This is a genomic window from Mesorhizobium sp. WSM1343 (assembly GCF_055901535.1).
In genome coordinates, this window is the sequence record NZ_CM148370.1 from 3503280 (window position 1) to 3615630 (window position 112351).

General features: G+C 63.0%; 109 protein-coding genes, 1 tRNA gene and 1 riboswitch (2 of these 111 only partly in view). Of the genes, 67 read left to right on the forward strand and 43 right to left on the reverse strand.

The window, feature by feature from the left end:
- The 19 genes from AC0NIL_RS16955 to AC0NIL_RS17045 form a co-directional block, all read left to right on the forward strand.
- Positions 1 to 80: the 3' end of an NADH-quinone oxidoreductase subunit E gene (locus AC0NIL_RS16955; protein WP_013531093.1), read on the forward strand. It extends 1201 nt beyond the left edge of the window; the window shows 80 of its 1281 coding nt (coding positions 1202-1281); the start codon falls outside the window, past its left edge; its stop codon occupies positions 78 to 80.
- A gap of 10 nt (positions 81 to 90) precedes the next feature.
- On the forward strand, positions 91 to 1395 hold the full coding sequence (gene nuoF, locus AC0NIL_RS16960) for an NADH-quinone oxidoreductase subunit NuoF (RefSeq protein WP_013531094.1): 1305 nt from the start codon (positions 91 to 93) through the stop codon (positions 1393 to 1395).
- A gap of 71 nt (positions 1396 to 1466) precedes the next feature.
- On the forward strand, positions 1467 to 2156 hold the full coding sequence (locus AC0NIL_RS16965; protein WP_027160548.1) for an NADH-ubiquinone dehydrogenase: 690 nt from the start codon (positions 1467 to 1469) through the stop codon (positions 2154 to 2156).
- Positions 2157 to 2229: 73 nt separating this feature from the next.
- Positions 2230 to 4311 (forward strand): NADH-quinone oxidoreductase subunit NuoG, encoded by a 2082-nt coding sequence (gene nuoG / locus AC0NIL_RS16970; RefSeq protein WP_064993751.1) that lies wholly within the window; start codon positions 2230 to 2232, stop codon positions 4309 to 4311.
- Between the two features lie 2 nt (positions 4312 to 4313).
- Positions 4314 to 5357 (forward strand): NADH-quinone oxidoreductase subunit NuoH, encoded by a 1044-nt coding sequence (gene nuoH / locus AC0NIL_RS16975; protein WP_013531097.1) that lies wholly within the window; start codon positions 4314 to 4316, stop codon positions 5355 to 5357.
- On the forward strand, positions 5357 to 5848 hold the full coding sequence (gene nuoI, locus AC0NIL_RS16980; RefSeq protein WP_013531098.1) for an NADH-quinone oxidoreductase subunit NuoI: 492 nt from the start codon (positions 5357 to 5359) through the stop codon (positions 5846 to 5848). The genes nuoH and nuoI overlap by 1 nt, the downstream gene beginning before the upstream one ends.
- Before the next feature lie 125 nt (positions 5849 to 5973).
- Positions 5974 to 6594 carry an NADH-quinone oxidoreductase subunit J gene (locus AC0NIL_RS16985; RefSeq protein WP_013531099.1) on the forward strand — a complete coding sequence of 207 codons (621 nt, stop codon included), beginning with the start codon at positions 5974 to 5976 and terminating at the stop codon, positions 6592 to 6594.
- 1 nt (position 6595) lies between these two features.
- Entirely contained in the window at positions 6596 to 6904 is a 309-nt protein-coding gene (gene nuoK / locus AC0NIL_RS16990; RefSeq protein ID WP_010910101.1) for an NADH-quinone oxidoreductase subunit NuoK, read from the forward strand.
- A gap of 10 nt (positions 6905 to 6914) precedes the next feature.
- Positions 6915 to 8888: an NADH-quinone oxidoreductase subunit L gene (nuoL, locus tag AC0NIL_RS16995; protein ID WP_064993750.1), complete on the forward strand. Its 1974-nt coding sequence runs from the start codon at positions 6915 to 6917 to the stop codon at positions 8886 to 8888.
- Positions 8888 to 10393 carry an NADH-quinone oxidoreductase subunit M gene (locus tag AC0NIL_RS17000; RefSeq protein ID WP_024501357.1) on the forward strand — a complete coding sequence of 502 codons (1506 nt, stop codon included), beginning with the start codon at positions 8888 to 8890 and terminating at the stop codon, positions 10391 to 10393. The genes nuoL and AC0NIL_RS17000 overlap by 1 nt, the downstream gene beginning before the upstream one ends.
- Before the next feature lie 18 nt (positions 10394 to 10411).
- Complete coding sequence (nuoN, locus tag AC0NIL_RS17005; RefSeq protein ID WP_224674860.1) at positions 10412 to 11848, forward strand: NADH-quinone oxidoreductase subunit NuoN; 1437 nt, start codon at positions 10412 to 10414, stop codon at positions 11846 to 11848.
- A gap of 5 nt (positions 11849 to 11853) precedes the next feature.
- Positions 11854 to 12675 carry a biotin--[acetyl-CoA-carboxylase] ligase gene (locus AC0NIL_RS17010; RefSeq protein WP_024501356.1) on the forward strand — a complete coding sequence of 274 codons (822 nt, stop codon included), beginning with the start codon at positions 11854 to 11856 and terminating at the stop codon, positions 12673 to 12675.
- A gap of 117 nt (positions 12676 to 12792) precedes the next feature.
- Positions 12793 to 14463, forward strand: coding sequence for a ribonuclease J (locus AC0NIL_RS17015; protein ID WP_013531104.1), 1671 nt, complete (start codon positions 12793 to 12795; stop codon positions 14461 to 14463).
- 110 nt (positions 14464 to 14573) lie between these two features.
- Positions 14574 to 14978: a methylmalonyl-CoA epimerase gene (gene mce, locus AC0NIL_RS17020; RefSeq protein ID WP_473573134.1), complete on the forward strand. Its 405-nt coding sequence runs from the start codon at positions 14574 to 14576 to the stop codon at positions 14976 to 14978.
- The gene (locus tag AC0NIL_RS17025) at positions 14975 to 15259 is read left to right on the forward strand and encodes a DUF1467 family protein (RefSeq protein ID WP_013531106.1); all 285 of its coding nucleotides are present in this window, start codon (positions 14975 to 14977) and stop codon (positions 15257 to 15259) included. Before mce ends, AC0NIL_RS17025 begins: the two co-directional genes overlap by 4 nt.
- Before the next feature lie 633 nt (positions 15260 to 15892).
- Positions 15893 to 17221 (forward strand): proline--tRNA ligase, encoded by a 1329-nt coding sequence (proS, locus tag AC0NIL_RS17030; RefSeq protein ID WP_473573133.1) that lies wholly within the window; start codon positions 15893 to 15895, stop codon positions 17219 to 17221.
- Entirely contained in the window at positions 17218 to 18504 is a 1287-nt protein-coding gene (locus AC0NIL_RS17035) for a lipoprotein-releasing ABC transporter permease subunit (protein WP_013531108.1), read from the forward strand. Before proS ends, AC0NIL_RS17035 begins: the two co-directional genes overlap by 4 nt.
- Positions 18501 to 19184, forward strand: coding sequence for an ABC transporter ATP-binding protein (locus AC0NIL_RS17040; protein WP_027160544.1), 684 nt, complete (start codon positions 18501 to 18503; stop codon positions 19182 to 19184). The genes AC0NIL_RS17035 and AC0NIL_RS17040 overlap by 4 nt, the downstream gene beginning before the upstream one ends.
- A gap of 518 nt (positions 19185 to 19702) precedes the next feature.
- The gene (locus AC0NIL_RS17045) at positions 19703 to 20953 is read left to right on the forward strand and encodes a site-2 protease family protein (RefSeq protein ID WP_473573132.1); all 1251 of its coding nucleotides are present in this window, start codon (positions 19703 to 19705) and stop codon (positions 20951 to 20953) included.
- Between the two features lie 21 nt (positions 20954 to 20974).
- On the opposite strand, the gene lipB is transcribed toward AC0NIL_RS17045, so the two are convergent.
- A complete protein-coding gene (gene lipB / locus AC0NIL_RS17050; RefSeq protein ID WP_013531111.1) occupies positions 20975 to 21718 on the reverse strand; it encodes a lipoyl(octanoyl) transferase LipB in 744 nt (247 codons plus the stop codon).
- 232 nt (positions 21719 to 21950) lie between these two features.
- On the opposite strand from lipB, the gene AC0NIL_RS17055 reads away from it, so the two are divergent.
- From AC0NIL_RS17055 to AC0NIL_RS17065, 3 genes are all read left to right on the forward strand, one after another.
- Positions 21951 to 22035: transfer RNA gene (locus AC0NIL_RS17055), tRNA-Leu, on the forward strand.
- Between the two features lie 189 nt (positions 22036 to 22224).
- Positions 22225 to 23643: a magnesium transporter gene (gene mgtE / locus AC0NIL_RS17060; RefSeq protein WP_013531112.1), complete on the forward strand. Its 1419-nt coding sequence runs from the start codon at positions 22225 to 22227 to the stop codon at positions 23641 to 23643.
- A 157-nt stretch (positions 23644 to 23800) separates the two neighbouring features.
- A complete protein-coding gene (locus tag AC0NIL_RS17065) occupies positions 23801 to 24187 on the forward strand; it encodes a MerR family transcriptional regulator (RefSeq protein WP_013531113.1) in 387 nt (128 codons plus the stop codon).
- Between the two features lie 85 nt (positions 24188 to 24272).
- Here AC0NIL_RS17065 and AC0NIL_RS17070 read toward each other — a convergent pair whose 3' ends face one another.
- Both AC0NIL_RS17070 and AC0NIL_RS17075 read right to left on the reverse strand, forming a co-directional pair.
- Positions 24273 to 24749, reverse strand: a complete 477-nt coding sequence (locus AC0NIL_RS17070; RefSeq protein WP_013531114.1) for a methyltransferase family protein — start codon at positions 24747 to 24749, stop codon at positions 24273 to 24275.
- Complete coding sequence (locus AC0NIL_RS17075; RefSeq protein WP_473573130.1) at positions 24746 to 25744, reverse strand: heparan-alpha-glucosaminide N-acetyltransferase; 999 nt, start codon at positions 25742 to 25744, stop codon at positions 24746 to 24748. Before AC0NIL_RS17075 ends, AC0NIL_RS17070 begins: the two co-directional genes overlap by 4 nt.
- 223 nt (positions 25745 to 25967) lie before the next feature.
- Here AC0NIL_RS17075 and AC0NIL_RS17080 point away from each other — a divergent pair, with 223 nt between their 5' ends.
- From AC0NIL_RS17080 to cobO, 5 genes are all read left to right on the forward strand, one after another.
- Positions 25968 to 27167 (forward strand): MFS transporter, encoded by a 1200-nt coding sequence (locus AC0NIL_RS17080; RefSeq protein ID WP_013531116.1) that lies wholly within the window; start codon positions 25968 to 25970, stop codon positions 27165 to 27167.
- Positions 27168 to 27223: 56 nt separating this feature from the next.
- A riboswitch (cobalamin riboswitch) is annotated at positions 27224 to 27428 on the forward strand.
- Positions 27429 to 27464: 36 nt separating this feature from the next.
- Positions 27465 to 27644 carry a CbtB domain-containing protein gene (locus AC0NIL_RS17085; RefSeq protein WP_013531117.1) on the forward strand — a complete coding sequence of 60 codons (180 nt, stop codon included), beginning with the start codon at positions 27465 to 27467 and terminating at the stop codon, positions 27642 to 27644.
- Positions 27645 to 27659: 15 nt separating this feature from the next.
- Positions 27660 to 28430: a CbtA family protein gene (locus AC0NIL_RS17090; RefSeq protein ID WP_013531118.1), complete on the forward strand. Its 771-nt coding sequence runs from the start codon at positions 27660 to 27662 to the stop codon at positions 28428 to 28430.
- Positions 28423 to 28938: a bifunctional adenosylcobinamide kinase/adenosylcobinamide-phosphate guanylyltransferase gene (cobU, locus tag AC0NIL_RS17095; protein WP_013531119.1), complete on the forward strand. Its 516-nt coding sequence runs from the start codon at positions 28423 to 28425 to the stop codon at positions 28936 to 28938. Before AC0NIL_RS17090 ends, cobU begins: the two co-directional genes overlap by 8 nt.
- 1 nt (position 28939) lies before the next feature.
- Entirely contained in the window at positions 28940 to 29554 is a 615-nt protein-coding gene (gene cobO / locus AC0NIL_RS17100) for a cob(I)yrinic acid a,c-diamide adenosyltransferase (protein ID WP_013531120.1), read from the forward strand.
- 36 nt (positions 29555 to 29590) lie between these two features.
- Here cobO and cbiB read toward each other — a convergent pair whose 3' ends face one another.
- Positions 29591 to 30562 carry an adenosylcobinamide-phosphate synthase CbiB gene (cbiB, locus tag AC0NIL_RS17105; protein ID WP_224621749.1) on the reverse strand — a complete coding sequence of 324 codons (972 nt, stop codon included), beginning with the start codon at positions 30560 to 30562 and terminating at the stop codon, positions 29591 to 29593.
- On the opposite strand from cbiB, the gene cobD reads away from it, so the two are divergent.
- Together cobD and AC0NIL_RS17115 are read left to right on the forward strand one after the other, a co-directional pair.
- Positions 30561 to 31610, forward strand: coding sequence for a threonine-phosphate decarboxylase CobD (cobD, locus tag AC0NIL_RS17110; protein WP_013531122.1), 1050 nt, complete (start codon positions 30561 to 30563; stop codon positions 31608 to 31610). The two genes, cbiB and cobD, sit on opposite strands and share 2 nt — an antisense overlap.
- Positions 31607 to 32116 (forward strand): tyrosine phosphatase family protein, encoded by a 510-nt coding sequence (locus AC0NIL_RS17115; RefSeq protein WP_013531123.1) that lies wholly within the window; start codon positions 31607 to 31609, stop codon positions 32114 to 32116. Before cobD ends, AC0NIL_RS17115 begins: the two co-directional genes overlap by 4 nt.
- Positions 32117 to 32429: 313 nt before the next feature.
- Here the strand turns inward: AC0NIL_RS17115 and AC0NIL_RS17120 are convergent, their stop codons facing one another.
- Entirely contained in the window at positions 32430 to 33233 is an 804-nt protein-coding gene (locus tag AC0NIL_RS17120; RefSeq protein ID WP_013531124.1) for a creatininase family protein, read from the reverse strand.
- 54 nt (positions 33234 to 33287) lie between these two features.
- Positions 33288 to 33671 carry a RidA family protein gene (locus AC0NIL_RS17125; RefSeq protein WP_013531125.1) on the reverse strand — a complete coding sequence of 128 codons (384 nt, stop codon included), beginning with the start codon at positions 33669 to 33671 and terminating at the stop codon, positions 33288 to 33290.
- 264 nt (positions 33672 to 33935) lie between these two features.
- On the opposite strand from AC0NIL_RS17125, the gene AC0NIL_RS17130 reads away from it, so the two are divergent.
- The 7 genes from AC0NIL_RS17130 (at position 33936) to AC0NIL_RS17160 (ending at position 40676) form a co-directional block, all read left to right on the forward strand.
- On the forward strand, positions 33936 to 34940 hold the full coding sequence (locus AC0NIL_RS17130; protein ID WP_013531126.1) for an ABC transporter substrate-binding protein: 1005 nt from the start codon (positions 33936 to 33938) through the stop codon (positions 34938 to 34940).
- 11 nt (positions 34941 to 34951) lie between these two features.
- Positions 34952 to 35779, forward strand: a complete 828-nt coding sequence (locus tag AC0NIL_RS17135) for an ABC transporter ATP-binding protein (protein WP_013531127.1) — start codon at positions 34952 to 34954, stop codon at positions 35777 to 35779.
- Positions 35766 to 36617 carry an ABC transporter permease gene (locus AC0NIL_RS17140; RefSeq protein ID WP_013531128.1) on the forward strand — a complete coding sequence of 284 codons (852 nt, stop codon included), beginning with the start codon at positions 35766 to 35768 and terminating at the stop codon, positions 36615 to 36617. The genes AC0NIL_RS17135 and AC0NIL_RS17140 overlap by 14 nt, the downstream gene beginning before the upstream one ends.
- A gap of 195 nt (positions 36618 to 36812) precedes the next feature.
- A complete protein-coding gene (locus AC0NIL_RS17145) occupies positions 36813 to 38105 on the forward strand; it encodes a cytosine deaminase (protein WP_473573125.1) in 1293 nt (430 codons plus the stop codon).
- Positions 38105 to 39508 (forward strand): FAD-binding oxidoreductase, encoded by a 1404-nt coding sequence (locus AC0NIL_RS17150; protein WP_473573172.1) that lies wholly within the window; start codon positions 38105 to 38107, stop codon positions 39506 to 39508. Before AC0NIL_RS17145 ends, AC0NIL_RS17150 begins: the two co-directional genes overlap by 1 nt.
- The gene (locus AC0NIL_RS17155; RefSeq protein ID WP_473573124.1) at positions 39508 to 40089 is read left to right on the forward strand and encodes an NAD(P)H-dependent oxidoreductase; all 582 of its coding nucleotides are present in this window, start codon (positions 39508 to 39510) and stop codon (positions 40087 to 40089) included. The genes AC0NIL_RS17150 and AC0NIL_RS17155 overlap by 1 nt, the downstream gene beginning before the upstream one ends.
- On the forward strand, positions 40089 to 40676 hold the full coding sequence (locus tag AC0NIL_RS17160) for an NAD(P)H-dependent oxidoreductase (RefSeq protein ID WP_064993738.1): 588 nt from the start codon (positions 40089 to 40091) through the stop codon (positions 40674 to 40676). Before AC0NIL_RS17155 ends, AC0NIL_RS17160 begins: the two co-directional genes overlap by 1 nt.
- Before the next feature lie 49 nt (positions 40677 to 40725).
- On the opposite strand, the gene AC0NIL_RS17165 is transcribed toward AC0NIL_RS17160, so the two are convergent.
- Genes AC0NIL_RS17165 through AC0NIL_RS17185 form a run of 5 tightly spaced genes read right to left on the reverse strand, consistent with a single transcriptional unit; the run spans position 40726 to position 48310 of the window.
- Positions 40726 to 43176 carry a GcvT family protein gene (locus AC0NIL_RS17165; RefSeq protein ID WP_473573123.1) on the reverse strand — a complete coding sequence of 817 codons (2451 nt, stop codon included), beginning with the start codon at positions 43174 to 43176 and terminating at the stop codon, positions 40726 to 40728.
- Positions 43173 to 44354, reverse strand: coding sequence for a pyridoxal phosphate-dependent aminotransferase (locus tag AC0NIL_RS17170; RefSeq protein ID WP_063172401.1), 1182 nt, complete (start codon positions 44352 to 44354; stop codon positions 43173 to 43175). The genes AC0NIL_RS17165 and AC0NIL_RS17170 overlap by 4 nt, the downstream gene beginning before the upstream one ends.
- Entirely contained in the window at positions 44347 to 45252 is a 906-nt protein-coding gene (locus AC0NIL_RS17175; protein ID WP_473573122.1) for a homocysteine S-methyltransferase family protein, read from the reverse strand. The genes AC0NIL_RS17170 and AC0NIL_RS17175 overlap by 8 nt, the downstream gene beginning before the upstream one ends.
- Positions 45249 to 47702, reverse strand: coding sequence for a GcvT family protein (locus AC0NIL_RS17180; protein WP_473573121.1), 2454 nt, complete (start codon positions 47700 to 47702; stop codon positions 45249 to 45251). The genes AC0NIL_RS17175 and AC0NIL_RS17180 overlap by 4 nt, the downstream gene beginning before the upstream one ends.
- 20 nt (positions 47703 to 47722) lie before the next feature.
- Positions 47723 to 48310: a helix-turn-helix domain-containing protein gene (locus AC0NIL_RS17185; RefSeq protein ID WP_024501335.1), complete on the reverse strand. Its 588-nt coding sequence runs from the start codon at positions 48308 to 48310 to the stop codon at positions 47723 to 47725.
- Positions 48311 to 48490: 180 nt separating this feature from the next.
- On the opposite strand from AC0NIL_RS17185, the gene AC0NIL_RS17190 reads away from it, so the two are divergent.
- Entirely contained in the window at positions 48491 to 49195 is a 705-nt protein-coding gene (locus AC0NIL_RS17190) for a nitroreductase (RefSeq protein WP_024501334.1), read from the forward strand.
- Positions 49196 to 49206: 11 nt separating this feature from the next.
- On the opposite strand, the gene AC0NIL_RS17195 is transcribed toward AC0NIL_RS17190, so the two are convergent.
- From AC0NIL_RS17195 to AC0NIL_RS17215, 5 genes are all read right to left on the reverse strand, one after another.
- The gene (locus AC0NIL_RS17195; protein WP_024501333.1) at positions 49207 to 50649 is read right to left on the reverse strand and encodes an MFS transporter; all 1443 of its coding nucleotides are present in this window, start codon (positions 50647 to 50649) and stop codon (positions 49207 to 49209) included.
- A 174-nt stretch (positions 50650 to 50823) separates the two neighbouring features.
- Positions 50824 to 51411 carry a sarcosine oxidase subunit gamma gene (locus AC0NIL_RS17200; protein ID WP_024501332.1) on the reverse strand — a complete coding sequence of 196 codons (588 nt, stop codon included), beginning with the start codon at positions 51409 to 51411 and terminating at the stop codon, positions 50824 to 50826.
- Positions 51404 to 54397 carry a sarcosine oxidase subunit alpha gene (locus tag AC0NIL_RS17205; RefSeq protein ID WP_024501331.1) on the reverse strand — a complete coding sequence of 998 codons (2994 nt, stop codon included), beginning with the start codon at positions 54395 to 54397 and terminating at the stop codon, positions 51404 to 51406. Before AC0NIL_RS17205 ends, AC0NIL_RS17200 begins: the two co-directional genes overlap by 8 nt.
- Positions 54394 to 54690, reverse strand: coding sequence for a sarcosine oxidase subunit delta (locus tag AC0NIL_RS17210; protein ID WP_275952806.1), 297 nt, complete (start codon positions 54688 to 54690; stop codon positions 54394 to 54396). Before AC0NIL_RS17210 ends, AC0NIL_RS17205 begins: the two co-directional genes overlap by 4 nt.
- Positions 54691 to 54707: 17 nt before the next feature.
- A complete protein-coding gene (locus tag AC0NIL_RS17215; RefSeq protein ID WP_275952807.1) occupies positions 54708 to 55967 on the reverse strand; it encodes a sarcosine oxidase subunit beta in 1260 nt (419 codons plus the stop codon).
- A 240-nt stretch (positions 55968 to 56207) separates the two neighbouring features.
- On the opposite strand from AC0NIL_RS17215, the gene AC0NIL_RS17220 reads away from it, so the two are divergent.
- The 15 genes from AC0NIL_RS17220 to AC0NIL_RS17290 all read left to right on the forward strand — a co-directional run bounded on the left by AC0NIL_RS17220 (position 56208) and on the right by AC0NIL_RS17290 (position 74078).
- Positions 56208 to 58694 (forward strand): mechanosensitive ion channel family protein, encoded by a 2487-nt coding sequence (locus AC0NIL_RS17220; protein ID WP_275952808.1) that lies wholly within the window; start codon positions 56208 to 56210, stop codon positions 58692 to 58694.
- Positions 58695 to 58849: 155 nt separating this feature from the next.
- Positions 58850 to 59113 (forward strand): hypothetical protein, encoded by a 264-nt coding sequence (locus AC0NIL_RS17225; protein WP_023812335.1) that lies wholly within the window; start codon positions 58850 to 58852, stop codon positions 59111 to 59113.
- 206 nt (positions 59114 to 59319) lie between these two features.
- Complete coding sequence (locus tag AC0NIL_RS17230) at positions 59320 to 60753, forward strand: UbiA family prenyltransferase (RefSeq protein ID WP_013531146.1); 1434 nt, start codon at positions 59320 to 59322, stop codon at positions 60751 to 60753.
- A gap of 2 nt (positions 60754 to 60755) precedes the next feature.
- Positions 60756 to 62108 (forward strand): FAD-binding oxidoreductase, encoded by a 1353-nt coding sequence (locus tag AC0NIL_RS17235; RefSeq protein ID WP_275952809.1) that lies wholly within the window; start codon positions 60756 to 60758, stop codon positions 62106 to 62108.
- 124 nt (positions 62109 to 62232) lie between these two features.
- Positions 62233 to 62682, forward strand: a complete 450-nt coding sequence (locus tag AC0NIL_RS17240) for an EamA family transporter (RefSeq protein WP_127369135.1) — start codon at positions 62233 to 62235, stop codon at positions 62680 to 62682.
- Positions 62679 to 63686, forward strand: a complete 1008-nt coding sequence (locus AC0NIL_RS17245; RefSeq protein ID WP_275952810.1) for an NAD-dependent epimerase/dehydratase family protein — start codon at positions 62679 to 62681, stop codon at positions 63684 to 63686. The genes AC0NIL_RS17240 and AC0NIL_RS17245 overlap by 4 nt, the downstream gene beginning before the upstream one ends.
- Positions 63687 to 63790: 104 nt before the next feature.
- Positions 63791 to 65221, forward strand: a complete 1431-nt coding sequence (locus tag AC0NIL_RS17250) for an aspartate aminotransferase family protein (protein ID WP_174299086.1) — start codon at positions 63791 to 63793, stop codon at positions 65219 to 65221.
- 21 nt (positions 65222 to 65242) lie between these two features.
- Positions 65243 to 66475, forward strand: a complete 1233-nt coding sequence (locus AC0NIL_RS17255) for a hypothetical protein (protein WP_473573118.1) — start codon at positions 65243 to 65245, stop codon at positions 66473 to 66475.
- On the forward strand, positions 66472 to 67230 hold the full coding sequence (locus AC0NIL_RS17260) for an FkbM family methyltransferase (protein WP_024501322.1): 759 nt from the start codon (positions 66472 to 66474) through the stop codon (positions 67228 to 67230). Before AC0NIL_RS17255 ends, AC0NIL_RS17260 begins: the two co-directional genes overlap by 4 nt.
- A gap of 155 nt (positions 67231 to 67385) precedes the next feature.
- A complete protein-coding gene (locus AC0NIL_RS17265; RefSeq protein ID WP_473573116.1) occupies positions 67386 to 69947 on the forward strand; it encodes a GcvT family protein in 2562 nt (853 codons plus the stop codon).
- Between the two features lie 94 nt (positions 69948 to 70041).
- Entirely contained in the window at positions 70042 to 70890 is an 849-nt protein-coding gene (locus AC0NIL_RS17270; protein WP_473573114.1) for a DUF1194 domain-containing protein, read from the forward strand.
- Between the two features lie 78 nt (positions 70891 to 70968).
- A complete protein-coding gene (locus AC0NIL_RS17275) occupies positions 70969 to 71313 on the forward strand; it encodes a peptidase inhibitor family I36 protein (RefSeq protein WP_024501320.1) in 345 nt (114 codons plus the stop codon).
- A gap of 154 nt (positions 71314 to 71467) precedes the next feature.
- Positions 71468 to 72418 (forward strand): ABC transporter substrate-binding protein, encoded by a 951-nt coding sequence (locus AC0NIL_RS17280; RefSeq protein WP_473573112.1) that lies wholly within the window; start codon positions 71468 to 71470, stop codon positions 72416 to 72418.
- 107 nt (positions 72419 to 72525) lie between these two features.
- On the forward strand, positions 72526 to 73299 hold the full coding sequence (locus AC0NIL_RS17285; protein WP_013531157.1) for an ABC transporter permease: 774 nt from the start codon (positions 72526 to 72528) through the stop codon (positions 73297 to 73299).
- Positions 73296 to 74078 carry an ABC transporter ATP-binding protein gene (locus AC0NIL_RS17290; protein ID WP_473573110.1) on the forward strand — a complete coding sequence of 261 codons (783 nt, stop codon included), beginning with the start codon at positions 73296 to 73298 and terminating at the stop codon, positions 74076 to 74078. The genes AC0NIL_RS17285 and AC0NIL_RS17290 overlap by 4 nt, the downstream gene beginning before the upstream one ends.
- Here the strand turns inward: AC0NIL_RS17290 and AC0NIL_RS17295 are convergent, their stop codons facing one another.
- The 4 genes from AC0NIL_RS17295 to AC0NIL_RS17310 form a co-directional block, all read right to left on the reverse strand.
- Positions 74079 to 74258, reverse strand: a complete 180-nt coding sequence (locus AC0NIL_RS17295) for a type II toxin -antitoxin system TacA 1-like antitoxin (protein ID WP_224674842.1) — start codon at positions 74256 to 74258, stop codon at positions 74079 to 74081.
- 13 nt (positions 74259 to 74271) lie between these two features.
- Positions 74272 to 75210 (reverse strand): GlxA family transcriptional regulator, encoded by a 939-nt coding sequence (locus AC0NIL_RS17300; protein ID WP_348625597.1) that lies wholly within the window; start codon positions 75208 to 75210, stop codon positions 74272 to 74274.
- 344 nt (positions 75211 to 75554) lie between these two features.
- A complete protein-coding gene (locus AC0NIL_RS17305) occupies positions 75555 to 75689 on the reverse strand; it encodes a hypothetical protein (protein WP_013531161.1) in 135 nt (44 codons plus the stop codon).
- Between the two features lie 339 nt (positions 75690 to 76028).
- Positions 76029 to 76214, reverse strand: coding sequence for a hypothetical protein (locus AC0NIL_RS17310; RefSeq protein ID WP_013531162.1), 186 nt, complete (start codon positions 76212 to 76214; stop codon positions 76029 to 76031).
- A 221-nt stretch (positions 76215 to 76435) separates the two neighbouring features.
- On the opposite strand from AC0NIL_RS17310, the gene AC0NIL_RS17315 reads away from it, so the two are divergent.
- Positions 76436 to 77335 (forward strand): LysR substrate-binding domain-containing protein, encoded by a 900-nt coding sequence (locus AC0NIL_RS17315; protein WP_013531163.1) that lies wholly within the window; start codon positions 76436 to 76438, stop codon positions 77333 to 77335.
- Between the two features lie 27 nt (positions 77336 to 77362).
- On the opposite strand, the gene AC0NIL_RS17320 is transcribed toward AC0NIL_RS17315, so the two are convergent.
- From AC0NIL_RS17320 to AC0NIL_RS17370, 11 genes are all read right to left on the reverse strand, one after another.
- Complete coding sequence (locus AC0NIL_RS17320; protein WP_473573109.1) at positions 77363 to 78310, reverse strand: alpha/beta hydrolase; 948 nt, start codon at positions 78308 to 78310, stop codon at positions 77363 to 77365.
- 232 nt (positions 78311 to 78542) lie between these two features.
- Positions 78543 to 78728, reverse strand: coding sequence for a hypothetical protein (locus AC0NIL_RS17325; protein ID WP_027160508.1), 186 nt, complete (start codon positions 78726 to 78728; stop codon positions 78543 to 78545).
- A gap of 187 nt (positions 78729 to 78915) precedes the next feature.
- A complete protein-coding gene (locus AC0NIL_RS17330) occupies positions 78916 to 81009 on the reverse strand; it encodes an ASKHA domain-containing protein (protein WP_027160507.1) in 2094 nt (697 codons plus the stop codon).
- Positions 81010 to 81011: 2 nt separating this feature from the next.
- A complete protein-coding gene (locus AC0NIL_RS17335) occupies positions 81012 to 81572 on the reverse strand; it encodes a T4SS efffector SepA family protein (protein WP_127366739.1) in 561 nt (186 codons plus the stop codon).
- A 103-nt stretch (positions 81573 to 81675) separates the two neighbouring features.
- Positions 81676 to 82650 (reverse strand): methyltetrahydrofolate cobalamin methyltransferase, encoded by a 975-nt coding sequence (locus AC0NIL_RS17340; RefSeq protein ID WP_013531167.1) that lies wholly within the window; start codon positions 82648 to 82650, stop codon positions 81676 to 81678.
- Between the two features lie 81 nt (positions 82651 to 82731).
- On the reverse strand, positions 82732 to 83823 hold the full coding sequence (locus AC0NIL_RS17345; RefSeq protein WP_063168204.1) for a methylenetetrahydrofolate reductase: 1092 nt from the start codon (positions 83821 to 83823) through the stop codon (positions 82732 to 82734).
- Entirely contained in the window at positions 83820 to 84446 is a 627-nt protein-coding gene (locus AC0NIL_RS17350; RefSeq protein ID WP_013531169.1) for a methylenetetrahydrofolate reductase C-terminal domain-containing protein, read from the reverse strand. Before AC0NIL_RS17350 ends, AC0NIL_RS17345 begins: the two co-directional genes overlap by 4 nt.
- The gene (locus AC0NIL_RS17355; RefSeq protein WP_013531170.1) at positions 84439 to 84741 is read right to left on the reverse strand and encodes a virulence factor; all 303 of its coding nucleotides are present in this window, start codon (positions 84739 to 84741) and stop codon (positions 84439 to 84441) included. Before AC0NIL_RS17355 ends, AC0NIL_RS17350 begins: the two co-directional genes overlap by 8 nt.
- A gap of 204 nt (positions 84742 to 84945) precedes the next feature.
- Entirely contained in the window at positions 84946 to 85728 is a 783-nt protein-coding gene (locus AC0NIL_RS17360; RefSeq protein ID WP_275952813.1) for a formyl transferase, read from the reverse strand.
- 93 nt (positions 85729 to 85821) lie between these two features.
- On the reverse strand, positions 85822 to 86397 hold the full coding sequence (locus tag AC0NIL_RS17365; protein ID WP_013531172.1) for a DUF4893 domain-containing protein: 576 nt from the start codon (positions 86395 to 86397) through the stop codon (positions 85822 to 85824).
- A 104-nt stretch (positions 86398 to 86501) separates the two neighbouring features.
- Entirely contained in the window at positions 86502 to 87131 is a 630-nt protein-coding gene (locus tag AC0NIL_RS17370) for a DUF1638 domain-containing protein (RefSeq protein ID WP_013531173.1), read from the reverse strand.
- Positions 87132 to 87194: 63 nt separating this feature from the next.
- On the opposite strand from AC0NIL_RS17370, the gene AC0NIL_RS17375 reads away from it, so the two are divergent.
- Positions 87195 to 87335: an entericidin A/B family lipoprotein gene (locus tag AC0NIL_RS17375; RefSeq protein WP_013531174.1), complete on the forward strand. Its 141-nt coding sequence runs from the start codon at positions 87195 to 87197 to the stop codon at positions 87333 to 87335.
- Between the two features lie 88 nt (positions 87336 to 87423).
- Here AC0NIL_RS17375 and AC0NIL_RS17380 read toward each other — a convergent pair whose 3' ends face one another.
- Positions 87424 to 88122 carry a corrinoid protein gene (locus tag AC0NIL_RS17380; RefSeq protein WP_013531175.1) on the reverse strand — a complete coding sequence of 233 codons (699 nt, stop codon included), beginning with the start codon at positions 88120 to 88122 and terminating at the stop codon, positions 87424 to 87426.
- 272 nt (positions 88123 to 88394) lie between these two features.
- Between AC0NIL_RS17380 and AC0NIL_RS17385 the strand changes: the two genes are divergently transcribed.
- The 6 genes from AC0NIL_RS17385 (at position 88395) to AC0NIL_RS17410 (ending at position 94966) form a co-directional block, all read left to right on the forward strand.
- Positions 88395 to 89969, forward strand: coding sequence for a trimethylamine methyltransferase family protein (locus tag AC0NIL_RS17385; protein WP_024501311.1), 1575 nt, complete (start codon positions 88395 to 88397; stop codon positions 89967 to 89969).
- Between the two features lie 89 nt (positions 89970 to 90058).
- Complete coding sequence (locus AC0NIL_RS17390) at positions 90059 to 90754, forward strand: 4Fe-4S dicluster domain-containing protein (RefSeq protein WP_275952815.1); 696 nt, start codon at positions 90059 to 90061, stop codon at positions 90752 to 90754.
- 102 nt (positions 90755 to 90856) lie between these two features.
- Positions 90857 to 91534: a FadR/GntR family transcriptional regulator gene (locus AC0NIL_RS17395; protein WP_013531178.1), complete on the forward strand. Its 678-nt coding sequence runs from the start codon at positions 90857 to 90859 to the stop codon at positions 91532 to 91534.
- Complete coding sequence (locus AC0NIL_RS17400; RefSeq protein WP_275952816.1) at positions 91531 to 92829, forward strand: CynX/NimT family MFS transporter; 1299 nt, start codon at positions 91531 to 91533, stop codon at positions 92827 to 92829. The genes AC0NIL_RS17395 and AC0NIL_RS17400 overlap by 4 nt, the downstream gene beginning before the upstream one ends.
- A 91-nt stretch (positions 92830 to 92920) precedes the next feature.
- Complete coding sequence (locus AC0NIL_RS17405; RefSeq protein ID WP_473573171.1) at positions 92921 to 93679, forward strand: dienelactone hydrolase family protein; 759 nt, start codon at positions 92921 to 92923, stop codon at positions 93677 to 93679.
- A gap of 108 nt (positions 93680 to 93787) precedes the next feature.
- Positions 93788 to 94966, forward strand: coding sequence for a BaiN/RdsA family NAD(P)/FAD-dependent oxidoreductase (locus AC0NIL_RS17410; RefSeq protein WP_275952818.1), 1179 nt, complete (start codon positions 93788 to 93790; stop codon positions 94964 to 94966).
- Between the two features lie 2 nt (positions 94967 to 94968).
- On the opposite strand, the gene AC0NIL_RS17415 is transcribed toward AC0NIL_RS17410, so the two are convergent.
- Genes AC0NIL_RS17415 through AC0NIL_RS17440 form a run of 6 tightly spaced genes read right to left on the reverse strand, consistent with a single transcriptional unit; the run spans position 94969 to position 97324 of the window.
- Entirely contained in the window at positions 94969 to 95376 is a 408-nt protein-coding gene (locus tag AC0NIL_RS17415) for a DUF1801 domain-containing protein (protein WP_024501305.1), read from the reverse strand.
- 40 nt (positions 95377 to 95416) lie between these two features.
- Positions 95417 to 95809, reverse strand: coding sequence for a VOC family protein (locus tag AC0NIL_RS17420; RefSeq protein ID WP_013531183.1), 393 nt, complete (start codon positions 95807 to 95809; stop codon positions 95417 to 95419).
- A gap of 39 nt (positions 95810 to 95848) precedes the next feature.
- Positions 95849 to 96343 carry a DUF1801 domain-containing protein gene (locus AC0NIL_RS17425; protein WP_395316696.1) on the reverse strand — a complete coding sequence of 165 codons (495 nt, stop codon included), beginning with the start codon at positions 96341 to 96343 and terminating at the stop codon, positions 95849 to 95851.
- Positions 96303 to 96524, reverse strand: coding sequence for a hypothetical protein (locus AC0NIL_RS17430; RefSeq protein ID WP_013531185.1), 222 nt, complete (start codon positions 96522 to 96524; stop codon positions 96303 to 96305). The genes AC0NIL_RS17425 and AC0NIL_RS17430 overlap by 41 nt, the downstream gene beginning before the upstream one ends.
- Positions 96525 to 96578: 54 nt before the next feature.
- The gene (locus tag AC0NIL_RS17435; RefSeq protein WP_275952820.1) at positions 96579 to 97004 is read right to left on the reverse strand and encodes an SRPBCC family protein; all 426 of its coding nucleotides are present in this window, start codon (positions 97002 to 97004) and stop codon (positions 96579 to 96581) included.
- Positions 97001 to 97324, reverse strand: a complete 324-nt coding sequence (locus tag AC0NIL_RS17440; RefSeq protein WP_013531187.1) for an ArsR/SmtB family transcription factor — start codon at positions 97322 to 97324, stop codon at positions 97001 to 97003. Before AC0NIL_RS17440 ends, AC0NIL_RS17435 begins: the two co-directional genes overlap by 4 nt.
- A gap of 156 nt (positions 97325 to 97480) precedes the next feature.
- Here AC0NIL_RS17440 and AC0NIL_RS17445 point away from each other — a divergent pair, with 156 nt between their 5' ends.
- From AC0NIL_RS17445 to AC0NIL_RS17455, 3 genes are all read left to right on the forward strand, one after another.
- Positions 97481 to 98041: an RNA polymerase sigma factor gene (locus tag AC0NIL_RS17445; RefSeq protein WP_027160496.1), complete on the forward strand. Its 561-nt coding sequence runs from the start codon at positions 97481 to 97483 to the stop codon at positions 98039 to 98041.
- 2 nt (positions 98042 to 98043) lie between these two features.
- Entirely contained in the window at positions 98044 to 100158 is a 2115-nt protein-coding gene (locus AC0NIL_RS17450; RefSeq protein WP_275952821.1) for a vWA domain-containing protein, read from the forward strand.
- A gap of 212 nt (positions 100159 to 100370) precedes the next feature.
- Complete coding sequence (locus tag AC0NIL_RS17455) at positions 100371 to 100640, forward strand: hypothetical protein (protein ID WP_024501300.1); 270 nt, start codon at positions 100371 to 100373, stop codon at positions 100638 to 100640.
- Positions 100641 to 100655: 15 nt separating this feature from the next.
- On the opposite strand, the gene bmt is transcribed toward AC0NIL_RS17455, so the two are convergent.
- Positions 100656 to 101678 (reverse strand): betaine--homocysteine S-methyltransferase, encoded by a 1023-nt coding sequence (gene bmt, locus AC0NIL_RS17460; RefSeq protein ID WP_275953160.1) that lies wholly within the window; start codon positions 101676 to 101678, stop codon positions 100656 to 100658.
- A gap of 131 nt (positions 101679 to 101809) precedes the next feature.
- The gene (locus AC0NIL_RS17465; RefSeq protein WP_024501298.1) at positions 101810 to 102667 is read right to left on the reverse strand and encodes a helix-turn-helix domain-containing protein; all 858 of its coding nucleotides are present in this window, start codon (positions 102665 to 102667) and stop codon (positions 101810 to 101812) included.
- Between the two features lie 230 nt (positions 102668 to 102897).
- On the opposite strand from AC0NIL_RS17465, the gene AC0NIL_RS17470 reads away from it, so the two are divergent.
- Entirely contained in the window at positions 102898 to 103908 is a 1011-nt protein-coding gene (locus AC0NIL_RS17470; RefSeq protein ID WP_024501297.1) for a fatty acid desaturase, read from the forward strand.
- Positions 103909 to 103999: 91 nt separating this feature from the next.
- On the forward strand, positions 104000 to 104827 hold the full coding sequence (locus tag AC0NIL_RS17475; RefSeq protein WP_337121859.1) for a phosphate/phosphite/phosphonate ABC transporter substrate-binding protein: 828 nt from the start codon (positions 104000 to 104002) through the stop codon (positions 104825 to 104827).
- On the opposite strand, the gene AC0NIL_RS17480 is transcribed toward AC0NIL_RS17475, so the two are convergent.
- From AC0NIL_RS17480 to AC0NIL_RS17490, 3 genes are all read right to left on the reverse strand, one after another.
- Positions 104792 to 106147, reverse strand: coding sequence for a M24 family metallopeptidase (locus AC0NIL_RS17480; RefSeq protein WP_063168192.1), 1356 nt, complete (start codon positions 106145 to 106147; stop codon positions 104792 to 104794). The genes AC0NIL_RS17475 and AC0NIL_RS17480 overlap by 36 nt on opposite strands.
- A gap of 9 nt (positions 106148 to 106156) precedes the next feature.
- Complete coding sequence (locus AC0NIL_RS17485) at positions 106157 to 108727, reverse strand: GcvT family protein (protein ID WP_064993713.1); 2571 nt, start codon at positions 108725 to 108727, stop codon at positions 106157 to 106159.
- A gap of 254 nt (positions 108728 to 108981) precedes the next feature.
- Positions 108982 to 110559 (reverse strand): trimethylamine methyltransferase family protein, encoded by a 1578-nt coding sequence (locus AC0NIL_RS17490; RefSeq protein WP_064993712.1) that lies wholly within the window; start codon positions 110557 to 110559, stop codon positions 108982 to 108984.
- A 252-nt stretch (positions 110560 to 110811) separates the two neighbouring features.
- On the opposite strand from AC0NIL_RS17490, the gene AC0NIL_RS17495 reads away from it, so the two are divergent.
- Both AC0NIL_RS17495 and AC0NIL_RS17500 read left to right on the forward strand, forming a co-directional pair.
- On the forward strand, positions 110812 to 111987 hold the full coding sequence (locus tag AC0NIL_RS17495; protein ID WP_027160489.1) for an MFS transporter: 1176 nt from the start codon (positions 110812 to 110814) through the stop codon (positions 111985 to 111987).
- A gap of 144 nt (positions 111988 to 112131) precedes the next feature.
- Positions 112132 to 112351 carry the start of an MFS transporter gene (locus tag AC0NIL_RS17500; protein ID WP_024501292.1) on the forward strand. The gene runs 953 nt beyond the window's last position, so the window shows 220 of its 1173 coding nt (coding positions 1-220); it begins with the start codon at positions 112132 to 112134; the stop codon falls past the right edge of the window.

Consider the following 112351-nt stretch of genomic DNA (forward strand, 5'->3'; position numbering starts at 1 on the left):
ACTGGGTCAAGCAGGCCAAGGCGCTCGCCAAGGGTGGCGTCGCCGAATACATCCGCGTCTTCGGCAAGAAGCCGGTCTGAGGGACGAAAAATGCTCGGGGATAAAGACCGCATCTTCACCAATATCTACGGCCTGTTCGACAAGTCCTTGGCCGGCGCGATGGCGCGCGGCGCCTGGGATAACACGCCCGGCATCGTCGCCAAGGGCCGCGAGTGGATCGTCAACGAGATGAAGGCGTCGGGCCTGCGCGGCCGTGGCGGCGCCGGCTTCCCGACCGGCCTCAAATGGTCGTTCATGCCCAAGCAGAGCGATGGCCGGCCGAGCTACCTGGTCATCAATGCCGACGAATCCGAGCCCGGCACCTGCAAGGACCGCGACATCCTGCGCAACGACCCGCACACGCTGGTCGAGGGCGCGCTGCTTGCCGGTTTCGCCATGGGTGCGGTTGCCGCCTACATCTATGTGCGCGGCGAGTTCATCCGCGAGCGCGAGGCGCTGCAGCGCGCGATCGAGGAGGCCTATGAGGCCAAGCTGATCGGCAAGAACAACACGTCCGGCTACGATTTCGACATCTACATGCACCACGGCGCCGGCGCCTATATCTGCGGCGAGGAGACAGCGCTCCTCGAAAGCCTCGAAGGCAAGAAGGGCCAGCCGCGGCTGAAGCCGCCATTCCCGGCCAATGTCGGCCTCTATGGCTGCCCGACCACGGTCAACAATGTCGAATCGATCGCGGTTGCGCCGACCATTCTGCGCCGCGGTGCGGCCTGGTTCTCGTCCTTCGGCCGGCCCAACAATGTCGGCACCAAGCTGTTTTGCATCTCCGGCCATGTCAACAATCCGTGCACGGTCGAAGAGGCGATGTCGATCCCGTTCCGCGAACTGATCGAGACGCATTGCGGCGGCATTCGCGGCGGCTGGGACAATCTTTTGGCGGTCATACCGGGCGGCGCTTCGGTGCCGCTGGTGCCGGCCGAGCAGATCATCGACGCGCCGATGGATTTCGACGCGCTGCGCGATCTCAAATCCGGCCTCGGAACCGCGGCTGTCATCGTCATGGACAAGTCGACCGATGTCGTGAAGGCGATCGCGCGGCTTTCCTACTTCTACAAGCACGAGAGCTGCGGCCAGTGCACGCCATGCCGCGAAGGCACCGGCTGGATGTGGCGGGTGATGGAACGGCTGGTGCGCGGCGAGGCGCAGAAGCGCGAGATCGATATGCTGCTCGACGTCACCAAGCAGATCGAAGGCCATACGATCTGCGCGCTGGGCGACGCGGCGGCATGGCCGATCCAGGGCCTGATGCGGCATTTCCGCGGCGAAGTGGAGCGGCGCATCGACGAGTTTTCGCGCAATGCGCACCGGGCCGAGCCTGTGATGGTGGCGGCGGAATAGAAGAACGTTTTACGCGGACGAAAGTCCGCAGCGAAGGGCGGGGCGAACGACGAAACGACCAGGAGAACTCTATGGCGCCGTATTCGAACCCGCTGATGCCCAATTTGGACCAGATCGACAAGATGAACCAGGACTTGACCAGGATGATGCCGAAGGAGATGGCCAGTGCCGTCAACCTTTTCGTGCATCCTGTGGCGGGCGCGGCGGCGATGTCGGCGCTTGGCCTCGGGCTTGCCAATCATGCTTTCGGCGTCTGGCTGGGCGCGTTTTCAGGCGCGGCAGAAGCCTCGCAACGGCTGCTGCAGCCGATCGTCGATGATTTCGAGGCGCGCGTCGCGCAGTTCGATGATCCGAACTCTTCCTCCACCAAGGCGCGGGCGACGGCGAAAACCATGATCGCCGAGGCGCAGTCCTTCGCCAGGGAGGTCACCGATATTGCCGCCAAGGAAGCCGCAACTGCCGTGCCGGCCGCAAACGCCGCTCCAGCAACAAGCGGCGTCGGCGATGCGCTGTTGCCCGAGGATTTCAGGCAGCCCAAGGCCGTGGAGAAGCCGGCGAAACCGGCGGATCTCAAGGCGATATCGGGCATCGGGCCCAAGCTGGAAAAGGTTCTCAACGGCCTCGGCATCTGGACGTATGCCCAGATCGCGGCATGGACGCCGCAAGAGGTTGCCTGGGTCGAGGACTATCTGTCGCTCGGCGGCCGCATCGGCCGCGACGATTGGACAGCTCAAGCGGCGGCGCTCGCCGTCAAGAAGTGAATGAAGTGCCCGACGTGGTCTCGACCGCGTCCGGAAAAAGAGATTGCGGGAACTCCGCAGGGGTTTGAGGCGAATGGCAAAGCTCAAGGTCGACGGGAAAGAGATCACTGTACCCGACCACTACACGCTGCTGCAGGCGGCGGAAGACGCTGGCGCGGAAGTGCCGCGCTTCTGCTTCCATGAGCGGCTGTCGATCGCCGGCAATTGCCGCATGTGCCTGATCGAGGTGAAGGGCGGGCCGCCCAAGCCGCAGGCTTCCTGCGCCATGAACGTGCGCGACCTGCGTCCCGGCCCGAATGGCGAGGCGCCGGAAATCTTCACCAACACGCCGATGGTCAAGAAGGCCAGGGAAGGCGTGATGGAGTTCCTGCTGATCAACCATCCGCTGGATTGCCCGATCTGCGACCAGGGCGGCGAATGCGACCTGCAGGACCAGGCGATGGCTTTCGGCGTCGATTCCTCGCGCTATCACGAGAACAAGCGCGCGGTCGAAGACAAATACATCGGACCGCTGGTGAAGACGGTGATGAACCGCTGCATCCACTGCACGCGCTGCGTCCGCTTCACCACCGAAGTCGCCGGCATTTCCGAACTGGGCCTGATCGGCCGTGGCGAGGATGCCGAGATCACCACCTATCTCGAACAGGCGATGACCTCGGAGCTGCAGGGCAATGTCATCGACCTTTGCCCGGTCGGCGCGCTGACCTCGAAGCCATTCGCCTTCCAGGCGCGGCCGTGGGAGCTGACCAAGACCGAATCCATCGACGTGATGGATGCGGTCGGCTCGGCGATCCGCGTCGATAGCCGGGGCCGCGAAGTGATGCGCATCCTGCCGCGCGTCAACGAGGCGGTGAACGAGGAGTGGATCTCCGACAAGACCCGCTTCATCTGGGACGGCCTGCGCACGCAGCGTCTCGACCGCCCCTATGTGCGCAAGGACGGCAGGCTGGTTGCCGCCAGCTGGGCCGAGGCCTTCGCCGCGATCAAGGATGCAGTGTCGAAGACGGCGCCCGAAAAGATCGGCGCTATCGCGGGCGATCTCGCCGCCGTCGAAGAAACCTATGCGCTCAAGCTGCTGATGGCTTCGCTCGGCTCGAAGAACACCGATTGCCGCCAGGATGGCGCTGCACTCGACCCGGCGCTCGGCCGTGCGAGCTACATCTTCAACCCGACCATCGAAGGCATCGAGCAGGCCGATGCGGTGCTGATCATCGGCGCCAACCCACGCTATGAAGCCTCGGTGCTCAACGCCCGTATCCGCAAGCGCTGGCGGACCGGCAATCTGCCGGTCGGTGTCATCGGCGATGTCGGCGATACCCGATACGACTACGAACAGCTGGGCGCCGGGCCGGATTCGCTGAAGGATTTGGCCGACGGAAACGGCAAGTTCTTCCAGACGCTGAAGAAGGCGACACACCCGCTGATCATCGTCGGACAGGGCGCGCTGGCGCGTGCCGATGGCGCAGCCGTGCTCGGCCAGGCGGCCAAGCTCGCGGCCGCCGTCAACGCTGCTCGCGCAGACTGGAACGGCTTTGCCGTGCTGCACAATGCGGCCGGGCGCGTCGGCGGTCTCGATCTCGGCTTCGTGCCGGGCGAGGGCGGCAGAAACGTTGCCGGCATGCTGGGCGAAATGGAGCTCTTGTTCCTGCTCGGCGCCGACGAGATCGACATGGCCAAGACCGGCGGCGCCTTCGTCGTCTATATCGGCACGCATGGCGACCAGGGCGCGCACCGCGCCAATGTCATCCTGCCGGCGGCCGCCTACACGGAAAAATCGGCCACCTATGTCAACACCGAAGGGCGCGTGCAGCAGACCAACCGCGCCGGCTTCGCGCCGGGCGAGGCGCGCGAGGACTGGGCGATCCTGCGGGCGCTGTCGGATGTGCTCGGCAAGAAACTGCCGTTCGATTCGCTGCCGCAGCTGCGCGCCAAGCTTTATGGCGAATACCCGCATCTGGCCCGTATCGACCAGGTCGCGGCCGGCAATGCCGAGGATATCGCCGAGGTGGCGAAGCTCGGCGGACGGCTGAACAAGGGCACCTTCACCTCGCCGGTGACGGATTTCTACCTGACCAACCCGATCGCGCGGGCATCGGCCGTGATGGCGGAATGCTCGGCACTGGCCAAGAGCGGCTTCAAGCAGGCGGCAGAATAAGCATGGACACTTTCTTCTCCTTCTACGTGCTGCCGGCGCTGCTGATCCTGTTGAAGTCAGTCGTGCTGATCGTCGTTCTTTTGATCTTCGTCGCCTACATCCTCTACGCCGACCGCAAGATCTGGGCGGCGGTGCAATTGCGCCGTGGCCCGAACGTCGTCGGCCCCTGGGGCACGCTGCAGGCTTTCGCCGATCTGTTGAAGTTCGTCTTCAAGGAGCCGGTCATCCCGTCAGGCGCCAACAAGGGCGTGTTTCTTTTGGCGCCGCTGGTGTCGGCCGTGCTGGCGATCTCGGCCTGGGCGGTCATCCCGGTCAGCCACGGCTGGGCGATCGCCAACGTCAATGTCGGCATCCTCTATGTCTTCGCCATCTCCTCGCTCGAGGTCTACGGCGTGATCATGGGCGGCTGGGCGTCGAACTCGAAATATCCGTTCCTCGGCGCGCTGCGCTCGGCCGCGCAGATGGTGTCCTACGAAGTCTCGATCGGCTTCGTCATCGTCACCGTTCTGCTCACCGCCGGCTCGCTCAACCTCACCGATATCGTGCTGTCGCAGCATGATGGAATTGGTACGCGGCTTGGCCTGCCCAACACCTTCCTCGACTGGAACTGGCTGGCGCTGTTCCCGATGTTCATCATCTTCTTCATCTCGGCGCTGGCCGAGACGAACCGCCCGCCTTTCGATCTGGTGGAAGCCGAATCGGAACTGGTCGCCGGCCACATGGTCGAATATTCGTCGACCCCGTTCCTTTTGTTCTTCCTCGGCGAGTATGTCGCCATCGTGCTGATGTGCGCGCTGGCCACCATCCTGTTCCTCGGCGGCTGGCTGCCTCCGTTCGACTTCGCGCCGTTCACCTGGGTGCCGGGCGTCATCTGGTTCGTGCTGAAAGTCTGCTTCGTGTTCTTCGGCATCTCCATGGTGAAGGCCTTCGTGCCGCGCTACCGCTACGACCAATTGATGCGGCTTGGCTGGAAAGTGTTCCTGCCGATCTCGCTGTTCATGGTGGTCGCCACCGCGGCCTTCCTCAAGATCACGGGGTTTGCGTGATGTCCGCTCTTTCCCAAGCCGCCAAATCGCTGCTGCTGCAGGATTTCGTCAGCGCCTTCTTCCTGTCGATGCGCCAGTTCTTCGCGCCGAAGGAGACGATCAACTATCCGCACGAGAAGGGGCCGACCAGCCCGCGCTTCCGCGGCGAGCATGCGTTGCGCCGTTACCCGAACGGCGAGGAACGCTGCATTGCCTGCAAATTGTGCGAGGCGATCTGCCCGGCGCAGGCCATCACCATCGAGGCCGGCCCGCGCCGCAATGACGGCACCCGCCGCACGGTGCGTTACGACATCGACATGGTGAAGTGCATCTATTGCGGCTTCTGCCAGGAAGCCTGCCCGGTCGACGCCATTGTCGAGGGGCCGAATTTCGAGTTCGCGACGGAGACGCGCGAGGAACTCTACTACGACAAGGACAGGCTGTTGGCGAATGGCGACCGGTGGGAGCGCGAGCTGGCGCGCAACATCTCGCTGGACTCGCCCTACCGCTGATATTTGACGCATGGACGGGGCGAGGGGCCTCGTCTAAGGACACAACGAAACTTGCGGCCGGAGGCGGCAGCAAACATCGAAACAGGACGGTTGTCCTGTTTGTACAGGAACCCGGGGGATCCCCAATGTTGAGTGGACTAGAGGCGGCCTTTTTCTACCTCTTCGCCTTTGTCGCGGTGGCATCGGCGTTCATGGTCATTTCGTCGCGCAACCCCGTGCATTCGGTGCTGTTCCTGATCCTGACCTTCTTCAACGCCGCCGGCCTGTTCATGCTGACCGGCGCCGAGTTCCTGGCGATGATCCTGCTCGTCGTCTATGTCGGCGCGGTGATGGTTCTGTTCCTGTTCGTCGTCATGATGCTCGACGTCGATTTCGCCGAACTGAAGAGCGGCGCCCTGCAATATGCGCCGATCGGCGCGCTGGTCGGGCTGATCCTGGCGGCGGAGCTGATCGTGGTTCTCGGCGGCTACACCTTCGCGCCGCAGCTCGCTTCGACGGTCTCCAAGCCCATTCCGGATCTTGCCACGCGGACCAATACCGCCGCGCTCGGCGACATCCTCTATACGGACTACCTCTACTACTTCCAGATTTCGGGCCTCGTGCTGCTGGTCGCCATGATCGGCGCCATCGTGCTGACGCTGCGCCACAAGCCAGGCGTCAAGCGGCAGTCGATCGCAGCCCAGGTCGGCCGCACACCGGCGACCGGCATGGAAATCCGCAAGGTCAAGACAGGCGAGGGACTCTGAGATGGTTGTCGGCATCGCACATTATCTGACCGTATCGGCTGTTCTGTTCACGCTCGGCGTGTTCGGCATCTTCCTGAACCGCAAGAACGTCATCGTCATCCTGATGTCGGTCGAGCTGATCCTGCTGGCGGTCAACATCAATTTCGTCGCCTTTTCGGCAGCACTCGGCGATCTGGTCGGCCAGGTGTTCGCGCTGTTCGTGCTGACGGTCGCGGCGGCCGAAGCCGCCATCGGACTTGCCATTCTCGTCGTCTTCTTCCGCAACCGCGGCTCGATCGCGGTCGAAGACGTGAACATGATGAAGGGTTGACGGAACCACCATGTATCAGGCCATCGTCTTCCTTCCCCTGCTCGGCTTCCTGATCGTCGGCCTGTTCGGCACGTCGCTCGGCGCCAAGGCGTCCGAATACATCACCTCGGGTTTCCTGGTGATCGCGGCCGTGCTGTCGTGGGTCGCGTTCTTCACCGTCGGTTTCGGCCATGGCGAGGTGTTCACCGTGCCCGTGCTGCGCTGGATACAGTCGGGTGGGCTGGAAGCGTCCTGGGCGCTGCGGATCGACACGCTGACGGTGGTCATGCTGGTGGTGGTCAACACCGTGTCGGCGCTGGTCCACATCTATTCGATCGGCTACATGCACCACGATCCGAACCGGCCGCGCTTCTTCGCCTATCTGTCGCTGTTCACCTTCGCCATGCTGATGCTGGTGACGGCGGACAACCTCGTGCAGATGTTTTTCGGCTGGGAAGGGGTGGGGCTGGCGTCCTATCTGCTGATCGGCTTCTGGTACAAGAAGCCGTCGGCCAATGCCGCGGCAATCAAGGCCTTTGTCGTCAACCGTGTCGGCGATTTCGGCTTCGCACTCGGCATATTCGGCGTGTTCGTGCTGTTCGGCTCGGTCAATCTGGGCACCATCTTCGCCAATGCGGCGACGTTCATCCCCGCTGAAGGCGCGCCGCAGGGTGCCGCGGTGCTGACTTTCCTTGGCCATGCGCTGGACAAGCAGGCGGCCATGACGATCGTCTGCCTGCTCCTGTTCATGGGCGCCATGGGCAAGTCGGCGCAAGTGCCGCTGCACACCTGGCTGCCGGACGCCATGGAAGGCCCGACGCCGGTTTCGGCCCTGATCCATGCCGCCACCATGGTGACGGCGGGCGTGTTCATGCTGGCGCGGTTGTCGCCGCTGTTCGAACTGTCGCATTCGGCGCTGACGGTCGTGACCTTCATCGGTGCCTTCACGGCCTTCTTCGCGGCCACCGTCGGTCTCGTCCAGAACGACATCAAGCGCGTCATCGCCTATTCGACCTGCTCGCAGCTCGGTTACATGTTCGTGGCGCTCGGCGTCGGCGCCTATGGCGCGGCGATCTTCCACCTGTTTACGCATGCCTTCTTCAAGGCGCTGCTGTTCCTCGGCTCGGGCTCGGTCATCCATGCCGTGTCCGACGAGCAGGACATGCGCAAGATGGGCGGCCTCAGGAAACTGATCCCGACCACCTACTGGATGATGGTGATCGGCACGCTGGCGCTGACCGGCGTCGGCATTCCGGTGACGGTCATCGGCACCGCCGGCTTCTTTTCCAAGGACGCCATCATCGAGAGCGCCTTTGCCGGCCACAATTCGGTTGCCGGCATGGCCTTCGTGCTTTTGGTCATCGCCGCCTGCTTCACCTCCTTCTACTCCTGGCGGCTGATCTTCATGACCTTCCACGGCAAGCCGCGGGCGAGCCATGAGGTGATGCACCATGTCCATGAATCGCCGCCGGTGATGCTGGTGCCGCTGTTCATCCTGGCTGCGGGCGCGCTGTTTGCCGGCGTCATCTTCCACAACGCCTTCATCGGCGAGGGCTATGCCGAGTTCTGGAAGGCATCGCTGTTCACATTGCCTGACAATCACATCCTGCACGACATCCACGAATTGCCGCTGTGGGTCGAACTGTCGCCCTTCATCGCCATGCTGATCGGCTTCGCGCTGGCCTGGAAATTCTACATCCGCTCGCCGGAAATGCCGGTCAACCTGGCCGCGCAGCATCGCGGGCTCTACGCCTTCCTGCTCAACAAGTGGTATTTCGACGAGCTCTACGACTTCCTGTTCGTTCGGCCCGCCAAGCGCCTCGGCCACTTCCTGTGGAAGACCGGCGACGGCACCGTCATCGACGGCCTCGGCCCCGACGGTATTTCGGCGCGCGTCGTCGATGTCACCAACCGCGTCGTCAAGCTGCAGACCGGCTATCTCTACCACTACGCCTTCGCCATGCTGATCGGCGTTGCCGCACTCGTCACCTGGATGATGCTCTGATGACCGCCTGGCCAATCCTCTCGCTGGTCACCTTCCTGCCGCTGGTTGGTGTGCTGCTTATCCTGTTCATCAATGACGACAGCGAAAATGCACGCCGCAACATCCGCGCCATCGCGCTGTTGACGACGACTTTCACGTTCATCATCTCGCTGTTCATCTGGACCGGATTCGACAATTCGCAGTCCGGCTTCCAGTTCGTCGAGAAGGTCGCCTGGCTCGATTCCGGCATTTCCTACCATATGGGCGTCGACGGCATCTCGATGCTGTTCGTCATCCTGACGACCTTCCTGATGCCGCTCTGCATCCTGGCCTCGTGGGAATCGATCGAGAAGCGCGTCAAAGCCTACATGATCGCCTTCCTGCTGCTCGAAACGCTGATGATCGGCGTGTTCTGCGCGCTGGATATCGTGCTGTTCTACGTCTTCTTCGAAGCCGGCCTGATCCCGATGTTCATCATCATCGGCGTCTGGGGCGGCAAGCGGCGCGTCTATGCCTCGTTCAAGTTCTTCCTCTACACGCTGGCCGGTTCGGTGCTGATGCTGCTCGCCATCATGGCGATGTTCTTCCAGTCCGGCACTACGGATATCCCGACGCTGTTGACCCACAATTTCCCGGCCAACATGCAGACATGGCTGTGGCTTGCCTTCTTCGCCTCGTTCGCGGTGAAGATGCCGATGTGGCCGGTGCACACCTGGCTGCCCGATGCGCACGTCGAGGCGCCGACGGCGGGCTCCGTCATCCTGGCCGGCATCCTGTTGAAAATGGGCGGGTACGGCTTCCTGCGCTTCTCCTTGCCGATGTTCCCGCTGGCGTCGGAAATGTTCGCGCCGCTGGTCTTCGCGCTGTCCGTCGTCGCCATCATCTACACCTCGCTGGTGGCGCTGATGCAGGAGGACATGAAGAAGCTGATCGCCTATTCGTCGGTTGCCCATATGGGCTTCGTCACCATGGGCATCTTCGCCATGAACCAGGAAGGCGTGCAGGGCGCGATCTTCCAGATGCTCAGCCACGGCCTCGTCTCCGGCGCGCTGTTCCTGTGCGTCGGCGTCATCTACGACCGCATGCACACACGTGAGATCGCGGCCTATGGCGGGCTGGTCAACAACATGCCGAAATACGCCACGGTGTTCCTGATCTTCACCATGGCCAATGTCGGCCTGCCCGGTACCAGCGGCTTCGTCGGCGAGTTCCTGACCATGCTCGGCGTGTTCCGGGTCAACACATGGGTGGCGTTCTTCGCCGCCACCGGCGTCATCCTGTCGGCCGCCTACGCGCTCTGGCTCTACCGCCGGGTGATCTTCGGCGCACTGACCAAGGAGAGCCTGAAGGGACTCCTCGACCTGTCGCCGCGCGAGAAGGTGATCATCTACCCGCTGGTCGTGCTGGTCATCTTCTTCGGCGTCTATCCCGCCCCGGTCTTCGACGCGACGGCCCAATCGGTCAAGTCGCTCGTCACCAATGTCACTGCATCCATCGGCGCCGCGCAGACCGCGGCGGCGAACTGACCAGAGGTTTTGCGAACCATGACGCCGGACCTTCTCTCCAGCCTGTCGCTCTCGACGCCAGAGCTGATCCTTGCCGTCGGCGCGCTGGCGCTGCTGATGGTCGGAGCCTATTCGCGCGCCAACACGGCCAACACGGTAACCGGCCTCGCGGTTGCCGTGCTGGCGATCGCGGGCGCCTGGCTGATCTTCCGAACCGGGCAGGGCAGCGCTTATGGCAATGCCTTCATCCAGGATTCCTTCGGCCGCTTCATGAAGGTGCTGGCACTGGTCGGCTCGGCGGTGACGCTGGTGATGTCGATGCGCTTCGCCAAGGCGGAGCGTTTCGACAAGTTCGAATATCCGGTGCTGATCCTGCTGTGCACGCTCGGCATGATGCTGATGATCTCGGCCAACAGCATGATCGGCCTCTATCTCGGCCTCGAGCTGCAGTCGCTGGCGATCTATGTGCTGTGCGCGATCAACCGCGACAATCTGCGCTCGACCGAAGCGGGCCTCAAATATTTCGTTCTCGGTGCGCTGTCGTCGGGCATGCTGCTCTATGGCATCAGCCTGGTCTACGGCTACACCGGCAACACCGGCTTCCAGGAAATCGCCACGGCACTCGGCAGCGGCGAGCGCCAGCTTGGCCTCGTTTTCGGCCTCGTCTTCGTGCTGGCCGGCCTTGCGTTCAAGATTTCCGCGGTGCCGTTCCACATGTGGACGCCTGACGTCTATGAGGGCGCGCCGACTCCGGTGACGGCCTTCCTGGCGGCGGCGCCGAAAATGGCGGCGATGGCACTGATCGTGCGCGTCACCATGGGCGCGTTCAAGCCGATCGCCGCCGACTGGCAGCAGATCATCGTCTTCATCTCGATCGCCTCGATGGCACTCGGCTCCTTCGCCGCAATCGGGCAGACCAACATCAAGCGCCTGATGGCCTATTCCTCGATTGGCCATATGGGTTACGCGCTGGTCGGCCTTGCCGCCAACAGCCAGGCCGGCGTGCGCGGCGTTGCCATCTACATGCTGATCTATCTGGTGATGACGCTCGGCACCTTCGCCTTCATCCTCGCCATGCGGCGCAAGGAAGGCAATGTCGAGCAGATCAGCGACCTGGCCGGCCTGTCGTCGACCAATCCGGTCATGGCGACGATCCTGACCATCCTGATGTTCTCACTCGCCGGCATTCCACCGCTCGCCGGCTTCTGGGGGAAATGGTACGTCTTCCTCGCCGCCATCAACGCCAATCTCTACGTGCTGGCGATCATCGGCGTGCTGGCCTCGGTGGTGGGCGCCTATTACTATTTGCGCATCATCAAGATCATGTGGTTCGACGAACCGGTCGGCGGCTTCGTGCCGATGGCGACGGAATTGCGTGTCGTGCTCGGCGTCTCCGGCGCCTTCGTGCTGTTCTACGTGTTGATCGGTGGGCCGATCGGCACCTATGCCGAAGCCGCCGCCAAGACGTTTTTCTAGACGGCATGGCATTTCGGCTGGCTCCAACCTCGGCGTCGGAAGGGTTCCGGCTCGAGGCGCATGAGAGCGTCGGCTCCACCAATGCGCTGGCACTGGACCACGCAAGGGCAGGCGACTCCGGCAAATTGTGGGTCGTTTCCAAGAAGCAGGAAAGCGGGCGTGGCCGGCGCGGCCGCGTCTGGGCGACCCCGGAAGGCAACCTGGCGGCGACGCTGCTCGTCATCACCAAGGCAGAGCTTCGCCTTGCCGCGACGTTGGGCTTCGTCGCAGGACTGGCGCTGGCCGATGCACTCGATGCCGTGGTGCCGAAGGGCCGGATCGCCATTGGCCTCGACGGTGGCAGCGAAGGAAAAAACCGTTTCGAGCTGAAATGGCCGAACGACGTGCTTGCCTCCGGCGCCAAGCTGGCCGGCATCCTGCTGGAATCGGCAATCCTCGAGGGCGGCCGTTTCGGAGTGGCGGTCGGCATCGGCGTCAATGTGGTGGCATACCCTGAGGATTTGCCGTATCCCGCAACTTCCTTGCGCGCGCTGGGCGCGGCATGCGATGCGGAAACACTGTTCCTGGCGCTGTCGGATGCCTGGAGCGAGAATGCCCGATTGTGGGATGAGGGGCGCGGACTTGCCGCCGTCAGGCGACGGTGGCTTGATCGTGCCGCGGGGCTCGGCGGCGAGGTTGCCGTCAGAATTGACGGTAATGTGGTGCGCGGGGTGTTTGAGACCATTGACGAGGACTGCCGTTTCGTGATCCGCGACGATGAAGGTTCGGTTCGGACGATCGCCGCCGGCGATGTGCATTTCGGCGCGGTCGCTTCGGCCAGGGCATAGGGCCGTTCATGAACGGTTCTAACTGTTTGTTTTTGCGCAACTCCGGTGGGAAAACCGTTACACACTTTTCCCGGAATTGCTTTTGAGCTTGGCCTGAGGGCCAGGAAGGGAAAAATCATGGCGAAAGCGGAAAACGCCGAACTCGTCTTCGTGCCGCTCGGCGGCGTCGGCGAGATCGGCATGAACTTCGCTCTTTACGGCTACGGGCCGCCCAGCGCGCGCGAATGGATCGTCATCGATGTCGGAGTGACCTTCCCCGATGCCAGCCTGCCGGGCGTCGACCTGGTGCTGCCCGACACACGCTTCATCGAGGAGAACCTCGCCAATCTGCGCGGCATCATCATCACGCATGCGCATGAAGACCATTACGGCGCGCTGCTCGACACATGGCCGAAGCTGAAGGCGCCGGTCTGGATGACGCCGTTCAGCGCCGGCCTGCTGGAAGCCAAGCGGCAAGGCGAGCAGGGCGCACCGAAAATACCGGTCACGATCTACCGGGCGGGCGAGAAATTCACCGTCGGCCCCTTCGAGATCGAAGCCATTCCGGTCGCGCACTCGATTCCCGAGCCGATGTCGCTGGCGATCACCTCGCCGGCAGGCACCGTCATCCATACCGGTGACTGGAAGATCGATCCGGAGCCGACGATCGGGCCGAAGACCGACGAGGCGCGTTTCCGCGCCTATGGCGACAAGGGCGTTCTGGCGCTGATCTGCGATTCGACCAATGCGCTGCGCGAAGGCGAGTCGCCTTCGGAAGTGGCTGTGGGCGAGGGCCTCAAGGGCGTCATTCAGGCTGCCAAAGGCCGTGTCGCCGTCACCACGTTCTCCTCCAATGTCGGACGCATCGTCTCGATCGCCAAAGCGGCCCGCGATGCCGGACGCCAGTGCCTGGTGCTTGGCCGTTCGCTGAAGCGGGTCATCGATGTGGCCGGCGAACTTGGCTACATGGACGGTCTGCCGGAGTTCATCGCCGAGGAGGATTTTGGTTTCATCCCGCGCGAAAACCTGGTCATCATCTGCACCGGCAGCCAGGGCGAGCCGCTGGCCGCACTGGCCAAGCTGTCGCGCGAAGAGATGAAGTCGGTGTCGCTGACGGCAGGCGACACGGTGGTGTTTTCCTCGCGTACGATTCCCGGCAACGAGAAGGCGATCCTCGAGATCAAGAACCGTCTCATCGACCTCGGCGTCAAGATCATCGAGGACGGCGATGCGCTGGTGCATGTCTCCGGCCATCCGCGGCGCAGCGAATTGCGCAAGATGTATGAATGGGTGCGCCCGCAGATCGGCGTTCCCGTGCATGGCGAGGCGGCACATCTGGTGGCGCAGGGCTCGCTGATGTCGACATCGGGCATCGGCCAGGTGGCGCAGGTGCGCGACGGCGACATGCTCAGGCTTGCTCCCGGCCCAGCCACCATCATGGATCAGGTGCCGTTCGGCCGTATCTACAAGGATGGCAGACTGATCGGCACCGATCAGGCGATGGGCATCCGCGACCGGCGCAAATTGTCCTTTGCCGGCCACGTGGCGGTCAATGTCGTGCTGGACGACAAATATGAGCTTGCCGGCGACCCCGATCTGGTCGCCATCGGCGTCGCCGAGGCCGATGGCCGTGGCGAGTCGCTGGAAGATCTGATGATCGATGCGGCAATCGGCGCGGTGGACTCGATCCCCCGTCAGCGCCGAAAAGACCTCGACCTGGTGCAGGAAGCAGTGCGGCGCGCCGTGCGCGGCGCCGCCAACGAAGCCTGGGGCAAGAAGCCGCTGGTGACGGTGTTCGTTACTCGCTGAGGGGAGTGGGGCAGTAAGGGAGTAGGGCAGTAGGGATTTCGATACGAGGCAGGTCAGCTTTTCCCCTATTGCCATACTGCCCTATTGCCATACTGCCCTGAGGAAAACCTATGCTCGGACGTCTGAACCATGTCGCGCTTGCCGTGCCGGATTTGGCTGCTGCCGTAGCGGCCTACCGCAACACGCTCGGCGCGGAGGTGACGGCGCCGCAGGCGCTGCCGGAGCACGGGGTGACGGTGGTGTTCGTCAATGTCGGCAACACCAAGGTCGAACTTCTGGAGCCTTTGGGCGAGGGATCGCCGATCGCCGCCTTCCTGGAGAAGAACCCCTCCGGCGGCATGCATCACCTTTGCTATGAGGTCGACGACATCCTGGTCGCGCGCGATCAGCTCAAGGCCGCCGGCGCCCGCGTGCTGGGCGACGGCAACCCGAGGATCGGCGCGCACGGCAAGCCGGTGCTGTTCCTGCATCCGAAGGATTTCTTCGGCACGCTGATCGAACTGGAGCAATCATGAGCTGGGTTTCGTTCACCGCCCTGTTTTTCGCGACCTGGTGGGTGGTGCTGTTCGCCGTGCTGCCGTTCAGCGTGAGGACGCAGGACGACGATCACGACGTGACGCTCGGCACGGTTCCGAGCGCGCCGCGTGGGCCTCACATGCTGCGCGCCGTGATCCGCACCACCATCGCCACCGCGATCCTGATGGGCATTTTCTATGGCCTGACGCATGGGCTGGGATACAGCCTCAACGACATCCCGCACATCGTGCCGGAATTCAGCCAGACGCCGGCTAAATAGACTGTCCAGCGACGGCGTTTTCATATGTCGGAACCGGGCGGGTTTCGGCGGGGAATGTCGTGCCGTTTTGCGGCCTGACGAGCGCTGACGCTGGGTAAGGTGGTTTGGCAACGCGTTGCGCTAAGCAGATGATTGCACAAAAAAAATGCAAGGCACGAGGCCTTGCAATTTAAACGCGTCCGATCTGTTTCCGGTTTCCGGCGGCAGCGAGTAACCGCGCCTAGATCGCATCCTCCCAAGACTTTGACCGCGTAGGAGAGCAGATTTTTTTCTGCCCTCTCGGTTATCGAGGTACATTAGCCTAAGGCGAATGAAAATGTCACGAAGAATTTTGCCTTGAAACGGGCATTCTCGTGCTGCACTGCACAATAGTGTGGCAGGCGTTGCTTGGCGAACGATCACCAAGACGCGCACAATGACCGGGAGGCCTTGCAGCGCCATGGGTCTTCTGGACGGGCGAACGGCGGTGCGACGCTTCTGATCCCGGCTACCCATGTTTTTTGGAAATCGATTCCGCTTTTCGGGCCGAAGCGTCCGGGTTCCCATTCCGCCTTGAAATGGCTATGAAGCCGGGTCAAGCAAGCCAAAGTCGCGCCGATTCTGACGCGGCCCTCCTCACTCACGGACCTGCCCATGCGTTTGTCGCGCTATTTCCTGCCGATCCTCAAAGAAAATCCGCGCGAGGCCGAGATCGTCTCGCACCGGCTGATGCTGCGCGCCGGCATGATCCGCCAGCAGGGGCAAGGCAGCTTCTCGTGGCTGCCGCTCGGCAAGCGGGTGCTGGACAAGGTATGCCGCATCATCCGCGACGAGCAGGATCGCGCCGGTGCGCTGGAAATCCTGATGCCGACCATCCAGTCGGCCGATCTGTGGCGCGAAAGCGGCCGCTATGACGACTACGGCAAGGAGATGCTGCGCATCAAGGACCGGCAGGACCGCGACATGCTCTACGGCCCGACCAATGAGGAAGTGGTCACCGAGATCGTCCGCGCCTATGTGAAGTCCTACAAGGACCTGCCGCTCAATCTCTACCACATCCAGTGGAAGTTCCGCGACGAAGTGCGGCCGCGCTTCGGCGTCATGCGGTCGCGCGAGTTCCTGATGAAGGACGCCTATTCCTTCGATCTCGACTTCGAAGGCGCAAAGGCGGCCTACAACAGGATGTTCGTGTCCTATCTCCGGACTTTTACGCGCATGGGGCTGCAGGCAATACCGATGCGGGCCGACACCGGGCCGATCGGCGGCGATCTCAGCCACGAATTCATCATCCTGGCCGACACCGGCGAGAGCCAGGTCTACTGCCACCGCGACTATCTTGCGCTCGATGTGCCCGGCGCCAACACCGATTTTGCCAACGACGCCGAGATCGCCGACATCGTCAAAACATGGACGACGCCCTACGCCGCCACCGACGAGATGCATGACGAGGCGGCGTGGGAGAAGATCGGCGAGAGCGACAAGGTTTCGGCGCGCGGCATCGAGGTCGGCCACATCTTCCATTTCGGCGACAAATATTCCAAGCCCATGGGCGCCAAGGTGACCGGACCCGACGGCAAGGATCATTTCGTCTCCGGCGGCTCCTACGGCATCGGTCCGTCGCGGCTGGTCGCGGCGATCATCGAAGCCAGCCATGACGATAACGGCATCATCTGGCCGGAGGCGGTGGCGCCGTTCGACATCGGACTGATCAACATGAAGGCGGGCGACGCCGAGTGCGACGGCGTCTGCGACGAACTGCATGCCGCTTTCGTCGCCGCCGGCAAGGACGTGCTCTACGACGACACCGACCAGCGGCCCGGCGGCAAGTTCGCCACCGCCGACCTGATAGGCCTTCCCTGGCAAGTGATCGTCGGACCGCGCGGTGTCGCCGCCGGCGAGATCGAGATCAAGAACCGCAAGACCGGCGAGCGCGAGACGCTGCCGATCGCGGACGCGAAGAAGCGCTTCGGTGTCGCCGCATGAGCGAGGCGGTGGCGGCAAGATCGGTCGGCGCCGGACCCTTTTCCATCTTCGAGCGCATGGTCGCCTGGCGCTATCTGCGTTCGCGGCGCAAGGAGACGGTGATCTCGGTGATCGCCTCGATCTCGTTCCTCGGCATCATGCTGGGCGTCGCCACGCTGATCGTGGTCATGGCGGTGATGAACGGTTTCAGGGCGGAGCTTTTGACGCGCATCCTCGGCGTCAACGGCCACCTGATCGTGCAGCCGCTCGATTCGCCGCTGGAGGACTATGCGCAGGTCGCCAGCCGCATCAACGGTGTAGCAGGCGTCAAATACGCCATCCCGCTGATCGATGGCCAGGTGCTTGCGCAAGGCAATGTCGGCGGCGGAACCGGAGCGCTGGTTCGCGGCATACGCGGCGAGGATCTGAGCAAGATCGCCATCGTCGCCAGCAACATCAAGCAGGGTTCGATCGCCGATTTCGATTCTGGCGAGGGCGTTGCCATCGGCAAGCGCATGGCTGAGAATCTCGGCCTGACGCTTGGCGATACCATCACCTTGATTTCGCCCGACGGCGACGTGACGCCGATCGGCACCACGCCGCGCATGAAGGGCTACAAGATCGCGGCGATCTTCGAAGTCGGCATGTCCGAATATGACACGTCCATCGTCTACATGCCGTTTTCCGAAGCGCAGCTTTATTTCAACATGGACGGGCGGGCGCAAACGATCGAGATTTATGTCGACAATCCAGACGATGTCGATGCGCTGAAACCGAAAGTGGAGGCGGCGGCGCAGCGGCCGATCGACATGGTCGATTGGCGCCAGCGCAACGAGACCTTCTTCTCCGCGCTGCAGGTCGAGCGCAACGTCATGTTCATGATCCTGACGCTGATCGTGCTGGTGGCGGCGCTGAACATCATCTCCGGCCTGATCATGCTGGTGAAGGACAAGGGCCACGACATCGCCATCCTGCGCACCATGGGGGCGTCGCGCGGCGCCATCCTGCGCATCTTCCTGATGACGGGTGCGGCGATCGGCGTGACCGGCACGCTTGCCGGTGTGCTGCTCGGCGTACTGATCTGCACCAACATCGAATCGATCCGCCAGTTCTTCTCGTGGATGACCGGTAAGGTGCTGTTCAATCCTGAACTCTATTTCCTCAGCCAGTTGCCGGCGAAGATGGATCCGCGCGAGACGACCTATGTCGTCCTGATGGCGCTCGGCCTGTCCTTCCTGGCAACGGTGTTTCCGGCATGGCGCGCCGCGCGTCTCGATCCGGTCGAAGCCTTGAGGTACGAATAGTGGCCGAGGTCATTATCGAGCTGAAGAGCGTCGAGCGGCACTACGTCCAGGGACCGCGAAAGCTCACCATTCTCAATGGTGCGGACTTCTCGCTGAAGCGCGGCGAGATGGTGGCGCTGGTGGCGCCGTCTGGCACCGGCAAATCGACGCTGCTGCACACCGCCGGCCTGCTGGAGCGTCCCGACGCCGGCGACGTCATCCTGGCCGGCCGCGCCTGCGGGCGGCTGTCCGACGACGAGCGCACGGCGATCCGCCGCAACGATGTCGGCTTCGTCTACCAGTTCCATCATCTGCTGCCGGAATTCTCGGCGCTGGAAAACATCATGATGCCGCAGCTCATCAAGGGGCTCAGCCGCAAGGACGCGGCCGAGCGCGCGGCGCAGCTGCTCGATTACATGCAGATCGGCAAACGCGCGGCGCACCGGCCGTCCGAGCTCTCCGGCGGCGAACAGCAGCGCGTTGCCATTGCGCGTGCGGTCGCCAATGCGCCGCTGGTACTGCTGGCGGACGAGCCGACCGGCAATCTCGACCCGGTCACCGCGTCCTATGTGTTCGAGGCGCTGGCGGCGCTGGTCAAGCAATCGGGCCTCGCGGCGCTGATCGCCACCCACAATCACGAGCTGGCATCGCGCATGGACCGGCGCGTCACCTTGGCCGACGGCAAAGTGGTGCCGCTCTAGGGCACGGCGATACTGGGGGGAGGCCGGCCTGCGAAAGGCGGCTTCCTGCGCTTCCCGTTCTACCCCGTCGCGGTAGAACGGTGCTCACGTACCCAAAAGTACGCTCCGCTCCGGTTCTCGAAATCCACCATTCTCGGCTCGGCCTGACCCCAGTCTCATCGTGCCTGGTCGGCGCTGGGCAACCGTCGTTCGCCCGTCAACCTTTTCTTAACCCTGCCGATTTGATCGCCCGGAAATTCGGACACGGCCGGATTGTGTCCGTTGACTTTGAAACAAAATTAGAACAAAATACGAACATATCAACAACAGGAGAGAGTTATGACCGATCTGGTTCAGGATGTCATCTCACTGGTTTGCATGAGCACCTTTCTCGTCTCCATGGCAATCTGGATTGGAGCCATGTGATTTGGCGGCGTTCGCCGCCGTGGGTCCCATGCGGTCGAAGACCGCTCCGCCGTTAAGCTTTTCTTGCCGCAGCGACGTTAGAGTGCCCCGGCAAGACAGGGAGCAACGTCCAGGTGTCGCCCATCGTCACGGCCATTCTGGTGGCCAGCAATCTCGGGCTGATCTTTCTGTTGATGACGGTGCCGCTTGGTTTGCGCACGGTCCGGCTGACCCGTCTGGTGGCGATGGATCGGCAGCGCCTCTGGCAGGCGCTGTGGCCGCTCGGCAGCGATGCCGGCTGGTCCGGTGAGATCCTGTCCGCCGAGGCCCCGGACGGCGAGGGCGTGGCCCGCATCACGCTGTCCTGGGAAGGTCGCGACGGCAAGCCGATCGAACGCAAGTCGCGGTTTGAAGACGTCGTCGAAGGCAGCCGCTTCTCGATGCGTGTCATCGAGGATACGGCACTCGACGCTTCGTTCTGGAAGGATTTTCGCGAAACCGCCGAACTCGTTTCGGAAGGCAACAGCACGCGGGTGACGCTCAGCCAGACCGATCGCTATCGTGGCGTTGCCTTCCTGGTGTTCCGCTATTTCGCCCTACGCCGCGAACTCTCCAAGCTGCAGCGCTGGGCGCGGACCGGAAAGCATCGCAAGGGCGGCTGGTTCGAGCATCCGCTCAGTCAGGTCGGCTTTGCCGGGCTTTCGGCGCTGATCCTGTGGCCATTCTTCGGCCTTCACTTCGGCGGTTTGGCACTGGCCGCGATCCTCACATCGGTGGTCGCCCTGCATGAGCTTGGCCATATGGCGGCGTTCCGGCTGATGGGCCACAACCGGGCGCGGATGATCTTCATTCCGCTGCTCGGCGGCATCGCCATTGGCGGGCGGCCCTATGACAGCCGTTTCGAAGTGGCTTTCGTGGCATTGATGGGCGCCGGCTTTTCCGCCTTCCTGGTGCCGATCGCCATCGCCGCAAGCACCTTTGCCGGCACGGAAGGTCACCGGCTGGCGGCGGCCCTGCTGGCGGCGCTGGCGGGCTTTGCCGCCCTGTTCAACATCGCCAATCTGGTGCCGGTGTGGAAGTTCGACGGCGGCCAGGTGCTGCGCCAGATCTGCCCGGGGCCGATCGCGCTGGCACTGGCCTCTTTCTTCCTGCTCTCGGCTTTCCTGGCTGTGGGCTGGCAGGCCGGCTTTTCCTCCAGCTTCCTGCTCGCGACAGGAGCGGTGTTTTCGATCCTCAGCCTGCTGACGATGAGCAGCGGGTTTAAACCACGCCACGAGCTGAAGCCGATCCGCACCGTCGACCGCTTCGCCATGGCGGCAGCGTTGCTGGCGGTGTTCGCCATCCATGGCTATGGCGTGTTGTGGGCCTCCGCCCAGCTGATTTGAGCCGTACCGGATCCGGAAGGATCAGCCGGCTTTGCGGGCCGCTTCGACAGGCAAGGCCGTGGCGGGACCGAACACATCCTCGAAGGCGGATTTCAACGCCAGGTCAAGATCGGCCATGGTCAGGGGAAGGCCGAGGTCGACGAGGCTGGTGACGCCGTGGTCCTGCACGCCGCAAGGCACGATGCCGCTGAAATGGTCGAGATCGGGCTCGACATTGATGGCGATGCCGTGAAAACTCACCCAGCGCCGCAGCCGGATGCCTATGGCCGCGATCTTGTCCTCCGCCGGCGAACCGTCCGGCAGAGCAGGGCGATCCGGCCGCACGACCCAGACGCCGACCCGGTCCTCGCGGCGCTCGCCCCGCACATTGAAAGCGGCAAGCGTGCCGATGATCCACTGTTCGAGCGCCGCGACGAAGGCGCGGACATCCTCGCGCCGCCGCTTCAGGTCGAGCATGACGTAAGCGACCCGCTGGCCCGGCCCATGATAGGTGTATTCGCCGCCGCGTCCGGCCGCGAAGACCGGGAAGCGGCTGGCGTCGATCAGATCCTCGCCACGGGCGCTGGTGCCGGCCGTGTAGAGCGGCGGGTGTTCGACCAACCAGACCATTTCGCCGGCAGCGCCGCTGCGGATCGCCTCGGCGCGCGCCTCCATGAAGGCAAGTGCCTCGGGATAGGCGGTAAGGCCGGGCTCGATCAGCCATTCGACCGGTGCCGAGCCGGGAAGCGGCAGGAACGACGTGGCGATCTGGCTGCGTTCGGTCATGGCGTCGTCTTTTCGTTTGTCCATGGCGCGCCCAAAAACGCCTCGCACCTTTGGGCGACATCAACTTGCCTTCCATATGGCGATATCAGGCGCAAACGTCCAGTTCCGGCGCTGCGTTCGGGCCCTGTGGAGCATTATGCCAATCGCCTGACATTATTGCTTGCCGTGCACTTGTTTCACCGGAAACGATTTGCTACACGCCGCGAGCCGGTCGGTTCCGGCTCTACCACGTGCGGTCGTGGCGGAATTGGTAGACGCGCAGCGTTGAGGTCGCTGTGGGGCAACCCGTGGAAGTTCGAGTCTTCTCGACCGCACCATTCTCTTCCCATAATCCGATTTGTGCCGGTCTCGCCCGCTGCGGGCCGGACGCATTTCGTTGATATTCCCGCACTTTACGCCACTTTCTTTTTGAGCGTCGGCTTCTCCAAAACCGGTTTCCCCTTTTGGGTCCGATGCTCTAGACCTGATTTGCACCTTTTCCGGGATTCTTGTGGCGGGAGGCGCTGGTGGAAGGCGAGCACGAACGGACGACCGGCGCCGGGGCCGCCGAGGACAACCACGCCGACATCTATGGCGAGGACGGCGCCGTGCTTTCGTCCTTCCTGGCGCGGATCGGCGCGGCGATCGCCGACCGCGACACGCTGACCCTCAAGCATGAAGTCGACGACCTGCACCAGTCGGAGCTCGGCGATCTGCTCGAGGCGCTGCATCCCGAACAGCGCCGCGCGCTGGTCGAACTCCTGGGCGCCGATTTCGACTTTTCCTCGCTGACGGAGGTCGACGAGGCGATCCGTATGGAGATCGTCGACAATCTGCCCAATGCGCAGATCGCGCAGGCGGTGCAGGAGCTCGATTCCGACGACGCCGTCTACATTCTCGAGGATCTCGACCAGGAAGACCAGGACGAGATCCTGTCGCAACTGCCGTTCACCGAGCGGATCAGGCTGCGCCGCTCGCTCGATTATCCCGAAGAGACGGCCGGCCGCCGCATGCAGACCGAGTTCGTCGCGGTTCCGCCGTTCTGGACGATCGGCCAGACCATCGACTACATGCGCGAGGACAACAATCTTCCCGAGCGCTTCAGCCAGATCTTCGTCATCGATCCGAGCTTCAAGCTGCTCGGCGCCATCGACCTCGACCAGATCCTGCGCACCAAGCGTTCGGTCAAGGTCGAGGAGGTGATGCACGAGACGCGGCACGCCATTCCGGCCACCATGGACCAGGAAGAGGCGGCGCGGGAATTCGAGCAGTACGATCTTTTGTCGGCCGCGGTCGTCGACGAGAACGAACGGCTGGTTGGCGTTCTGACCATCGACGATGTCGTCGACGTCATCCAGCAGGAGGCCGAGGAAGATCTGATGCGCATGGGCGGCGTCGGCGACGAAGAGCTTTCCGACAGCATCTTTTCGACCTCGCGCTCACGCGTTCCGTGGCTGCTGATCAACCTTCTGACCGCGTTCCTGGCGGCGTCGGTGATCAGCCTGTTCGACCGCACGATCGAACACATCGTGGCACTGGCGGTGCTGATGCCGATCGTCGCGGGCATGGGCGGCAATGCCGGCTCGCAAACCATGACCGTCACCGTGCGGGCGTTGGCGACCAGGGATCTCGACATCTACAATGCCGGCCGCATCATTCGCCGCGAGATGGGTGTCGGCTTCATCAACGGCATCGTCTTCGCCATCCTGATCGGCATCGTCGCGGCAGCCTGGTTCCGTGATCCCAATCTGGGCGGGATCATCGCGGCGGCGATGATCATCAACATGTTCGTGGCCGCCCTGGCCGGCATCCTGATCCCGCTGCTGCTCGATCGTTTCAAGGTCGATCCGGCGGTCGCTTCGGCGGTCTTCGTCACCACGGTTACCGACGTCGTCGGTTTCTTTGCATTTCTCGGCATTGCCACGTGGTGGTTCGGCGTGCCCTGAAGGCACGCCTTTTGGCTCAATTGACTTTTACGTAAATGCCGTGCGAGGCTCGCGCGGGGCGCCATGTCGATTCCGGCATGGCATGGGTTTTGGTTCGGGACAGAAGGGTGACGCCGCGATGGCGATCGCCCCGGTGTTTCGGCGTGTGGGAGTGGCAATGCGAGAATATTATTCGATCACCGAGTTGACCCGCGAGTTCGACGTGTCGACGCGGACGCTGCGCTTTTATGAGGACGAAGGGCTGGTGCAGCCGGTGCGGCGCGGCCGCACGCGGCTGTTTCGCCCCTCCGACCGGCAGCTCATTCGCCAGATCATGCGCGGCAAAAGGCTTGGCTTCTCGATCAACGAGATTCGCGAAATCATCCAGATGTACAAGGAGCCGCCCGGCGAAGTCGGCCAGCTCAACCTGATGATCAAGCGCATCGAGGAAAAGCGCGAGGATCTCCGGCAGAAACGCCGCGACCTCGAGGAGACGCTGGCTGAACTCGACCAGGCCGAGGAGTCTTGTGTGGAGCGGCTGGTGGAGCTTGGCGTGAATACCTAGGCAGAGAGTTTGAGGGACAGCGCCCCCCTCTCTCCTGCCGGACATCTCCCCCACGAGGGGGGAGATTGGCCGCTTGAAAGCCAGCTCAAATCCAGCGGCGCACGCGTTTGGCGTAGTCGCGGTATTTCTTGCCGAATTTTGCCGCCAGCACCTTTTCCTCGCCTTCGATCGCCACCTTCTGCGTGGCATAGGCGGCGATGAACGCCAGTGGCAGGAACCACACGATGCCCGAGACAAAGGCGACGCCGATCAACAGCAGCGTGTTGGCCAGATACATCGGATTGCGGGTGACGCCGAAGGGACCCGTGGTGACCAGGTGATCGGGTACAGCGTTGGGGTTGAGCGTGGTCTTGGCCCGGATCATGGTGCGGATCGCGGTGAACCAGAGTGCGGCGACGGCAAACAGCGCCACCCAGCCGGCCGCGAACAGGATATCGCCCAGCAGGTCGCCGATCCAGGGCAGGGGATAGAGCAGGCCCAGTGCGATGCTGATGGCGATGGCGGCGATGTAGATCAGCGGCGGCCACGGTATGAGCCCCGGCTTCGGCTGGTTCTCGGTCATTCGGCCCCTCCCTCCATCAACTTGCTGTCGGTCTTGGCGGTGCACATGCCGGCGAGATCGGACAAATGCGCTTTCCACTCCGCAGTCTGATCGTTGTTGTAGAGCCTATCAAGCGTGGACTCGCCCTCGAGCGTATCGAGCATGCAGACACAGTAGCTCGTACAGAACTCGGTGTCGCGCGACTGCTCGCAGGACAGCTGGCAGGTTTTGAGGAAATTCACCTGCGGGGTTTCGACCTGCGCCGGCATGATTTGCGAGAACAGCCAGACGCAGCCGATCAGCAGCGGCTGGTGGATCAAATAGAAAGCCAGGCTGTGCCGGCCGATGAAGACCAGCGGGTTGGCCAAGCGACCGGGCGCCAGATTGGCAAGCCTGGCAAGCAGGCCGGCACCTGCGGCGAGTTTCGTCACCGCGATGCCCGCAAGTACCGCGCCGAACCACGGAAACAGCGGAACGTAGTCGTTGGAGCGCGGATTGGTCGCCGACAGGCCGACCCACCACAGCCATGGGTGATCGAAGGCCTCGAAGCGCAGATAGACGGGGGCGGCGATAACGAGCGCGGCGACGACAAGCGTCAGCAGCGCCGGCAGGCGCAGGAAGGCGAGACCGAGCAGGCTGGCCAGCGCGATCTCGTGCAAGATGCCGAAGAAGATGAAGCCGTCCGGAGTGGCGATGCGGGTGACGACCGAAATCGCGATCGCGGCTCCGGCGACCATGGCGAACCGCTTCCAGAAGCCGTTCCAGCGGATTTGTCGGCCGTGGGCGAGATACAGGCTGACGCCGACCAGGAACAGGAAGGTCGAGGCGATGCAGCGCGCGTAAATCTTCCACCAGCCGAAGGCGGTCAGGCCGGGATCGGTGTAGCCGAAGAACTCCAGATCCCAGGTGAAATGGTAGCTTGCCATGGCGATCAGCGCGATGCCGCGCACGATGTCGATGGCGACGATGCGCTTTGGTCGATCCTGAATGGGCGCGGTCGGCGTTTGGATGCTCATGGTCTCGCATTCTGATTCAGCCCCGCTGGAGGACTATCACGGTTGCCCAGGACAAAAGAAGACCGGCAACCCTGCCGATAACGCCGGATCAGCCGCGGCATTGGGCCAGTGCCGGAAAGCCTTTGGCCGGCTTCGCTTTTGCCGGATGCACGTCGGTTTCCTCTTATTGGCGCTGAGGTCGCCACGGCAGATTTGACCCGGTGAATCTGCTTCGGGGAAAGCAATGTCCACCCATGTGCGCCATCCGATCTGGCTACCGGCCCTCAAGGCCGCGGACGCGCGCACCTTCGCTTCGCTCTATGCGGTCGAATCCTTCGCCCGCGCCACGGTGTCGAGCGTCATCCCGATCCAGGCTTACGAGATCCTGCACAACGAGCAGATCGTCTCGATCCTCTACACCGTCGTGGCGATGCTCGGCCTGTCGGTGACATTGTTCATGCCGATGCTGATCCGCCGTTTCGCCCGGCGCTGGGTCTACACGGCGGGCGCCTGCCTGCTGGCCATCGGCTCGCTGTTCTTCGTCACCGACACGCTTGCCGGGCAACTGGCCGGCATGCTGTGCCGGGTGATGGGAGCCAGCGCGCTGTCGATCACGCTCAACCTCTACATCATGGACCACATCCGCAAGACCGACTTCATGCAGGCCGAATCGCTGCGCATGGCGTGGTCGATGCTGGCCTGGACCGGTGGGCCGACGCTCGGCATCTTCCTCTACACGCGCTTCGGCGTCTATGCCGCGCATGGCGCGGTGGCCGTGTTCGCGTTAGCGCTGCTGGCATTGTTCTGGACCTACCGGCTCGGCGACAACCCGTCGATCCGTCCCGGCAAGACGCGACCAGCCAATCCGCTCGCCAATATCGGCCGCTTCATCGCCCAGCCCAGGCTCAGGCTGGCCTGGCTGATCGCGTTTGGGCGCTCCTGTTTCTGGACGACGTTCTTCGTCTATGGGCCGCTGTTCATGGTCATTACGGGTGAGGGCAAGCTGGCCGGCGGCCTGCTGGTTTCGGCCGGCAACGCGCTTTTGTTCATGGCCATCTTCTGGGGCAAGGCGGGAAAGCGCTTTGGCGGCCGCAGGACCATGACATTTGCCTATTTCGCCATGTCGGTCGCGCTTCTGGCGGCGGGCTTCGTCGGCGAAACCGTGCCGCTGCTCACCGGCGCCTTCCTGCTCTGCGGCGCCTTCTTCACCATTGCACTCGACGCGCTCGGCTCGACCGCCTTCATGCGCTCGGTGCGCTCCTATGAAAGATCGCAGATGGCGGCGGTCTATCGCACCTATCTCGACTTTTCCGAGCTGACGCCGCCGCTGGTCTATTCGGTGGTGCTGGCCTTCTTCGGCCTGGGCTCGGTGTTCGTCACGCTTGGCCTGCTGGCGGCGGTCTGCGGCTTCGTGACGTGGCGCTATCTGCCGAAATCGCTTTGACCTTCATGGCGCATTCGCAACGGTCGCCGGCGGAATTTGGTTTGCCGGACGCGAGGATTCTGCCTATAGTCGCCGGTGTCGCCGGTTCCATTTTGGAGCCAAGAGGGAATGCGGTAAGGGCGGATTTCGCCCAATGCCGTGGCTGCCCCCGCAACTGTGTGCGGTAGTCCTCTCCATATGCCACTGAAGATTTTTCTTCGGGAAGGTGGGGAAGGACGCTGATCCGTGAGCCAGGAGACCTGCCGGCGACAGGAAACTGACTTCGATGCCCTCGGGTGGAGGGCGAAAGGACAAGACATGACTACCGCTTCCGTCTCCCTCGGCGCTTCCGTCTCCTCGCAGTCGCGCTTCATGCAGCTTGCGCTCGCCGCGCTGCTCGGCATTTTCGTGATGGGCTTTGTCGGCTTCTCGCATATCGATGCGGTCCACAATGCGGCTCACGACTATCGCCATTCGATGGCGTTTCCCTGCCACTGACGAGGGGCTGACATCATGAACCTGTTTCGCAACGTCGTGTTCATCGCGGCGATCGCAGGGCTCGTGGCCGGCGTCGTTCTCGCCTGCATGCAGGCCTATGCGACCGTGCCGCTGATCCTGAAGGCGGAAGTCTACGAACAGGCGGGCGGCGGGCATCACCATGACCATGCCGCTCCGGCAGCAACGGATAGCAATGCCATGAGCACAGCCGCTCCGGCCCCTGCCGAAGCGACTGCTGCGGCGGAAGACGAGGGCTGGGCGCCGGCAGACGGTTTCGAGCGTTTCGCCTTCAGCGTGCTTGCCAACATCGTCACCGGCATCGGCTTCGGGTTGATCCTGGTCGCGGTTTCCGAATTCGCCGGCGGTATCGGTGGTTGGCGCCAGGGCGTGTTCTGGGGCTTGGCCGGCTTTGCCGTGTTCACGCTGGCGCCGGGCCTCGGCCTGCCGCCGGAACTGCCGGCCATGCCGGCCGCCGATCTCACCCAGCGCCAGATCTGGTGGTGGGCAACGGTGGCGGCAACCGCTGCCGGTCTCGGCCTGATCGCGTTCCGCAAGTCGCTGCCGCTGGCGATCCTTGCCGTCCTTTTGATCGTCGCACCGCATGTTGTCGGGGCACCGCAGCCCGACAGTTACGAGACGGCGATTCCGGAAGGGCTGCATCACCAGTTCGTGGTGGCGGTGACCGTGACCAATCTGGTGTTCTGGCTGGTGCTCGGAGCGGTAGTCGGTGTGGTGCGCGGTCGTTTCACCGGCACCGCGACCAGCCTGCGCGACAGCTTTGCCTGATCGCAAGACACTGACCTTCCTCATCGGCGGTGCGCGCTCCGGCAAGAGCGCGCACGCCGAAATTTTGGCGACCGCCTTGCCGCCGCCCTGGACCTATGTCGCCACGGCGCAAGCCTATGATGACGAGATGCGTGAGCGCATCGCGTTGCACCGGTCGCGGCGCGGCGACGGCTGGACGACCATCGACGCACCGCTCGATCTCGCCGGCGCGCTTGCCGCCTTGCCGGGCGATCGGCCGGTGCTTGTCGACTGCCTGACGCTGTGGCTGACCAACCATATGCTGGCCGAACACGATCTGGACCTTGAATGCCGGCGATTGGCGGAGGTGTTGTCGCGGCCGCGCGGACCCTGGTTCGTGGTGTCCAATGAAGTCGGCCAAGGCATCGTGCCGGACAATGCACTGGCGCGCCGCTTTCGCGATGCCGCCGGCCGGCTCAACCAGCAGGTCGCGGCGATTGCCGATACGGTGCTGCTGATGGTGGCGGGGCTGCCGCTCAAGGTGAAATGATATGACCGATATCGACAATAAGGATGAAGAGCGCCACCGCGCCAAGATGGCCAAGCGCAAGGCGGTGCAGGATGCCGAGGTGGCGAGCAAGACGGTCGAGAAGGGATTGCTCATCGTCAACACCGGCCCGGGCAAAGGCAAGACCACGGCCGCCTTCGGGCTGGCGCTGCGGATGCTCGGCTACGGCAAGCGCGTCGGTGTCGTCCAGTTCATCAAGGGCAAGTGGCACACCGGCGAGAAGGACGCCTTCGCCGCCTTCGGCGACCGTGTCGTGTGGCACGCGATGGGCGAGGGGTTCACCTGGGAAACCCAGGATCTGAAGCGCGACATCGCTGCCGCCGAAGCCGCCTGGGCCAAGGTGCTCGAACTGATGGCCGATCCGTCGATCAGCCTGCTGGTGCTCGACGAATTGAACATTGCGCTGCGCTACGACTATCTCGATCTCGACAGAGTGGTTGGCGCGCTAAAAGCGCGGCGCGAGGGCCTGCATGTCGTTGTCACCGGCCGCAACGCCAAGCCGGCGCTGGTCGAGGCCGCAGACCTCGTCACCGAAATGAGCGTGACCAAGCATCATTTTTCCGCCGGCGTGAAAGCGCAGCAGGGGATCGAGTTCTGAGTGTTCCTCAACCTCCCCAGACGGGGGAGGGTGAGGTTAGGTCACAACGATGACAACGACCGAAACCAACCCGAACAGAGCGATCAGCAGATAGTCGGCGACGCGATAGAGTTTCAGCGCCTGCCTGATGTCGAGGCTGTCGGCTTCACGCCGCCCACCTTCGCCCATGAAGACGTCGTCGACCAGCACGCCGCCATAGAAGCGCGGGCCGGCGAGCGCCAGGCCGAGCGCACCGGCCATCGCCGCTTCCGGCCAGCCGGCATTGGGCGAGCGGTGTTTTTTCGCGTCGCGCCGCACCGCATGCCAGGCTTTTTTCGCATCAGCGCCTTTGACGAAGAACGCCGCCAGCACGATCAGAAGCGCCGTCAGCCGCGACGCCGGCAGGTTGATCCAGTCGTCGAAGCGCGCCGCCGCCCAGCCGAACGCCTCGTGGCGCGGGGTGCGGTGGCCGATCATCGAATCGGCGGTGTTGGCGGCCTTGTAGGCGGCGCCGCCAGCCAGGCCGCCGACGCCGGTCCAGAAGGCAGGGGCGACGATGCCGTCGGAAAAGTTCTCGGCCAGGCTCTCGATCGCCGCGCGGCAGACACCGGCCCTGTCGAGCGTTTCAGGGTCGCGACCGACGATCCGCGAAACGGCAAGGCGGGCCAAAGCAAGGCCGCCGGTGTCGAGGGCGTCAGCCACCGCCTCGACATGCTCATAGAGGCTCCTCTGCGACAGCAGCGACGTTGCCAGAAGGGCCGTGATGACCAGGCCCATGGGAACGAACCAGAACAGGATCTGTACGCTGAGGCCGATCACCGCCGGCACCAGCACGATGACCAGCAGCGCCTGGACACCGCGCTTGCGACGCAGCGCGTCGGGATCAGTGGCGCGGTTGAGCCTGCGGTCGAGAAAGGATATCAGCCTGCCGAACCACGTCACCGGATGGCCGATGGCGCGAAACAGCCAGTCGGGGTAACCGAGGGCGAATTCGACGACCAATGACAGGAAAGCGATCAGGACTGACATGAAGCTTCTTAATGGGGCGGTTGTGGACCATGGTGGAAGTCTTGGCCGCGCGAGGGTGCTTTTCCCCAACGCCCTGCTGCCTTTCGTCGACCTCTCGACCGGTATCAATCCGCACTCCTACCCGCTTTTCGACCTGCCCGCCACCTCGCTGTCGCGGTTGCCGGAAGCCGCGCGCACACGCGACCTGACAGAGATCGCGGCCAGTACTTACGGCGCGCCGTCGCCAGCCAACGTCGTGGCGGCGCCGGGCACACAGATCCTGTTGCCGCGCGTTGCGTCGCTCATTTCGCCCGGCAAGGCGTTGGTGCTGGGTCCGACCTACGCCGAACATGCCCGCGCTGCCGCGATCGCCGGGCACCAGGTGGCGGAGGTCGATAATTTCGAAGCGTTGGCGGACGCCGACCTCGTCATCATCGTCAATCCGAACAATCCGGATGGACGTGTCATAGAGCGCGACCGGTTGCTGGCTCTGGCCGCCGGATTGCGCGCCAAGGGCGGACTGCTGGTCGTCGACGAGGCGTTCATGGATGTCGGCCCGCGTCAGCACAGCCTCGCGGGCGATGTCGGTCGGGGCGGCCTCGTCGTGCTGCGCTCGTTCGGCAAGTTCTTTGGCCTGGCCGGACTGCGGCTCGGCTTTGCACTTTCCGATACTGCGACGGTCGACCGGCTGGATACGCAGTTCGGACCATGGGCCGTCGCCGGCCCGGCGCTGGAATATGGCATCCGCGCGCTTGCCGACATCGGGTGGCAGGACGTGATGCGGGCGTCGTTGGCCGGTGAATCGGCGCGTCTCGATGCGCTTTTCGGCCGCTTCGGCGTTCCTGTTGCGGGCGGAACCACACTGTATCGTTTCCTCAGTCTGACCAATGCCGCCGATTTGTTTGCAGCGCTCGGCGAGCGCGGCATCCTGCTTCGCCATTTTGCCGACCGGCCTGACGTTCTGCGCGCCGGCCTGCCGGGCAGTGAGGAGGAATGGCAGCGGCTCGAATCCGCACTTGCCGAATGGGCGTCGCGGCGCGAGCATCAATCGAAGGGTTCAAAACAATGATCCATGTCTGCTCGCTGGCAAAGATCGAGGAAACGGTGGCCAGGACCGGCGCCGACCGCATGCTTTCGCTGCTCGCCGCCGGAACGGAGGTGGTGCGGCCGGCCTCGATCTCGAGGGAAAACCACCTGCATCTGGTCATGCACGACATCGCGGTGGCGCAGGACGGCATGACCATGCCGGGCGAAGATCATGTCCGCAATCTGCTCGATTTCGCGCGCCGGTGGGACCGGGCAAGGCCGATGCTCGTGCATTGCTATGCCGGCATCAGCCGCTCGACGGCTTCGGCCTATATCATCGCGGCAGCACTGGCGCCGAAGCGTGACGAGGCCGAATTGGCGCGGACGCTGCGGGCGCTGTCGCCTTCGGCAACGCCCAATCCGCGACTGATCGCCGTGGCCGATGCGTTGCTTGAGCGCAACGGCCGCATGGTCGAGGCGATCGAATCGATCGGGCGCGGCGCGGACGCCTTTGAAGGCACGCCCTTTGCGCTGAGGATCGATGTGTAGTTTTGAGCGGAACGATACGACCGTTGTAAGTTAGCTGAAGCCTCCCCGTCTTCGTCATCCTCGGGCGGAGCAGGAGCGAAGCTCCGTCGCGAAGACCCGAGGATCCATGCCGCGACCTTTGTCGAGGAATGCAGCGGAGCAGACTTCTGCACCGTAGCAGCGCTTCCGAGTCCCGGCATGGATCCTGGGGTCCGCGCCGCGTCGCTTCGCTCCTTGCTTCGCCCCAGGATGACGAGGGCAGAAAGGCTTCCGCTAAATTGGGAGCCGGCGATCTGCCATCGGACGGTCAGAACATCTGTGCCTCGCAGTTAGGCTACTTCAGCCAGTCGGCAAGCTTCGCCTTGCGCACATCTTGCAGCAGGCTGATGAAGCCGTCGGCCTGATATTCTGCCGTCAGCCGGCCCTTCTCCGCCGTCGCGATGCTGGCGTCGCCGACGACGCCGTTCGGGTTGAGATCGCTGGCGATCCAGGCGAAGGCGTGGGTGCCGGTGTGGCGCAGCAGCGAAAATTCCTTTTCGGCCTTGGCGACATTGGAAACGAAACTGTCTGATTTGCCCATGTCCACGAGGTCCGGCCGGAAATGCAGCATCAGCGAGGTCTCGACATCGCCGCCATGGATGCCGTGACGGTCCTCCAGTTCGGTATACATGCCGGCCGGACGACCAAAACGCTGCCAGCTGGTCTTCACCGCCAGCATCTTTTCGCGCACGCGCAATTCGCGCGTGACGATGCCCATGATCTCCTCGTTGCCGCCATGCGAATTGACCACGATCAGCTTGCGCACACCGGCGCGCGCGATCGACAGGCCAAGCTCGGTCCAGGCTTCGATCAGCGTGGTTGCCGGCAGAGTGAGGGTACCCGGCGCATGCAGGTGTTCGTTGGACTTGCCCACGGCCTGCACCGGCAGGATGCGGATGTCGAGATCGTCGGGCAGGCGCGAAATGACCGTGTCGAGCATGCCGTTCATGATCGACGTGTCGGTCGAAACAGGCAGATGCGGCCCATGCTGCTCGATCGCCGCCACTGGCAGCACGGCGATGGTCGCCTCGGGATCGATCGAGGCGTATTCGGTGGTCCGGTAGTCGCCCCACCACACGCGTCTTTTGGGTACGGTCATGTCATGCCTCTTCAATGGTCAGGCAGACCTAGCGCGGGACGGGCGGCCTGTCGATCACCCCGCCGCGATGGCCTCGATTTCGACCTTGAATTCGGGCCGGGCAAAGCCGGAAACGATCATCAATGTCGACGCTGGCGCGGGGCTCGAAAACAGCCGGTCGCGGACGTCCATATAGGGCCGCAGATGCGCGCGGTCGGTGACATAGGCGTTGATGCGCACGATATCCCTGAGACCCAGGCCGGCTTCGCCGAGAACCGCCGCGATGTTTTGAAAGCAGAGTTCGGCCTGCGCTCCGGCGTCTTCGGGAATCAGGTCGTCGGCGGTGATGGCGACCTGGCCCGAGCACAGCACAAGCCGCTTGCCGGCCGGCACCTCGACGCCGTGACTATAGCGGGCAAAGGGCGGCTTGATGGACTTCGGGGTGAGGAATTTGAACATGGCAATCTCCTGGATGCCGCCACCTAAAGCCGGACTCATTACACCTTCAAGATGGCGGTGCATGTTGCCCGGGCGATTGTGGACAGCCGTTCAAAAAATAGGCACGATGCCTTCCGTACAGCATGACCCGTTCGCGCTTGGCATGGCAACGTCTTTCAAGCGGGCGGTCCCGGCGCCAGACGCCGGTGGCATGTGTCTTGCTTCTTGAATCTTTGGTGTCGAGCCTGGCGCGTGGCGCGCCGGAGCAAACAGAGGGTGGTGTCGATGTACGGAAAACAGAAGATCTCGGTGGCGGTTGTGGCCCTGCTTGCAGCCAGCACGCTGGGTGCGGCTGCGAATGAGAAAGTCACCTTCGGCACCAACTGGTTGGCCGAGCCGGAACATGGCGGATATTACCAGTCCGTGGCGGACGGCACCTACGCCGCCTGTGGCCTCGACGTCACCATCATGCAGGGCGGTCCGCAAGTCAGCGGCCGGCCGATGCTGCTGGCCGGCAAGATCGATTTCTACATGGGCGGCAATCTGCTGTCGGCCTTCGATGCGGTCCAGCAAGGCATACCGATGCGCGTGGTGGCGGCGGATTTCCAGAAGGACCCGCAGGTCATCATGTCCCACCCCGGCGAGGGGCTCGACAAATGGGAGGACCTGAAGAACGCCGACCAGTACATATTGGGCGACGAGGGCGTGCAGACCTTCTTCCAGTGGATGGTCATCGAACTCGGCTTCGACGCCTCCAAACGCGCGCCCTACACCTACAACACCGCTCCCTTCCTCGCCAACAAGAAGTCGATCCAGCAGGGCTACGTCACCTCAGAGCCGTTCGCGGTCCAGAAGGAAGGCGGCTTCGTGCCGAACCAGTTCCTGCTCGCCGACTATGGCTGGGACACTTATTCGACGACGATCGAGGTGATGCAGGACACGATCGACAAGAAGCCGGAGGTGGTCCAGTGCTTCGTCGATGGCTCGGCCAAGGGCTGGTACAAATATCTCTACGGCGACAACAAAGCCGCCAACGACATGATCAAGAAAGACAATCCCGACATGAGCGACGAGCAGATCGCGTTCTCGATCGAGCAGATGAAGAAGTTCGGCCTGGCCGATTCCGGCGACACCGAAAAGCTCGGCATTGGCGCCATGACCGACGCGCGGATCAAGAGTTTCTACGACAAGATGGTAAAGGCCAAGGTCACGCCAGCCGGCATCGACATCAAGAAGGCCTACACGCTGACCTTCATCAACAAAGGCGTCGGGCTCGAGCTGAAGAAATAGGCCGCCCCGGAATGATAAGGGAAAAAGTGGCGCAAGCGCCGGCTGCGTCGGGTGCGGCCCCGACGCTCCTGGCGCTGAAGGGCGTCGGCAAGGTGTTCTCCAACGGCGTGACGGCGCTCAGCGACGTCGACCTGACCATCCGGGAAGGCGATTTCGTCAGCCTGCTCGGGCCGTCGGGTTGCGGCAAGTCGACGGCGCTGCGGCTGATCGCCGGCCTGTCGACGCCAACTTCCGGCGTGCTCGATTGGCGCGGTGGCGGCTCGCTCGACCGCTCGAACATCGGCTTCGTCTTCCAGGAGCCGACGCTGCTGCCTTGGGCCAATGTTTTCGACAATGTCTGGCTACCGCTTCGGCTGAAAGGCATTTCGCGCGCCAAGGCGACACCGACGATAACGGAGATGTTGGCGCGGGTTCACCTGACCGGTTTCGAAGACGCAGTGCCGCGCGAACTGTCAGGCGGCATGAAGATGCGCGTATCCATAGCGCGCGCCATGGTGACCAAACCGCGCGTACTGCTGATGGACGAACCGTTCGCGGCACTCGACGAGATCACCCGCTTCAAGCTCAACAACGATCTCCTGGAACTGTGGCAGGACGAACGGTTCACCGTCGTCTTCGTCACCCACAGTGTCTTCGAAAGCGTGTTCCTGTCCAACCGCGTCGTCGTCATGGCGGCGCGGCCGGGCAGGGTGTTCGACGAACTCGCCATCGAGGCCTCCTATCCGCGCGACGAGGCGTTTCGCACCTCGCCAGACTATGCGGCACTGTGCCGTCAGGCCTCCGACGTGCTGGTCAAGGCCATCAACTCAACAGCAGGCGCGCATTATGACGGCCATTGACGAGCGGATGCTCCAACTCGATCCCGAGGAAGCACGCCGCGTGCGCCAGGCGCGGTTCGAACGGATCGGCCGCTGGGTGCTGCCGCTGGCGATCATGATCCTGGCGATCTGGCTGTGGGATCGCATCTGCGTGTGGAACGAGATCCCGCAATACATCCTGCCGCGTCCCGGCGTGGTGCTGTGGACGCTCTACAACGATGCCGGCCTGCTGTTTTCCTCGCTGCTGGTCACCTTGCGCATCACCTTTCTCAGCTTGGCTCTGGCGGTCATAGGCGGGGTCGGGCTGGCGGTGCTGTTCGCGCAGTCGAAATGGGTCGAGATGTCGTTCTTCCCTTTCGCCATCGTGCTGCAGGTGACGCCGATCGTGGCGATCTTTCCGCTGATCAACATCTATGTGAACGACCAGACGACCAAGCTTCTGCTGTGCGCCTGGATCGTCGCCTTCTTTCCGATCCTGTCCAACACCACGCTTGGCCTCAACTCCGTCGACCGCAATCTGCGCGACATGTTCAAGCTCAACGGCGCGACGCGATGGCAGCAATTGCGCTATCTCAGGCTGCCGGCGGCGATGCCCTATTTCCTCGGCGGGTTGAAGATCGCCGGCGGCCTGTCGCTGATCGGCGCCGTGGTGGCCGAGTTCGTTGCCGGTACCACCGGCCAGTCGTCCGGCCTTGCCTCGCGCATCATCGAGGCCGGCTACCGGCTCAACGCGCCGCGGCTGTTCGCGGCGCTGTTCCTGATCTCGCTGACCGGCATTTTGATCTTCCTCGTGCTGTCGCTGATATCGCATCTCATCTTGCGGCGCTGGCATGAAAGCGCGCTGAAGCAGGAGCGCTAGGGTGTGTGACGTGATTGATATGTTGGTGCGAGGCGCCCCCCTCTGTCCTGCCGGACATCTCCCCCTCAAGTGGGGAGATTGGCCGCTGTCACGATCTTCGCCAATCTCCAACATTGAAAAAAATGAGCCGGCACGGACGCTGCCAATCTCCCCCCTTGAGGGGGAGATGCCCGGCAGGGCAGAGGGGGGCAACGCTTGATACCAACCTCCGGCTCTTACCATCTCGCCAATGTTCGCCTTCATCGCTCACTGACGCCAGGCCTTTCCGCGCCCTTCGATGCTGACGGCTTCGGGCTTGCCGACATCGCTGTGGCCGACGGCAAGATTTCCAGCATCACCGCGCATGGCCGATCCGCTGATGCGGTCGACCTGGGCGGCCGTATAATCCTGCCGTGCTTCGTCGACTGCCACACGCATATCGACAAGGGCCATATCTGGCCGCGAAAGCCCAATCCCGACGGCACGTTCATGGGCGCGCTGAATGCCGCCGATGCCGATCGTGTGGCACGCTGGAGCGCCGAGGATTTGGCGCGGCGGATGGATTTCTCGCTGCGCTGCGCCTACGCCCATGGCACAAGGGCGCTGCGCACCCACATCGACAGCGTCGCGCCGCAGGAGGAGATCTCCTGGCCGGCGTTCGAGGCGATGCGCGAGGAATGGCGCGGCCGCATCGAGTTGCAGGGCGCCTGCTTGCTTGGCATCGAAGGCGTGCGCGACAAAAAGTGGTTCGACAGGCTGGCAAAGAGGGTTGCCGCGGCAAAGGGCGTGCTCGGTGTCGTCACCTATATGGCGCCGGACCTCGAAGAGCTGCTCGACCACGTCTTCGCGCAGGCCATCAAGCATGGCCTCGATCTCGATTTCCATGCCGACGAGACCAACGACATTTCCGCCATATCGCTGAAGAAGATCGCCGAGGCCGCTCTGTGGAACGGTTTCGAAGGAAAGATCCTCGTCGGCCATTGCTGCTCGCTGGCGCGCCAGCCGGATCTCGATGTGCTCGACACGCTGGACAAGGTGGCGAAAGCGGGGCTCGCCGTCGTCTCGCTGCCGATGTGCAATCTCTATCTGCAGGACCGGCGCGCCGACGGCACCACGCCACGCTGGCGTGGCGTGACGCTGCTGCACGAGATGAAGGCGAGGGGCATTCCGGTGGCGGTTGCTTCCGACAACACGCGTGATCCCTTCTATGCCTATGGCGATCTCGACATGCTGGAGGTCTACCGCATGGCGACGCGCATCCTGCATTTCGATCATCCGGTCGCCGACTGGCCGCAAGCGGTCACCGCGACGCCGGCCAAGGTGATGCGGTTTGATGGCTTCGGCACGCTGGCTGCCGGCGGTGATGCCGATTTCATCGTGTTCAAAGGCCGAAGCTGGACGGAATTGCTGTCGCGGCCCGAATCGGATCGCATCGTGGTGCGCGGCGGCAAGGTGATCGACCGCCAATTGCCAGATTATGCCGAACTCGACGAACTGATGGTGGAATGATGGATGTTTCGGCGCTCAAACGCGATCTCGAAGGCCTGAAGGTCGACGACAATCCGGCCATCGTCCAGCAGAAGAGCCGTGACTTCTACTGGTACAGCCCGGTGCTGAAGCAGCAGCTCGACCATGTCACCGGCGACCTGATCGTGACGCCGAAGAACGAGGCCGAACTGATCCGCGTGCTTGCCGCCTGTCATCGTCATGGCGTGCCGGTGACACCGCGCGGCAGCGGCACCGGTAATTACGGCCAGGCGATGCCGCTCTCCGGCGGCGTCGTGCTCAACCTTGCCGAGATGAACGAGATCAAGTCGATCGCTCCGGGTCGCGTCGTGACCGGGCCGGGGGCGATCCTGGCCGATATCGACAAGGCAACGCGGGCGCATTCCGGGCAGGAACTGCGGCTATCGCCCTCCACCTACAACACAGCCTCGATTGGCGGCTTCATCGCCGGCGGTTCGGGCGGCGTCGGCTCGATCAATTTCGGCGGGTTGCGCGATTTCGGCAATGTGCTTCGGCTGCGCGTGGTGACCATGGAGGTCGAGCCGAAAGCGCTCGAGCTCACCGGCGCGGATCTGCACAAGGTGACCCATGCCTACGGCACCAACGGCATCATATCGGAAGTCGAGATGCCGCTGACCGCGGCTTATGACTGGATCGACGTCATTGTCGGCTTCGACGCTTTCATGGATGCGGCCCGCTATGGCAATGCGCTGGCGTGTCAGGACGGCATCCTGACCAAGCTGATCACACCGATCGCCGCACCCGTGCCGCAGCTCTATTTCAAGCGGCACCAGAAATTCCTGAGCGACGGGCAGAGCATTTGCCTCGTCATGGTGGCGCAGCATGGGCTGGACGCTTTTCTTGCCTTCACCCGGCGTGCCGGCGGCGAGGTGATCTACAATGCGGCCACGGCGACGCCGGATGAGAAAAAAGGCCTGCCGCCGGCCTATGAATTGGCTTGGAACCACACCACGCTGAGGGCGCTGCGCGTCGACCCTTCGATCACCTATCTGCAGTCGCTCTATCCCTTTCCCAACCAGCTGGCGCTTGTCGAGAAGATGGATGCGATGTTTCCGGGCGAGGTTTTCTCGCATCTCGAATTCGTGCGGCTGGACGGCAACATTACCTGCTTCGGCCTGCCGCTGGTCAAGTTCACGACCGAAGCGCGGCTCGACGAGATCGTGCGCCTGCATGAAGCGAACGGTTGCCCGATCTTCAACCCGCATCGCTACACGCTGGAAGAGGGCGGCATGAAGCAGACCGACGCGGTGCAACTCGCCTTCAAGCGCGAGACCGATCCGCAAGGGCTCCTCAACCCCGGCAAGATGATCGCCTGGGAAAACCCGGACTACGACTACCGTTCCGGGCGGACTTTTTTGTTCAAGGGGCTGCAGAAGGTAGGATGATGAACATCCTCGTCCTCTACGCCCATCCGGTCGAGACCAGCTTCAATGCCGGCCTGCATCGGATGATCGTCGAGCGCCTGACGGCGGCGGGCCATACGGTCGACGACTGCGATCTCTATGCCGAGGGTTTCGATCCGCGACTGACGCGCCAGGAGCGGCTGGACTACCACAACCCACGGGGCCCCGCCGACGCTGTCGCTCCTTATGTCGAGCGCCTGCTGCGCGCCGATGCGCTGGTGCTTTCCTATCCCGTCTGGAACTATGGCTTTCCAGCGATCCTGAAAGGCTTTTTCGATCGCGTGTTCTTGCCCGGCGTGTCGTTCAAATTGGTCGACGGCAAGGCGCAGCCGTCGCTGCACAACATTCGCAAGGTTGCGGCGGTGACCACCTATGGCGGCAGCCGGTTCCGCGCCATGCTGATGGGCGATCCGCCGCGCAGGCTGATCAAGCGGATGCTGCGCGCCACCGTCAAACCGGGCGCGCCGGTGACCTACCTCGCGCACTACGCGATGAACCTGTCTACCGACGGCTCGCGCAAGGCTTTCACGACCAAGGTCGCGGCCAGCATGGATGCCTTCTGATGCGCGCGCTGGTGGTCTACTGCCATCCGGTACCCGAGAGCTTTTGCGCCGCCATCCGCGACACTGCCATCGACGTGCTGATGCGACGAGGCTGGGAGGTGCGGCTGCTCGACCTCTATGCGGAGAAATTCGACCCGGTGATGGGCTGCGGCGAGCGGCGCTCCTACAATGACCAGGCGCCGCAGGACCCGGCACTGAAGCCGCATTTCGAACTGCTCAACTGGGCCGAAGCGATCCTGTTCGTCTATCCGACCTGGTGGTACGGACTGCCGGCGATGCTGAAGGGCTGGCTCGACCGGGTGTGGGCAACGGACGTCGCCTTCAAGCTGCCGGCCGGCAAGGGACGGATCAAGTCGCTGATGACGCATGTAACCAAGGTCGGCGTCATCACCACCTGCGGCGCCCCGACCTGGTGGAGCGTGGTCGTCGGCCAGCCGGGACGCAAGACCCTTTTGCGTGGCATGCGGGCGCTGTGTGCCACGCGCTGCCGGACCTTTTTCCTGGCGCACTATTTGATGGATGCCTCGACACCGGCGACAAGGGCGGCGTTTCTGGCGAAGGTGCGAGGGAAGCTGGAAAGGTTTTGAGAGGGCGACTTTCCCTTCCTTCCCCCACAAAGGGGGAGGCGAGAAGGCACTACATCCTCGTCCGCTCCGATTTCGGATCGTACATCGGCTTCAGCGAGGCTTCCGCCGCAAAACGCTCGCCGGCGATTTCGATCTCATAGGACGACGCCAGCACATCCGCCTCGCTCTCGCCCTCGCAAGGCACATAGCCCAGCCCGACGGCGCCGCCGAGGTGATGGCCGTAATTGCCAGACGTTATCGGACCAACGATCTTACCGTCGCGCAGGATCGCCTCGTTGTGGAAGAGCAGGGGTTCCGGATCCTTCAGCCGGAACTGTACGAGCCGGCGTGACAGGCCGGCTTCCTTCTTGCGCAGCACCGCGTCACGGCCGATGAAGTCGCCCTTGGCGGTCTTCACCGCGAAGCCGAGGCCGGCTTCCAGCACATTGTCCTCGTCGGTGATGTCATGGCCGAAATGCCGGAACGCTTTTTCGATGCGGCAGGAATCCAGCGTGTGCAGGCCGCAGAGTTTCAGGCCGACATCCACACCTGCCTCCTCGACCACCTCGAAGACATGGGCCGCCTGGTCGGTCGAGACATAGAGCTCCCAGCCGAGTTCGCCGACATAGGTGACGCGGTGGGCGCGGGCCAGGCCCATGCCGATTTCGATCTCCTGGAACGTGCCGAACGGATTTTTCTCATTGGAGAAATCGTTCGGGCTGACCTTCTGGATCAGCTTTCTCGCGTCCGGGCCCATCAGGCAGAGCACGCTTTCGGCCGCCGTTACGTCGGTGACGACGACGAACTCGTCGTCGACGTGCTTGCGCAGCCAAGCCAGATCGCGCTGCAGCGTGGCGCCTGGGACGACGAGAAAGAACGCCGTCTCGGACAACCGCGAGACCGTCAGATCGCTCTCGATGCCGCCGCGCTGGTTGAGCATCTGGGTGTAGACGATCTTGCCCGGCGCGACATCCATGTCGTTGGCGCATAGTCTTTGCAGGAAAGCACAGGCGTCGCGGCCCTCGACACGGATCTTGCCGAACGAGGTCATGTCGAACAGGCCGACGCCATTCCTGACCGCAAGGTGTTCCTCGCGCTGGTTGTCGAACCAGTTCTGGCGCTTCCAGGAATAGCGGTATTCGCGCTCCTGGCCCTCGCGGGCGAACCAGTTGGCGCGCTCCCAGCCGGCGACTTCGCCGAAGACAGCGCCGCGCGCCTTCAGATGCTCGTGCAGCGGCGAGCGCCTGACATTGCGCGACGTCGCCATCTGACGATAGGGGAAATGGTCGGCATAGAGCAGGCCAAGCGTTTCGGAGACGCGCTCCTTCAAATAGCGGCGGTTCCTCTGGAACGGCTGGGCGCGGCGGATGTCTACTTCCCACAGGTCGAAGGGGGCTTCGCCGTCATTGATCCACTGCGCCAGCGCCATGCCGGCGCCACCGGAGGAGACGATGCCGATCGAATTGTAGCCGGTCGCCATCCAGTAGCCGGACAGTTCCGGCGCCTCGCCGAGATAGTAGCGGTCGTCGGGCGTAAAACTCTCGGGACCATTGAAGAAGGTGTGGATGCCGGCGGTCGCCAGCATCGGCATGCGGTTGACGCCCATTTCGAGGATCGGCTCGAAATGCTCCATATCCTCCGGCAGTTGGTCGAAGCAGAAATCTTCACGGATGCCGTCCATGCCCCAGGGCTTTGCCACCGGCTCGAAAGCGCCCAGCATCATCTTGCCGGCGTCCTCCTTGTAGTAGGCACACTCGTCGGGCACACGCAGCACCGGCAGGCGGGTGAGGCCGGGGATCGGCTCGGTGACGAGGTAAAAATGCTCGCAGGCGTGCAGCGGGATGGTGACGCCGTTCTGCGCTCCCAGTTCGCGCGCCCACATGCCGGCGCAGTTGACGACGATGTCGGCCTCGATGGTGCCTTGCTCTTCGCCTTGTGTCCAGGACACGCCCGTGACGCGGCCGGCCTTGCTGTGGACCTTGGTGACCTTGACGTTCTCGACGATGGTCGCACCGCGCTGGCGCGCGCCCTTGGCCAGTGCCATGGCGATGTTGGCGGGGTCGCACTGGCCGTCGAGCGGCAGATGCACGGCGCCGACGACATCGGAAACATTGAGATGCGGGTACATCTCGCTGACTTCCCTGGGCGAAATCTCGCGCACGTCGACATCGAAGGCACGCGCCAGCGACGCTTGCCTGTAGATCTCGTGCTTGCGCTCCTCGGTCAGCGCCACGGTGATCGAACCGACCTGGCGCATGCCGGTGCCGACTTCGGTCTCTGCTTCCAGCTTGACGTAGAGGTCGGCGGAATATTTCGCCAGCCGCGTCATGTTCTGCGAACCGCGCAGCTGGCCGATCAGGCCGGCAGCATGCCATGTCGTGCCCGACGTCAGCTGCTTGCGTTCGAGAAGCACGATGTCGGTCCAGCCAAGCTTGGCCAGGTGATAGGCGACCGAACAGCCGGAAACGCCGCCGCCGATGATGACCGCTCTTGCTTTGGCGGGAACTGCCTTGACGGTCATGCTGCCTCGCGACGGTAGCTGGAAGCAAAGCGGCGCAGACGAAGTGCAGCTTCCTGCAGCACCGGTTCGGGTTGGCAGAGGCTGATGCGAATGTGGCCGGCGGCCGCCTCGCCGAAGCTGGAGCCGGGCATCACGCCAACCTTTTCCTTGTCGAGCAGGGCCCAGGCGAATTTCTCGTCGTCCGGCTCGACGGCCGAGATGTCGAGCATGACATACATGCCGCCCTCCGAACCGCGCACGGTGACATCGTTCATGCCCCGCACGGCGTCGAGCAAGACGGTGCGGCGTGCCGCGTAGCGTTCGGCGATCTCCTTGACGCCGTAACGGTTCTCCAGCGCCTCGGAACAAGCGATCGAGATGAAGGCCGGCAGGCCGTAGGTCGTCACCAGATTGAGATTGATCATGAGCGTGATCATCTGCTCCGGTCCCGTCAGCCAGCCCATGCGCCAGCCGGTCATGCCGTGGCTCTTGGACATCGAATTGATGACCAGCGTGCGCTCGGCCATTCCTGGCAGCGAGCGCGGCGAGACGTGCTCGCCGCCGCCGAGCGTCCAGTAGACTTCGTCCGACAGCAGCCAGAGGTCGTGCTCCCGGCAGACTTCTGCCAATTGTTCCAGCCGCTCGCGCGAATAGACCGCACCGGTCGGATTGTTCGGCGTGTTGATCAGGATGGCGCGCGTGTTCGGCCGGATTGCCGCGCGGATCATGTCGGCTCGCGGCTGGAAGCCATCCTCGGCCGGTGTCTCGACGACGGTGAAATCAGCGCCAGCGGCGCTGAACGTGTTGGGATAGGTGGCATAATAGGGCGCCACGACGATGGCGTGATCGCCCTGGTCGAGCACGCCCTGCACGGCCGCGTAGAGCGCGGCCTGGCCGCCCGGCGTGGCGATCACCTGATCCGGCGATGTCTCGACGCCGGTGCAGGCGCTCGAGGCCGCGGCCATCGCCTTGCGCAGGCGCGGCAAGCCGGGAAGCGGGGTGTAATGATGATTGCTGCCGCGAACCGCGGTCACACAGGCTTCGATGGTCTGCGAAGGCGTGTCGAAATCATGGTCGCCAACCGACAGCATGATGATGTCTTCGCCGGCCTCCTTGCGCGTCCAGGCGGCGAAATGGACTTCCCAGCCGTCCTTGCCCGAAGGCACGATGCCGGAAATGCGCGATGATGGTCTAGGCATGCAAAACTCCCGAAATTTCGTAGCCGGCCTGTTCGAGCCGGTCGCGCAGGGCGGCGATGTGCGGTGGTCCGACTTCGCAGCAGCCGCCAACGATGCTGGCGCCAGCCTCCACCCAGCCGATCGCCTGGTCGGCATAGGCATCCGGGCCAAGGTCGTGACGAGCGTGCAGTACATCGACGGTGCCGCCGTGCTTAAGTGCTTCGGTTGACGTGAAGCCATTGGCATATGCGCCGACCGGGCCGCCGAGGTCGATCAGTTCAGGCAAAGCCGCGGCGATTGCTTCCGGCCGGCAGCAATTGACCAGCCGCGCGGCGACTGCCAGGCCGTCGAGCGCGCTTGCCGCAGTGGCAATGGCTTCGCCGCTGCGCAGCCGCGGCTTGCCGTGGTCAGCCAGCGTCCACGATACCCATACCGGCTTGCCGCTTTCCGATGCAGCGGTCACCGCTGCGCGGGCTTCGTCCGCCGACGCCATGGTTTCACACAGGAACAGGTCGACGCCATCGGCCTGCTCGGCAACGATGCGGCGGTAAATCTCGAGCGTCTCCTCGAAGGAAATGGTCAGTGCCGGTGCATAGCTGCCGAAAAGCGGCGACAGGCAACCGGCGATGGCTGCATCGCCGGCCTCGTCGCGGGCCTGCCTGGCCAATTCGATGCCGCGCTTCTGCAATGGCTTGAATAGGTCTTCCGCACCTTCGCGCGCCAGGCGTTCGGGTGTCGCAGAATAGGTGTTGATGGTGATGACACGTGCGCCGGCACGGATGAATTCCGTGTGCAGGTCGCGCACCAGATCCGGTTCGTCGATCAGCACCCTGGCCGACCATAGCGGCGTCGGCTCGGATTGGCTGCGGCGGACCAGTTCCTGGCCCATGCCGCCATCGGTGAGGATGATTTTCTTCATGCGCGCAGCCTTTCGTTCTTCGGATCCCACAGCGGTTCATCCTTCTGCACGATTGCCTGAAAGCGGTCACCGAAGATTTCGACCTCGACTGATGTACCTGGTTCGGCCAGGTCGGCGCGCAGCATGCCGAGCGCGATCGACTTGTCGATGCGATGGCCCCAGCCGCCGGACGTCGTCTCGCCGACGATCTTGCCGTCATGCCAGAGTGTAGAAACTGACGGAGCGTCGCAATCGCCGGGGTTTTCCACCACCAGCGTAACGAAGCGCTTCTTCACGCCTTGCTGCTTTTCGTTCAGCAGTGCCGCCTTGCCGCGGAAGTCGGGCTTGTCCCATTTGACGAAGCGTTCGAGCCCGCCCTGCAGGATCGAATAGTCGGTCGACAGGTCGCCTTTCCAGGTGCGGTAGCCTTTCTCAAGCCGGAGCGAATCCAGCGCGTACATGCCGAAAGGCTTCAGCCCGTGCTGCGGGCCTGCGGCGCAGACGGCATCGAAGATGGCGGCGGTGTCGTCGATCCTGGTGTGGATTTCCCAGCCGAGTTCGCCGGCGAAGGAGACGCGCACGAGTTTGGCCCAGCGGCCGGCGATCTTCGTCTCCTGATGCGTCAGCCATGGCAGAGTGAGGTCGGCTTCGCAGACATCGGCGAGGATTTTTCGCGAGTTCGGGCCTGCCAGGATCTGGGTCGAGAATTCCTCGGTCCGGTCGATCAGCTTGAACGGTGCGTCCTTGGGCATGCGCGACTTCAGCCATTCGAAATCATGCCACTGCGCGACCGCCGCGGTGATCAGCGTCATCAGGTTCTCGTCGTGACGCACGACGGACATTTCGGTGACGATGCGGCCCTTGTCGTCGGCGAAATAGACGAGACCGATGCGGCCTGGCTTCGGCACCAGTCCGGTGACCTGCAGGCTCAGCCATTCGGCGGCACCTGGACCATCGAGATTGAAGCGCGAGAACCCAGGCAGGTCCAAAATGCCGGCAGCGTCACGCACGGCCAGGCATTCCTCGCGCACACGATGCTGCCATGGCCCGTCGCGGCGGAAGGTCAGCGTGGCTTCCTCGGAGATGTCATCGCCGTCCTGCGCGTACCAGGTGGCGCGCTCCCAGCCATTATAGGCATCGAAGCGGCCACCGAGCGCCTTGATGCGATCGTGGATCGGCGACAGCTTGCGGTCGCGGCCTTCCGGCCAGGCATGGCGCGGGAACGGGATGGCGTATTCGTTGCCGTAGATCTCCATGCCCTTGGCGACGCAATAGTCCGGCGCCGCGGCATAGGAAGTGAAGCGGCGCGGGTCGCACGACCACATGTCCCATTCGGTCCGGCCCTCGGTCACCCATTCGGCCAGCACCTTGCCGGCGCCGCCACCCTGGGCGATGCCGAAGGTGAAGACGCAGGCCTCGAAAGCATTGGGAACGCCAGGCATCGGACCGATCAGCGGATTGCCGTCCGGCGTGTAGGGGATCGGCCCGTTGATCACCTTGGACAGGCCGGCCGTGCCAAGGATCGGCACGCGGGCGACGGCGTCGGCCAGATAATGTTCCAGCCGGTCGAGATCGTCGGGGAACAGCTGGAAGGAAAAGTCCTCCGGCATCGGGTCATTGTGGGTGGCCCAATGCGCGCGGCAATTGCGCTCATAGGGGCCGAGATTCATGCCGTTCTTCTCCTGGCGCAGATAGTAGGAGGTGTCGACGTCGCGCAGCAGCGGCAGCTTCTTGCCTTGTTCCTTCGACCATGCCGCGAGTTCGGGGATCTCCTCGAACAGAATGTACTGATGGCTCATCACCATCATCGGCACGTCGCGGCCGAACATCCGGCCGACTTCGGCGGCGCGGTAGCCGGCGGCATTGACGACGATCTCGCAGCGGATCTCGCCCTGTGCCGTCTCGACCACCCACTCGTCGTTCTCGCGGCGCACGCCTGTGACCGGGCAGAAGCGGATGATCTTCGCGCTCATGTCGCGCGCACCCTTGGCCAGCGCCTGGGTGAGTTGCGCCGGATCGATGTCGCCGTCGCTCGGGTCGTAGAGCGCGCCTTTCAGCTCATGCGTCTCGATGAAGGGATAGCGACGCTGGATCTCGTCGACACCGACAATGTCTATGTCCATACCCTGGTAGAGGCCCATGCCCTTGGCGCGCTGGAATTCCTGCATGCGCTCGAGCGAGTGGGCAAGGCGAAGCGAGCCGGTGACGTGATAGTTCATGGGGTAGTCGACCGCGTCGGCCAGCCCGCGATAAAGCTCGGTCGAATAGCGCTGCATGTTCATCAGCGACCAGGACGAGGAGAAGGTCGGCACGTTGCCGGCGGCATGCCAGGTCGAGCCGGAGGTCAGCTCGTTCTTCTCAAGCAGCACGCAGTCGGTCCAGCCCGCCTTGGCGAGATGATAGAGCGCGGAGGTGCCGACGGCGCCGCCTCCGATGATCACCACGCGCGCCGTGCTCGGCAAACCCGCCATGTTCTTCTCCAAACTTGAACTCAATAGAGGGGTGGTGAAACCACCCAGATGACAATTGCCGGCTCGGCACCCGGATTGCGCCAGCGGTAGGGCTTGCCTTCGAAGCGAAAGGAGTCGCCCTCGCCAAGCCGATGCCAGACACCTCCGATCTCGATGTCGAACAGTCCGGACGCGACGTATCCGGCTTCCTCGGTCGGCCGCTGCGCCTCGGCCTTCAGTTCCGCGCCCGGCGCGAAGACCGAACGCACCATCTCGAAGCTACCGCCGAGATCGGGCGACAGAAGCTCCTCCACCAGGCCGGATTCGCTTGTGCCAAGCGTGCGGCGCCTGCCGGCGCGCACGACCACGCCGCGCTCGCTTTCGACAGGTACGTCATGGCTGAAGAACAGGCTGATCGGCACGCCGAACAGTTCGGCGAAGGCCCTGAGGTCACCGAGCGACGGCGTCGACAGGCCACGCTCGACCTGGCTGACCCAGCCGACCGAACGGCCTAGCTTCAGTCCGATCTCGGCGAGCGTCAGCCCGCGCGCCTTGCGCAGGGCCCTGATGTCGCCGGCCAGCACGCGTTCGTCAGGTCCCTGCAATGTTCTTGCGGTAGTCGAAGGCAAAACGCTCTCTTTATGAAAAATCACCGACAAATTTCATGAGAAATCAAGCTCATGAAAAAATCAAGCAGATTTTCACGGATGCACAAGATTTGCTTGCGCGATTTTGACGGTTCATGCAAAGGCTCCGCCGAGAGCGGCGAGTGGGGACGTCCGATCGAGACAAAGGGTAAGGGACGGCCCATGCTGGAAAATAACCCCCGAATCGAGGGCGACGCCGAGATTGTCGACGAGGCGATCCTGTCGCGCCGTTCGGTGCGCGCATTCCTGCCCGACATGGTCGAAGACGACATCATCCGCGCCATTCTGGCGGTTGCGGCGCGCGCCCCATCCGGCACCAACATGCAGCCATGGAAGGTCTATGTCACCAAGGGCGAGAGCAAGCAGCGGATATCGGACGCCATTCTCAATTCCGGCATTCGCGCCGAAAAAGCCGATTGGGACGAGTACCGGTATTATCCCACGCAGTTCTTCGAGCCGTACCTGACGCGACGTCGCGCCAACGGTTTCGGCCTCTATGGCGCGCTCGGCATCGGTCGCCGCGAGGTCGACAAGATGCGCGCCCAGCACGACCGCAACTTTGTCTTCTTCGACGCGCCGGTCGGCATGATCTTCACCATCGATCGCCGCCTCAACCAGGGCTCATGGATCGACTACGGCATGTTCCTGCAGAACATCATGGTGGCGGCGCGGGGCAGGGGTTTGCATACCTGCCCGCAAGCGGCGTTCGCGCCCTATCACCGGCAGATCAGGCCGGTGCTCGACATTCCCGACGAAGAGATCGTCGTCTGCGGCATGGCGCTTGGTTATGAAGATACGTCAAAACCTGAAAACGCCTTCCGCACCGACCGCGTGCCGCTGCAAGAGTGGGTGACGTTCAGCGAATAAGCCAGCCAGCCTCATTCCGTGTTCATCTGTGCGCCGTGGCCGCTGACATGGGCGCCGTCCTGGGGCGTCAGCTTGAGATAGGCGAGCAGCGCGCAGAGCGTGATGACGCCCTCGATCACGAACAGGATGCGGAAATCGTCGGCGACGGCGGGGCCGCCGCCCGCCAGAAACGACAATGCCGCGGCGGCCAGGCCGACGCTGATCGCCACCGCCAGCTGCCATAATATGTAATAGAGCGCGCTGAAACGGGCGAGCTGCTCGGGCGCGATGTCGGAATAGGCGAGGTTGCCGGTCGAGGCCCATTGCGCGGAGCGGAAGACGCCGAAGACGAAGATGTAAGTGAGCACGATCCACACCGGCGTCGTCGCCTGCATCAGCGCGAAGCCGGCAACCAGGGCGGCGACGATGGGCGTGTTGTAGACCAGCACGCGGCGAAAGCCGAAACGGTTGAGGACACGCGGCATGAAGAACCGCATGGCCACCGAGCCGACCGCGGCGACGAAGGTCAGCGATCCCGCCTGCACCGCGCTCATGCCGAAGCCGAGCTGGAACATCAGCGGCAGCAGGAAGACGACCGAGCTAAGGCCGATCGTGTCCAGCCCGCCACCGGTGAGGAACGAAATGCGGAAGGTACGGATGCGCAACAGCTTGAGATCGAGCAGCGGATTGCGCACGCGCAGGCAGTAGAACGAGGCGATGGTCAGGATGACGAGCGCCAGCGCCAGTTCGCCGGCGATGATGCCGCCCGCGGCGTCCTTGGCGGCAAGCGAATCCATGCCGAAGACCAGCAGGACCATGCCGCTGCCGACCAGCACGAAGCCCGGAAAATCGAACGGCGTGCGCACGGGCTTGGTCATCGTCGGAAACAGCGAGGCGGCAAGAATTGCCGCCGCCAGCGCGAACGGCACGTTGATGAAGAAGATCCAGCGCCAGGAAATGTAGGTGGTCAGCGCACCGCCGACGAGCGGACCGACCAACGGTCCGGACTGGCCGGCCAGCGAGATGTACATGTTGATCTTGAGCGTTCGGCTGCGCGGAAAAGTCGACAGGATGACGACCTGGCCGAGTGTGCCCATCAAGGCGCCGCCGAAGCCTTGCAACGCACGCGCACCAACCAGCGTCCAGATGTTGTCGGACAGCCCGCAAAGCGCCGACGAGGCGGCGAACACCAGCAAGGCAAAGCAGTAGACGTTGCGCAGGCCGAAGCGGTCGGCGGCCCAGCCGCCAAGCGGCATCGAGATGATCAGGCTGGCGACATAGACGGTGATCAGCAGGCCGAGCTGGCTGGGCGGACGGCCGAGGCTTTCGCTGATGCCCGGCAGCGCGGTCACCACGACATTCTGGTCGAGGCTGGTCATGAACACGCCGCAGGCGACCGTCAGCGGCAGCAGGAGCAAGGCTCTGGCCGGCACATCGGCGCGGTCCGTGGCGCCGGCGGATAGTTCTGCGGTCATGGAGATGTTCGAACCAAACGAATGTGCCGACTCTTGAAGAAGGGATTTCATATCCCCTGTGCCGGTTGGGCGGCCGCGTTTTCGCACCATGGGCGCCTGCGGCCTGATTCTCTAGCGGCAGAAACGGCTGGCGTTGATGCCAGAAGCAGGAGCGATGCGACCGTTCGGCGCCGCCTATTGCACCTCGTAGCCGACTTCCTCGCTGGCGTGGCAGAGCGCCTTCCAGAACGAGCGTGCAAACGAGCGGAAGACATAGATGTCGAACTGGTCGGCGCCGGTGCGCTGGATCTGGGCGAAGACGTCGTGATGAGCGGTCGAGCGGCCGGCGCCATTGGGAAAGGCCGGCAGCGAAAAGTCGATGGCGAAGAATTTCGCCAGCACCCATTCGGCCTTCGGCCCGGCAATACGGATGGCGGTGCGGCCGTGCGAGAGATCGGTCACCGTGCCGATGGCCGAGGTCACCACCTTGGCAAAGGCAGCGGCCAGCCCTTCGGCCTCGTCGGCAACGGTGAACTTCCCCGGCGCGAAGCCGAACACCGACTTGACCCCGTCGTTCACTCCGCCGCCGGCGCCATCGGGAAGCGCCAGCCCGGTGACGGTGCGGATGGCTGCGATCAGCCTCTTCTCCTCGCCGGGCCAGGCGGCGAGTTGCACGATCGAGCCCGGCCTCGCCTCGGTCAGGATGATCTCGACGCCATGCTCGAAATTGCCGTGCGAGCCGACGTGAAATTCCGGCTCAAGCGGGGATTGGTGCTCAACCATGCATGCGGCTCCCGTCCGGATCGAAGAAGTGGTTGGAGACGATCTCGACCGGTCCGAACCGGTTGCGCAAGGGATCGGAGACGTGGGCGCGCGTGCCGTGCCGTGCCTTGCCGCCCTCGACCAGCGCCAGCGCGATATGTCTGCCGAGCGCCGGCGAATAGCAGCAGGCGGTGATATGGCCGATGGAGTCGTGCGGATTGGCTTCGTCAACCTCCTCGACGATGTGGGCGCCACCGTTGAGCGGCCGGTTATCGAGGGCGATCAGGCCGACCAGTTCGAGGCGGTCCGATGCGATCAAGCCTTCGCGGTCCATCATCGCCGAGCCGATGAACGGCTTCTTCTTCGACAGCATCCAGTCGAGATGCAGGTCGCGCGCCGTGGTGCGGCCGTCGATCTCGGCGCCGGTGACATGGCCCTTTTCGATGCGCATGGTGCCCAATGCCTCAAGACCGTAGGTGACCAGCCCGAACGGCTTGCCGGCTTCGACAAGCGCTTTCCAGACATGGGTGCCATGGCCGGCGCCGGAATAGACCTCGAAGGCCATTTCACCGGAGAAGGACAGCCGGCAGATCATCACCGGCACGCCTGATATTTCGCCGCGCACGATGCCCATGAAGGGCAAGGTGGCGTTGTCGACCGACGTGCCGGTGACACAGGCGGCGAGGATCTGCCTGGCCTTCGGGCCGCCGATCGCGGCACCTGCCCATTCGTCTGTCACCGAGGTGACGTGGACTTTCAGGTCCGGCCAGATCACGTCGAGGAAATATTCCAGATGCTGCATCACCTTGCCGGCGTTGGCCGTGGTGGTGGTCATCAGAAAATCCTGCTCGCCGAGCCGCCAGGTGGTGCCATCGTCGAAGGCGAGGCCGTCCTCGCGCAGCATCAGCCCGTAGCGGGCCTTGCCGACGGCCAGCGTCGAAAACATGTTGGTGTAGACGCGGTCGAGGAATGCGGCGGCATCAGGGCCTTGCACCGCGATCTTACCCAGTGTCGAGACATCGACGATGCCGGCGCTTTCGCGCGTCGCCTTGGCTTCGCGCACATAGGCCTGCTCGACCGTTTCGCCTGAAAGCCCATAGATCATCGGCCGGTACCAGAGGCCGGCGGAATACATCGTCGCGCCATTGGCCAGATGCCAGTCATGCATCGGCGTCAATCGTTCTGGCTTCAGGTCGCCAAAACGCTCGGCAGCCAGCGAGCCGATCGACACCGGAGCAAAGGGCGGCCGGAAGCGTGTCGTGCCGACCTCGGGGATCGGCTTGCCCAGCGCCTCGGCCATGATGGCAAGGCCAGGCACGTTGGAGCTCTTGCCCTGGTCGGTCGCCATGCCGAGCGTGGTGTAGCGCTTGAGATGCTCGACCGAGACAAAGCCTTCCCGGTGAGCCAGCCGCACGTCCTCGGCCGTGACGTCGTGCTGGAAATCGACAAAGCTCTTGCCCTTGGCCCTGATCTCGAACACCGGGGCGGGGTCGGGATCGCCAGGCACTGCTTCGACGGTCGGCAGCATGGACGGTGTGCTCTGCCCGCCTGCGGCGGCGAGGCCGGCGGCGCGGCCTTCGGCGATGGCTTCGGCCGTCGAGAAGCTTCCGGTGAAGGCGCCTGCGCCGATCCAGCTCTGTGTCGGCTTTGGCGGCAGGAAAGCCTGCCGCGCGGCGTTCCATTCTGCCTTGGCGCCGGCCTGGCTGGCCAGATGGATGGTCGGCGACCAGCCGCCGGACATCAGCAGGCAATCGGCATGGATACTGCGTGCATCACCGATGAGTGCCCCATTGGCCATGTCGAAGCGCTGCAGCTTGAGGCCGGACAGCGCCTTGCCGCCTTCGGTGGCGACGACGGCATGGCCGGCAAAGATCTCTGCCTCGGCTTCCGCGGCCAGCTTGCGCATCTCCGGCGAAAGTTCCGGCCTGACATCGGCGATGGCGACGACCGCGGCGCCGGCCTTCTTCAAGGCGACAGCCGCCCGATAGGCGCTGTCATTGTTGGTGAACAACGCGATCCGCTCGCCCGGCAGCACGCCGAATTCGTTGGCATAGCGCTCGGCGGCATGCGCCAGCATCACGCCTGGCCGGTCATTGCCGGGGAAGATGAGCGGCCGCTCGAACGCACCAGTGGCGAGGACCACGGATTTGGCGCGGATCGCCCAATAGCGATGGCGCGGCTCGCCCTTGCCGGGGTGCTCCTTATGGTCGCTGACCCGTTCGAGCGCGGCAAGCGTGTTGTTGTCGTAGTAACCCCACACCGTGGTGCGCGGCAGAAGCCGGACATTGTCGCGGCCTGCGAGCTGGGCGACGGTGCGCCGCGCCCAATCGGCGGCAGGCGCGCCATCGATCGTTTCCTCGGACCAGTTGGCCGAACCGCCGAAATGCGGCTCGAGATCGGCCAGCATGACGCGCGCACCCTGATCGGCGGCGGCCTTGGTGGCCATCAGGCCGGCCGGCCCCGAGCCGACGACCAGCACGTCGCAAAAGGCGTTCATGCGTTCGTAGCGGGCCGGGTCTTTCGCCGATCCGGCACTGCCGAGACCGGCTGCGCGGCGGATGAAGTGTTCGCAGAACATCCAGAAACGCGTGCCCTTGAGCGGGCCGAACACCGGTCCCATGAAGGTCTTGTAGTAGAACCCGGCCGACAGGATCTTGCCGCCGAGCTGGTTGACGGCGTTGATGTCCCAGGCAAGCGAGGGAAAGCGGTTCTGGCTGATGGCAACCAGCCCGTCATGGATCTCGACCATGGTCGCTGGAATGTTGGGCTCGCGAACCTCGCCCTTCAGCACCGTCACCAGCGCGTTGGGTTCCTCGACGCCTGCGGTGAGCAGGCCGCGTGGGCGGTGGTATTTGAACGAACGCCCGTACAACGTGACGCCCTTGGCCAGCAGGGCTGACGCCAGCGTGTCGCCGGCATGGCCAGTGTAGGCCGTGCCATCGAAGGTGAAGCGGATGGTTTTCAGCCGGTCGATGCGGCCGCCGGTGTCGGCACGGCGCGGGCTCATGCCTTGTCCTCCGCCTTGCGGCGCGCGGCCGGCCCATGATCGCCCCGCGCAAAGGCAACGCTGGAAATCTCATGCGTCAGCGTGTTGCGCACGACCTTGAGATACGCGCGGCAGCCGCCGGAATGTTGCCAGATCTCATTGTGGTCGCCGGCCGGATTCAGCCGGTCATAGACATAGGCGTTCCACGCCTCGAAATTCTGCGAGGCGGGGTCGGGACGCTCACGATTGCCGTCACCCTGATAGGTGAACTCGATGACGTCGCGCGGGCCGCAATAGGGGCAAGTGATCAACATTGGACTCTACCTATTGCCTAATGCAGCCGCGGGTTTGCACCCTGGCCCTTGTCGTCGATCAGCAGTCCGCGGTGGAAGCGGTCGAGCGTGAAGGGCGCGTTGAGGTCGTGCGGCTGGTCCTTGGCGATGGTCCAGGCGAAGCACCAGCCGGAAGCCGGCGTCGCCTTGAAGCCGCCATAGCACCAGCCGCAGTTGAGATACATGCCGGGCAGGGGGCCGGCGGTGATGATCGGCGAGCCGTCCATCGACATATCGCAAACACCGCCCCAGGAGCGCAGCATGCGCACGCGCGCGAGTCCCGGAAACAACGCCAGCATTTCACTCATCACCTCGTCGACGACAGGCAGATTGCCGCGCTGGGCGTAGCTGTTGTAGCCGTCGATGTCGCCGCCATAGATGAGGCCGCCCTTGTCCGACTGCGACATGTAGAAATGGCCCATGCCGAAGGTGACGACCGTGTCGATGAAGGGCTTCAGCGATTCCGTGACGAAGGCCTGCAGCACATGGCTCTCGATCGGCATCGTCTCGATGCCGGCCATCTGCATGACGCGTCCGGTGCTGCCGGCGACCGCCACGGCCACCTTCCTGGCGCGGATGTCGCCGCGCGAAGTGGTGACGCCGGATATGCGGTCGCCGTCGCGCAGGAAGCCGGTGACCTCGCAATTTTCGATGATGTCGACGCCGCGCCGGTCGGCGCCGCGCGCATAGCCCCAGGCCACCGCATCGTGGCGGGCGGTGCCTGCGCGGCGCTGCATCAGGCCGCCGACCACCGGGAAGCGAGCGCTGTCGGAGATATCGAGCGCCGGAATCAGGCGTTTGATCTCAGCCTTCGTCATCAGTTCGGCATCGACGCCGAGATGGCGCATGGCGTTGCCGCGCCTTGCATAGTCGTCGAACTGGGCCGGCGTGTGCGCCAGGTTCAGGCAGCCGCGCTGCGAGAACATGACATTGTAGTTGAGCTCGTGCGACAGGTTCTCCCACAGCTTCATCGAGTGTTCGTAGAAGCGGGTGTTGGCAGGCAGCAGATAATTCGAGCGCACGGCCGTGGTGTTGCGGCCGACATTGCCGGAACCGAGCCAGCCCTTTTCCACAACGGCGACATTGGTGATGCCGTGTTCCTTGGCAAGATAATAGGCGGTCGCCAGCCCATGACCGCCGCCACCGATGATGATGACGTCATAGGACGCCTTCGGGTCAGGCTTGCGCCATGCCGGCTTCCAATCCTTGTTTCCCTTGAGCGCGTTCGCGAGCAGCGAAAAGGCCGAGTACTCTGCCATTGATGTCATCCGGTTCGGGCGATGCGGCAGACTATAGAGCAGGCCGCATCCGCAAAGCCAATATTGCGCCATCGCCTTTCGACTGGCCGACGCCCGGGATGGGATCACTCGGCGTGAGTGATCGGTTGGGGCCAATGATCGGATGGGCTCGCGATACGACGGCTTGCCCCATGATAGGGCCGTCTTTATCAAGGACAGGCTTTCAAATTGCCTTTGCCGCCGATGAGTCGCCAACAAATCATGCTTTTCCGATTGCTTCGTCTCATCCTGGTACTCACGCTGGTCGTTTCGGCGCCGCTTTCGTTTGAGGCGATGGCGCAAGCGCTCGGCCAGGGCTCGGCCGGTTTGGTCGCCGATCAGCAAAAGGTCATCCAGGATCTAACGGCCAAGACGGACGATCTCGAGAAGAAGATACAGCAGGACGGTGAGGACGATGCCTCACTCGTGGAGATCCGTCTGCAGCTGGAGGATCTGTCGCGGGCGGCACTCACCAGTGCGCTGGTATTCCGCTCGCGGCTCACCGAGATCAACAATCGCATCGAGGTGCTGGGTCCTCCACCGGCGGCGGGCCAGCCGCAGGAGCCCGACATCGTGACGGGCGAGCGTCAGGCGCTTGCATCGGAAAAGGCCGAGATCAACGCGGTCGTTGCCAGCGCACAGAACCTGTCGATCCGCATCAGCGGGCTGATCGACAAGATCGGCAATATGCGCAGCGAGCTGTTCCGCAATCTTTTGACCAAGCGCTACGTGCTGTCGGATGCGCTCAGCCCGCAGGTGTTTTCCGACGCCCGCGACGAGTTCGGCAATCTCTACAAGGCGGTGTCGTCCTGGTTGAGCTTTGCCTTCAAGTTCAAGTTCCAGGCGATCCTGGCGGCAACCTTCGTGGCGCTCGGGCTGGCGCTGGTGCTGCTGGTCGGCGGCAGGCGCCTGTTCGGGCGGGTGTTCGAAGCCGACCCCACCAATGAGGACCCATCCTATCTCAGCCGCCTTTCGGTGGCCTTCTGGTCGACCTTGCTGCCGACGCTGGCGGTTGCCGCCTTTCTTGGATCGACGATTTTCTTTTTCAATTATTACAATGTGTTGCGCGGCGACATTGGGCTCTTCCTCAACGCGCTGGCGACCGTCATCGGCGTGGTGTTCTGCGTCAACCGGCTGACCAATGCGGCGCTGGAACCGCGGCTGCCGAACTGGCGCCTGATCCCGGTCGAAACCGGGCCGGCGCGCTGGCTGGTGCGCCTGGCCACCGCCATGGCCGTGGTCATCAGCGTCAACACCTTCCTGTCGGTGATCAACGACAAGATGGGTTCGCCGCTGTCGCTGACCATCGCCCGCAGTTTTGTCGCCACCATCATCGTCGGCATCATCCTGATCCTGATGGCGATGCTGAGGCCGTTCAAGGCGCGTGACGGAAGCTGGCGGCCCTGGCCGGCATGGCTGCGCTACTTGTCGTTGGGCCTTGGCCTATTCACCATCATAGCCGCCTTGCTCGGCTATATCGGCCTTGCTCTGTTCGTTTCGTTGCAGGTCGTCGTTACCGGCACCGCGCTGATCACCGCCTATATCGGCTTCCTGTCGGCGCAGGCGATCGGCGAGGAGGGTGCTTTCGCCAACACCTCCGTCGGGCGCTGGCTGTCGGCCAATTCCAGCTACGAGGATACGGCCCTCGACCAGCTCGGCCTTGTCGTCAGCGTTGCCATCAATGTGATGATCGTGCTGGTGTTCCTGCCGCTGATCCTGCTGATGTGGGGTTTCCAGCCCGGCGATATCCAGGCTTGGGCCTACAAGCTCGCAACCGGGATCAACATCGGCTCGGTGACGATCTCGGTCACCGGCATCCTCTCCGGCATCGTCGTCTTCGTCATAGGCTATTTCCTGACGCGGTGGTTCCAAGGCTGGCTCGACGGCTCGGTCATGGCGCGTGGCAAGGTCGATACCGGCGTGCGCAACTCGATCAGGCTGGCGGTCGGCTATGCCGGCGTCGCGCTGGCGGCACTGGTCGGCATCTCGGCGGCGGGCATCGACCTGTCCAGCCTGGCACTGGTCGCCGGCGCTCTTTCCCTCGGTATCGGCTTTGGCCTGCAGAACGTGGTGTCCAATTTCGTTTCCGGCCTGATCCTTCTGGCCGAGCGGCCGTTCAAGGTGGGCGACTGGATCGTTGCCGGCGACGTCAGCGGCACGGTCAAGAAGATCAGCGTGCGCGCCACCGAGATCGAAACCTTCCAGCGGCAATCGGTGATCCTGCCCAATTCGAACCTGATCAACAACGCCGTCGGCAACTGGACGCACCGCAACAAGCTCGGCCGCGTCGACATCAAGGTCGGCGTCGCCTATGGCAGCGACGTCAAGCAGGTTCATGCCGTCCTGCTGGAGATCGCCCGCAGCCACCCGATGGTGCTGAAGAACCCCGAACCCTTCGTGCTGTTTTCCAATTTCGGCCCTGCCGCCCTGGAATTCGAAATCCGCGTGTTCCTGGCCGACGTGATGAACGGCAACATCGCGCAGAACGACATCCGTTTTGCCGTCCTCGAAAAATTCAGCAGCGAACACATCGAGATCCCCTCGACGCCGCGCGCCGTGGTCGAGGCCCACAAGCCCAAGGCCTGGCCGACGGACGACGACAAGATCGAGGCCGACTTCGCCGAACAGGAGCAGATAAGGGCCGAAGCCGAGGCGGAGAAGAAGCGACTGGTCAAGTCTCGCAAAACCAAGAAGCCGGACCCGGACTAGGCTCGGACTCCGTCGACCTCAATCCTGCCCGGAATCGATTGCGGCATGAATGGGGCATTCAGTTGCGGTTCAGCTTCCATCTCATATAAGCTCCATGCAAAGGCGAAAATGCCTTGCCAATGCAACAGAGGCGGTGGGAACACCGATATTGCACCATGTGGAAGTCTCTCGTCGCTGCAGTCGCCCTGGTCGCCGCCATCGGCTCGGTCCATGCCGCGAGCGCGGTCAACAAGGACGCCGAGACCCGCACGCTGGTCGTAACGGAGGGCGGCAGCAAGACCGACCTTGCGCTGGCCGGTGGCGAAACGGTTGAGTTCTGCCCGAACGGCTGCTTCGTCACCTTGCCCAATGGCGATCTCGAAGCCCTGACCGGTTCGGAAACCGTCGAGATCTCGGGCGGTGTCGCCCGCATCAAGTAATCTTGGCGTCACGATTGTAGAGGCCGGGCATTTGCCCGGCCTTTTATCGTTTCCGGTAGCGGTTGTTTAACAATGACACCGGAAATACCGCCATGGCAGCCGCCTGCAACCGTGCGTTTTAACGTTCGCTACGCCATCGCCCGCTATACCAGCCTCAAGACGCCGAAAAGCGGCGCGCAACTCTACGCGGGCAGGGCAGGACGGACATGGATGCGCGATCGGACAGGAACGCAATACCGCTTGCGGTCGATCTCGACGGCACGCTGATCGCAACCGACCTGTTGTGGGAAGGGCTGTTCATCCTTCTCAAGAAGAACCCGCTCTATATCTTCCTCGTACCGTTCTGGATCGCCGGCGGGCCGGCGCGGCTGAAGCAGGCGATCGCGCAGCGCATCGACATCGATCCGGCATCGCTGCCCTATCGCGAGGTGCTGCTTTGCCGCCTCCGGACCGAGCACGCCGAGGGCCGCAAGATCGTGCTGGCGACCGGTACGCCGCGCAAGTTCGCCGACGCCATCGCGGCCCATCTCGGCATTTTCGACCAGGTGCTGGCCACCGATGGTCTCGCCAATCTCACCTCGGGCAGGAAGCGCGCCTCGCTGATCGCAGCCTATGGCGATGGCGGTTTCGACTACGCCGGCAACAGCCGCCATGACCTCCAGGTCTTCGATGCCGCACGCAACGCGATCGTCGTCGCGCCCGACCGCCATGCCGCGCGCTGGCAGGCGGCACATGGCGCCGAGACGGTGCCGGCGCCGAAGCCGACTTTGCGGACCATCGTCAAGATGCTGCGCGTGCATCAGTGGCTGAAGAATTCGCTGATCGCAGTGCCGATGGTGCTCTCGCATGAATATTTCAACACCGACATGATCTGGGAATGCCTGCTGGCATTCGTCTCGTTCAGCGCGGTGGCATCGGCCATCTACATCCTCAATGATTTCTTCGACCTCGCGCTCGACCGCAAACACCTTACCAAGCGCAACAGGCCGTTCGCCAGCGGTGCGCTGTCGATCCCGTTCGGACTTGGCGCGATCGCGGTGCTTCTGGCGATCGGCATCGGCACCGGGCTGTTCCTGTCGCCCGAATTCATGGCTGTGCTCGGCGGCTACATGGTCGTCACCACCGCCTATTCGCTGTCGTTCAAACGCATGCTGCTGGTCGATGTGCTGACGCTCGCCGGCCTCTACACGATCCGCGTCCTGGCCGGTGCGGCGGCGACCGGCGTCGACGTCTCGTTCTGGCTGCTGGCCTTCTCCATCTTCTTCTTCCTGTCGCTGGCGCTGGTGAAGCGCTTCGTCGAACTGCGCACCACCGCCATTCCCCCCGGCGAGCGCATTGCCGGTCGCGGCTATCGCACCGAAGACCAGGAGATCGTCGCCCAGGCCGGCATGGCCTCGGCCTTCTCCTCGGCGCTGGTGCTGGCGCTCTACATGGACAGTGTCGCGGTGCGGGAACTCTATCCGCATCCATGGCTGATCTGGCCGCTGGCGCCGATCGTGCTTTATCTCACCATGCGCGTCTGGATCCTGGCGCGCCGCAACGAGATGCATGACGATCCGGTCGTCTTCATCATCCGCGACTGGCGCAGCCAGATCGTGGTGCTGATCGGTGCGGTGATGCTGGTCATCGGGGGCTGGTAGGCATGGCCACGCAGCGGTTCCCGAGCTTTGGTCTTGCCACACCGCCGGCGCCACGCGCCATCGGTGCCGACGAGGCGATCGCGCTGCTGAAGGGCGGTCAGGCCAAGCCGGCGTCGCTGCTTGCCTATGGCAATGGCCGTTCTTACGGCGATTCCTGCCAGAACGGAGCCGGAGCGGTCGTCGACATGCGATCGCTGAACCGGATCCACGCCTTCAACGCCGAAACCGGTGTTCTCAAGGCGGATGCCGGCGTGCTGTTGTCCGACATCATCGCCCACGCTGCCCCCTACGGCTTCTTCCCCGCCGTTGTGCCAGGCACGCAATTCGTCACGCTCGGCGGGGCCATCGCCAATGACGTGCATGGCAAGAACCATCACCGGCGCGGCACCTTCGGCTGCCATGTCGAGAGCTTCACGCTGCTCAGGTCCGATGGAAGGACCCATCGCTGCTTGGCGACAGACAATGCGCGGCTGTTTGCGGCGACGATCGGCGGCATGGGGCTGACCGGCCTCATTCTGTCGGCCTCGATCCGGCTGATGCGGGTGCATTCCCTCGACATCGTCGAAAGGGCGACGCCGTTTCGTGACCTCTGCGAATTCTTCGACCTGGCCGCGGCGGCCGATCAGGCCAACGAATATGCGGTCGCCTGGATCGACCAGCTTGCCGGCGGTCGCAACAGCGGTCGCGGCCTGCTGCTCACTGGCAATCACGCCGAGCACGGCTCGCATGCCGCTTCGCGCGCCGGCGGCAATTTCTCGGTGCCGGTCCAGCCGCCGTTCAACGTGCTCAACCGGCCGTTCCTGACCGCCTTCAACGCTGCCTACAGGTGGAGGAAGAGCCGGGCAACGGTGCCGCGCCAGGCCGGCTACCAGGGCTTCTTCTTCCCGCTCGACGGCGTGCGCGATTGGAACCGGCTTTATGGGCCGAAAGGGCTGTTCCAGCACCAGAGCGTGGTGCCGGAACAGACGGCGCGCGAGGCCGTGCCGGCATTGCTGGCGGCTGCAAGGCAAGCCGGGCAGGGCTCGTTCCTCACGGTGCTGAAACGCTTCGGCTCCATCCGCTCGCCGGCGCTGCTGTCGTTTCCGCGTCCCGGCTACACGCTGACACTGGATTTCCCCAACAGGGGCGCCGCGACGCTGACACTGCTGCGGGAGCTCGACCGCATCACGGTCGAGGCCGGCGGCGCGGTCAATCCGTACAAGGACGCCCGCATGGGGGCCGAAATCTTCGCTTCGTCCTTTCCCGAATGGCAGCGGCTGGAAGCGCTCCGCGACCACGCCTTCATGTCCGACTTCTGGGCGCGCACTGCGAAGAAATTGGATGTGCGGCGAGGCTCGGTCGAGGCAGCCGAATAGATAAAATCCGAATAATTATTGGTTAACAGATGGTTGATAGCGCGATTCACTCAAAACAATGTTGGGACTTCACCAAATGTTTGCGGGTTTGTAGTAGGAAGTGTGAAGGGGTGGCTTGGAACTCATGAAATACATCGTCTTCATTCTCTTTACAGTCATGACCAATGCCGCGGCGCAGCTGATGCTGAAGCAAGGCATGATGTCGCTCGGACCGATCTCGTTCGAGGGCGTCAATCCGCTCGTCAAGCTGCTGCAGATCGTCTTCAGCCCCTGGGTGTTCCTTGGCCTGTGTACCTTCGTCATCTCGATGGCCTCGCACCTCTATGTGCTGTCCAAGGTCGAGCTCTCCTTCGCTTATCCGTTCCTCAGCCTCGCCTATGTTGCCGTCGCCATCTTCGCTTATTTCGTCTTCCGCGAGGACCTCAATGGCTGGCGGATCGCCGGCATCGCCTTCATCTGCGTCGGCACGGTGCTGATCGCGCAAAGTGGCCGGGATTTGGGTGGGCAAGGGCATGAGGACCAGGCCGCTTCCATCACGCCCGACAAGATCCAAGCAAACGAGATCCTTCGATGAGACATATAATTTTCGGCGGTGACGGTTTCGTCGGCCGCCATCTTGCCCCGAAGCTTGTGGCCGATGGTGAAGAGGTTGTCGTCGCCGACATCGTCAAGAGCGACCTGCCGCATTACCGCAGCGTCCGCTTTATCCAATGCGACGTCACCGATCCGGCCTCGGTCGCCGCGATTGGGCTGAAGGCCGACGACATGGTCTACAATTTGTCGGCCAAGATGCTGTCGCCGATCCAGGTGCGCGCCAAGCGGCATGACTTCTTCTTCCCTGTAAATTTCCATGGCACCGAGCACATCATGCAGGCCATGGACGGAGCCGGTGCGTCAAAACTCGTCCACTACACGACCGACATGATCTACGGCCACACGGTCACGCAGCCTATGACCGAGGAGCACCCGGTGGCGCCGCTGGGCGAATATGGCTGGTCGAAGCAGAAGACCGAGGAGCTGGCGGCCGAGTGGCGCAAGCGCGGCATGTCGATCTCGCTGTTTCGCCCGCGCCTGATCATCGGTCCCGGCCGGCTCGGCATTCTCGAAAAACTGTTCAAGCTGATCGACTGGAATTTTCCGGTGCCGATGATCGGTTCGGGCAGGAACCCTTATCAGTTCATCTCGGTGTTCGACTGCGCCGAAGCCGCCCGCGCGGCCTGGAAGGCCGGCGTGCCAAACGAGGCCTATAATCTGGGTTCACTCAATCCACCGCCGGTCAAGAAGCTGCTCGGCGATCTGATCAGGCATGCCGGCTCGAAATCGATCCTGATCCCGACACCGGGCTGGGCAGTCAAGCGCACGCTGGACCTGCTCGACCTGATGAACATGCCGATCATGGACCCAGAACAGTATCTGATCGCCGACGAGGAATGCGTGCTCGACGTGTCCAAGGCCGGGCGTCAGCTCGGCTGGGCGCCGCAATATCGCGACGAGGACATGCTGATCGCCGCCTATAGCGAGTACCGCGCCAAGAAAGCCGGTCTCGCGGTCGCCACCACACATGTGCCCGCCGAATAGCGGCTCGCAAAACAGCTTTCGTTGCGCACGATTGCGGTCGTGCGTGCAGACAGGAGATTGAAATGACCGTCATGGCCAAGCCCGAACAGACGAATGCGCGCACCATGGTCAGTGCGCCGGCGCTGTCGCCCGCCACCATCGCCAAGCCCAACCTGATCAGCGTCGAGCAGGCCAAGGCGATGGACGTCGCGGCAATGACCGACCTGTTCAAGGCGCATCTCAACCCCGGCCAGCTGCATTTCATGAAGCTGCTCGGCTTCCACAAGATCAAGATCGAGCGCGCCGAAGGCATGTTCTACATCGACCAGAACGGCCGCAAGATCCTCGACTTCTTCGGCGGCTTCGGTTCGCTGGCCTTTGGCCACAACCATCCGCGCATCCTGGAAGCACGCAAGAAATTCCAGGAGGAGAAGCGCCAGGAAATCGCCATCGCCTTCATGTCGCAATATGCGGCGGCACTTGCGCACAACATCGCCAAATGCTCGCCCGGCGATCTCGACATGGTGTTTCTGGGTTCGTCCGGCTCGGAAGCGATGGAAGCGGCGGTTAAGCTCGCCGAGCGCGCCGCCGGTCCGAAGCGGCCGAAGGTCGTCTATGCCGAGAATTCCTTCCATGGCAAGACCAAGGGCGTGCTCGGCATCACCGACGGCCAGCTCTACCGCGCCGACTTCAAGGTGGCCGAAAACACGGTCCGCATCCCGTTTGCCGACATCGAGGCGGTCGAGCGCCTGTTCCGTTCCGACCCGGAGGTCGGCGTCATCGTGCTGGAAACCATCCAGGGCGGCGGCGGCATCATCCAGGCGCCTGCCGAGTACTGGCAGAAGCTGCGCGCGTTGTGCGACCAGTATGGCGTGCTGTGGGTCGCTGACGAAGTGCAGTGCGGCTACGGCCGTTCGGGCCGCTTCTACGCCTTCGAACATTACGGCGTCGTTCCCGATGTTACGGCGCTGGCCAAGTCGCTCGGCGCCGGCAAGGCGGCGGTCGGCGCGATGATTGCGCGGCGCGAGGTCTACATGAAGGCCTATGGCACACCGAAAACGGCGATGATCCATGCCATGGCGACCTTCGGCGGAATGGGCGAGGCCTGCGTCACCTCGATCGAAGGGCTCAACGTGCTCTACGACGAGGGGCTGATCGACAATGCCGCCGTCACCGGCGACTATTTGCTGCAGCGCCTGCAGGCGCTCAGGGAAAAGTACCCGAAGATCATCAAGGATGTGCGCGGCAAGGGGTTTATGGTCGGCCTGGAGTTCCACGACTTCTCGCAGACCTTGCCGATGGTGCTGCGGCCGATCGTCAGCGTGCTCGACGACAAGCTGAAGGGCTCGCTGTCGGGCTTCGTCGGCGCGCTGCTGCTGCGCGACTACGACGTGCTGGTCGCCTTCACCGAGTACAACCGCAACGTCATCCGGCTGGAGCCGCCGTTGATCTGCCAGCGCGAGCATGTCGATCGCTTCGTCGATGCCTTCGACAGCCTGCTGTCGCGCGGCATCGTGTCGATCGTGAAGGATTTCGTCAAAAGCCAGGTTCGTTAAGCGAGTTCGCTGGGTACAACGATGCTGACCAAGTCGCCCGCTCCACAAAACCCACTCGACCGGCTCACCGGAGCCGGCCTGGCGTGGGGCGAGGGGACTTATGCGCGGCTGGCGGCACCGATCGGCGCTGCGGCCTTCGCGCTCTACATCCTTTTTACAGCGTTCACGGCATGGGTAATGCCCGACGCCAATTGGGACATGCTGCCCTATCTCGCTATATCGGAGGAGGGCACCTATCCCGATGCACAGGCGCTGCACGACTATGCCTACAACACAGTCAAATCGGGCGTTTCGGCAAGCGATTATAAGGCGCTGACCGATGATGGCGGCGGCTTCCGCAGCCACATGACAGAAAATGCCGCCGACTTCCATTCGCTGCTCGGCATGTACAGGATCAAGTTCCTCTACGCCGAGGTCCTGTCGACGATGAGCGCGGTGATATCGCCGGTCGAGGCGATGCGCCTAGTCTCAGTGGTCTCGGTTCTGCTGTTCGGCGCGATCGCCCTGATGTGGCTGCGCTCCGAGGGGGCACTGGCCTTGGCGCCTGTGGTCGGCGCGGTGCTGATCATGGCCGATTTCGGCGATGCGGCGCGCGCTTCGACGCCGGATCTGCTCACGTCAGCGCTGCTGCTCGGCGGGCTCTATGCCTATGATCGCGGGCGCGAGATGGCGACCGCGATCCTGCTCTTCCTCGCCTTCATGGTGCGCCCGGACAATATTGTTTTCCTTGCTGTTTTTGCCGTGCTGCTGGTCGCCTTTCGGCAGAAATCGTGGGGCGCGCTGGCCGGCTTTGCCGCTTCCCTCGTTGCCTATTTTGCCATCTCGCACTGGGCGCATCATCCCGGCTGGTGGCCGCATCTGTGGTTCTCCAGCATAGAGCAGCATTACAATATGGAAGAATTCGAGCCGCCATTCTCCATCGTTGCCTATCTCAGGGCATTTGCCACCTCGCTGCTGCGTGCCGTCAGCCTGAACAGCTGGGTCGGGGTGTCGGTGCTGGCACTGGCCGGCTGGTTTGCCGCCGCCCGCGCCGGCTTCCGCCTCGACCGCCGCGCCGGCATCCTGTTTGCGGCACTGGTGCTCGGCGCGCTGGCGAAGTTCACCGTCTTCCCGATCCACGACACGCGCATCTATTTCCCGCATCTGATCCCGCCATTCCTGCTGCTGGCGACGCCGCTCATGGCGTTGTGGGCGGCCGCGGCTCGCGGTCAGAATCGCGCTGCCATGCAAATCATTCCTGGAGACAAGTCATGAGTTCGCTATCCAGCCTGGCGCGCGTTGCCCTGTCGCTCGGTCTTCCCAGTGGCGTTCTCGACCGCGGACCATCGCTGCGCGGCACGAAGTTCCTGGCCAAGGCGGCGCTGAAGGCGCGGTTCGGTGGGGCAGGGCGGCCGTTCCAGATGGTCAATGTCGGCGCCTGCGACGGCGCGCTGTTCGACGATGTGACGCCGTGGCTGCACCGCATAGCTGGCGCACGCGCGATGCTGGTCGAGCCGATCCCGTACAATCAGAAACGGCTGCGCGCCAATTATCCCGACACCGGCCGGTTCATCATCGAGCCGGTGGCGGTGACAAAGGCCAAGGGGACGATCACCGTCCACACCTTCGATGCCGCCGCGCTCGAGTCCGGCACGCTGCCCATCGAATTCATCGGCTGTTCGTCGGTCACCGACACCAATCTGATGTCGGGCAAGAATGCCTGGGGCGAGGCCGACGCCAACTTCAACAAGTTCGCCCCGCACCTCAGGGACATCGAGGTGCCATCCGAGACCTTGCAGACGCTGCTCGACCGCAACGGCATCATCCATATCGATGCCTTCCTCGTCGATTGCGAGGGCGCCGACTGGATCGTCTTCGAACAGCTCGACCTCAAGCGCTACCGCCCCGGCATGATCAAGGTCGAGGTTGGCGCGCTGCCGGCCGCCGAGATCGGCCAGGTCGTGGTCAAGCTGAAGACATCAGGCTATCAGGTCGGCTTCCAGGCCGAAGACATCTGGGCCTTCGCCTGAGTTAGCCCACCGAAAAGCGAACCGCCCCAGGCGCCCGATGTGAAGCATTCTGCCGTCTGGTCGCTCGGCTTTTTGCCAATGTCGCAAACAGGCTTCAATCGCCCTGCCGCTCCGCCCTATAGTCCGCCCGCTTTATCACTTTGGAGTCGCGGGCAATGGCAGAGTTTCCGAAAAAGGCGAGGGTCGTCATCGTCGGCCTGGGCGGTATTGTCGGCGCATCGATCGCCCATCACCTGATCGAACGCGGCTGGGATGACATTGTCGGCATCGACAAATCAGGCATCCCGACCGATATCGGCTCGACGGCGCACGCCTCCGACTTCTGCTACACCACCAGCCACGATTTCCTGTCGTGCTGGACGACGCTCTACTCCATCGATTTCTACGAGAAGATGGGTCATTACGCGCGTATCGGCGGCCTCGAGGTCGCGCGTGTCGGCGACGACAGCCGAATGGAAGAAATCAAGCGCAAGATCGCCTCGGCCAAGGCGTTTGGCACGCGCGCGCGCCTGATCGAGCCGGCCGAGATCAAGGAAAAATTTCCGCTCATCGAAGAAGCGATTGTTCAAGGTGGTCTTTGGGATCCCGATGCCGGTCTGGTCATCCCGCGTTCGCAGACGGTCGCCGGCAAGCTGGTCGACCAGGCGGAAGCGTCGGGCAAGCTCAAATCCTTCGCCAACACATCGGCCCGGTCGCTGGTCGTCAAGGACGGCCGCATATCAGGCGTGGTAACGGACCGCGGCACCATCGAGGCCGACTATGTCGTCGTCTGCGCCGGGATTTGGGGCCGGCTGATAGCGGAAATGGTCGGCGAAGACCTGCCGGTCATGCCGATCGACCATCCGCTGACCTTCTTCGGCCCCTACAACGAGTTCGCCGGCACCGGCAAGGAGATCGGCTGGCCGCTGCTGCGCGACCAGGGCAACTCGGCCTATATGCGCGACACCGGTGATCCCAAGACCGCCGAGGGCGGGCAGATCGAATGGGGTTATTACGAAGAGACCAATCCGCGCCTTTGCCACCCGCGCGACCTGCTGGAGAAGGACCAGGCGCGGCTTTCGCCGTCGCAACGCGATCTCGACATGGAACAGATCCTGGCGCCGCTCGAACGCGCCATGGAACTGACGCCGATCCTCGGCGAACTCGGCTATAATGAGAGCCATTCGTTCAATGGACTTCTCCAGGTAACCGCGGATGGCGGCCCGTCGATGGGCGAAAGCCAGAAGGTGCGGGGTCTGTGGTATGCCGTTGCCATCTGGGTCAAGGATGGTCCCGGCATGGGCAAGCTGATCGCCGACTGGATGACCGACGGCCGCACCGCAATCGATCACCATGCCATCGACTATGCACGGTTCTATCCGCACCAGACCAAGGAGCAGTTCATCTGGGACCGCTGCACCGAGACGGCGATGAAGGTCTACAATCCGGCGGTACATCCGCGCGAGCCGTTCTCCAAGGCCCGCAATATCCGGCGCTCGCCGTTCTGGGAGCGCGAGAAGGAACTCGGCGGTTATTTCATGGAACTCGGCGGCTGGGAGCGCGCCCACGGCTATGCCGCCAACGAGCATCTCCTGGAGAAATACGGCAACCGGGTGCCGGTGCGTGAGAACGAATGGGACAACCGCCATTTCTGGCGCGTCTCCAATGCCGAACATCTCGCCATGAGCGAGGATTGCGGCATCGTCAACCTGTCGCATTTCGCCATGTACGACATCGAAGGTCCAGACCATGTCGCGCTGCTGGAATGGTTGTGCGCAGCCAAGATTGGCGGCGACAACAACATCGGCAAGGGCATCTACACCCACTTCCTCGACGAGGAAGGCATGGTGCGGGCCGACTTTACCGTCATTCGCATGGCCGACCGCTGTCGTTTGATCGACGGCGCGGACGCTGGCCCGCGCGACTTCCAGTACATGCGCCGCACGGCACAGGACAAAGGTTTCGACGTCACCATCACCGACGTGACCGAGAACTATGTGACCATCGGCATCTGGGGGCCGAACGCCCGGGCGACCTTGCAGAAGGTGGTCGAAAACCCGGACGGGCTCTCTGTTGAGAACTTCCCATTCGCGGCGATCAAGCCGGTCCGGATCGGCGGCAAGGACGTCACCGCTTTCCGCATCTCCTATGTCGGCGAGCAGGGCTGGGAACTGCATATGCGCTACCAGGACGGTCTCGCTGTGTGGGACGCGCTGCGCTCGACCGGCGTGATGCCTTTCGGCGTCGAGACCTATGCCAACACGCGCCGCATGGAAAAGAGCCTACGCCTGCAGAACGCCGACCTTCTGACCGAGTACAATCTGCTCGAAGCGGATCTCGCTCGTCCAAAGGTCAAGGAGAACGATTTCTGCGGCAAGGCGAAGCACGTCGAATACCGCGCCCGCGAGCAACAACCGGCCATGCTGTGCACGCTGGTGATGACCGAGAATGTCGATTCCAAAGGCGTTGCCCGCTATCCCGTCGGCACCATGCCGGTGATGGATCCGAAGACCGGCGAGACGCTGGTCGACGAACTCGGCCGGCGGTCCTTCACCACCTCGATGGCCTATGGCCCGACCATCGGCAAGAATATCGGTCTTGCCTATCTGCCGTGGGCGTACGCCCAGGAAGGCCGCAAGCTCACGATCGAGTATTTCGGTGAGACATATCCGGTCGAAGTGGCGGCTGTCGGCTACAAGCCGCTCTACGATCCGGAGAATTTGAAGCCGCGCAGCTGATTGCTAGCCGGCGCAAAGGGCATGAAGGCAAAAGCCTGGCCATCGGCCGGGCTTTTCTCTTTTTAAGCCGACGGTTTTCGCTTACCTTCGCGGCATGTCTGCTTTTGCCTGCGCAAGACATTTCCTTTCAGGCTGCGCCGCGTTCGCACTGACGCTCTGGTTGACGCCTGCGGCCCAAGCTGACGAGCCCGTCGATGTCGAGCTGGTGCTGGCCGTCGATGTCTCGCTGTCGATGTCTCCGGACGAACTCGAGATCCAGCGTCACGGCTACGCCGCGGCACTGACGCACGACAATGTGCTGCAGGCCATTGCCGATGGCGCTTATGGCAAGATCGCCGTCACCTATGTCGAATGGGCCGGCACCAACTGGCAGCGCGTCATCGTGCCGTGGACGGTGATCGCCAGCCGCACCGACGCCGAGCGGGTGGTTGCGCAACTATCCGCTCAGCCGCCCAACAGCGCGCGGCGCACCTCGATCTCCGGAGCGCTGGAGTTCGGCAACGACCTGTTCGCCGAAAGCGGCTACCAGGGCACGAAGCGGGTCATCGACATTTCGGGCGATGGCCCCAACAATCAAGGCGCGCCGGTCAACCTGACCCGCGACGATCTGATCAAGCAAGGCATCGTCATCAACGGCCTGCCGCTGATGACGCGAGGCGGTTTTTCCGGCGCCTACGACATCAGCAATCTCGATCGCTACTACAGCGACTGCGTCATCGGCGGACCCGGAGCCTTCATGATTCCGGTCAATGACTGGACGCAGTTTCCCGAAGCCATCCGTCGCAAGCTGGTGCTGGAACTCGCCGGCCCGGCCTCGCCGCAATGGGCGGCAGAAGAAGCCACGCATCCGCCGGTGGTATTGGCGCAGGACAAGCCCGCCACCGACTGCCTGGTCGGCGAGAAAATGTGGCGCAACCGCAGCTGGATGTTTGACAGCCGCTAGGCGACCGAAGCATTGGCAAATTGGCCGGACCGCGCTATCCAGTCGGAGGGGCCGCGGCAAAAACCGAGGAAACATCAGATGAAACGTCTAGCCATCCTGACTGCTGTCGCGTCCGTGCTTTTTGCCGACGCCGCCAGCGCCCAATACAATGATGAGCCCGCCTGCATGATGTTCGAGCACGCGAATTTTCGCGGTCGGTCCATCGGTATGGGCCCCGACGATTCCGTGAACTTTCGCGGCGGCCAGTTCTGGAACGACCGTGTGTCGTCGGTGATTGTGCGCCGGGGTTGCACACTCATTGCCTATGAGGACTCCCGGATGGGTGGCCGCTCGATCGAGATCCGGCGCCGGATCCGCGATTTCGGCGGCAGCGACTGGAATGACCGTATATCGTCGGCGGAGTGCACCTGCGACGATTATTGAGGCCATTTTGGATTAGCCACGATGGATTTCTGGCGGTGGTAGCCATTGGCCGACAGCAGAGCCGGGCCTGCCGGTTGCCTCACCAAGCTGTTCATTGACAAGCCGATTGGCGTCTGTGAGACAATTCCCCAGCAAAAACAAAAGGGGAACCGACATGAACAGGATCGCCGTTCTTACCGCAACTCTGACACTTGCCGCCGGCCTGTCCGCACCGGCGATGGCTGCCACCTCGGTCACTATCGGCATCAGCGGCTGGACAGGCTTCGCGCCGCTGACGCTTGCGAAGCAGGCGGGCATCTTCGAGAAACACGGACTCGACGTGACCTTGAAAAAGGTGCCGCAAGCGAGCCGGCCGCTCGCCATCGCCAGCGGCGACCTGCAATGCGCGGCCACCACGGTGGAGACCTGGCTGGTGTGGAACGCCAGCGGCGTCACCACCAAGCAGATCTTCCAGCTCGACAAATCCTACGGCGCCGACGGCATCGTCGCCCGCAACAACATCAAGACCGTCGCCGATCTCAAGGGCAAGAACGTCGCGTCATCGGCGCCGGGCACGTCGCCCTATTTCATGCTCGCCTGGGTGCTGAACAAGAACGGCATGTCGACGAAGGACGTCACCGTCGTCAATCTGGAGCCTGATGCGGCGGCGCAAGCTTTCCTCGCCAGGCAGAACGACGCCGCCGTCACCTACGAGCCGTTCATCTCGGCGGTGCGCGACAAGTCGGACCAGGGCCATATCCTGGCGACGACGCTCGACTACCCGATGGTGCTCGACACGGTGGGCTGCACACCCGAATTCCTGAAAACCAATCCGGATGCCGCCAAGGCGCTGGCCGACAGCTATTTTGATGCACTCGACCTGATCAAGAGCGATCCGCAGAAATCCTACGAGACCATGGGTGCCGACGTGAAACAGTCGGCCAAGGAATTCGAGGATTCGGCGAAATACCTGAAATGGGCCGACCGGGCGGAGAACAAACAGTTCTTCACCAAGGAATTCCAGGACTTTTCCAAGACCGCCGGCGAACTGCTGCTGCAGATGGGACTGATCAAGGAAGCGCCCGACGTCACCACGTTGGCTGACACCAGCGCGGTTTCGAACTGATCGTTCGGCCTTTGACCATCAAGCGGCGGCGCCTGGCGCTGCCGCCTTCTCTTGGACAAAGCGCGATTTGAGCATGGGGACCATTTGAAAATGGCGACGATTTGACGATGCGCCCCTTGCATCCAGTCTCGCCGGGCATCCGAACCGTGCTCGGCATTTCCTTCTTCGTGCTTTTCGTGGCCTTCTGGGCTTGGATCACGCTAGGCGGCCACGTCAACCGCATCTTCCTCGCCGATCCGCTGTCGATGCTGCGGGATGGCTGGCGGCTTTTGGTCGAAGACCGTTTCTGGCTCGACGTTCTGATCACCATCTGGCGCGTCTTCGGCGGCTTCCTGCTTGCCTCGGTCGTCGCGGTGCCGCTTGGCATCGCGATGGGCGCTTGGAAGCCGGTGGAGGCGTTTCTGGAGCCTTTTGTCTCCTTCGCCCGCTACTTGCCTGCGTCGGCATTCATCCCACTGCTCATCTTGTGGGCCGGCATCGGCGAGCTGGAAAAACTGCTGGTCATCTTCGTCGGCTCGGTGTTCCAGATCGTCCTCATCATCGCGGTCAAAGTTGGCGGCACACGACGCGATCTGGTCGAGGCCGCCTACACGCTGGGTTCCACCAACAGCGGCATCGTCAACCGGGTGATCATGCCGGCCAATGCGCCGGAGATCGCCGAGACGCTGCGGCTGGTGCTCGGCTGGGCCTGGACCTATGTCATCGTCGCGGAACTGATCGGCTCGTCATCAGGCATCGGCTACATGATCATCAACAGTCAGTCGCGGCTGGCGACGGGTCAGATCATCTTCGGCATCATCGTCATCGGACTGATCGGGCTGTTGTCCGACTTCGCCTTCAAGGCCTTCAACCGCTGGCTCTTTCCGTGGAGCCTGGCGTGAACAAGCTTCTCATCGAGGGCGTTTCGCGCACCTTTGCCGGCGTGCGCGGCGGTCAGCCGGTCAAGGCGCTGATGCCGATCGACCTGGCGGTCGCCGCCAACGACTTCATCACTATTCTGGGGCCGTCCGGCTGCGGGAAGTCGACACTGCTCAGGATTGTCGCGGGCCTGGAAGCACCGAGCGAGGGCCGTGTGCTGCTCGACGGCAAGGCGGTGACCCGGCCGGGGCCGGATCGCGGCATGGTCTTTCAGTCCTACACGCTGTTTCCCTGGCTGACTGTGGCGCAGAACATCGCTTTCGGCTTGCGCGAATGCGGAATGCCCGAAAAGGAGCGGGACGGGGTCGTCGCTTCCTACGTCAATCTCGTCGGCCTGAAAGGGTTCGAGAACCATTGGCCGAAGCAGCTCTCCGGCGGCATGCAGCAGCGCACGGCGATCGCCCGGGCGCTGGCTAACGATCCGGAGATCCTGTTGCTGGATGAGCCGTTCGGCGCGCTCGACAACCAGACGCGCGGTCTGATGCAGGAACTGCTGCTCGGCATCTGGGAACGGCGCCAAAAGACGGTGCTGTTCGTCACCCATGACATCGAGGAGGCGATCTTCATGGCCTCGCGCGTCATCGTGATGACGGCGCGGCCTGGCCGCATCAAGTCGGATGTCGCCATCGACCTGCCGCATCCGCGCCATTACACGCTGAAGACCAGCCCGGAATTCTCGGCGCTGAAAGCGCGGCTGACCGAGGATATTCGGGTCGAGGCGATGCGCACGGCGCAGGCGTAGTCAGACCGACACAGCCTGATCATCTGGAAAGATACTTGGCTCGCTCAACAGACGCTTGAGGCGAGGAAGATCACGTTTCGGGGCGTCCAGAGCCGCCTTGAACGCTACCCATTTTTCGACATCGAGAGGAAAGATGCGCCGGTCGGCCAGCCTTTCGGGTCGAGTCGTTCTCGTACTCACGTGACACCTCTGCTCAGGCGGCCAGCAGCTGCTTGCGGTCGACGCGCTCCTGCTGCGGCGAGCGGGCGTAGAGTTCGCGGTAGCATTTGGAGAAATGCGAGGCCGAGACGAAGCCGCAGGCGACCGCCACCTCGACCACTGGCATCGAGGACTGGATCAGCAGGTGCCGAGCGCGGTCGAGCCGGATTTCGAGATAATAGCGGGCGGGGGAGCGGCCCATCTCGGTGCGGAACAGCCGCTCGATCTGGCGGCGCGACAGGTCGACATGATCGGCGATCTCGATCAGTGACAGCGGCTCCGACAGATTGCCTTCCATCAACTCGATGATGGTCAGCACTTTCGAGTTCTGGACGCCGAGGCGGGCGCGCAGCGGCAGGCGCTGGCGGTCGGTGGGGCTGCGCACGCGGTCGGTCAGCACCTGCTCGCAGACGCGGTTGACGAGGTTCTCGTCAAAGTCGTCGCCGATCAGCTTCAGCATCATGTCGAGTGCGGCGGTGCCACCGGCGCAGGTGTAGATGTTCTGGTCGATCTCGAAGAGGTCGGCAAAGACATTGGCCTTCGGGAACGCCTCGGAAAAGCCCGGCAGGTTCTCCCAGTGGATGGCGCAGCGCTTGTTGGACAACAGGCCGGCGGCGGCGAGGATATGCGCGCCGGTGCACAGGCCGCCGACGGCGACGCCGCGATTGTATTCCTCGCGCAGCCAGGCGAAGGCGGACTTGTTTTGGTAGCGCTCGACATTGATGCCGCTGCAGACGATGGCCATGTTCGGCCGATCGGGACCTGCCATCTTCTTGCGTTCATCCTCGAGCGACGTGTTGACCGCGCATTCGACTCCGTTCGAGGCGCGCACCGGCTTGCCGTCGATGCTGGCGAGGCGCCATCGATAGGCCTCGTAGCCGAGCATGCGATTGGCCGAGCGCAGCGGGTCGAGCGCGGTCGCAAAGGCGATCATGGTGAAATCGGGAATAAGGAAGAATACAAACGACCGCTTGATCGGATGCTTTACGGCGTTCAAGGGAACCTCACACAGCCATGGCGCGAACAGGATGTCGCGAATAGCATAGCGACATCAGGAAAAACCATGTCTGTCAATCGGCTACGCCGCTACGACAAGATTAAATTTGCGACATGGGTCGCAAATGGGCATCGGCGTGCAGCGGGGCCCGGAAGTGGCACGAACTGTTCAAGGGACAGGCAGCGTACAGCCTGTGCGCAGAACAAAAACGCCGCTCTGGCTGGAGCCAGGCGGCGTTGCAGTTTTAAAGCAGCGGCAGGGATGCGCTGCCTGGAAAATCTTCAGGCGACGAAGCCGAGGCGCGCCGCATTCATGGCGCCAGTCTGGCCGGGCATGGTGTTGGCGAGACGCTGACGCTCGAGAGCGGTGGTCAGGTTCATCTCGCGGCGGGCAAAGAGGCGGGCAAAAAGCTTCATAATCATCTCCATTCGGTTGCTCAGACGGGTCGCCTTCGCTTGATGGAGTGGGGCAGCTCGTTTGCTGGCGCTGATATAGGCTTGTGTAAGCAGAAACTAAATCGCAAAAGCGAACCGCTTGATATGAAATGCGACATCGATTGCGACAGATTTGGGCAAGGTGCCCAAAATTTACGATCATTTACAAGGCATTAAGTGAAAACAGGAGCTGCTATGCGGCTTTCTCATATGCGTCATGCGTTGGCGACATGGCTCCAAAACTCATTTGTATACAAATAAAATAAAGAAGGCCTGCCGGGCGGTTCGCGCGGCAGGCCTTCAGCACATAGTACACACGATCTACTTTGCTCCAGCCCAGGATCCGATGCCATTGCGAGTACCGGTCTTGGTGTCGGAAGCCTCAGGCCAGCCGATATCCTTCTGCAGTTCGATCGGCAAGGAACGGATGGCGCGCTCGGTCTGGTAGCGGGCGCGTGCCGCGCTGAATTCGGTCGCGATGCGACCAAGAGACGACAGGATAGACATTTCTTTCTCCTTTGGTGGCTGGCGGGTGCCAGACAGCGCGTTGGTTACGTCGGGTTTGTTTCAACTTCATTTCGTGTCGAATGCAGGTCTGTGTCGGGGTCGTTTCATGGCTGCTTGTGGCAGCTGCCTCATTCGATGGAGTTGACTATCCTCCCAATCTGATGTTCAATCAAACGAAATGGAATGATGTTTTGTATCAGAAAAATTGAAGGTCGGTTGCCATGAACGCCCCGCTCAATCATCCGCTGCCACTGCTCGATCTCGACGTTTTGCGCACTTTCGTGGCGATTGCCGAGACCGGCAGCTTCACCACCGCCGCCAATGCCGTCTTTCGCACGCCTTCGGCCGTCTCCATGCAGATCAAGAAGCTGGAGGACATTCTCGGCCGCTCCGTGTTCGCGCGCGACGCCCGCTCGGTGTCGCTGACCACGGACGGCGAGATGCTGCTCGGCTATGCCCGCCGGCTGCTGTCGATCAACCGCGAGGTGGTGTCGAAGTTCATCATTCCCGAGATTGTCGGTGTCGTGCGGCTTGGTTCGCCGGACGATTACGGCGAGCGCGTGCTGCCGCATGTGCTGAAGCGTTTCGCGCAGTCGCATCCGTCGATCGCCGTCGACGTCACCATCGACCAGAGTAGCAATCTGCGCCGGCGCATGGACGACCGGGCGCTCGACATCACGCTGCTGACCAATTCCTACAAGACCAGCGCGCTCGGCGCCGAGGTGCTGCTGACCGAGCCGATTGTCTGGGCCGGCGCCAAGGGTGGCTGCGCGCATCTGCGCGAGCCCTTGCCGGTGTCGCTTTGGGAAGAGGGCTGCGCCTGGCGCGCCGGAGCGCTCGATGCGCTTGGCCGCGAGGGCCGCAACTACCGCATCGCCTATATGAGCGCGCACACGGCCGGCCAGCGCGCCGCGATCATGTCCGATCTCGCCGTGGCGCCGCTGCCGAAGTCGTTTCTCGGCAACGACATGGTCGAACTCTGCCCGAAGGACGGCATGCCCGACATCGGCACCTACAATCTGGCGATGGTGGTGGCGCCGGACGCCAGCGCGCCGGTCAAGGCCGTCGCCGACCACATCCGCGCGACCTTCGAAGTGTTCCGGGAAACCGGCAAGTTCTGACCGGCTGGTAAGGACGACAATATAGAGCTACTCCGCCGCTTCGGCGGGGCGCTGTTCAGGCCTTACTCTCGTGTCTTGCACGATCCGGCTCTCCCCGAGAAATTCGACGATGCGCTCGCGGGCGCGCCGGGCCTCCGGCATGTCGATCAGCGGCCAGACGTGGAACATGCCTTCCTCATAGACAAGATCGATTTCAACGCCGGCGGCGCGGGCTTTTTCCGCGAAGATCAGATTGTCGGGCGTCAAAAGATCGCGCGAGCCAGTCAAAAGCAGTGTTCTTGGCAGCACTGACAGGTCTCCATAGACCGGGCTGATATGCCAGTCGCTGGGATCGATGCCGGCACTGTACAGACGAATCGCCTCTCGTCCGCCAGCTATGCCCAGCCAAGGGTCGTTGCGTTCCGCCTCGAACACTGCGGGATTGGTGAGCGACACGTCGAGACCCGGCGAAATGAGCACATGTCGTGACGGCAGGGACAGTCCTTCTTCGGCGGCCATCATGGTCAGCACCACAGCCATGTTGCCGCCGGCGGAATCGCCCATGAAGACGATGTCCTCGGCCTCCGTCTCGGCGAGCATCTGCCGGTAAACATCGCCAACCATTCCGAACATGGCGTGGAAATCATGTTCGGGGGCGATTGGATAGATCGGCACCGTGATTGCGTAGCCCAACCGATCCGCCATGTCGGCAATCAGGTGCCAATGATAGGGCGTGATTTCAAAGACATAGGCGCCGCCGTGCAAGTAGAGAATCCGCTTCTGTTCGCCGGACTTGGGTGGGATTTCGTATACGGGGAAGCCACCGACCGTATGCATCTCGATATCGAGACGCTGGTGTAGCGAGGCGGGCGGCCGGTGGTTCTCGGTCTTGCGCGCGGCCGCGATCCAGCGCTGCAGATTTTCCGGACTGGCAAATGCCTGCTTACGGCTGTGCCGCAAGACAAAAGACACGACATGGCTTTTCAAACTTGGCATGCGGATACACGAACTTCGGCCAAAGCCGACTAAGAGAACCCCCTAAATCGAAAGATTGTGCCGTGGCTGAAAATGTCAAGATTTGCGCCCGCGTCTACACGGCGGTTTGATCCGCGCCGCAGTGGTCAGCGACGCGGTAAAAGTGCGGCTCGCAGCCGGTTGCTGGTGGTCGCCGGGGACATGCGAGGTTCCCGGCGCATGCCGAGCAATTTGCATTTCTCGGCGAAGGTCATCAGCGCGCGGCGCTCCAGATAGCGTTGCTGAGGGATGCCCTTTCACTGGATCGCGGCGACACCGGCCAGCCGATGTCCTTCTGGATTTCGGGCGGCAGGCTGTTCAGCAGGCGCCGCGCTTTGCTGCGGTCATGGGCTTGTCTGATGGCGGTGCCATAGCGGCTCAGGCTTTCGAGCATTGACATCGTTGTCTCCCCCTGGAGCGTTGCAGCGGCTGAAAGATATTTCCTGCCTGCCGTTCGATGCCGGTTGAATGCGCCTGCCATGTATCTGGCGAATTTCACGAAAACAGCGTTTTGGTTTCCGGATCAGACGATCCGGAAACATTTGCATGCAAATGAGTTTCGAAAGGTGTTGGCGGGGGCGGGCCGCTTATTCCCGTCCACGCCTCCGCCCCTCGTGGCCTTCGCGCGAACGCCGGCGCGGAGCGGCGTCGCCGGCAACGCCATCCTCGCTGACCGTCTTGCGCGGCGGCAGTTTCACCGCTGCCGACAGTTTCGGGAACGGATCGACCTTGTTGGGCAGCGCCATGGCGTAGACGAAATGCTCCTGGAATTTCGGTTCCAGCGCCGTCTCGATCTTCTCGATCTTGCTGACCGTGTCCTCGATCTCGCGGCGGTAGCCGCGATTGAGCAGCGCCATGCGCGCGCCGGCACCGGCGGCGTTGCCGACCGCCGAGACCTTGTCGAGGTCGCAATCCGGGATCAGGCCCAGCACCATGGCGTATTTCGGATCGATGAAGGAGCCGAAGGCGCCGGCGAAATGAATGCGGTCGACATGCTCGGTGTTCTGCTTTTCCATCAACAGCTTGGTGCCGGCATAAAGCGCTGCCTTGGCAAGCTGGATGGCGCGCACATCGGTCTGGGTGATGGTGATCTTCGGCCCATCTTCCGTCAATGCGGCGGAGCCGTCCTTCAGCACATAGGAGAAGGTGCGGCCGTTGGCCGTAACGCGTGGCGAGCGCGCCGAAAGCCCGCCGTCGATGACGCCGTCCTCGGAAATGATGCCGGCGAGATACATCTCCGCCACCACTTCGATGATGCCGGAGCCGCAGATGCCGGTGACGCCGGTCGCCTGGACGCTTTCCAGGAAGCCCGGCTCGTCGGACCACAGTTCAGAGCCGATGACGCGGTATTTCGGTTCAAGCGTATCGGGATCGATGCGCACGCGCTCGATGGCGCCGGGCGCTGCTCGCTGGCCGCCGGAGATTTCGGCGCCCTCGAAGGCAGGGCCGGTGGGCGAGGAGGCCGCAACCACCCGCTGGCGATTGCCGAGCACGATCTCGGCATTGGTGCCGACATCGACGATCAGCATCATCTCGTCCTGGCGATGCGGGCCTTCCGACAGCGTCACCGCCGCCGCATCCGCACCGACATGGCCGGCGATGCAAGGCAGCATATAGAGCCTGGCGCCCTGGTTGAGCTTGAGGCCGATGTCGGATGCCTTGATGTGCACCGCGCCCGAAACGGCGAGCGCGAAGGGGGCACCGCCAAGCTCGGTCGGATCGATGCCGAGGAACAGATGGTGCATGATCGGATTGCCAACGAAGACGCTGTCCAGGATGTCGTTGCGCTGGACATTGCCTTCGGCGCAGACCTTGTCGACGAGACCCGAGATGGCCTCACGCACGGCGACCGTCATGCCCTCGCGGCCGTCCGGGTTCATCATCACATAAGAGACGCGGCTCATCAGATCCTCGCCGAAGCGGATCTGCGGGTTCGAGGTGCCCGACGAGGCGGCGACGCGGCCCGACAGCAGCGACACCAGATGCATGGCGATGGTGGTCGAGCCGATGTCGCAGGCCAGCCCATAGGCTTCGTTCTTGAGGCCGGGCCAAAGTGCTACGACGCGCGCTGTCTCAGAGTCGGCATCCTTGTAGATGGCGGCGGTCGCGGTCCAGTTGCCCTTGCGCAGGATGCCTTGCACCTGCGGCAGCAGATAAAAATCGAAATCGAGGCTTTTCAAACCCCAATCGTGCATCAGCGCGATCTTCAGCCGGTCGAGATCACCAAGCGGCTTGTGCATGTCGGGTTCTTCGATCTCGACATAGCACATGCGGATCGCCGCATCGCGGGCGATGACCCTGGTGTCGGCATCCTTGCGGATGGTCTGCGCGTTGATGACCGTATCCTGCGGCACGTCGATGACGAGGTCGCCGAGGATTTGTGCCGAGCAGGAGAGGCGACGCCGTTCGGGTAGGCCGCGGACGCGCTCATAGCGCTCTTCCTTGGCGCCCTTGGGCGTGATGTGGTCGTTGGAGGAGGTGATCTTGTGCTTGGCGAAATTGCCTTCCTGCACTTCGATCTGGCAACGCCCGCAAGTGGCGCGTCCGCCGCACACACTTTCGACATAGACGCCGAGCTGGCGCGCGGCATCGAGCACCGGGGTGCCGACAGGAAACCGCCCGCGCTTGCCCGACGGCATGAACAGCACGAGCGGGTCGGTGATGTTTGCAGGTGAATTCATTTTTAGCTGATGCCACCGTTCACAAAGCTACCATACAGATGAATGTGGGCTCGCTTTCCGGGAAAAAACGCGTCTTCCTTGTCACGCCACTCGAATTCCAAATCACAACGCCAGTCAAAATACTTGCAAAGACGCTGCACTATTTTCATCGCATCTTCAGCTGAAACCCCTTGGTACGAGTATTTCTTTTCGGCGAGATACTTGTAACCCTCGTCTTCTTTTCTACCATTTTTCAAGTTGGCGCCGGATACTTTTCTCAACTCATCGAGATCATTCAGCTTTTCCAATGCCGCATTCAAAGCGACCACAAGGAAAGCGTCCCAAGCCTTCTTTTCGGGTGACTTCCCGTCCAGATTTCCATCCAAAAATTTCGCATGAGTTAGAGGAGGGATCTCCGTAAACATCATCGGCAACGGGTTGGCTTCAGTCCCCTTTTTTTGGTCGGAATGGCCAGAATATCGATCGAGCAATCGCCCTATAACCGTGGCTGGAGTGTCAACAAACGGCTCGGCAAGCGCCTTTAGGCGTTCGTAGTCAGCGTCCGAAATTTCGATACGTTGCATCAAAACCTCCTTCAAGTTACGGAAGGGGTCTATATGGAAATATGAGTAGGCACAATCCATATTTTCATATTTCTATTAAATCATCAAATTCCATATTGAATCGCTATCCTCGACCCATCCGGGCCTCACGACCGCCACGGCGGCGGCCGCCATTGCCGGCGCCGTCGCCCGGCGCATTGACCTGAGTCGGGGCGGCGACCGCCTGGCCGCCTTCGGCCGGCTTATAATCCTTGTAGGTGCGGATCCAGTTGGTGCAGTTCTCGTCGGTGCCGTTCAGCACATTGGCGCCGCGCACGGCTTCCATTTCCTGCGGCCGCACCGGGTTCATGATGGCCGAGGTCATGCCGGCGCCGATCACCATCGGGATGAAGGCGGCGTTGATGCCGTGGCGATGCGGCAGGCCGAAAGAGATGTTGGACAGGCCGCAGGTGGTGTTGACCTTGAGCTCTTCACGCAGGCGACGCAGCAGCGCGAAGACCTGGCGGCCGGCATCGCCCAGCGCGCCGATCGGCATGACCAGCGGGTCGACGACGACGTCATGCGCCGGAATGCCGAAATCGGCGCAGCGCTCGACGATCTTCTTGGCGACGGCGAAACGCACGTCCGGGTCCATCGAAATGCCGGTTTCGTCGTTGGAGATGGCGACGACCGGCACGTTGTACTTCTTGACCAGCGGCAGGATGGCTTCGAGCTTTTCTTCCTCGCCGGTGACGGAGTTGACCAGCGGGCGGCCCTTGGCAACCTTGAGTGCGGCTTCGATCGCGGCGGTGACGGAACTGTCGATCGACAGCGGCAGGTCGACCAGCCCTTGCACGATCTCCAGCGTCTGCACCAAGAGGCCGGGTTCGGTCTCGTTCGGGTTGACCGAGGTGACGCCGGCATTGACGTCGAGCATGGTGGCGCCACAGGCTGCCTGCTCGAGTGCGTCCCGGATCACGGTCTCGAAATTGCCCGCGATCATCTCGGCGGCCAGCTTCTTGCGGCCGGTCGGGTTGATGCGTTCGCCGATCACGCAGAACGGCTGGTCGAAGCCGATGATGATTTCTCGTGTCGCCGAAGCGACGATGGTACGGGTCATAAATTCTCTCCGCCGTGATATAAAGATTTCTTTATATCGTTGTCTGGTTTCGTTCAAGCGAATGGGTGGCCGTCCGCGCCGTCAGTGCGCGGTCTTCACCATATCCACCTGCGTTTCGGTAATATCGTCGTGCAGTATGTGCTCGAGCCGATCGGCGACCATCTGGTCGTCGCGGCGGATCTCGCGTTTCCACGGCTGGCGGCCCTTCAGCACGCCCGATTCATCGACGATCTCGGCGACATATTCCTCCTGCCGGTAGGCCATCACATGGACGCCGGAAACGCCTGATATTTCCTTCACCTCGTTGATGATGTCGATGCAGAGCTGCTTGCCCTCCTTCTTCTGATCCTGGGCGCCTTCCAGCCGCTTGATGACGGAATCGGGAATATGGATGCCCGGCACGTTCGAGCGGATCCACTTGGCCGTCTTGGCCGAGGCGAGCGGCCCGACGCCAACCAGGATGAAGCATTTTTCGGTATAGCCGAGGTCGCGCACCTTTTGCATGTAGGTGCGGAACATGGGCACGTCGAAGCAATACTGGCTCTGTACGAATTGCGCGCCGGCGGCGATCTTCTTGCCCAGCCGGTGCGGGCGGAAGTCGATCGGCGGCGCGAACGGATTGATCGCAGCACCCAGGAAAAGCTGCGGCGGCGTCGTCAGCTTGCGGCCGGACAGGAACTTGCCGTTGTCGCGCATGATGCGGCAGGTTTCCAGGAGCGACATACAGTCGAGATCGAACACCGGCTTGGCGCCGGGCTGGTCTCCGGCCTGCACGCCGTCACCTGTCAGGCACAGCATGTTGGCGACGCCCATCGCAGCCCCGCCCAGCACGTCGCCCTGGATGGCGATGCGGTTCTTGTCGCGGCAGGCGATCTGCATGATCGGCGCATAGCCCATGCGCGTCAAAAGTGCGCAGATGCCGACCGAGGACATGTGGCAGTTGGCGCCCGATGCGTCGACGGCGTTGATGGCGTCGACCCAGCCGTCGAAGATTTTCGCCCTGTTGTAGACGTCTTCCGGATCGGCGCTGTCGGGCGGGTTGAGCTCCGTCGTCACAGCGAACTCGCCGCGCCGCAGTACGCGCTCCAGCCGACCGCGCGAGGTGTGGCCGGGCAGGGGTTCGAGCGGCAGGTGGATGCCGGCCGGGTTTTCGTCGCGCTGGCGGCCGATCATGCCGACGCCCCGGTGCTGGCCGCCTCATTCTTGGCGGCAGCGGCGGCTTCGCGCGCGGTGGCCGCCTGCGCGGTCACCCGCAGCCAGGCCGAGGTTTCACGCAGCGACTGGTCGACCGGCTTCTGCACGGTCAGGATCCTGTCGCTGTGCACCATGTTCTGCGAGCCTTCCCAGGCCTTGACCCAGACGCAGGGCATATCGGGCTCGACCTCGCAATTGCCGTTGGCGCGGACACCGCCGCAAGGGCCGTTGCGCAATTGCTTGGGGCAGTTCATCGGGCAAGACATGCCTGTCGAGGACAAGATGCACTGGCCGCACATGCGGCAGTCGAACATGAAGCCCTTGACGCGCTTCTCGACAAATTTGATCGGCCCTTCGACACGGCCATAGCCTATGCCTTTCCATAAGGGATGGAGGAGCAGGAACATGTCGGCGAATTTGGCGTAGAACCATTCGAGTAATCGCGAGTGCCGCACCGACCATAATCTGACCGCGAAGGAACGCTGCACGCGCCGCTGCGGCGATACGTCGGCCGGCTTGTAGTCGGATTTCGGCGCTGCCTTCTTGACCAGAGTGGCCTGGGTAACAGCCGGCCTCTCCTTGGCAGGAATGGTTTCAGACATTTTCTTTGCCGCCCGCCTTGACCAGAGCGACCAGCCGCTCGCGGTCATATCTCGTGTCGATGTCGTTGAATGCCTTCTCGACTTCGGCTTCGAGGTCGTCGCCGACCGGAATGGGATCGGCTTTGCGCCATTCGGCCAGATAGTCGTCTGTACCGCCGGCGCCGGTGCGCATGGCGCACATGTCGATCGCCTCGGTAAAGCGCAGCGGCAGTTCGCGCTTGGCGTTCTGCCGGCCCTTCTTGACGATCACCTGGGCAGGGATGTCGCGCCAGTAGACGACGATCAGATCGGCCATGAATTCTCACTCCTCGAACTATCGAGCATTGCCGCAAGCGCAGTGGTGCCGCTTGTTATGGGACGACGCGCGCGCATTCAAAAGCGACGCATATCGATGTCGTAAAATGAAAGGTGGGTTTATTCGTTTGCGGCGTGTGCCGGCGCCCGGTCCAGCGCGTCGGAAACGCTGGCGCGCAGTATGCCGTCCAGGACGAAAAACGCGCTACCAGATGCCAGTTCTGAGGCCCGTCCAGACGTAGAACCAGATCGTCGGATGATACCAGAGTTTCGAAGGCAGGCCGGGATCGATCGTCGTGAGTTTTCCAGCCAGTGCATCGCTGACAGCCTCGACGCAGATGTCGCGCGAGAACGCCGTCTGGCGTAGCGCGTGACTTGAGATGGTGTCGCCTTTTTTCGATCTGCCGCGCGCCTGCTTCAGCACGCCACCAGTGTCGACGCCAGCGTCGACGAGGTGGACAGTCGTGCCGAAATTCTGCGCATCGCCTGATACCAGAGCCCAATAGCCGCCATTCATGCCGCGATATTTCGGCGTGATGCCCGCATGGTAGTTGAGCACCGGGCAGGGCATTTTGCTCAGCATCTCAGCCGAGATTAGTCGGCAACCGTTGAGCAGCACAACGCCTGGCCGGATCTTCTGGATCGCCTGCAGGCACTCAAGCCCATTGGCCGAGGCTACCGGGATGATCTCCTGGCCTGGTCGCGGCTCAACCTCCAGCTTCTCCTCGGCAATCAGTCGCGCGCTATGGCCGGCCAGGAATCGCTTGCCCAACCTACTCAGTACCATCGTGCCAAGCTGGCCGATGGCGGAAATCCAGCCTTGGCGGCGAGCCCGGCCACGCAGCAATTGCTTTTTGGATTCAGGCGTTTCGAGGACGACGCTGACAGGACCTACGCGGTCGGCGATCGCATTGATCATAGCCCAGACATGCTGGCCGCCTCCGGTGACGACCACGATCGGACGCGTATTGGATTCTGATGCTGCCATGGATCTTGCCCCCTCCAAGCAACCGTTCTCGACAATAGACGGGATGCTAGGGTGTCCGGGTTAATCCTTGGTGATGAGCTCTTCGATACACAGTCAGCGCTTGAATTCGATGATATCGAGCTTCGATTCATAGTAGGGCGCCGGAAATTCGATGCGCCATTCCTTGGCGCTGTTGCGGAAGGCGTAGCCGACCTGGTCGGTTTGCGGACCGCTGCCATAGGGCTTTGCCGGATCGCTGTTGACATAGAAGGAGCCGAGATAGATCGCGCGTTTCTCGCCATCGTCGAAGAAACGGCCCCTGGTGCGCTGCGAGCCGCTGATCTTCTCCAGCCGCCAGCCGGAACCGTCATCGGTCACCTTGCACTTGAACCAGCCATAGATGACGAGCGGCAAAGGTCCGCCGGCCTTGATGGTGCGGCACTGCCAGTTGCCGGTCAGGTCCTTGTCGGAAAAGGCCACCAGAGGCTTTGCCAACAGGGCATCGAGTTGCTTGACCTCGGCCGGGTTGCCTGTCTTCGCCTCGGCAAGGGCTGCCTTGCGGGTCTCGCCATATTTGTCGAGCCGCGTCTTGTCGGCCGGGGTGATGAGTTTCTGTATCTCGCCGTCGGCATGGGCGGGCAGGGCCAAACAGAGGAGGCCGAGTGCAGCTATCAAGAGGCGAGGGGTCATCAGTGCGTTTCCATGGCTGGCAGTCTGTTTGCTTGTGGCGCACACCTTACCCGTCCACGGCGGCCTGTCATCTAGCCTTGAGTCATCGCGGGGCAAGAATTGCTTCAGGCGCCTGCAGCCGCCTGCGCCATCCCGGCCGTCAGGTCGCCATAACCGGTGGCGCGGCGTTCATAGACGAGACCGAGCATTCTGGCGGCTTTTTCGGCGACCTTGTCGAGTTCCGGATCGTTGGTCTGGGCGAGGTAGATCAGCTTCTCGTAATTGCCGAAATAGTCCTTGATCAACTCCGGGTGCTTGTCGAGGCCGAGCGGTTTCATGAAGAAAGCGTCGAACTGCCGGCAGAGGAAGTCGGTCATGTAGAACGACATCATGTCGTCGTCTGCGACTTTCGCATAGGCCTCCATGCCCTGGTAGAAGGCGAAGCAATGCGGGCCGGCCATGCGCTCGACGCCATGCTTCTCGCAGATGCGGTCGAGCAGACCGCCGGTGCCGCAATCGGCATAGCCGACGAAGATGTTGCTGTAGCCTTCCGTCTTGGCTTTTTCGATCGCCTTGTCCATGGCCGGTGCGATGCGGTCCGGGTAGAAATGGAATTCCGCCGGCAGGCAGGTCAGGTCGAGGTGATCCAGCCCGAGCTGTTCCTTGACGGCCAGAACTTCGCGCGCAATCATCCCGCAGGCGATGACGAGCAGCCTGTCGTCTTGATTCGGTTTCGTTTTTTGCGTCTTGGCCATGGAACCAGTCGAGCGGCTTTCGTTGTTGTGGCGCTAATTTATCTGTTGAGGGAGACACCGTCCATGAAACTGCTGCGCATCACGCCGATTGCCATCCTGGCCTGCGCCTTGGCCCTTGCGGCCTGCGCGAACACCGTCCGTGGCGTCGGCAGGGATGTCAAATCGACGGCCAAGGCGGTCGAGGACACCGTCACCAAGCCCTGATCCGCACGCGGCCACCTCATCATCTGGTAACAAAAAAGCCGCGCTGCAAGGGCGCGGCTTCTCCTGTCGTCCAGGCCGAATTGGCCAATCAGGCCGAAGCGCGCACATTGTGCTTGCGCTTCATGAAGTCCTTGGCGGTCTCGACCGCCACCGCCGCGTCGCGGCAATAGGCATCGGCGCCGACGGCCTTGCCGAATTCCTCGTTCAGCGGTGCGCCGCCGACCAGCACGACATAATCGTCGCGGATGCCCTTTTCCTTCATCGTGTCGATGACGACCTTCATATAGGGCATGGTCGTGGTCAGCAGTGCGGACATGCCGATGATGTCGGGCTGGTGCTGTTCGATCGCATCGAGATATTTCTCGACCGCATTGTTGATGCCGAGATCGATGACGTCGAAGCCAGCGCCCTCCATCATCATGCCGACAAGGTTCTTGCCGATATCGTGGATGTCGCCCTTGACGGTGCCGATGACCATCTTGCCTTGCTTGGGCGCGCCGGTGGCGGCGAGCAGCGGGCGCAGGATGAACATGCCCGCCTTCATCGCATTGGCGGAAAGCAGCACTTCCGGCACGAACAGGATGCCGTCGCGAAAATCCTCGCCGACGATGCGCATGCCTTCGACCAGCGCCTCGGTCAGCACCTTGTAAGGCGCCCAGCCGCGCTCGAGCAGGATGTTGGTGCCTTCTTCGATCTCTTCCTTCAGCCCGTCATAGAGATCGTCGTGCATCTGCTGCACCAACTCGTCGTCGGAAAGTTCGGAAAGGATGATCTCGTCGTCGGACATTTGTATCGAGCTCCTGCCGGCATCGCGACCATGTCGCAAGGCACATATCTTCGCGTTCATACCTAACCCGCTGAGGGCATGTATCCATAGCTGATTTGCGACTTCCCGCAAAAGGAAAGCGACCGTAACTCTCTTGGAATTCTTGTCGATTTTGCGACAGGCGTTGGCGCTGGCGGGCCGTTTCGAATAGGGTGCATGGCTACGATCTGGCAAGAAGCGGCGAGAGCAGCCGCTATGGATTCCAGACAAGAACAGATTCAGGGAAGAACACCATGAGCGAACACGCGGCAGTCGATCAGGAAGCGTCAAACGCGCGACGTGGGCGCGGCGCCAGCGGCGGGGCTGCTGCCCGGCGGGCCGCGCGTTCGGGCGGAGGCCCGGGCACGCAGCTCACCTACATCAAGCGCAAGATCAACGTTTACGAGGTGCTGGACGAGGAAGGCCTGGCGCTGATCGAGAAGAACACCGACACGGTTCTCGAGGAGATCGGCATCATCTTTCGCGACGATGCAGAAGCGCTGCAACTGTGGAAAGAGGCCGGCGCCGACGTCAAGGGCGAGCGCGTGCATTTCCCGAAGGGGCTGTGCCGTTCGCTGCTCAAGACCGCACCGTCCGTCTACACCCAGCACGCCCGCAATTCCGAGCGTTCGGTGCAGATCGGTGGCAATGCCACCGTGTTCGCGCCGGTCTATGGCCCGCCCTTCGTGCGTGACCTCGACGGTGTCAGGCGCTACGCGACTATCGAGGATTTCCAGAATTTCGTTAAGCTCGCCTATATGGCGCCGTCGATCCACCATTCGGGCGGCACGGTATGCGAGCCGGTCGATGTGCCGGTCAACAAGCGCCACCTCGACATGATCTACAGCCACATCAAATATTCCGATAAGCCGTTCATGGGCTCGGTGACCGCGCCGGAACGCGCCGAGGACACCGTCGCCATGGCCAAGATCGTGTTCGGCGACGATTTCGTCGAGAACAACACGGTGCTGACCAGCCTGATCAACGCCAACTCGCCGATGGTGTTCGACGAGACCATGCTCGGTGCGCTGAAGGTCTATGCGCGCCACAACCAGGCCTGCATCGTCACGCCGTTCATCCTCGCCGGCGCGATGAGCCCGGTGACGGTTGCCGGCACGCTGACGCAGGTTCTGGCCGAAGTGCTGGCCGGCGCCTCGTTCACGCAGCTCATCCGGCCAGGCGCGCCGGTGCTGTTCGGTACCTTCGCCTCGTCGATCTCGATGCAGTCGGGGGCGCCGACCTTCGGCACGCCGGAGCCGTCGCTGGTTTCCTATGGCGCCGCACAACTGGCGCGCCGTCTCGGCCTGCCGTTCCGCACCGGCGGCTCGCTCTGCGCGTCCAAGGTTCCGGATGCACAAGCGGCTTATGAAAGCGCCAACACGCTGAACTCGACCATCCTGGCCGGCACCAATTTCGTGCTGCACTCGGCCGGCTGGCTCGAGGGCGGGCTAGCCTCCTGCTACGAAAAGTTCATGATGGACATCGACCAGCTCGGCATGACGCAGAAATTCTCCGAAGGCGTCGACCTGTCGGAAAACGGCCAGGCGATGGACGCCATCCGCCAGGTCGGGCCGGGCAGCCACTATCTCGGCTGCGACCACACCCAGGCCAACTTCCAGACCGCCTTCTACCGCTCCAACATCGCCGACAACAATTCCTACGAGCAGTGGCTGGCCGAAGGCGAGAAGACCGCGCCGCAGCGCGCCAACGAACTCGCCCGCCGCTGGCTGGAAAGCTATGAGGCGCCGCATCTCGATCCGAGCATCGACGAAGCGTTGAAGGACTTCATCGCCAAGAAGAAGGGGTCGATGCCCGACGCCTTCACTTGAAAGGAGCCCGAGTCAGGCGGGGCTAAAGTCGCCAACATCATCCACAAGGAAGTCTGGCGGAGCGCGTTCTCCGATCCGGACAAGAAGGGATGATTACGCCCGCCGGCAGCGTTGACCGCATTGCTGCGGCGCTTCTCGCCAACGGCCTTGTTCTTCGCGGCGGCTTCAATTTTACGCCAAGCGATGTGCCGCCAACGGGATCATCGGGTGCGCCGGCAGCGGCCGTCCTGCTGGTGGGGCAGGCGGGCGCGGCACCCTGGCCGCATTTCCTGCGTTGGTGGGAGCAACAGCCACAGGCAATCGCCAATCCGCTCGACACATGGTCGCGCGAAGTGATCGGCGCCGTGGCGCAGGATTTTGGCGCACGGGCGATTTCTCCGTCGGACAAGCCCTATCTGCCGTTCCAGCAATGGGCGATGCGGGCGGAGGGGCTGAAACCGTCGCCGCTCGGCATCCTCATGCATCCGCGCTACGGGCTATGGCATGCCTACCGCGGTGTGCTGCTGTTTGACGACGAAATTCCAGTTCAAGTTGCCGAGGCAGCGCCTCACCTTTGCGATAGCTGCGTCGAGAAACCCTGCCTGAAATCCTGCCCGGTCGACGCCTATTCCGCGCAAGGATTCGCTTATCAATCCTGCCTCGCGCATGTGGGGGGAGCGCATGGCGAACCCTGCCGCAGCGGCGGTTGCCTCGATCGCAATGCGTGCCCCTATGGCGCGGGGTATCGCTATCCGCCGGAGGTCCAGGCGTTTCACATGGCGAGCTTCGCACGAGCCACCAGCTGATCCGTTCCCATTGCGTGGTGCTCGTTGGCTTCGATGAGCATCTTGACGGCAGCTAGAAGCAGGCCTATTCATCAAGTCATCTGATGACTTATGAATAGGCCTATGCAACCCGCCACCAGAACCAATCTCACCGACAGCGCCACCAGCAGCCTGCGTGCGGAGATCGTCAGCGGCCGCTGGGGCGTCGGCGAGCGCATTCCCAATGAGGCAGCCCTGACCGACCTTCTGTCGGTCAGCCGCGGCACGGTGCGCGAGGCGGTGCGGGTGTTGGTCTCGCAAGGATTGCTGGATACGCGCCAGGGCTCGGGCACATATGTGCGCTCTACCGTCGATGCCTCTGCCGCGCTCGACCGGGTCAAGCGCACCGGCCTGCGCGATCAGTGGGAGGCGCGGGCGGCGCTCGACCTGGAGGCGGCACGGCTCGCCGCCATGCGCCACACGCCAGCCGATCTTGAGACGATGCGGCAACTGCTTGCCGAACGCGGCACCGTCGCGGGCGGCGGAAGCGATGCCTTCATCCGGCGCGATCTCGCTTTCCACAAATCGGTTGTCGCGGCGTCCGGCAACAAAGCGATGATGGAGCTCTACGACTTCTTCACCGCCGCCATCACCGAGACCATCCATGCCACCATCGACGGCGATCTGCCCGAGCCGGACCACCAGGCGCATGCGGCTATCGTCGACGCCATTGCCGCGAGCAATCCCGAGCGCGCCGTTGCCGCCGTTCGCGCCTTCATGGCGCCGGTGCTTGCCCAACTTGAAAGACTGCTTTCGCAATGAACCAGAGTTTTCGTCAGCCTGACCCGACGGCGCAATCCGCCGCCATCGAGGGTCTGGAACTCATCGATGCCGAGGCCGACAGCCTGCCCGTGCCGCAGCCGCCTGAACTGCGCAGCCGTGCGGCGCGCATCGTGCTTGGCGCGAGCCTTGTGCTGATCGCCTTCAGCCTGCGGCCGCTGTTTTCCAGCCTGTCGGTACTGCTGCCCGAGGTGATGCAGGCAACCGGACTCTCGACGACGGGCGCCAGCCTGCTGACGACGCTGCCCGTTCTGTGCCTGGGTCTGTTCGCGCCCTTCGCGCCAAGACTTGCCCAGCGCTATGGAGCCGAGCGCACTTTGCTCGGGGCGCTCACCTTGCTGGTGCTGGGAACCGGCCTGCGCTGGTTCGGTACGGTTCCCCTGCTGTTTGTCGCCACCTTCCTTGCCGGCGGCGCCATTGCCATCGGCAATGTGCTGCTGCCGGGCCTGGTGAAGCGAGATTTCGCCGACAAGGCCGCCGTCATGACCGGGCTCTACACCATGGCGCTCTGTGCCGGCTCGGCGGCCGCCGCCGGCTTCACACTGCCGATCGAGCATTTTGTCACCGGTTCATGGTCCGGGGCACTTGCTGCCTGGGCGGTGCCTACACTGGTCGTGCTTTTGATCTGGATTCCGCAGGCGCTGGGCAGCCGTCGGCAGGTCAGTCATCGGGGCTTTCGCGTCGTTGGTCTCTGGCGCGATCGCCTGGCTTGGCAGGTGACGCTGTTCATGGGCCTGCAGTCGGCACTTGCCTATTGCATCTTCGGTTGGCTGGCGCCGATCCTGCGCGAGCGTGGCTTCGATGCGGCCACCGCCGGCGCCATGGTTTCGGTGTCTGTCATGGCGCAGGTCATCACCTGCCTCGCCGTGCCGTCCTTCGCGATGCGGCTGAAAGACCAGCGCGGCATCAATGTGGCGCTCGTTGCCACGGCGGTGATCGCGCTGCTCGGCATTCTGTTCGCACCGACCTCGACCGTGCTGTTCTGGGCGATCCTGCAAGGCATCGGGCAGGGCGGCCTGATCGCGGCTGCCATGAGCCTAATCGTGCTGCGTTCGCCGGATTCGCATGTCGCCGCGCATCTTTCAGGCATGGCGCAAGGCGTCGGCTATGTGCTGGCGGCATTCGGCCCGCTGCTGGTGGGCCTGATCCGCGACTGGACCGGCAGTTTTTCGGGAACGGCGTTCCTGTTCGTCGCGCTCGGGCTTGGCGTAGCCATTATGGGGCTCGGTGCCGGCCGCGCGCTGCATGTCGGTGCGCGGACGGTGCGAGAAGGCTAGCAATAGCGTCACGCAATCCCGCACGAAATTTTGACTGCCATGCTCAGGGAGCGCCTTGCCGTATAGGCTTGCACGGATATGTATCGCGCATCTGTCGAACGGAGCGAGCGATGACGAAACACACGACCTTCAGATCAAGACCAGGAATGGTGTTGCCAATGCCGGGCTTTTCCGCTCGGCAAACGCATCTCCTGCCAAGGCCGGCGTCATTCTCTATCAGGACGCCTTTGGTCCGCGGCCGGCGCTCGACAGTATGGCCGAGCGGCTGGCGAATGAAGGCTATGCGGTGCTGGTGCCCGACCTGTTTTACCGCAATGCGCCTTACGGGCCGTTCGACGCCAAGACCGCCTTCGCCGAGGAAAAGACCAAAATCCCGCTGATGGCGCTGGTCACCGGCACGACGCAGGAGATGACCATCAGCGACAGCGGTGCGTTCCTCGATGCGCTTGCTGCCGAGGGCATTACCGGGCCGATCGGCACCATCGGCTATTGCATGGGCGGCGGTCGATCATTGAATGCGGCTGCAACCTATCCCGAACGGATAAAAGCGGCCGCAAGCTTCCATGGCGGCAATCTCGCCAGCGACGCCGCCGACAGCCCGCATCGCAAGGCAGCCTCGATCAAGGCGCGCGTCTATGTCGGCACATCCGGCGTCGACAGGAGTTTCCCGCCGGAACAGTCGGCGCGCCTGGCCGAGGCGCTCAGGGTTGCGGAAGTAGATCATGTCATCGAGAACTATGCCGGCATGGCGCATGGCTGGTGCGTGCCCGATCATAGCGTTTTCAATGCCGCGGGCGCCGAACGCCACTGGAAGCGCTTGACGATGCTGTTCGCAGAGACGCTGATCTGAGCCTTTGCTTGGCTGTTCTTGCCTGTTGGCTGTCCGCCCCGTTCGCGGTATCAGGCAGCACAAATGCGCTGCGCCGGATGAGTGGGCCGAGCGGGAACGAACAGCCTGATGCAATCCTATGATGTCGTGATCATCGGCACGGGTGCCGCCGGAATGATGTGCGCCGTGGAGGCGGCCAAGCGCGGCCGTTCTGTGCTGATCCTCGATCATGCGGCGGCGCCTGGCGAGAAGATCCGCATCTCCGGCGGGGGCCGGTGCAATTTCACCAACATCCATGCCAGCCCGAAGAATTTTCTGTCGGGCAATCCGCATTTCTGCATTTCGGCGCTCAGCCGCTATACGCAACGCGATTTCATCGCCCTCGTCGAACGCCACCGCATCGCCTATCACGAAAAGACGCTTGGGCAGTTGTTCTGCGACGGCTCCGCACGCCAGATCATCGACATGCTGGTCTCGGAAATGCAGGACAAGGGCGCCGAACTGGTGCTGTCGACCAGCGTTGAGGATGTCCGCAAAATCGTGGAGGGGTTTGTGCTCACTCTCTCCACGGGCACGATTAGCTGCCAGTCTCTGGTCGTGGCCTGCGGCGGCAAGTCGATCCCCAAGATGGGGGCGACCGGTTTCGGCTACGAGCTTGCCGAACGGTTTGGGCTTGCCATCGTCGAAACGCGGCCGGCGCTGGTGCCGCTGACCTTTGACGCAAACACGCTCGAAGGGCTCGCGCCGCTGGCCGGCAACGCCGTCGACGCGGAAGTCGCCTGCGGCAAGACGCAGTTCTCCGAAGCGATGCTGTTCACGCATCGCGGCGTCAGCGGACCATCCATCCTGCAAATCTCGTCCTATTGGCGCGAGGGCGACGAAATCCGCATCGCCATGCTGCCGGGAGTTGATGTGGCGGACCTCATTCGTAGTGCCAAGCGCGGTAATGGGCGGCAGGCGGTGCAGACCGTGCTGGCAAATCACCTGCCGAAGCGGCTGGCGCAGTCGATCGCCGAACGCACCGGGATCGATGGCAACCTCGCCGATCTTGCGGACGCCCAGATCAAAACCATAGCTGCCGCAGTCAATGACTGGCGCATCAAGCCTGCCGGTTCTGAGGGCTACCGCACCGCCGAAGTGACACTGGGCGGGGTCGACACCAACGGGCTGGACCAGAAGACGATGCAGGCGAAATCCGTGCCGGGCCTGTTTTTCATCGGCGAAGTCGTCGATGTCACGGGTTGGCTGGGCGGTTATAATTTCCAGTGGGCATGGTCGTCGGGCTGGGTGGCAGGCCAGGCAGCATAGACTTACTTCCGTGGCTTCGCCCCAGTAGCTGCCGGCGCCTTTTTCTTCTTTTTGGCCTTGTTGTAATCGATGGCGGCACGGACGAGCTCTTTCAAAGCGCTCTCATTGAGCGTGTCGCCCTTGAACACATCGATAGCCCGCCACACCTTGCCGCCAAAACCATTGTTGAACAGCCTGTCGGGATCCGGCAGGCTGGCGCCATGGGAAAAGGTCAGCTTCACCTTGTCCTTGTGGGCGTTGCCGACCACGATGTTGCCGTCGAGGCACCATACCGGGCTGCCCATCCACTTCCACTCCTCGATGATGTCCGGGTCGGCTGCAAGGATGGTCTTGCGGATGTCGGCGAGCGTCTCGCCGCGCCAGTCCGAGAGACCGGCGATCAGCTGGTCGATCTGTTGCGAGGGGGTCATTTGGTGTCTCCTGTGCGTCGACGCGTTCAACCGCTGCCTGTCACCAGCGCGCCAGTTGGGTAATCTGAACGAGGTTGCCGCAGCTGTCGTTCAGCTGGGCGATGGTTGAACCGGTCACCTCGGTCGGCGGCATGGTGAACGCGCCACCCTTCGCCTTGATGCGCTCGTAGTCGCCCTTGACGTCGTCGGTGAAAAACATGACCGCAGGCTGACCCTGCTGGAAGATGGCTTCCTGATAGGCTTTGGCGGCCGGGTTGTCGTTGAGCGCGAGCTGCAGTTCGGTTCCATCAGGCTCTTCAGCCGAGGTCACTGTCAGCCAGCGATAGGGCCCGTTGCTGAAATCGGCCTTCTTGGTGAAGCCCAGCACGTCGGTGTAGAAGCGCAATGCGTTTTCCTGGTTGTCCACATACACGCTGGTCAGCTTGATCTTCATCGCTCTTTCTCCTCTGTCGTATTCTTGCGTCTGTGGCCGCTACGGGGTCCAGCCGGGCAGGGCGGCGGCCTGCTTGATCCATTCCGCCATTTGCGCCTCCTCGAACCGGTCTTCGCGGATGTCGATCCAGCGCACATCCTTGCTCTTGGCCGTGCCGCCTGGTGGGATCGGTTGCAATGAGATGCCACTGAAAAAGGTCATCTTCACATAGTGGGTGAATACATGGAAACTCGCGAACCAGCCCTGGCCTTCGATGCCGTAGAAGGGTGAGTTCCATCGCACGGCCTTGCGGACGTCAGGCACGTTGCCCACGATGAGCGCGTCGAGGCGCTCGCCCAGGCCGCGCTTCCAGTCCGGCATCGCAGCGATATAGGCCTGCACCGGGGCGTCGCCGTCGCCCTTGGCGATTTGCGGGTTGCCGCCGGAGAGCAGCACTGGCGCAGCCTTGGCCTCGGTCGATTGTCCCTGCGTCCTGGCCACTCTGCCCCACTCCCTATCCGCCGGCACGCTGCACGCCGCGTCCCTTGGCGGCATAGGGCAGCACGAACATGTACAGGCCGCTGAGCAGCAGCAGGAGGAGCGGCAGGAGCGGCGAGTAGACCACCCAGGCGGGAGGCTGCCTGAATGCCATGGTGGCGAAGTTGGCGATGACGGTCAGCGCAAAGATGATCGACAGCCAGCGATGCATTTGCCGAACCCACTTGTTCCAGTCCAATAGATCCTCCTGTCAAAACAGCCGGTGCGGACCACCGATCCGCACCTGCGGGTTTCAATCTATCCGCGCCAGGACCTGACTCAGATTTGCAAAGTACTGCCGCCACCCGCTCGTCGCGCCCCGATACGCCTGCTCCTGATCCGGCCGGAAGCCGGACTGTTCCATACGCAACCGGGTGCCTGTGCTGGTTGGCACGAGGGTCCAGGTGACGACACTCTCAAGGCCATAGGCCTGCCACGTGTAGGACAGTGTCTTGTTCAACTCGACGGCTATTACCTGACAGTCCACAACGATGCTTACGTCAGGTTGCGGTTCCTTCCGCAGCTTGAAACGGTGGTCCACGACTGGCTTGAAGTCGTTCTTCATCAGCCATTCCTCGATCAGATGCGGTTGGGTCAGCGCGCGCCAGATTTTTTCCGGCGGATAGGGGATCTCACGTTCGACGATGACAGAGCGCGTTTCGGTCGCAATGTTGGTCATTGGTCCATTCTTTTGAGCAAATTTTCGAGATCGTCGAACCGGCTCTGCCAGAACGCGTTCATCTGGTTCGTCCAGTCGGTCAGTGGGGAAAGTGCTGCCAGTTGGGCGCTGTAATGGGTCTGCCGTCCTTGATGGCGGTCGCGCACCAGCCCGGCCTGCTTGAGCACGCCGAGATGCTTCGACACCGCAGGTTGAGAGACCCCCGACTGAGCCGTCAGGGCGCCGACCGTCTGCTCGCCTTGCCGGCACAGGCGCTCGAAGATCGCGCGACGCGTCGGATCGGAGAGCGTTCTGAAGAGGACATCGTGAGCGTTCGTCATCCGGGATCGATAACCCTGTGGCTATTGATTTACGTATAACTGTCGAGATATGGATATGTCAAGCGGGGGTGTTGGCGGTCCCGATCCGGCGGTTTCCAAAAAAATCTTTCCATTGCCCCAAGGATTAGCCATTAGCCTTCGTCCAACAGGCAAATGATGGCGATGATGCTGGATGAGAGCGAAGCCTCCGACGCCGAACTGATCGGGCGGGCGAAGGGCGGAGACAGGAGGGCCTTCAGCACATTGCTGGAAAGGCACTATGACTTCGTCTATCGCGCCGCCTATCGCTGGTGCGGCAGGAAGGCCGATGCCGAAGACATCGCCCAGGAAGTCTGCGTCAGGCTGGGCAAAGCGATCCGCGACTATCGCGGCGGCGGCGCCTTCACCACATGGCTCTATTCCGTGACGATGAACGCCGCGCGCGACGTGATGCGAAAGTCCGCCCGCGAGACCGTCAAGACCGAGGCCTATGGCGTCCATGCACTGATCTCGAGCGAGGCGTCGGTCGAACCGGAAGACCCTGCCGAAGCGTTATGGGCGGCCGTCCGGCGATTGCCGGACAAGCAGCGCGACGCAGTTTTGCTGGTCTATGGCGAAGGGTTGAGCCATGCGGCCGCGGCCGAGGCGATGACAATCTCGGAGACGACGGTTTCCTGGCACATCCATGAAGCGAAGAAACGGCTGAAGACGCTGATGCGCGCGGCCGGGGAAGTGTGACCATGGTTGACGACAACGAACTCAACAGACTGCGCGATATAGCAGCGCCGGCGCCCGCCAAGGATGCCAAGGCACGTGCTTTCGAAGCCGCCCTGCGCGCATACGATCAGGAAAATATTTCTGCCGTTACCCAAGGATCGGTTGGCGGGCTTCGTCTCACAGAGCGAGCACAAAAGCTCTGGAGCGAGATCATGCAAAAGAAACTCATTGCCACGCCGGTTCTTGCCGGGCTCGTCGCCCTGCCGATCGCCGGATACGCCACCTTCCATATGCTGAGGGAACAGCCGCCGAAATTCGGCGGCGACGAGAAAATCACCGAGACGCTGGCCGACAAGCCGGCGACGGTGAAGCCGACGACCGCTCAGCCGAAGCCGGCTCCGACCGGGCTGGAGAAGGACAAGAAAGCCGACGCCGATGTGGAAAGCCGCGACGCGGCCGATGCGCTTGTGGCGCCGGCCTCGCCGCAGAAATCCGAATCGACCGTTGCCGGCGGCGCGGCACAACAGAATGCGCTGGAGCGCGGTGTGCTGGCCGAGCCCGCGCCACCGGCTCCGACAGGCGAATTCGCATTGGATGGCGCCGTAAGTGCGCCCAGTACGTCGCGGGCCCGCATGCCGGCCGAGTCCAAGCTGATGGCGCCGCAGCAGCCGTCGACCTTGCCGGCCGACCAGATGCAGCCGCAACCGGAAAACCACGACCGCATCGAGGATTTCAAGACCAATCCGGTGCATGCGGCACTCGAGGATCCGGTCTCGACCTTCTCGATCGACGTCGACACAGCCTCCTATTCCTTCGTGCGCAGCTCGCTGAAGCAGGGCACCCTGCCGCAGGTCGATACTGTTCGCGTCGAGGAGATGATCAACTACTTCCCCTATGACTGGAAGGGTCCGGAGTCGGCCTCGACACCATTCAACTCGACCGTCAGCGTCATGCCGACGCCGTGGAACACGCATACCAGGCTGATGCATGTCGCCATCAAGGGTTTTGACGTCAAGCCGACCGAGCAGCCGAAGGCCAATCTGGTCTTCCTGATCGATGTCTCGGGCTCGATGGACGAGCCGGACAAGCTGCCGCTGCTCAAATCGGCTTTTCGGCTGCTGGTCAGCAAGCTGAAGGCCGACGACACGATCTCGATCGTAACCTATGCGGGTGACGCCGGCACGGTCCTGGAGCCGACCAAGGCGTCCCAAAAGGACAAGATCCTCAGTGCCATCGACAATCTGACGCCCGGCGGCAGCACGGCCGGCGAGGCGGGCATCAAGGAAGCCTACAGGCTGGCGCAGAAATCCTTCGTGAAGGACGGCGTCAACCGGGTGATGCTCGCCACCGACGGCGACTTCAATGTCGGCCAGAGCGACGACGACGATCTGAAGCGGCTGATCGAAAAAGAGCGCAAGACCGGTGTCTTCCTGTCGGTGTTCGGCTTCGGCCGCGGCAATCTGAACGACCAGATGATGCAGACCATCGCCCAGAACGGCAACGGCACCGCCGCCTATATCGACACGCTGGCCGAAGCCGAGAAGGTGCTGGTCGAAGATGCATCGTCGACGCTGTTCACCATCGCCAAGGACGTCAAGATCCAGGTCGAGTTCAATCCGAACAAGGTCTCGGAATATCGCCTGATCGGCTACGAGACCCGCGCCTTGAACCGCGAGGATTTCAACAATGACCGCGTCGATGCCGGCGATATCGGCTCGGGCCATTCCGTCACCGCGATCTATGAAATCACGCCAAAGGGCAGCGGCGGCGAACAGATCGACGCGCTGCGTTATGGCCAGGCGTCGGTGGACAATGGCGGCGTTGCCAATGCGGACGAATATGCCTTCGTCAAGATCCGCTACAAGCTGCCGAATGAAGACGTCTCGAAGCTGATCACCACGCCGGTGACCTCGGCCAACGAGATCTCGTCTTTCGACCAGGCCAGCACCGACCAGCGCTTCTCCGTCGCGGTCGCCGCCTTCGGCCAGAAGCTGCGCGACGAGGATGCGATCGCGAAGTTCGGTTACGACAAGATCATGGAGATCGCCACTGCCGCTCGAGGAGCCGACCCGTTTGGGTACAGGTCCGAGTTCCTCTCGCTTGTGCGCCTTGCCTCGGCGCTGGGCGGTAATCGGTAGTGGTGATGACGGCCGGTTTCTTTCAGATGGGATCGTTCTGACAGGGGAAACCGACCGCGGGCGGGTGAGGCATGCCGGCGAGGGGTTCATTCCCTTGCCGGCCTTTTTTCGGAGAATCTCCAGGTCGTTAAATTGCGCGGCATTTCCGGTAGCGGATCGCAACCCCCTGCTTGTTACGCAGGACAGGTGTACCGGGCTTGAGGGAGCCGAAATTGCAGATCAGGACTATCGCCAACTCGACACCGCCGGCACGAGATGCTTCGGCGGTTTCATCGGCCCCATCATCGGAATCCAGGCGTATCAGTGACGATGTCGCGCAGGCGCGCCACACCGCCATGTCGGCGCTGACCAATGACCGCTTCCGCATCATGCTGGAGCAGATAACCGATCCGGTTTCATCCGGCGCGCTGATGACGATGCACAGCGACAATGTGGTCGACTTCAAGTCGGCGCAGTCGAGCTACGCCGACAACAGCGAATAATCGAAACCGATAAGCTCAGGCCCGGCTGCGGCGGCGCTCGCGGCGGGCTTCGCTGGTCTCGGCGGTATTTTCCGTCGCCACCTTGTTGCGCATCGGGCCGATGCGCTCGACGATCGCGGCAACCGTCGGACGATCCGCCTTGGTGTGCGCGTCGAGCGCCTTGCGCATGGCGGCAAGGTGCTGGAACGAGGTGCCGCAGCAGCCGCCGATTATTTTGGCGCCGCCATCGACGGCGAGCCTGACATAGTCGGCCATCAGTTCGGGTGTGCCGGAATAATGGATTTCGGTGCCGCGGAATTCGGGAATGCCGCAATTGCCCTTGACGATCACCGTTGCCTCCGGCTTCGCCTCGGTCATGTCGAGCAGCGAGGCCAGGATGTCAGACGCGCCGACGCCGCAATTGGCGCCAACGCCAAGCGGCGCCTGCGACAGCCCGTCGGTGACGCCGTGGATATCCCTGGGTAGCAGGCCCATCATGGTGCGGCCGGCGGTGTCGAAGGAACCGGTATAGGTGTAGGGCAGGCCGACGCGGATGGCAGCCTCGGCGGCGGCGCGGATCTCGTCGGGAGCAGACATCGTCTCGATCCAGGCGACTTCGGCGCCGCCTTCCTTGAGACCCTCGATCTGCTCGGCGAAGGCGTCGACCGCCTCGTCATAGGTCATGGCGCCGAGCGGCACCAGCAATTCGCCGGTCGGGCCGACCGAACCGGCGACGATCACCTTGCGGCCGGCCTTGTCGGCGACGGCGCGCGCGAGCTCGGCGGCGCGCTTGTTCAGCGCATGCACACGGTCCTGCGCATGATGCAGCTTCAAGCGGTGACGGGTGCCGCCGAACGAGTTGGTGAGGATGATGTCGGCCCCGGCATCGACGAAATTCTGATGCAGGCTGGTGATGGTGTCGGGCGCCGTCTCGTTGAGCAGCTCTGGCGCCTCGCCGGCTTCCAGCCCCATGGCGAACAGGTTTGTGCCGGTGGCGCCATCGGCCAGCAGCACGCCCTTTTCGGCCAGCAGAGCATCGATCGGGTTGGTGGTCGTCATCGGATTGGCTTTCATGTTTCGAAGTCGAATAAGGATATAAAGAAGTCTTTATGTGTAGTCAATGGAATGGCGGCAACGCGGCCACCAATGCGGAGGCCGGTTTCCGTCCAAAGGATCATTGTTGCCGAAGATCAGGCAGTGCCTGTTGAGAATGACATACCGGCCAGTCTGTGCGCGAAGCCGGACGCCTCGTGCGCATTGATGTCGGCGGCCCGGATCAGATTGTCGAAGTGCTGGATCAGCGTCTGGATCGGCTGGGTGGCGTTGAGCACCAGATACATGTCGCCGACATAGATGGCGGCGCGATAGGGTCCGAAGATGGTGTAGGGGATCGAATAGCGCATCCGCCCGTCATAGAGAAATAGCCGGAAGGTCGGGTAGAGGTCGTCGAGCAGCGTCGCCATGTGCAGCAGCTGGGCGCGCCGGTCGGCTTCGGGGAAACGGTCCCAGACACCCAGCCCGCGGGCAAATATCTCCAGCGTGTGGCGCGGCATGCAGACTTCCATGTCGGTCTCAGGCCGCCTGTTGTAGTCGATGCGGTATTGCGTTTCGCCGGCCTGCGCCAGGCGGCTCTTGTTGGCGATGCCGGCTTCGTAGTCGACCAGCGCTTCGGTGCGCAGAAGATCGGGAATGCCGGCAGGCACGTAGCGGATCTTGGTGCCTGCCGCCTCGGCATGCCATTTGGCCAACAGCGTGCGGTCGAAACCATCCGGTGCCTCTTCGATCTCCAGGCTTTCGCGGATTTCGCCGGTGAGACCTTCGTCCTGGCTGAGGCCGAGGAGCCAATCGAGCGACACCTTGAACTCGGCGGCGATGTTGAGCAGTGTTTCGGCGCGGGGCAGGCGCGTCGAGGCGCCCGACAGCAGTTGCGACAGCGCCGAGCGGTCGATGCCGACCGCGGTTGCGAAGGCCGACTGGTTCAGGTCGGAGCGTGTCAAGAGCATTTTCAGTCGCTCGCGGAAGATCGTCGACAGGTCGCGCTTGTCCATGTCCGTGCTCCACCTGGATTGAGGAAAAATTTGCGCCGGAACCGCTCCGAGGGTGGCGTTAGGCGTAAATGAATCCCTAAGTCTGTTTACAATGTATAACATGTGCAGTCAAAAATGCGCAATCGCAACAGTTTGTGCACTTTGTCTCGTTGAGTGGAATCATTTCTCCTGACACAATGCTGTCAGGAATCAATTGGGATTCCGGCGACTGAGGGGCAGTGGTCGATAGCATGACGAGCAAGAGCATCAGGCGACACAGCGTACGGGCCATTGAGTGGCCAACCGTGGTACTCGCCTTCTTCTGCTACGCGACATGGCTCGCCACCGGTTTCCTGCTCTGGCCTTCCTATCCCGTCCTGGCGCTCGCCGTCCTCGCCTTCACCGCCGCATTGCAGTCGTCGATCATGCACGAAGTGCTGCACGGGCATCCGACGCGCAACGCGCGGGTCAACGAAGCCTTCGTGTTTCTGCCGATCGGTCTGGTCTGGCCGTTCCGCCGCTTCAAGACCATTCATCTGCGTCACCACGCCGACGAGCGGCTGACCGACCCGCTCGATGACCCGGAAAGCTATTATCAGGCGCTCTGGCAGCATGACGAGCTGCCGCCGACGATGAAATTCCTGCTCAAGATCAACAACACCATGGCAGGCCGCTTCGTGCTCGGCCCGTGGCTGTCCTGCGTCGGCTTCTTCATCGACGATGCCAAGCAGGTGATCGCTGGCGACAAGCCGATCCGCAAGGCCTGGCTGCTGCATGCGATCGGCCTGGCCGTCGTGCTGCCGATCGTTCAGTTCGGCTTCGGCATCCCGCTGTGGCTTTACATTCTGGTGCCGGTCTGGCTCGGCCAGTCGCTGATCTCGATCCGTACGTTCGCCGAGCATCAATGGTCGGAACATCCGGAAGGCCGTACGGTGATCGTCGAGCGCTCGCCGCTGTCGTTCCTGTTCCTCAACAACAATCTGCATTTCGTCCATCACAAGACCCCGACCGTGGCCTGGTACAAGCTGCCCAAGCTGTTTCGCGACCGCCGTGAGGAATGGCTGCGGATGAACAATGGCTATGCCTATCCGAATTATTTCGCGCTGGTCAAAGCCTATGCGTTCAAGGCGAAAGAGCCGATCGTGCACCCGGTGCTGCGGCGTGCGCCTGAGCCGGGCAGGGCCTTCAAGCCGCGCATCAGGGCGCGCAGCATCAGCGGGCTCGGCAGTGCGCCGGTTCCCGCCGAGCCGCCCAAGGAATAATTCCGGCCTACCCGGAATCCGTGTCGGCCAACTCTGATTGGACGCCGCGTTTTCGCGATCCTTTTTCCAGACATGATGATTTGATATCGGCATGAGTGAATTGGTTGCGGCGTTGCCGATGTATGATTGGCCCGAAGTGCGCGATGAGGTCGACGCGCAATGGGTGCTGCTGCGCGATGCGTTTCGGCAAAAGGGGATCGACGCGCCGGAAGCCATCGTGCGGCGCAATGGGGACCTGCCGCCGGTGCCGGGCGGAATTCGCGATGCTGCCGGTGCATTGATCGCACCCGATCCCGCGACATTGCCGCCGGATGAACTCGATTTCCATAGATTGTGGCTGCATCCGTTGCTGCTGTTCGCGCAGACCTGCTGGGGGCCGATGGAACTTGGCCTGTCCAGGCATGTGCAGGTGGTCGGCCAGCCGAGCTATGACGCCTATGAAGGCGGGCAGGGCGAGCTCTATTCGAGCGCTCTGGTGATGCGGATAGGCGAGGGACCGGAAGTTCGATCGCCTGCGGATGGCAGCGCTCTCATCCCGCTCGATCTGATCCGCGGCAAGCGCTTCACCTTCAACAGCCTCGATTCCATGTCGGGCATCATTGCGCTGACGCGCGACCTGCGAGCGGCCGACGAGGGCTTGGACATCTTTTCGTCGCGTAGCGAGAGCGGCGGTCACCGCGCTTCAATCGTCGCCATTGCCGAGGGCTGGGCCGATGTTGCAGCGATCGACTGCGAAAGCTGGGCGCTGGCGCAGCGCTTCGAGCCAGCAGCGCGGAAAGTCGCGATCGTCGGCTGGACCGGACGGCGCAAAGGCCTGCCGTTCATCACGGCGAGGGCAACGCCGGAAAAGACAGTCAGGGCAATGCGAGAAGCGCTTGCCGGACTATCCGAGCAGCCTCGTATCCAGCGGGTAGGTTGAGAGCTGTTCGTTGCCGGCCTCGGTGATCAGGATCTGCTCTTCGAGCTTGACGCCTTCGCGCCCGCCAAGCCGGCCGATATAGCTTTCCACGCACAGCACCATGCCAGGTTCCAGCACGCCGTCCGGCGTGTCCGATGTCCAGTCGCTGGCATGCGGCAAGGTCGGGTATTCATCGGCCAGACCGACGCCGTGATAGAGCACGCCGTAGCGCGTCGGGAAGCAGTCACCCGGCGGCACCGCCGAGGCTTCGACGAGGTCGCGAAACGAGATGCCTGGCTGCATCAGAGCCGTGTTGTGTTCGATCTGGTCGGCGGCGATGCGGAACAGGGCGCGCTGTTCATTCGACGGGTTTGCATCGCCGCACAGCCAGGTGCGCGACAGGTCGGCGCAGAAGCCGTAGGGGCCGATCAGGTCGGTGTCGAAGGCGACGAGATCGCCAGCCTCGATCTTTCGCGAAGAGCATTCCTGGAACCACGGATTGGTGCGCGGGCCTGACGTCAGCAGTCGCGTCTCGATCCACTCGCCGCCGCGCGCGATGTTGCCACGATGCAATTCCGCCCATAGCTCGTTCTCGGAAATGCCCGGCTTCAGCGCCTGTTCCATCTCGCCCATCGCCGCTTCGCAAGCGACAATCGCCCGGCGCATGGCGAGGATTTCGTCCGGCGATTTGATCAGCCGCGCGTTCTCCATCACGGCTTCGCCATTGCCGATGGAAATGCCGAGGCGAGCCAGCTCCTCGACGCCTTCGGGATTGATGTGGTCGACGGCGATGCGGCTGTTGCCGCTACCATATTCCCTGACCAAATCGGCTATTCCGGCGGCCCAACGGCGGACCTTTTGCTCGGTCAGCTCACCGCCATAGAGATACATCCACGACACCGCCGGCCGCACCTCGTTGACGACGCCGGAATGGTCGGACAGGTGCTCGCAGGAAAAATAATCGAACAGCACCACCGGGCCTTCAGTGGCGACAAAGCAATGCCGCGTCGGATTGTGCGCCACCCAAAGCTGCATGTTGGTGCTGTCGGTGGCGTAGCGGATGTTGACGGGGTCGTAGAGCAGGGCGCCGGCATAGCCGCGCCGCTTCAACTCGGCGCGGATACGCTCCAGCCGGTATTTTCGCATCGCCGCCAGGTCGGGCGCGGCAATGCCTGCCGCCGCCCACTCAGCCTCGGCCTGCGGGCCATAGCCCAGCACATGCTGATTGAGCGAACCCGCCTTCTGACGGGAGGCGTCGCGCAAAGCTTCGATCGAGCCCGGCTCGAACGGCATGATCTTGCGGTGGCGGCCAAAGCTGCCCTTCGGCCCCGCGCTGTCCATCGTCGAACCTCAGGTCCGCATCTTCTCGCCGCTCGGATCGAAGGGCGCTTCGACATTGATGCGGGCCGGGCGCCGGTGACCGAGGATCTCGATCTCGAACAGCCCGGCACTTTCGTCCTCGGCAAGCGCTGCGGGGATATAACCCTGCGCCATCGACTTCTGCACATAATGCGCATAGCCGCCCGACGTGACCCAGCCGACCACGCGCCAGTCGCCGTCGACGATGCCGCGCACGGCGGATGCGCCTTCGGCAGCCTTGGAGCCACGTATTTCCTTGCCGCCCTTGTCGAAGCGCGGCGCGCCATAGCCATGCGGCTTTTCCACCGTGCCGTAGTCCTTGCTGACCTTGGCCCAGATCGGCTCGTCGCCCATGACATCGGCGTCGGCGGCATCGACGATGAAGGAGACGCGGCGCAGCTTTGGCCCCTCGGCCTGTTCCTTGGCGGCGGCCTCGCGGCCGATGAAGTCATTCTTCTCGAGCTTGATGAAGCGGTCCATCGCGCCTTCGAACGGTCCATAGATCGGCCGCAACTCGCGGAACCAGGTCGGAAAGTTCTTTTCCAGACGCATGGAGAGCAGAGCGCGCATGCCGAAATCGACAAGGCCGAATTCCTCGCCGGCGTCCTTGATCGCTTTGTAAACCAGGCGTTCGTAGGCCGGCGCCATCCAGATTTCATAGCCGAGGTCGCCGGTGTAGGTGATGCGGTTGACCATGCAAGGCGCCCCGCCAACAGCCATCTCGCGGAAATCCATGAAACGGAAGGCTTTTGTCGAGACGTCGACATCGACCAGTTTCTGCAGCAGGTCCCGTGATTTCGGCCCGGCGATCGACAGGCCGACCAGCGTCTGGTCGAAGCGGTGGATGCGCACCGTTCCGTCCTTCGGCAGGTGCTTCTCGAACCAGCGCATGTGGTATTTCTGCGCCGCCGAAGAGCCCCAGATCATGAAGCGGTCTTCTGCCGCCTTGGCGATGGTGAAGTCGCCGATCAGCTTGCCGAACTCGTTGAGCATCGGCGTCAGCACGATGCGGCGGGTCTTCGGCATGCGGTTGGTCATCAGCCGGTTGAGGAAATCCTCGGCCGCGGGTCCCGAGACTTCGTATTTGGCAAAATTGGCGATCTCGGTGACGCCGACGCGCTCACGCGTGGCGCGCACTTCCTCGCCGATCGGCCCAAAATCGTTGGAGCGATGGAAGGAGACGATATCCCTGGGTTCCTTGCCTTCAGGTGCGAACCAGAGCGGGGTTTCGAGGCCCCAGCTGTCGCCCATGACGGCGTTATTGGCCAGCATCGTGTCGTAGAGCGGCGTCGTCTGCGCCGGACGTGCCGCCGGCAGTTCCTCATTGGGGAAGCGGATGGAGAAGCGGCGCGAATAGTTTTCCCGCACCTTGGCGTTGGTGTAGCGCAGGCCGGCCCATTCACCGAAGCGTGTAACATCCATGCCCCAGACATCGAAGCCAGGATCGCCATGCACCATCCAGTTCGACAGTGCCAGACCGACGCCGCCGCCTTGGCTGAAGCCGGCCATCACGGCGCAGGCGCACCAGAAATTGGTCAGGCCCTGCACCGGGCCGACCAGCGGGTTGCCGTCCAGCGCGAAGGTGAAGGGGCCGTTGATGATCTGCTTGATGCCGGCCTTCTCGATGCCGGGGAAATGCTTGAAGCCTATTTCCAGCGACGGCGCGATGCGGTCGAGGTCCGGCGGCAGCAATTCGTGGCCGAAATCCCATGGCGTGTTGACCGGCGACCACGGCTTGCAGGCCTTCTCGTAGGTGCCGAGCAGGATGCCGTTGCGCTCCTGGCGGGTGTAGATCTCGCCCTTGAAGTCGAGCACGCCGATCATTTCGCGGCCGGTCGATTTGTTGAACTCCTCGACCTCCGGCATCGGCTCGGTGAGCAGATACATATGTTCCATGGCCAGAACCGGCAGTTCGACGCCGACCATGCGGCCGATCTCGCGCGCCCACAGGCCGCCGCAATTGACGACATGCTCGGCCTTCACCGTGCCCTGTTCGGTGACGACATTCCAGGTGCCGTCGACCTCCTGCGTCAATTCCACGACGCGGTTGCGCAGCACGATCTCGGCGCCGAGTTTTTTCGCCGCCTTTGAATAGGCGATGGTGGTGCCGGACGGGTCGAGATGGCCTTCGACCGGATCCCACATGGCGCCGACGAAATTGGTCTCGTCCATCAGCGGGAACATCGCCTTGGCTTCGGAAGGGGTGATCAGCTCTGTGTCCATGCCGAGATAGCGGCCCTTGGCGTGGGCAAGGCGCAGGAAGTCCATGCGCTCGGGCGTATCGGCCATCATCACGCCGCCGGTCAAATGCAGCGAGCAGGACTGGCCGGATATCTCCTCGATCTCCTTGTAGAGCTGCACCGTATAGGCCTGCAGCTTGGCGACGTTGGGGTCGCCGTTCAGCGTGTGGAAGCCGCCCGCCGCGTGCCAGGACGAGCCGGAGGTGAGCTCCGAGCGCTCGATCAGCATGATATCGGTCCAGCCGGCCTTGGCCAGGTGATAGAGAACCGAGCAGCCAACGACGCCGCCGCCGATGACAACCGCTTTTACATGAGATTTCATCTAGATAGATCCGTTTTTGAAGAGATGGAATCGAGTGAATGAGGCGTGCCTGTCTCGCGACGGCTGCGTGTTTCGTGAATGGCTTCCCCCACTCCGTCGCTGCTTCGCAGCGCCACCTCTCTCCCCTCCGGAGGGAGAGGAAGGGCGCTAGCCGGTATAAGCTCGCGCCCTTCCTCTACCCCATCGATCGGGGGAGAGGTGTCGAGCGCAGCTCGACGGAGTGGGGGTCGACCGTTCATCAACAATACTGCCGATCAAAAATCGGTCGGCGCGCCGCCTTCGGACCGGCGCTTGGCGACGAAGGCGTTGAGTTCCTCGCGGACGGCCGGGTCCATGTAGGGCTCCTCATAGGACGCCAGCCGCTCCTTCCAGACCTTGTTGGCCTTCTCGAGCGCCGTCGGCGAGCCGGCTTCCGCCCAGGTCTCGTAATTGCGCCAGTCGGAGAGGATCGGCGAGTAGAAGGCGGTCTTGTAGCGGTCCTGCGTGTGCTGGGTGCCGAAGAAATGGCCGCCCGGGCCGACCGACTGGATGGCGTCGAAGCCGAGTGCCTCTTCGGAAAGGTCGAGCGGGGTCAGGAATTCGGCCACCATCTGCAGCAGGTCGATGTCCAGGATGGTCTTCTCGTAGGAGCAGCGCAGGCCGCCCTCGAGCCAGCCGGCGGCATGCATCATCAGGTTGCCGCCGCCCTGGATGGCACCCCACAGCGAGAATACGCTTTCATAAGCCGCCTGCGCGTCGACCGTGTTGGCGGCGCAGGTGTTGGAGGTGCGGTAGGGGATATTGTAGCGGCGGGCAAGCTGGCCGCCGACGAGCTGCGCCTTCATGTATTCCGGCGTGCCGAACGCCGGTGAACCGGACTTCATGTCTACATTGGAGGTGAAGCCGCCATATCCGACGGGGGCGCCCTTGCGCACCATCTGGGCGAAGGCGATGCCGGCAAGCGCCTCCGCGTTCTGCTGCACCAGTGCGCCGGCGATGGTGACAGGCGCCATCGCACCCGACAGGGTAAACGGCGTCACGACGACGACCTGGCCCTTGCTCGACATCTGGATGATGCCTTCCATCATCGGCACATCGAGTTTCAGCGGCGAATTGGTGTTGATGATGGTGAAGACGGACGGCTCTTCGAGCATCTGCTCGTGGCTGATGCCGCGCGCGATCCTGGCGATCTCGATGCCGTCGACATTGCGCTCCTTGCCGAGCGAATAGATGTGGAACACCTTGTCGGTGAGCACGCTGAGATCGCGGATGCATTCGAGATGGCGGACGGATGGATGGATATCGGTCGGCTCGACCGGGTAGCCGCCCGTGCAGTTCAGAATGTTGTGCATCTGCGCGAGCTTGAGGAAGTTGCGGTAGTCCTGCTGGTTGCCGGGCCGGCGGCCGCGATCGATGTCGGAGCAATTGGGCGCCGACGCCATCATCGAGACGATCACATTGTTGCCGCCGAAGCGCACATTGTGCGCAGGATTGCGGGCATGGATGGTGAATTCCGACGGGCAGTGCGACACCAGGTCGAGGATCATGTCGCTGTCGAAGCGCACCCGCTCTGAACCGTCACGCACGTCGGCGCCATGCGCCTTCATGATGCTGCGGGCCTCGTCATGCAGCACGTCGACGCCGATTTCCCGCAGCACGCGCAGGGAAGCGAGGTGAATCGATTCCAGCTCGTCGTCGGAGACCAGCCTGGTTGGCGCCAGCGGGTTCTTCAACTGGCGAAAAGCCGGCTGCTCGAACGCGGCCGAGCCGCCGGCGCGCTTTCCAGCACGGCCGCCGCGACGGGCGCGGTCGGTGGCCAATGCCGGTTCTGAGGGTTGTAGGGCGGCGGTCATGATGGTCCTCGTGGGATGCGATAGCGGGCGGCATAATGGACCGGCGGCTGTCCGGCCATTGCGGAGGCGACGACCACTAGGGCGAGGGAAGCGACATGCCGGAACGGCAGGTGCCCGGCCGCGACATCGGCTTGATCAGGTTGCCGCGTTGGAGCAAGCGGATTTCGGTGGCCGGCCCTTTCCTTCCGGGGATCGAACCGATAGCTACTTGGCTTGCCGGCCTGATGGCCAGCAGTTCATCTGGATGGCAGCATGGTCGCGACCGGCTCGAGCGAAGGCGAAGCAGGAACGCAATGGGCAGCGCTTGCCGGCGTCACCGCGGCACTTGCCATGTTTGGCGCCGCGCAAGGGCTGAGCTCGCCGCTGTTCACATTGCTGATGCAGAAGCAAGGCATGTCGCCGGCGCTGATCGGCCTGTCGGCGGCGATGATGCCGCTCGGGCTGATCCTGTCGGCTTCCTTCGTGCCGGCGGCGGTGCGGCTGGTCGGCGGGCGCAACCTGGCGGTCGGCTGCTCGCTGATCGGCGCGCTCTGCTTCCTGGGCATCGGCTATCTGCAGGACTGGGTGGCGTGGTTCGTCATCCGCTTCATCATCGGCGTGGTCATCAATCCGCTTTATATCCTTGGCGAGGTGTGGGCGCTGTCGCTGGCACCGCCGTCGCGGCGCGGCCGGGTGATGGGCGTGTTCAACACGCTGATGGGCGCCGGTTATGCCGCCGGACCATTCGCGCTGACCCTGCTCGGTACGTCGGGCTGGGCGCCTTTCATGGTCGGCGTCGCCGGCTTCGCGCTCTGCGCGGTGATCCTGCACGCCGTCTCGTCAAAGCTCACCGGCTTCGAGGATGACGGCCAGCCTGCCAGCGGCCTTGTCGGGTTTGCCAAAATGGCGCCGGCGCTGCTGCTTGCCGTGCTTGTCTCGGCGGCGGTCCAGCAGAGCACCTATGCGCTGGTCCCGGTCTTCGGCGCCAGCTATGGCCTGGCGGAAGCCGTTCTGGCCTCGCTGGTGATGGCGCTTTCCCTCGGCAACATCCTGCTGCAGATACCACTCGGCCTTCTGGCGGAGCGTTTTGGCGGCCGCGCCATGATCATCGTCTGCGCACTGGCAACAACCGTTTGCGCGCTTTTGCTGCCTCTGCTGATCACAACGCCGTTGATCTGGGTGGTGCTGCTGGTGATGGGCGCGGTCGGTTACGGTGTCTACACCATGGCATTGGTCGAACTCGGCAGCCGGTTCAAGGGCTCTGTGCTGGTCGCCGGCAACGCTGCCTTTGCGCTGATGTGGGGCGTTGGTGGCATCGTCGGCCCACCCGGTGCGGGCCTGCTCATGCAAGGCATCGGCCCACTTGGGCTGCCGGTGGTTATTGCCGCTCTCGACGCGGTGCTGGTGATGTTCGCGCTGTACCGCTCATCCATGCGCCGAGCTTCCTGATAAGCCCAACCTCCTGACAGGCCCAGCCTCCTGACAGGCCCAGCCTCCTGACAGGCACTGTCTGGAGCAAGCAGTTTTCGCCCGCCAGGGGCTTACCTCTGCGCAACTCAATCGCTAATCCTGCAGCCCGACAGCGGTGCGTACATGAATTTGGTTGAATCGAACAAGGACGAGACGATGCAATGGGCGGCGATCACCGGTGTGATCGCGACCGTCTCGGTGTTCGCCATCGCGCAAGGGTTGTCCTATCCGCTGCTGAGTTTCATCCTGCAGCGCCAGGGCGTTTCGCCAGCGATGATCGGCTTGTCGGCGGCCATGACGCCGATTGGCTTCATTCTGTCATCGCCGTTGATCCCGGCGCTGG

Excerpts from the sequence above, each read along its gene's own strand:
- nuoN (WP_224674860.1), top strand. The coding sequence starts at position 10,412 with ATGACGCCGGACCTTCTCTCCAGCCTGTCGCTCTCGACGCCAGAGCTG.
- AC0NIL_RS17205 (WP_024501331.1), bottom strand. The coding sequence starts at position 54,397 with ATGAGCCCGCGCCGTGCCGACACCGGCGGCCGCATCGACCGGCTGAAA.
- AC0NIL_RS17155 (WP_473573124.1), top strand. The coding sequence starts at position 39,508 with ATGAACATCCTCGTCCTCTACGCCCATCCGGTCGAGACCAGCTTCAAT.
- AC0NIL_RS17350 (WP_013531169.1), bottom strand. The coding sequence starts at position 84,446 with ATGTCTGAAACCATTCCTGCCAAGGAGAGGCCGGCTGTTACCCAGGCC.
- cobO (WP_013531120.1), top strand. The coding sequence starts at position 28,940 with ATGACCGATATCGACAATAAGGATGAAGAGCGCCACCGCGCCAAGATG.
- nuoH (WP_013531097.1), top strand. The coding sequence starts at position 4,314 with ATGGACACTTTCTTCTCCTTCTACGTGCTGCCGGCGCTGCTGATCCTG.
- nuoK (WP_010910101.1), top strand. The coding sequence starts at position 6,596 with ATGGTTGTCGGCATCGCACATTATCTGACCGTATCGGCTGTTCTGTTC.
- AC0NIL_RS17025 (WP_013531106.1), top strand. The coding sequence starts at position 14,975 with ATGAGCTGGGTTTCGTTCACCGCCCTGTTTTTCGCGACCTGGTGGGTG.
- proS (WP_473573133.1), top strand. The coding sequence starts at position 15,893 with ATGCGTTTGTCGCGCTATTTCCTGCCGATCCTCAAAGAAAATCCGCGC.
- AC0NIL_RS17215 (WP_275952807.1), bottom strand. The coding sequence starts at position 55,967 with ATGGCAGAGTACTCGGCCTTTTCGCTGCTCGCGAACGCGCTCAAGGGA.
- AC0NIL_RS17010 (WP_024501356.1), top strand. The coding sequence starts at position 11,854 with ATGGCATTTCGGCTGGCTCCAACCTCGGCGTCGGAAGGGTTCCGGCTC.
- AC0NIL_RS17270 (WP_473573114.1), top strand. The coding sequence starts at position 70,042 with ATGTCTGCTTTTGCCTGCGCAAGACATTTCCTTTCAGGCTGCGCCGCG.
- nuoI (WP_013531098.1), top strand. The coding sequence starts at position 5,357 with ATGTCCGCTCTTTCCCAAGCCGCCAAATCGCTGCTGCTGCAGGATTTC.
- AC0NIL_RS17200 (WP_024501332.1), bottom strand. The coding sequence starts at position 51,411 with ATGGTTGAGCACCAATCCCCGCTTGAGCCGGAATTTCACGTCGGCTCG.
- AC0NIL_RS17125 (WP_013531125.1), bottom strand. The coding sequence starts at position 33,671 with ATGTTCAAATTCCTCACCCCGAAGTCCATCAAGCCGCCCTTTGCCCGC.
- AC0NIL_RS17370 (WP_013531173.1), bottom strand. The coding sequence starts at position 87,131 with ATGGCCAAGACGCAAAAAACGAAACCGAATCAAGACGACAGGCTGCTC.
- AC0NIL_RS17235 (WP_275952809.1), top strand. The coding sequence starts at position 60,756 with ATGGCCACGCAGCGGTTCCCGAGCTTTGGTCTTGCCACACCGCCGGCG.
- cbiB (WP_224621749.1), bottom strand. The coding sequence starts at position 30,562 with ATGTCAGTCCTGATCGCTTTCCTGTCATTGGTCGTCGAATTCGCCCTC.
- AC0NIL_RS17340 (WP_013531167.1), bottom strand. The coding sequence starts at position 82,650 with ATGACCCGTACCATCGTCGCTTCGGCGACACGAGAAATCATCATCGGC.
- AC0NIL_RS17300 (WP_348625597.1), bottom strand. The coding sequence starts at position 75,210 with ATGATCGCCTTTGCGACCGCGCTCGACCCGCTGCGCTCGGCCAATCGC.
- bmt (WP_275953160.1), bottom strand. The coding sequence starts at position 101,678 with ATGACGACCACCAACCCGATCGATGCTCTGCTGGCCGAAAAGGGCGTG.
- AC0NIL_RS17470 (WP_024501297.1), top strand. The coding sequence starts at position 102,898 with ATGACGAGCAAGAGCATCAGGCGACACAGCGTACGGGCCATTGAGTGG.
- AC0NIL_RS17015 (WP_013531104.1), top strand. The coding sequence starts at position 12,793 with ATGGCGAAAGCGGAAAACGCCGAACTCGTCTTCGTGCCGCTCGGCGGC.
- AC0NIL_RS17480 (WP_063168192.1), bottom strand. The coding sequence starts at position 106,147 with ATGGACAGCGCGGGGCCGAAGGGCAGCTTTGGCCGCCACCGCAAGATC.
- AC0NIL_RS17165 (WP_473573123.1), bottom strand. The coding sequence starts at position 43,176 with ATGACCGTCAAGGCAGTTCCCGCCAAAGCAAGAGCGGTCATCATCGGC.
- AC0NIL_RS17320 (WP_473573109.1), bottom strand. The coding sequence starts at position 78,310 with ATGCCAAGTTTGAAAAGCCATGTCGTGTCTTTTGTCTTGCGGCACAGC.
- AC0NIL_RS17485 (WP_064993713.1), bottom strand. The coding sequence starts at position 108,727 with ATGAAATCTCATGTAAAAGCGGTTGTCATCGGCGGCGGCGTCGTTGGC.
- AC0NIL_RS17065 (WP_013531113.1), top strand. The coding sequence starts at position 23,801 with ATGCGAGAATATTATTCGATCACCGAGTTGACCCGCGAGTTCGACGTG.
- AC0NIL_RS17195 (WP_024501333.1), bottom strand. The coding sequence starts at position 50,649 with ATGACCGCAGAACTATCCGCCGGCGCCACGGACCGCGCCGATGTGCCG.
- AC0NIL_RS17265 (WP_473573116.1), top strand. The coding sequence starts at position 67,386 with ATGGCAGAGTTTCCGAAAAAGGCGAGGGTCGTCATCGTCGGCCTGGGC.
- AC0NIL_RS17400 (WP_275952816.1), top strand. The coding sequence starts at position 91,531 with ATGAACCAGAGTTTTCGTCAGCCTGACCCGACGGCGCAATCCGCCGCC.
- AC0NIL_RS17285 (WP_013531157.1), top strand. The coding sequence starts at position 72,526 with ATGCGCCCCTTGCATCCAGTCTCGCCGGGCATCCGAACCGTGCTCGGC.
- AC0NIL_RS16965 (WP_027160548.1), top strand. The coding sequence starts at position 1,467 with ATGGCGCCGTATTCGAACCCGCTGATGCCCAATTTGGACCAGATCGAC.
- AC0NIL_RS17355 (WP_013531170.1), bottom strand. The coding sequence starts at position 84,741 with ATGGCCGATCTGATCGTCGTCTACTGGCGCGACATCCCTGCCCAGGTG.
- AC0NIL_RS17330 (WP_027160507.1), bottom strand. The coding sequence starts at position 81,009 with ATGAATTCACCTGCAAACATCACCGACCCGCTCGTGCTGTTCATGCCG.
- AC0NIL_RS17220 (WP_275952808.1), top strand. The coding sequence starts at position 56,208 with ATGCTTTTCCGATTGCTTCGTCTCATCCTGGTACTCACGCTGGTCGTT.
- lipB (WP_013531111.1), bottom strand. The coding sequence starts at position 21,718 with ATGACCGAACGCAGCCAGATCGCCACGTCGTTCCTGCCGCTTCCCGGC.
- AC0NIL_RS17475 (WP_337121859.1), top strand. The coding sequence starts at position 104,000 with ATGAGTGAATTGGTTGCGGCGTTGCCGATGTATGATTGGCCCGAAGTG.
- AC0NIL_RS16985 (WP_013531099.1), top strand. The coding sequence starts at position 5,974 with ATGTTGAGTGGACTAGAGGCGGCCTTTTTCTACCTCTTCGCCTTTGTC.
- AC0NIL_RS17490 (WP_064993712.1), bottom strand. The coding sequence starts at position 110,559 with ATGACCGCCGCCCTACAACCCTCAGAACCGGCATTGGCCACCGACCGC.
- AC0NIL_RS17345 (WP_063168204.1), bottom strand. The coding sequence starts at position 83,823 with ATGATCGGCCGCCAGCGCGACGAAAACCCGGCCGGCATCCACCTGCCG.
- mce (WP_473573134.1), top strand. The coding sequence starts at position 14,574 with ATGCTCGGACGTCTGAACCATGTCGCGCTTGCCGTGCCGGATTTGGCT.
- AC0NIL_RS17440 (WP_013531187.1), bottom strand. The coding sequence starts at position 97,324 with ATGACGAACGCTCACGATGTCCTCTTCAGAACGCTCTCCGATCCGACG.
- AC0NIL_RS17310 (WP_013531162.1), bottom strand. The coding sequence starts at position 76,214 with ATGTCTATCCTGTCGTCTCTTGGTCGCATCGCGACCGAATTCAGCGCG.
- AC0NIL_RS17075 (WP_473573130.1), bottom strand. The coding sequence starts at position 25,744 with ATGAGCATCCAAACGCCGACCGCGCCCATTCAGGATCGACCAAAGCGC.
- AC0NIL_RS17450 (WP_275952821.1), top strand. The coding sequence starts at position 98,044 with ATGGTTGACGACAACGAACTCAACAGACTGCGCGATATAGCAGCGCCG.
- AC0NIL_RS17390 (WP_275952815.1), top strand. The coding sequence starts at position 90,059 with ATGATTACGCCCGCCGGCAGCGTTGACCGCATTGCTGCGGCGCTTCTC.
- AC0NIL_RS17245 (WP_275952810.1), top strand. The coding sequence starts at position 62,679 with ATGAGACATATAATTTTCGGCGGTGACGGTTTCGTCGGCCGCCATCTT.
- AC0NIL_RS17035 (WP_013531108.1), top strand. The coding sequence starts at position 17,218 with ATGAGCGAGGCGGTGGCGGCAAGATCGGTCGGCGCCGGACCCTTTTCC.
- AC0NIL_RS17260 (WP_024501322.1), top strand. The coding sequence starts at position 66,472 with ATGAGTTCGCTATCCAGCCTGGCGCGCGTTGCCCTGTCGCTCGGTCTT.
- nuoG (WP_064993751.1), top strand. The coding sequence starts at position 2,230 with ATGGCAAAGCTCAAGGTCGACGGGAAAGAGATCACTGTACCCGACCAC.
- AC0NIL_RS17150 (WP_473573172.1), top strand. The coding sequence starts at position 38,105 with ATGGATGTTTCGGCGCTCAAACGCGATCTCGAAGGCCTGAAGGTCGAC.
- AC0NIL_RS17175 (WP_473573122.1), bottom strand. The coding sequence starts at position 45,252 with ATGAAGAAAATCATCCTCACCGATGGCGGCATGGGCCAGGAACTGGTC.
- AC0NIL_RS17080 (WP_013531116.1), top strand. The coding sequence starts at position 25,968 with ATGTCCACCCATGTGCGCCATCCGATCTGGCTACCGGCCCTCAAGGCC.
- nuoF (WP_013531094.1), top strand. The coding sequence starts at position 91 with ATGCTCGGGGATAAAGACCGCATCTTCACCAATATCTACGGCCTGTTC.
- AC0NIL_RS17160 (WP_064993738.1), top strand. The coding sequence starts at position 40,089 with ATGCGCGCGCTGGTGGTCTACTGCCATCCGGTACCCGAGAGCTTTTGC.
- AC0NIL_RS17360 (WP_275952813.1), bottom strand. The coding sequence starts at position 85,728 with ATGGCAGCATCAGAATCCAATACGCGTCCGATCGTGGTCGTCACCGGA.
- AC0NIL_RS17210 (WP_275952806.1), bottom strand. The coding sequence starts at position 54,690 with ATGTTGATCACTTGCCCCTATTGCGGCCCGCGCGACGTCATCGAGTTC.
- AC0NIL_RS17385 (WP_024501311.1), top strand. The coding sequence starts at position 88,395 with ATGAGCGAACACGCGGCAGTCGATCAGGAAGCGTCAAACGCGCGACGT.
- AC0NIL_RS17000 (WP_024501357.1), top strand. The coding sequence starts at position 8,888 with ATGACCGCCTGGCCAATCCTCTCGCTGGTCACCTTCCTGCCGCTGGTT.
- AC0NIL_RS17410 (WP_275952818.1), top strand. The coding sequence starts at position 93,788 with ATGCAATCCTATGATGTCGTGATCATCGGCACGGGTGCCGCCGGAATG.
- AC0NIL_RS17375 (WP_013531174.1), top strand. The coding sequence starts at position 87,195 with ATGAAACTGCTGCGCATCACGCCGATTGCCATCCTGGCCTGCGCCTTG.
- AC0NIL_RS17305 (WP_013531161.1), bottom strand. The coding sequence starts at position 75,689 with ATGAAGCTTTTTGCCCGCCTCTTTGCCCGCCGCGAGATGAACCTGACC.
- nuoL (WP_064993750.1), top strand. The coding sequence starts at position 6,915 with ATGTATCAGGCCATCGTCTTCCTTCCCCTGCTCGGCTTCCTGATCGTC.
- AC0NIL_RS17495 (WP_027160489.1), top strand. The coding sequence starts at position 110,812 with ATGGTCGCGACCGGCTCGAGCGAAGGCGAAGCAGGAACGCAATGGGCA.
- AC0NIL_RS17465 (WP_024501298.1), bottom strand. The coding sequence starts at position 102,667 with ATGGACAAGCGCGACCTGTCGACGATCTTCCGCGAGCGACTGAAAATG.
- AC0NIL_RS17275 (WP_024501320.1), top strand. The coding sequence starts at position 70,969 with ATGAAACGTCTAGCCATCCTGACTGCTGTCGCGTCCGTGCTTTTTGCC.
- AC0NIL_RS17140 (WP_013531128.1), top strand. The coding sequence starts at position 35,766 with ATGACGGCCATTGACGAGCGGATGCTCCAACTCGATCCCGAGGAAGCA.
- AC0NIL_RS17335 (WP_127366739.1), bottom strand. The coding sequence starts at position 81,572 with ATGCAACGTATCGAAATTTCGGACGCTGACTACGAACGCCTAAAGGCG.
- AC0NIL_RS17130 (WP_013531126.1), top strand. The coding sequence starts at position 33,936 with ATGTACGGAAAACAGAAGATCTCGGTGGCGGTTGTGGCCCTGCTTGCA.
- AC0NIL_RS17315 (WP_013531163.1), top strand. The coding sequence starts at position 76,436 with ATGAACGCCCCGCTCAATCATCCGCTGCCACTGCTCGATCTCGACGTT.
- AC0NIL_RS17190 (WP_024501334.1), top strand. The coding sequence starts at position 48,491 with ATGCTGGAAAATAACCCCCGAATCGAGGGCGACGCCGAGATTGTCGAC.
- AC0NIL_RS17255 (WP_473573118.1), top strand. The coding sequence starts at position 65,243 with ATGCTGACCAAGTCGCCCGCTCCACAAAACCCACTCGACCGGCTCACC.
- AC0NIL_RS17325 (WP_027160508.1), bottom strand. The coding sequence starts at position 78,728 with ATGTCAATGCTCGAAAGCCTGAGCCGCTATGGCACCGCCATCAGACAA.
- AC0NIL_RS17240 (WP_127369135.1), top strand. The coding sequence starts at position 62,233 with ATGAAATACATCGTCTTCATTCTCTTTACAGTCATGACCAATGCCGCG.
- AC0NIL_RS17070 (WP_013531114.1), bottom strand. The coding sequence starts at position 24,749 with ATGACCGAGAACCAGCCGAAGCCGGGGCTCATACCGTGGCCGCCGCTG.
- AC0NIL_RS17435 (WP_275952820.1), bottom strand. The coding sequence starts at position 97,004 with ATGACCAACATTGCGACCGAAACGCGCTCTGTCATCGTCGAACGTGAG.
- AC0NIL_RS17395 (WP_013531178.1), top strand. The coding sequence starts at position 90,857 with ATGCAACCCGCCACCAGAACCAATCTCACCGACAGCGCCACCAGCAGC.
- AC0NIL_RS17280 (WP_473573112.1), top strand. The coding sequence starts at position 71,468 with ATGAACAGGATCGCCGTTCTTACCGCAACTCTGACACTTGCCGCCGGC.
- AC0NIL_RS17415 (WP_024501305.1), bottom strand. The coding sequence starts at position 95,376 with ATGACCCCCTCGCAACAGATCGACCAGCTGATCGCCGGTCTCTCGGAC.
- AC0NIL_RS17250 (WP_174299086.1), top strand. The coding sequence starts at position 63,791 with ATGGTCAGTGCGCCGGCGCTGTCGCCCGCCACCATCGCCAAGCCCAAC.
- AC0NIL_RS17120 (WP_013531124.1), bottom strand. The coding sequence starts at position 33,233 with ATGACCGTACCCAAAAGACGCGTGTGGTGGGGCGACTACCGGACCACC.
- AC0NIL_RS17135 (WP_013531127.1), top strand. The coding sequence starts at position 34,952 with ATGATAAGGGAAAAAGTGGCGCAAGCGCCGGCTGCGTCGGGTGCGGCC.
- AC0NIL_RS17090 (WP_013531118.1), top strand. The coding sequence starts at position 27,660 with ATGAACCTGTTTCGCAACGTCGTGTTCATCGCGGCGATCGCAGGGCTC.
- AC0NIL_RS17170 (WP_063172401.1), bottom strand. The coding sequence starts at position 44,354 with ATGCCTAGACCATCATCGCGCATTTCCGGCATCGTGCCTTCGGGCAAG.
- cobD (WP_013531122.1), top strand. The coding sequence starts at position 30,561 with ATGAAGCTTCTTAATGGGGCGGTTGTGGACCATGGTGGAAGTCTTGGC.
- AC0NIL_RS17225 (WP_023812335.1), top strand. The coding sequence starts at position 58,850 with ATGTGGAAGTCTCTCGTCGCTGCAGTCGCCCTGGTCGCCGCCATCGGC.
- AC0NIL_RS17085 (WP_013531117.1), top strand. The coding sequence starts at position 27,465 with ATGACTACCGCTTCCGTCTCCCTCGGCGCTTCCGTCTCCTCGCAGTCG.
- AC0NIL_RS17115 (WP_013531123.1), top strand. The coding sequence starts at position 31,607 with ATGATCCATGTCTGCTCGCTGGCAAAGATCGAGGAAACGGTGGCCAGG.
- AC0NIL_RS17230 (WP_013531146.1), top strand. The coding sequence starts at position 59,320 with ATGGATGCGCGATCGGACAGGAACGCAATACCGCTTGCGGTCGATCTC.
- AC0NIL_RS17420 (WP_013531183.1), bottom strand. The coding sequence starts at position 95,809 with ATGAAGATCAAGCTGACCAGCGTGTATGTGGACAACCAGGAAAACGCA.
- AC0NIL_RS17365 (WP_013531172.1), bottom strand. The coding sequence starts at position 86,397 with ATGACCCCTCGCCTCTTGATAGCTGCACTCGGCCTCCTCTGTTTGGCC.
- AC0NIL_RS17380 (WP_013531175.1), bottom strand. The coding sequence starts at position 88,122 with ATGTCCGACGACGAGATCATCCTTTCCGAACTTTCCGACGACGAGTTG.
- AC0NIL_RS17180 (WP_473573121.1), bottom strand. The coding sequence starts at position 47,702 with ATGGCGGGTTTGCCGAGCACGGCGCGCGTGGTGATCATCGGAGGCGGC.
- AC0NIL_RS17445 (WP_027160496.1), top strand. The coding sequence starts at position 97,481 with ATGGCGATGATGCTGGATGAGAGCGAAGCCTCCGACGCCGAACTGATC.
- AC0NIL_RS17425 (WP_395316696.1), bottom strand. The coding sequence starts at position 96,343 with ATGCCGCCAAGGGACGCGGCGTGCAGCGTGCCGGCGGATAGGGAGTGG.